Source organism: Halomonas sp. GD1P12 (assembly GCF_025725645.1).
Taxonomy (GTDB): Bacteria; Pseudomonadota; Gammaproteobacteria; order Pseudomonadales; family Halomonadaceae; genus Vreelandella.
The window spans coordinates 395,362-510,181 of sequence record NZ_CP107007.1; the positions used below are offsets into that span (position 1 = coordinate 395,362).

A 114,820-nucleotide genomic window follows, 5' to 3' on the forward strand; every position below is an offset into this window, starting at 1 on the left:
GATCGCCTCTAACGCCTCCTTGTGCTCGCCCTGACGGCCGGTATAGACGATCAGCGTCGGCTCGCTCTCGGCCAGCGCGTCGAGATCCGGCGTTTTCAAACCGCCGATATCGGTGTAGTCGCCCTCTTCCAGGCTCGACAGGTAGCCGGGCATGGTCTGCTTGGGATAGCCGACCACCTGATCGCTGGCGCCCAGCGCGATCAGCGTGTCCAAACTGCCCAGATCGAACAGCGCGAAGCGCTCCTCGGCGTGGGCGCCAGCGCTAACGGCGGCGGCCAGAAGCGAGGAAGTGGCGAGCGCTGATTTCATGGCGATTTTCTTCATGACATTCCCTTTTTTGAGAAGATGTTTTATATGAGATTTATTATCATATTAGCAATGGTTAGGCATTGTCACTTTTTTTCAGAACGGAGGCTTTTAAAACAAACGCTTTCAACACGTAAGCGTTCAATACAGAAGCTTTCGATACGAACGCTTTCAAAAGAGGTAGCCGTGATCGCCAGATAAATTGAAATGTTATATTATATTTATTTAAGGCCGTGCCCGCACTCCTTGCGGTCACAACCACAACCTGGCAGGGAGAACCCGGGTGGCATCCGTACTTTTCGAACATATCGAAGCGCTTCAAGGCGAGCGCGAGTGGGGCGATTTTCTGGACGCTGGCACTGGCATCAACTCGATCAACTGGGTGAGCGGGCTCGATACAGCGCGCTGGACAGCGGTGACCGGCGCCGGCGGCATGGCGCAAAGTGTCGAGCGTGCCGTACAAGGCAAAAAACGTGAGCAGGACCGGCTGGTGCTGGGCAACTGGCAGGATCCGCGTTTTCTCGCCGACGAGCGTTTCGACACCGTGTTGGCCGACTACCTGCTCGGCGCCATCGATGGCTTCGCCCCCTACTGGCAGGACGAGCTGTTTCCCCGGCTCTGCGCGCTGACGAAAAAGCGGCTATACCTGGTGGGTCTCGAGCCCTACGTGCCGTTCGATGCGACCACCGCGTCGGGCAAGCTGGTGGTGGAGATCGGTCGGCTGCGCGATGCCTGCCTACTGCTGGCCGGCGAGCGCACCTACCGCGAGTACCCGAGTGCCTGGGTCGAACGTCAGCTCGACCGCGCCGGTTTCGAGGTCGTCGAGACCAAACGCTTCCCGATCCGCTACGGCAAGAAGTTCGTCGAGGGCCAGATGAAGATGTGCCGCCAGCGCATGGCGACGATCGCCGACCGTTACCTGGCCCAGGCGATGCTCAAGCACGTCGAGGATCTGGAGCGCCGCGCGCTTTCGCACATCGACATCGACGGCGGGCTCAGTCACGGCGCGGACTACGTGATGGTGGCCGAGCCGAAAAAAAGCGCCCCGCAGGGCGCTTGAGGCGTTTTACGTTTAACCGGCGGCCTTGAAGGGGTTTCGCGGGTCGTCGTCCCAGGCCAGAAAGTCCTTGCCGGTTTCCTGAGGCACCATGGTGATGCAGTTCTCCACCGGGCAGGTGATCTGGCACAGGTTGCAGCCCACGCACTCTTCGTCGATCACTTCATAGCGGCGCGCGCCGCCGGGCTCGGAGAGCTTGGCGATCGACTGGTGCGAGGTGTCCTCGCAGGCGATATAGCAGCGCCCGCACTCGATGCAGAGATCCTGGTCGATGTGGGCGATGGTCTTGAAGTTGATGTCCAGGTGTTTCCAGTCGGTGGTTTGCGGGATCGCCTTGCGCGAGAACGCCTCGACCGACGCGTAGCCTTTCTCCGCCATCCAGCGCGATAGGCCATCCTTCATCTCCTCGACGATGCGAAAGCCGTTGAGCATCGCTGCGGTGCAGACCTGCACGCTGCCCGCCCCGAGCGCAATGAACTCCGCCGCATCCCGCCAGCTCGAGATACCGCCGATGCCGGAAATGGGCAGCGCAGGGGTTTCGACGTCGCGGGCGATCTCGGCCACCATGTTCATGGCGATGGGCTTGACCGCGCTGCCGCAGTAGCCGCCGTGGGTGCTCTGGTGGCCCACGGTGGGCTTGGCGACCATGTTGTCGAGATCGATGCTGGTGATCGAGTTGATGGTGTTGATCAGCGACACCGCATCCGCCCCGCCGCGCAGCGCCGCCCGGGCACCCACGCGGATATCGGTGATGTTGGGGGTGAGCTTTACGATCACCGGCTTCGAGTAGTACTTCTTGCACCAGGCGGTGACCTGCTCGATGAGATCCGGGTTCTGGCCTACCGCCGCGCCCATGCCGCGCTCTGGCATGCCGTGGGGGCAGCCCAGGTTCAGCTCGATGCCATCGGCGCCGGTGGCCTCGACCCTCGGCAGAATGTAGGCCCAGGACGCCTCGACGCAGGGCACCATGATCGAGACGATCAGCGCCCGGTCCGGCCACTCCTTTTTCACCTGGGTAATTTCGGCCAGGTTCACCTCCAGCGAACGGTCGGTGATCAGCTCGATATTGTTGAAACCGATCACCTCGCGGTTCTTGCCGTAGTGGGCGGAGTAGCGCGACGACACGTTCACCGCCGGCGGCTCTTCGCCAAGCGTCTTCCAGACCACGCCACCCCAGCCCGCTTCAAACGCGCGCACCACGTTGTAGGCCTTGTCGGTAGGCGGCGCCGAGGCGAGCCAGAAGGGGTTGGGGGCCTTGATGCCGGCAAAGTTGACCGAGAGATCGACACCGTTGACCACGGCGTCGCCGCGCCCTTTCTTGCCGGGAAAGGCGAGGGGAGTGAAAGCGTTGGTGTTCATGCGGCCTCCTGACGCGCGATCAGCGCCTGGTGAATGGCGTGGGCGGCGAGCTTGCCGTGCTGCACGGCCTGCACGGTCAGATCCTGCCCCGGTGCCACGCAGTCGCCGCCGGCGTAAACGCCGGCCACCGAGGTCTGAAAATGATCGTCGATGCGAATGCGCTCGCCGTCGCGGGCAAGCTCGGCGGCGGTGGCATCTTTAAGACTTTCGCTCGCAAAGCCTTGGCCGATCGCCTTGAAGATGGCGTCCGCCGGGATGTCGACGTGTTCGCCGGTCAGCGCCAGGCCGCGCTCCTCGGCGCGGGTTCTGGCAAAGCGCATGCCCGACACGCGGCCCTGCTCGTCGAGCAGCACCTGATCCGGCTGCGCCCAGGTGAGCATGCGCACGCCGTTGGCTTTGGCGATCTCCTGCTCGTGGTGAGTGGCGGACATCGCCTCCAGCCCGCGCCGGTAGACCAGCGTCACTTCAGACGCGCCCAAACGCGCCATTTGCGTGGCCATATCGATTGCCGTATTGCCGGCACCGATCACGATACAGCGCCGGGCCACGGGCAGTTGGCCCAGGTCGTTGGTCTGGCGCAGCAGCTTGATGTAGTCGACGGCGGCGAGTGATCCGGTGGCGTCTTCGTCACTCAGCATCAGCGCCCGGCTGGCGCCGAGGCCCAGGCCCAGAAACACGCTATCGAAACGCTCGCGCAGCTCGCCCAGCGTCACGTTTTCGCCCAGGCGCTGGCCGTACTCGATGTCGATGCCACCCACCTCGAGCAGAAACTCCACCTCGCGGCGGGCGAAGTCGTCGGTCATCTTGTAGCGGGCGATGCCGTACTCGTTGAGCCCGCCGGGTTTGGCCTCGGCCTCGAAAATCGTTACTCGATGGCCCAGAAGCGCGAGTCGATGGGCGCAGGAGAGCCCGGCGGGGCCGGCGCCCACCACCGCGATGTGACGGCCAGTGGCGGACGCACGCTTGAACGGGTGGCCGTCAAACTGCATGTGATCGGTGGCGTGGCGCTGCAACAGGCCGATGAGCACCGGCTGGCACTCGGCGTCGTGATTACGCACGCAGCTCTGCTCGCAGAGAATCTCGGTCGGGCACACCCGGGCGCAGCTGCCGCCCAGGATGTTGGCTTCCAGAATCGTCTGCGCCGCGCCGTTGACGTTGCCTTCATTGATCTGGCGAATGAAACTTGGCACGTCGATCTCCGACGGGCACGCCTCGACGCAGGGCGCATCGAAGCAGTAGAGGCAGCGCTGGCTCTCGATGATCGCCTGGCGCTGGGTGAGCGGTGGATGAAGGTCGCTGAAGTTGCCGGCAAGCGCCGGGCCGTCGTAGGTGCCGACCTCTTGTGCGCTCGGCAGGTAGTCGAGTGGATGGGTCACGGTCGTCTCTCCCGATACGTGGGTATCGATGGTTTTTATGTCGCTATTCTTTGTCGATGGTCGTTATATCGATGGGCGCTGCCTCAGCGGTTTACCGCTTTGGGGGCGTTGAGTTCGGCGCGCTTTTTGAGCTGCTCGAAGATGCCCGGATAGGCGGGGCGCTCGAGATAGCGTCCGGCGCCGCGCTCGGCGTGTAGCTCCTTGCCATCGCGCCAGACCCACTTGCCCTGGCTGACGGTATGGCGAGCAATGCCGCGCACCGTCTTGCCCTCGAAAATATTGAAGTCGACGTTCTGGTGGTGGGTTTTGGCGGAGATGGTGCGCGTGCCGTTGGGGTCCCACACCACGATATCGGCGTCGGCACCGACCTGAATCGCCCCCTTGCGCGGGTAGAGGTTGAAGATCTCGGCGGTGTTGGTAGAGGTCAGGGCGACGAACTGCTGCGTCGAGAGCTTGCCGGTGTTCACCCCTTCGTCCCACAGCACGGCCATGCGGTCCTCGACGCCGGCGGTGCCGTTGGGGATTTTGGTGAAGTCCTCACGGCCGGCGGCTTTTTGCTCCTCGCAGAAGCAGCAGTGATCGGTGGCGGTGGTTTGCAGGTTGCCCGACTGCAGGCCGTGCCAGAGCGCCTCCTGGTGGCCTTTCGGGCGAAAGGGCGGGCTCATCACGTGCGCCGCCGCCGTGGCCCAGTCCGGGTGCTGGTAGACGCTGTCGTCGAGCACCAGGTGCCCGGCGAGCGCCTCACCAAACACCGCGTGGCCCTGCTGGCGGGCGTAGGCGATCTCGTCCACCGCATCCTTGGTAGATACGTGCACGAGATACACCGGTGCGCCCAGGGTGCTGGCGATACGGATGGCCCGGCTGGCGGCTTCCCCTTCGACCTGAGGCGGGCGCGACAGCGGGTGAGCTTCCGGGCCGGTCATGCCCTGGGCGAGCAGCTTTTGCTGCATGTGGTAGACCAGCTCGCCGTTTTCGGCGTGGACGGTAGGCACCGCACCCAGCTCCAGGCAGCGCGAAAAGCTCTCCACGAGGATGTCATCGGTGGCCATGATCGCGCCCTTGTAGGCCATGAAGTGCTTGAAGCTGTTGACGCCGTGCTCATGGACCAGCGTGCCCATTTCTTCTTTCACGCTGTCGTCCCACCAGGTGATCGCCACGTGGAAGGCGAAGTCGGTGGCGGCTTTCTCGGCCCAGCCCTGCCAGGTCTCGAAAGCTTCCAGCAGCGACTGACCGGGGCTCGGGATGACGAAGTCGATGATCGTGGTGGTGCCCCCGGCCATCGCCGCGGCGGTGCCGGTGTAGAAGTCTTCGCTGGCCACCGCGCCCATGAAGGGCATCTGCATATGGGTGTGGGGGTCGATGCCGCCGGGCATGACGAGCTGGTCCGTGGCGTCGACGATCTCGCAGCCCTCGGGGGTGTCCAGGTTCATGCCGATGGCCTCGATCTTGCCATCGACGCAGAGTACGTCGGCGCGGTAGGTGTCGGCGTGGGTGACGACGGTGCCGCCCTTGATGAGTAGGCTCATGGGATCTCTCCTGCTGTACCAGTCGCTTGGTTATTCGCCGTCGGTCAGGCGGGTGTAGGTCTCGGGGCGGCGGTCGCGGAAGAACTGCCAGTTGTTGCGCGCCTCGCGCACCGCATCCAGATCGATTTCGTGCACCAGCAGCTCATCCTCGGTGGCGCTGGCCTGGGCTTCGATCTTGCCGCGCGGGTTGACGATGTAGCTCGAGCCGTAGAAGTCGCCGATGTTCCAGGGCGCCTCGGTGCCGACCCGGTTGATGGCGGCGATGAAGCAGCCGTTGGCGGCGGCGGAGGCGGGCTGCTCGAGCTCCCAAAGATATTGCGAGAGCCCGGCGACGGTGGCGGAGGGGTTGAAGATCACTTCGGCGCCATTGAGCGCCAGCGCCCGCCAGCCTTCGGGGAAGTGGCGGTCGTAGCAGATATAGACGCCGATCTTGCCGAAGGCGGTATCGAACACCGGCCAGTCGGACTTGCCTGGCTTGAAGAAGTACTTCTCCCAGAACCCGGCGACCTGGGGGATGTGGGTCTTGTGGTACTTGCCAAGAAAACTGCCATCGGCGTCGAACACCGCCGCGGTGTTGTAATAGACCCCGGTTTCGGTCTCTTCGTAGACGGGTACGATGATCACCATGCGATGCTTGGCGGCGAGCGTCTGCATCAGCTGGCAGGTCGGCCCTTCGGGTACCCGCTCGGCGGCGGCGTACCACTTCTCGTCCTGACTGGGGCAAAAATAGGGCTGGTTGAACACTTCCTGAAAGCAGAGCACCTGCACGCCCTGGCTCGCGGCCTGCTCGATCATCGGTAAGTGCGCTTCGTTCATGGCGTCACGAATCTGCGCGGGGTCCTGGTCGGTACTGGCCTTCAATCCCATCTGGATCAAGCCGATCTTCATCGTTTGCATCTCGAGGCCCTCTCTTTGCTTGCACACACCGTCGCCCGATTGGGCGCGATGACGGTTATCGCTATTGACGATCAAGGCGTGCTGCAAGATCCACTCGCCAGGCAGCGAGGGAGTTTTTTTGTAATGATTATAAAGCTGTCCATGTCGGCAGCTTTTTTGAGAGTAGTGCGAAACGCGGGCGCCTTTCAAGGTTTTTGTGGCGTACTTTAAAATAACTTTTAACGTTATGATTTTATTGTTTTTTAGTAACTTTTATTGGCCTTTTACGTGTTCATGAGTGCTTTGAAATTAAGATTTTTAAAAATATTTTTATTAAAAACAGTTATTTATAGATTTATTTGTTTTTCTGTTTTTATTCAAAGAGACTTTTTGGTGCGTTTTTGAGGCCAAGTGCGCTATTTTGGCAATGGCTTTTAAAAGCCGGTTTATTAATAACAAAAATTTCGAGACTGGTACGAGATTACATGTCGAAAAGGTCAGCTTTAATTCAATCGTTTATGCGCTTTAAGCCAAGTGTAGGCATGCTTATTGCTGGGGTTAGCGCTGACTCGATTTAAAGCCTGACGCAATAACGATAAACGACAGTGGCTCTGCTGAGGAGAACTCCATGACCGTTACAACATCTCGCATGGTAGACCGAGAGGGGTTGATAGAACTCGAGGTGAACGACGACGTTCGTCAAAGCCCCCGCTTCAACGAGGATATCGCGCCGACCAAAGCAAGCGAGCGCACCTGGAGCAAGTGGAACATCGCCGCGCTCTGGGTCGGCATGTCGATCTGCGTGCCCACCTACACCCTGGGCGGCGTGCTGACCGCCTACTTTGGGCTGAGCGTGGGCGAGGCGCTTTTCACCATTCTCATCGCCAACGTCATCCTGCTGCTGCCCCTGACGCTCAACGCTTTTCCCGGCACCAAGTTCGGCATTCCCTTTCCCATCGTATTGCGCTCCTGTTTCGGCATTCTGGGCTCGAACGTGCCTTGCCTGGTGCGCGCGCTGGTGGGCTGCGGCTGGTTCGGCATCCAGACCATGTTCGGGGGGCTGGCGATCCATCTGCTGCTGTCGGCGCTGTTTCCCGCCTGGGCGGCGCTGGGCGGCGTTGGTGAAGTGATCGGCTTTTTCGTCTTCGGCGCCATGAACCTCTACGTGGTGATTCGCGGCGCGGAGTCGATCAAGTGGATGGAAACGCTGGCTGCGCCGCTGCTATTGGCGGTGGGCGTGGGGCTGATGGTCTGGGCCTGGCCGCACATGTCGATGACCGAGCTACTCGCCCAGCCACCTTCACGCCCGGAAGGCGCGCCGGTCTACGGTTACTTCTTCGCTGGCCTGACCGCCATGGTGGGTTTCTGGGCGACGCTTTCGCTGAACATTCCCGATTTTAGCCGCTTCGCCAAAAGCCAGAAGGATCAGATCGTCGGCCAGATCATGGGGCTTCCGCTCACCATGTTCTTCTTCGCCTCGCTCGGCGTGGTGATGACGGCGGCCTCGGAAACCCTCGTCGGCCAGACCGTGGCGGATCCGGTGCGCCTGATCGGCTTCATCGATAGCCCGTTCTGGGTCATTCTGGCGATGCTTCTGATCATCGTGGCGACGATTTCCACCAACACCGCTTCGAACATCGTCTCGCCTACCAACGATTTCCAGAACATCGCCCCGAAACTGATCAATCAGACGCGCGGGGTGCTGATGACGGGGCTGGTCGGCGTGCTGCTGATGGGTTACGACCTGCTGCAAAAGGCGGGGGTGATCGCCCAGGGCGTCTCGCTCGAGCAGATGTACTCGAACTGGCTGCTGGGTTATTCGAGCCTTTTGGGGCCAATCGCCGGCATCATGGCGGTAGATTATTTTCTGATCAAGAAGCAGTCGCTGGACGTGCCGAGTCTTTACATGGATGGCCACGCCTATCCGGCGGTGAACGTCGCCGGCTTCATCGCCTTCGGGGTGCCCGTGGGGCTGACGCTGGTATCGCTTTTGACAGGGACGATGAACTGGTTCTACAACTACGGCTGGTTCACCGGCTCGATTCTTGGGGCGATCGTTTATTTTGTGGCAAGCACGCTCATGGGGCATGAAAAGGCCCACCAGAAGATAGCCGCAACGGACATGACGTGAGGGAAACGCTCGTGGCGGAGGAGGGTGGGAGTCGAACCCACCAGGGGCTGCATGGCAGCCCCTACTCGGAGTTGAAGTCCGGTCGTCCCACCGGGGAGCGAACCTCCTCCTGCGTTGCGTCTCGAAAAGCCTAACCGCTTTTAGTGCCACATGCCAGGCTGGCGCAGCTGACGGGCGTCGCGCACGCGGCGGGTGTAGCCCACCTGGTCGAAGAACTCGAGCTGGGCGATGGCGAGCTTGCGGCCCACTCCAGTCCGGTCGCGGTAGTCGGCGGCGCGAATCGCGCCGTGCTCGCAGGCCAGACGCTCGATGATCTCGGAGAGCTGCGCGAGCGTTTCCGGCGGGTAGAAGTGATCCTTGCGCAGCTGAAAAAGCCGCCCCAGCCGTGCGTTGGCGTGCAGTACCTCGCGCACCCGGGGCTCGTCGAGATGGTACGCCTGGGCCAGGTCGCGCACCCGCGGCGGATCGAACTGGTTTGCCAAAAGCGGCAGCAGCGTTTGCGACAGCGCCTGGTCGGCCTCATCCAGCGCCACCTGGTGATGGGGGCTTTTGATGAAGGGACCCTGGGCGTCGACGCTTTTCGAGGCGATGAGCCCCTCGAGCCAGCGGCGAAAGAGCGCGACGTTCCAGCCGGGGGCGACCCAGCGGCGCAGCCGGTCGCGCTCCATACCGACTTCCGAAGGCGACTCTGCGTGAAACGTCTCCAGCGCCTCGATCAGCGTGCGGGCCAGGGCCTCCAAATGAATCGGGTCGAAGGCACGCGATTCGCTGGCGGCGCGAAGTAGCGTCAGGCCCTGGGCCTTGGCCTGGGCGGCGAGGCGCTCGACGCCTCGGTTGAGCGTGCTCGACAGCTCATCGAGCGAGATACCGCCGGGCTGAGGCGCGGCCAGCGCCTTGAGCGTGGGCGCGAAGCCGTCTTCGCGCTCGGCGGCGCCGGCCGCAAGCGCGGCCTGCAGCGTCGTTAGATAAGCCAAACGCTCTGGTCGGCGGGCGCCGCGCCGCGGCGGCCAAGGGTCGAGCACGCGCCCGCCGCCCAGGGTTTCGTCGGCACTTTGCGAGCGGATCACGAAGCGGTCGCCGCAGCAAGCGTGCACGGGTTGGTCGAGCGTTAGCTGGGCCAGCGCCTGGCCGCCGGGGGCGAGCGTCGGCGCTTCAAGAAGCCCCAGCCGCCCGGTCAGGTGCGCCGCGCCCATGTGAATGTGCACCGGCGTCCAGTGCAGCGCGTCGCGCTCGAGCGTCGGCAACAGCTTGAGCATCACGTCGATGCGCTGGCTGCTGGCCGGGGGCTCCGGCGCATCGACCAGCCAGTCGCCGCGCTTGAGCGACTCGCGCTCGATGCCGGCCAGGTTCAGCGCGCAGCGATCGCCCCGATGGGCCGCCTCGGCTGGCTGGTTCTGCCGACGAAGCCCGCGCACGCGAACGCGAATTTCCCTGGGCAACAGCCAAAGCGAATCCCCTTGCTCGACGCGCCCGTCCACCACCGTGCCGGTGACCACGACCCCGGCGCCTTTCTTGCTGAACGCCCGGTCGATGGCATGGCGAAAGCGCCCCGGCGCCGGGCGGGTCTGCCACTCGCCGGCGCGCCGTTCGAGCCAGATCGAGAGCGCCTCGACCCCGGTGGCCTGGCGCGCGCAGACGCTAAACACCGGGGCACCCTCGCCAAGCGCCTCGGCCTCTCGTTGGCGCGCTAGAATCTGCTCGTCGCTTGCCAGGTCGGTCTTGGTCAGCACCACCGCGACGACGGGAATCGAGAGCAATGTAAGAATGGCCAGATGCTCGCGGGTTTGCGGCATCACGCCGTCGTCGCAGGCAATGATCAAAAGCGCACCGTCGACGCCGGCCACGCCCGAGAGCATGTTGTGAACGAAGCGCTCGTGGCCCGGCACGTCGATGAAACCGAGCTCGGCGCCGCTGGCGGTCGTGGGGTAAATGAAGCCGGGCTCGATGGTCAGTCCGCGGCTTTTCTCCTCCTTGAGGGTGTCGGCATCCACGCCGGTCAGGGCGTGGAGCAGCGTCGTCTTGCCATGATCCACATGGCCCGCGGTCGCCAGAATCATGTCGGCGCCTCGGCGGCGGCGAGCGCGGTGGTCAGCGACTCGGCCAGAAGCTGCTCATCGTCGACGGCCAGACAGCGCAGGTCGAGCCATAGCGCGCTCTCCTTGAGGCGCCCGATGATCGGGCGTGAAAGCTCGCGACAGGCACACTCGAGACGCTTGAGCGCCTGCTCGCGCGCCTCGCGCCGTGGAGCGCTGGATTCCAGCACCAGCGCCGTGCTCGGCAGCCGGTCCACCGGCAGCGAGCCGCTGCCGAGCTGGCTCATGCAGGGGGCCAGATGAGCGCGGTACCCGGCGGGATGCGTCGTGATGCCGGCCAGCACACGCTCGCCAGCGGCCTGGATGACGTCCGCCTCGCGGGTCAACAGGCGCAGGGTGGGAAGCGAGTGCGCCGGGTGGTCGTCGTCGCGGTAGTGTTTGAGCGTAGCTTCGAGCGCGGCGAGCACGAGTTTGTCCAGGCGCAGCGCGCGCTTGAGCGGGTGGCGCTTGATGCGCTCGATGAATTCGCGCTTGCCGGCGATGATGCCGGCCTGGGGGCCGCCGAGCAGCTTGTCGCCGCTGAAGGTCACCACGTCGGCGCCGGCGGCAATGGCATCAGAGGGCTGGGTTTCGTAGGGCAGCCCGAGGCGTGAAAGATCGGTGAGCGCGCCGCTGCCAAGATCCACCACCAGCGGGAGCCCCGCGGCGTGCGCGATCTCGGCCATGTCCGCTTCGTCCACCGCCCGGGTGAAGCCCTCGATGGCGTAGTTGGAGGTGTGCACCTTGATCAGAAGCCCGGTCTCTTCATTGATCGCCTCGCGGTAGTCCTTCGGGTGGGTGCGGTTGGTGGTGCCCACCTCGCGAAGCCGGCAGCCGGCGGCGGCCATGATGTCCGGCATGCGAAAGGCGCCGCCGATCTCGATCAGCTCGCCACGCGACACGATCGCCTCCCGACCGGCGCCGAGCGCCCCTAAGGTGAGCACCACGGCGGCGGCGTTGTTGTTGACCACCGTGGCGGCTTCCGCACCGGTCAGCTCACAGATCAAGGCTTCGATCAGGTCGTCGCGGTCACCGCGCCCGCCGGAGGCGATGTCGTACTCCAGCGCCACCGGGTAGCGGGCCACCTGGGCCATGGCATCGATGGCGGGCTCGGAGAGCAGCGCCCGGCCCAGGTTGGTATGAATCACGGTGCCCGTCAGGTTGAACACCGCCCGGGCATTGGGCGCGACGAAGCGCAGAAGATTTTCACTCACCTGACGTGCCAGCGCCGCCTCGTCGAGCCCCGGCGCCCTGGGCGACTGGCGAAGCGCAGTCAGCGTATCGCGGGCGACGCGGGTGCACAGGCGCTGGCCGTACTGCTCGGCAAGCGCTCGGAGCGTTGGGTGGTCGAGCAGTCGGTCGACCGAGGGCAGCGCGCGGCGCCAGTCCGGCGCCGTCAGGGAGGAGGCGATTGTCGAAGAGGCGGTGTCAGTCATGGGGCTTTCGTGTATCCGAGTCGAGCGGTGGCCGGGCGTCTCGCAATCGGATCAGCTCTGCGCATCGCCGAAGGCGAGCAGCGGATTGAACCCCGCGCGGGCGTAGCCCAGCTCTTCCAGCAGCACATCCAGGCCAAGCGTTGCGATATCGTCGGCGAACGGGTCGGTATCGGCTTCCCATTCGCGGTCCATTAACTTAACGCTTGCGCGGCAGGCGCCGCAACTCTCGGCGCGAAGGGGCAGCGCGCGTTTGCCGTCCGGGCCCTCTACGCCGATATAGTCGAGCTTTTCGGTATCGAAGCAGTGGCTACAGCGCGCCCGCTCGAGATACCACTGGGTCGCGCAGAGCCCGCACACCAGGTAGCGCACCCGCGAGCGGTGGCGGCCGAGCTGCACGGTGGAAGCGACCGGCGGCGACCCACAGCAGGGGCAGAGCCCCTGCGCGGCGCCCTTGGGGCGGCCGGGAAGGCGCTTGAGCGAGCGCGCCAGCCGCGTCCAGGTGACCTGCAGCGCCGCGCCCACCAGCGGTGCCAGCGCGCGCTGATCAAAGGCGATGCTCTTTTGTTCGACGATGGCACGGGCGATCTCCCTGCGCTCGCTGAGCTTGCCAGGCGTAGCCAAAAGTGCGCGCTGGGCGTCAAACGTCTCGCCTTCGTCGGCGAGGGTCTGGTCCAGCGCATCGAGCAGCATCGCTAGATCCGCCTGCCAGTCCAGCGTCTCGATCAGCGCCGTGGGCGCCAGCGGCGGAAATTCGTGGGCCAGCGCCATGTCCCAGCTCTGCGGGTCGAAGGCGTCGGCCTGGCGCTCCTTCAATACGCGGTGCTGGGCGCGGGCCAGGTGGTCGTTGAAGCCCAGAAACAAGCCCATCTCGTCAAGGCGCGTTTGCAGCTCGCGAAAGCGGGCCGCGCGCGTGGCGAACAGGCGCGATTCTGCCACCACCACCTGGGGCGGCTCGCCGTGGCGCGGGGGCTTTGGGTCGTGCAGCGTGTCGGATATGTCGCTCATGCGCGCTCCTGCGAAACGGGGCGCTTGAAGGCGCCCCGTGGTGTCGTATTGCGATCAGGCGACAGGGTCGTCACGCCTGGTCGGGGCGTCCGTACTCGGCCGCGACCGCTCGCGCTTGACGTGGTCATCGTACCAGAGGGGGTGATGATGTTTGGCCCAAGCGTGGGTTACGAAGCCGCGAATCATGGCGCCAAACGAGCCCTTGACCCAGATCGCCGCGTAGATGTGGATCACGATGGTGAGAATCGCGCCAAACGCGGCGAGCGCGTGTAGAAGGCTTGCGATGCGCACAATGGTGACCGGGAAGTAGCCGGCAAACCAGGGTCGCCACATCAATACGCCGGTGATCAAGAGCGTCGGCACGCAGAGCACCAAAAGCCAGAACACCAGCTTCTGGCCCGGGTTGTACTTGCCGATGGGCGCCACCTTCTCGTCGCGGTTGGCGAGGACGTCCTTGATCTGCTTCATCCAGCGCACGTCGTTTTTGATCGGCAGGTTGTTGCCCACGTGGCTGACCGCCATGAGCGCAAAGAGCAGAAAGAACGCCACGCCGATGAACGGGTGCAGAATGCGCGCCCACACCGGCCCGCCCAGCGTATGGGTGAGAAAGAAGAACGCCGGATGAAAAAAGGCCAGCCCCGAAAGCGCCAGCAGGATGAAACTCAGCGCCATCGTCCAATGGTTGACCCGGGTCGAGGCCGAATAGCGCAGCATCATGCGCTGGCCCAAGTGGTTTCGGTTTTGATCGTCGCGGCTCATGGTCACTTCTCCTGTCGGACGTCGCTCGGCTCGGCATCGGACGCTGCATGAGCGCGATCACGAAGGTAAGCGTCCTCGCCTTCCGGGCCGAACACCTCTTCGTCGAGCGGCTCGTCCTTCGGCCCCTTGGTGAGGTAGTGCATGAAACCGGCGAACGCCGTGATGCCGATGATCGCGCTCATGATCGGCTTGGCCGGGCCTTTCCAGGCGCTGACGAACGGCGAAATGGCGGGCTTGGCTGGCAGGCCGGCGTAGATCTCCGGGGTGTCGGCGTGGTGCAGCACGTACATCACGTGGGTGCCGCCGACGCCCGCCGGGTCGTAGATGCCCGCTTCACTAAAGCCACGCCCTTTCAGGTCGTCGACGCGCTGGGCGGCGCGGGTGAGCATGTCCGCTTTGGAGCCGAACTCGATACAGCCGGTCGGGCAGGTTTTCACGCAGGCGGGCTCGAGCCCCACCGAGACGCGATCCGAGCAGAGCGTGCACTTGTAGGACTTACTGTCGCGCTCGGAGATGCGCGGGATGTCGAAGGGGCAGCCGGTGACGCAGTAGCCGCAGCCGATGCACTTGTCCGAGTCGAAATCGACGATGCCGTTGGCGTACTGCACGATCGCCCCCGGCGCCGGGCAGGCGGTGAGACAGCCCGGGTCGGCGCAGTGCATGCAGCCATCCTTGCGAATCAGCCACTCGAGATCGCCGCTGGCGTTCTCATGCTCGGTGAAACGCATCACCGTCCAGGAGTTTTCGGTCAGATCCCCGGGGTTGTTGTAGGTGCCGCTATTGATGCCGACCTCGTCGCGAACGTCGTTCCACTCCATGCAGGCGACCTGACACGCCTTGCAGCCGATGCAGCGGCTGACATCGATCAGCTTGGCCACGGGCTCGACCTCGTGACGCCCCTGAGGGGGCGTCGTGGTCGTGGCGGAACGGCGCAGGATATTTTGCGTATTGCTCATGCCCTGCCTCCTGAAGTGTCTTTCTCGACGTTGACCAGAAAGGACTTGAATTCCGGCGTCTGGGTATTGGCATCGCCCACAAAAGGCGTGAGCGTATTGGCCAGAAAGCCCTTACGGGCAAGGCCCAAAAAGCCCCAATGAATCGGAATGCCCACCTGGTGCACGATACGGCCGCCGACGGTGATCGCCTTGATGCGCTTGGTGACCACCGCCACGGCGCGAATGTAGCCGCGCTTCGACGACACCCGTACCCAGTCGCCCTCCTTGATGCCCAGCTCGTTACCCAGTGCCTCGCCGATCTCGACGAACTGCTCGGGCTGCACGATGGCATTCAGGTGCACGTGCTTGGTCCAGTAGTGGAAGTGCTCGGTCAGCCGGTAGGTGGTGGCCGCATACGGGTACTCCTCCCAGGTACCCATCATTTCCAAGTCCTGGTCGAAGACCCGGGCCGCCGGGTTGTAGCGCACCTTGTCGTTGCGCGGGAAGAGCAGGTTGCCCTCCGGTACCGGGCTCTCCAGCGGCTCGTAATGGGTGGGGAAGGGGCCTTCCGCCATGCCCTGGCTTGCGAACAGCTTGCCCACGCCCTCCGGGTTCATGATGAAGGGCATCTGACCGCGGGTCGGCGCGGAGTCCACCGGGAAATCCGGAATGTCGGCACCGGTCCAGCGCCGGGTGACGTTATCCCACCAGACGAGCGCCTTGCGCTCCGACCAGGGCGTGCCGTCGAGTTTGGCCGAGGCGCGGTTGTAGAGAATCCGCCGGTTGGCCGGCCACGACCAGGCCCAGCCAAGCGTCTGACCAATGCCGTAGGGGTCGGCGTTGTCGCGGTTGGCCATCTGGTTGCCATCCTCGGTCCAGGCGCCGGCGAAGATCCAGCAGCCGCAGGCGGTCGAACCGTCGTCACGCAGCTCGCCAAAGCCCGCAAGCTGCTCGCCCATGCGCCGCACAAGCTGCCCATTGACGTACACATCGCTAATCGCGCGGCCGTTGTACTCCCGGGCAAGCTCTTCCGGGGCGGGCTTGTCGGGCTGTTTGTAGTGCCAGGCCATTCCCAGAATCGGGTCCGGGAAGGCGCCGCCGTCGCGCGCGTAGAGCGCACGCACGCGGGTGAAGAGCGCGCCCAGAATGTGGGTGTCGGCGCGCGCCTCGCCGGGGCCTGAAGCGGCGGGATAGTGCCACTGCAGCCAGCGGGCGCTGTTGACCGTGGAGCCTTCGTCCTCGGCGAACGACAGCGCCGGCAGGCGGAACACCTCGGTCTGGATTTCGCTTGGGTCGACGTCGTTGTACTCGCCGGCGTTGCGCCAGAACTCGGCGGTTTCGGTGTTGAGCGGGTCGATCGAGACCAGATACCTGAGTTTCGACAGCGAGCGCGACACCTTCGCCTTGTTGGGAATCGCCGCCAGCGGGTTGAACCCCTGGCAGAAGTAGCCGTAAATCTCGCCTTTCGACATCCGCTCGAAGGTGTCGAGAATGTCGTAGAGCGGCTTGTCGAGCTTGGGCAGCCAGTCGAACGCCCACTGAGTGTCCTCGCGGGCGTTATCGCCGTACCAGGCCTTCATCAGACTTATGAAAAACGCGTCGGCGTTTTGCCAGTACGACACCTGACCTGGCTGTAGCGGCGCCCGGCGCCGGGCCTCGAGGAAGGTGTCGACGTCCTGCTCGTCGTCCACCGGCGCCGAAATGTAGCCCGTTAGCTGGTTCGACAGAAGCCCGAGATCCGTCAGCCCCTGGATGTTGGAGTGGCCGCGCAGGGCGTTGACTCCGCCGCCGCGGATGCCGACGTTGCCCAGCAAAAGCTGAACCATACCGGCAGTGCGGATGATCTGTGACCCCAGCGAGTGCTGGGTCCAGCCGAGCGCGTACATTAGCGTGGTGGTGCGATCCGGCGTGGCCGTGCTTGCCAGCGTGTCCCAGACGCGCAGGATCTTCTCGACCGGCGTGCCGCAGATCGAGGAGACCATCTCCGGTGTATAGGCGTCGAAGTGCTCGCGCAAAAGCCGGTAGACGCAGCGCGGATGCTCGAGGGTGTCATCCCTGAGCGCGAAGCCGTCGGCACCGGTCTGATAGACCCAGTGCTCCTTGTCGTACGAACGCGTGTGTTCATCGTAGCTGTCGAACAGCCCGTCCTCGAAGCCGAAGCCATCGTCCACCAGCAGGGCCGCATCGGTGTAGTTGAGCACGTACTCGCGCTGGATCTGGTCGGTGTCGATCAGATAGCGAATCAAGCCCCCGAGAAAGGCAATGTCCGTGCCGGTGCGAATCGGCGCGTAGAAGTCCGCGACCGAGGCGGTACGCGTAAAGCGCGGATCCACCACCAAAAGCTGGGCGTTATTGTGCTCCTTCGCCTCGGTGACCCAGCGAAACCCGACCGGGTGCGCCTCGGCGGCGTTGCCCCCCATGACCAGAATGACGTCGGCATTGCGGATATCGACCCAGTGGTTCGTCATCGCACCGCGACCAAATGTTGGGGCAAGACCTGCCACCGTTGGTCCGTGTCAAACGCGCGCCTGGTTGTCGAAGGCCAGCATGCCGAGGCTGGTGATGAACTTGTGGGTCAGGTAGCCCGCTTCGTTGGAGGAGGCGGAGGCGGCCAGAAAACCGGTGGTCGTCCAGCGGTTGACCGTGCGGCCCTCGCTATCGGTTGCAACGAAGTTCTCGTCGCGATCCGCCTTCACGTGGCGGGCGATCCGGTCGATCGCCTCGTCCCAGGAGATGCGCTTCCACTCATCGGTGCCGGGCTCGCGCACCTCGGGAAACTCGAGGCGCGACGGGCTTTTGACGTAGTCCAGTAGGCCCGCGCCTTTCGGACAGAGTGCCCCGCGGCTAACCGGGTGATCCGGATCGCCTTCGATGTGGATGATCTGCTGGTGAGCATTTTTCGCCTCGTCACCGCGGCTATAGATCAGGACCCCGCAGCCTACCGAGCAGTAGGTGCAGATGTTGCGCGTCTCTTTGGTGTGGGTCAGCTTGAACGGGCGAATGGAGGCCGCCGCCGCTTCCGGCGCAAACCCCATCATCGCCATACTGGAAGTGGCGAGCCCCGCCGCCCCCAGTTTGAAGAACCCGCGTCGGGTTACTTGGATCGTCATGGTTCACCTCGGGCATCGATAGCACTCGACGGGAAGGCGCAAATTCGAGCCACGTTAAAGCCACGGCGTTGTCGCGCGTTTGTCTTTGTCGGGTGCCGGTACGGTCCTGGTACGATTTATTGGTTTGGGTATAAAACCAGACTAGCAGCTAATGCCGGCCAGTGGTCCAGGTGATCGTTCAACGCTTCATTAAAGCGGCTTCGGGCTTGCGGGCGCGTCAACGTCGCCCACGGCGCCGCTGACCAGTGCTAAAAACGCATCCACCACCCGGTTGGGGCGCCGGTCCCGGCGGGTAATGAGCACAAACGGAATGCGATAGCTTCTCCGCTCGGCGTGCAGCGCGCGCATCTTGCCTGACTCGACCCACTGCGCGGCGACGTGCTCGGGCAAAAAGCCCAGATAGCGCCCGGTCAGGATGAGAAACGCCGCCCCTTCACGGTCCGAGGCCGAGGCGCGAAGCGTCAGGGCGTCGTGGGCCTGGCGCGCCTTGAGCGGCAGCGGGTAGCGCGGCGCCACCGCCGGCGCTTGGGTGATCTGCGCCCAGGCGGGGGCAGGCGCATCGAAAAGCGGGTGGCCGGCACCGCAGTAAAGGTAGGAGGGCTCGTCGTAGAGCCAAAGCGTCTCGAGGCTGGCGGGCAGGTTGACGTTGGGTACCACGCCGACGTGAAGATGACCGTCCATGACCTGGCGAATTACCGCATCACTTGGGTCCATCTGGATATTGACGCTGATCTCGTGGCTTTTCGAGGCGAGCTCGCCAAGCGCATCGGTGACGTTCATGGCGGGCAGCGTCACCAGGTTGTCGGTGATGCCGATATTGAGCTCGCCCTTGAGCGTGCGATGAAGCGCGTTCACGCCGCTTTTGAAGGTTTCCAGCGCCGCCAATAGCGTAAGCCCGGCTTCATAAAGCTCCTTGCCCTCTTCGGTGAGGCTGAAGCCGCCGCGGCCGCGCTGACAAAGCGACAGGCCCACGCGCTTTTCCAGATCGCTCATGTGCTGGCTGATGGCCGAGCGGCTGATGCCGAGCGTGGTTTCCGCCGCGGTGAAGCCACCGCACTCGACCACGGTATTGAATACCCGGATCAAGCGGATTTCGTAGTCGCTCATCTGCCCAAGCGATACCATGAGGCTCTCCTGTTCCAGGAAACGATCTTTTTAGACAGATCGTTTACAATGGCGCCGGTGTTTAAGCAACCTATCGTATCGCTTTGGGTCAGGATCACACACCTTGAACGTCAACAACCTTTCGCCCGCACGTTCGGCTGCGGTCTGCTGATCTCATGAAGAAGGCATCCCCGTAATGTCTCACTCACCGGATAGCACCCCCTCGTCGATCCTCGAGCCTCCTGGCCCCGCCGCCACTGGGCGACGCGCCGTACTGTGCTACGTGCTGGCGCTGATCGTCACCATCGGTGTCTCCAGCGCGATGATGTACCAGCAGTACCGCCAGGAAATCAGCACCGCCGAACTGCGTATGGAGGCGCGCGCCAGCGTCGTCGCTCAGTGGACCAGTGGCATCATGGGCCAAAGCGAGCAGGCGCTTTTCAGCCTCTCGGAATTGATGTCGTTTTTCGAAAACGAGGGGGGGCGTAATCCCGAAGCGCTAGAGCAGGCGCTCGATCACCTGACCCGCTACGTCACCTCCGTCGACGAAATGGGCGTACTCGATGCAAGTGGCCGCGTCATTCTGGCTAGCGACGAGCGCTACGAAGGGGTCTCGTATCGCGATGCCGGGTTCTTCGAAGCGTTCAAGAGTAGCGATCTTGTGCACGATGCCACCACGCTTCAGCGTTCTCCGGAAAGTGGCGAGGTCTATCTTTATAGCGCTCGGCGCCGGGACGACGCCCAGGGCGAGTTTGCCGGTCTCGCTGTCTCGCGTATTCGTCCGCAGATCTTTGCCGATGCCCTCTCCCGGGTCGGCATCAGTGACGGCGAGAGCATTGCGCTGATCGACACCGACTATCAGCTCATCGCACGCCATGCGCAGCCACCGCTGCGTGTCTCGATCGGCCAGCGGTTGGAGCTTCCCGCCACGTGGACGCCGCTCGCCTCCAACGAGTACTCGCGTACCTTCGTGATGCGCTCGCCCATCGATCATCGCGAACGGCTGCTGCATATGGAGCGCGTCGGCGACTATCCCATCTACGCCGTCGTCGGTGTGGACCGCCAGCATCTTTTGAGCGAGTGGCGCGACCGCGTGGCGCTTTTGTGCCTCGTGATGATACTGATCGCGCTGCTGGGTGCCTGGGGGCTTCGCCACTATCTCAACCGGCTGGCGCTGGCGAGGCTTTTACAAACGCGCATCGAGGAGCGCGAGCTCGCCAGGGCACAGGCCCGCGAGCGCGACGTGCGCCTGGATGCACTGGTGAATTCGCTGCAGGATCTGATCTTCGTCTTCGATGAGCAGGGGCGTTTTAGCTACGTTCACGCGATCGACAGAACGCGGCTATTGCTCGAGCCTGAGCTCATCATCGGGCGCCACTTCACCGAGTTACTGCCAAAGGACCTGGCCGAGGCCTTTCAGAACGTTTTCGAACGCGTCAAGCGGCTGCGTCAGGTGGAGAACTACGAGTATCCACTGACCCTCGACGGCAAACTCAACCATTTTAACGCCACGGTCAGCCCGCTGACGGACGTGAGTGGCCAGTTTAGCGGCGTGCTGTCGGTGGTGCGCGACATCACCGAGGACAAAAAACTGCAGGCGGAACTCAGAATCGCCGCCGCCGCCTTTCAGACCCATCTGGGCATTCTGATCACCGATTGTAAGGGCTACATCCTCAAGACCAACGACACGTTCAGGCGCATCACCGGCTACAGCGAAGAGGAAATGGTCGGTAAAACGCCGCGGATGTTCAGCTCGGGTCAGCACGGTGCGGCGTTCTACCGCGAGCTTTGGCAGCGCGTGCATCAAAGCGGCAACTGGGAAGGCGAGATCTGGAACAAGCGTAAAAACGGCGAGCTCTTTCCGCAGTGGATCACCATCAGCGCCACCTACGACGACAGCGACACACTCAGCCACTACGTGGCGACCATCAGCGACATCAGCGAGCGCAAGGCCGCTGAGCAGGAGATTCACCAGCTTGCGTTCTACGACCCGCTGACCGGGCTTAGCAACCGGCGCCTGTTCATGGACCGGCTCGAAACCGCCCTGAAAGAGATCAACCGCCACCAGCGTTTTGGAGCGGTGATGCTGTTCGATATCGACAGCTTCAAGGAGATCAACGATACCCTGGGCTACCACGCGGGGGACCAGTTGTTGCGCGGCGTGTCGCGGCGCCTGTCGCGGATGCTGCGCGACACCGATACCCTGGCGCGGCTTGGCGGCGACGAGTTCGCGGTGCTGGTCGAGGGCGTGGACAGCAGCCTGGCGCAAACGCACCAGCTGGCCCGCGGCATCGCCAACAAGCTCATGGCCACGCTCAGTGAGCCCATTCGTATCAATGATAGCCTGATCACGGTGACCGCCAGCGTCGGGGCGACGATGATGTCGAACGACCAGCAGAACATGGACGACTACCTGCAGCAGGCGGATATGGCGCTCTCCCAGGCCAAGGCGAGCGGCCGTCAGGCGCTGCGCTTCTTCACTCCGGACATGCAGGCGGAGCTCTTGACCCGAGTGCGGCTCGAGGCCGACCTGCGCCAGGCGGTCATCTTCAAGCAGTGGCATCTTTTCTATCAGCCCCAGGTCGACGCCGATGGCACCCTGACCGGCGTCGAGGCGCTGCTGCGCTGGGATCACGCCGAGCGTGGCATCATCTCGCCGGGCGCGTTCATGCCGCTTTTGGAGTCCACCGGGCTGATCAATGAAGTCGGCGAGTGGATTCTGGAGCAGGCGTGCTGGCAGCTCATCGAGTGGGCGCGCGACCCGATTCTCGCGACGCTGACGCTGTCGATCAATCTGAGTCCGCTGCAGTTTCGCGAACCAGGCTTCGTTCGCCGAACCGAAAGCGTGTTCCAGCGCACCCAGGCGCCGCTTTCGCGCCTGAAGCTCGAGGTGACCGAGTCGCTGTTCGTCGAGGCGCCAGAGGACGTGCGCGATACCATGCTGCGGCTCAAGGCCCACGGCGTGCGCTTTTCGCTCGACGATTTCGGTACCGGCTACTCATCGCTTTCGTATCTGGCCCAATTGCCGCTGGACCAGCTCAAGATCGATCAGTCCTTCGTGCAGCAGGTGCCGGAAAGCTCGGCCAACGCGGCCATCGTAAGCACCACCATCGCCCTGGCATCGAGTCTGAGTCTGGACGTCATTGCCGAAGGGGTGGAAACCCAAGAGCAGTACCAGTGGCTATTGGCCAACGGCTGTTACGCGTTTCAGGGGTATCTGTTCGGCCGGCCCATGCCAGTCGCCGCGCTCGAGGCCATCGCGCTCAGTGCGAGAGAGCGGCCAGACGATCGAGAAGGGTCGGGTGATCCAGGGCCTGGTCGTCGGGAAGAATGACTTCCAGGCGCGAGTCCTGACGCCAGGCGCTCGCCTCGACGCTCAATACGCCCTCGGCGCGATTGAGCCGTTTCCAGCCGCCGTCGGTATGGAACACGCCCTTGGCCCGCGCTGCCTTGGGCAGCTCTGATAGCGTGTGGGCGAGCCGGTCGAGATCGAAGCGCTCATCCGGATGCCAGCGAAGCCCGCTGCTGGCGTAGCCTAGTGCCGAGGCGGTCTCGAGTCGCGGCGAGCCAGGCGCGGGCGAGCCAGGCGCGGGCGGGGCGCCGAAAAAATGGCCCGAAAGCGTTGGCGGGGCGACCAGTACCCGGTGGGCGTCGGGCATGACCACCGTTGATGAACCCGCCTGGCCGCCCTGGGTGAGAAGCGACAGCGGCAGCGCTCCGCCCGCGCTGTCGTGGACCCACTTGGGTGCGGGCCATAGCGCCTCGACGAAGGCCCGGCCGCGGGCGTTCTGGGCTTCAACGGCCTGGTCGGTCAGCGTGAGTACCACGGCGTCCGCCACGGCGAGCTGGTCGTTGAAGGTTTCGTGCTCGCGCACCCGGGGCTCATCGAGTCGGCGTGGGTCGAGGGTGGCGATGATGTCGCGCACCTCCAGCACGCCCTCAAAAGCTTCGCCGCGCAGCAGATCCAGCAGCCCCGCCGGATGGCCAAGGCCCGACGGTTCGATGATCACCCGATCGGGCCTGGAGCGGCGGATCAGCTCGACCAGCGCCGCTTGCAGCACGAACGCGAGCTGGCAGCACAGACACCCGCCGGGCAGGCCTTTGACCACCACGTCGTCGCGATGGTCGAACATCGTTTGGTCGATGCCGATCTGGCCGAACTCGTTGACCAGTACCGCCCATTTCTCTTCCACAGGCTTTTGCTCGATCAGGCTGTGGATAAGCGTGGTCTTGCCGCTGCCGAGAAAGCCGGTCACCACGTGGGTGGGAATGCGCGCCATCGTCACGGGTTAGCCGCCGGTCATGTTCATGAAGCGCACCACCTGCACATCGCCGTCGGTCGTGAAGTGGTGGCGCTCGGGCTTGAGCGGCAGCGCATGGATGATCGCACGCTTGAGCGCGTCCATGTCGCCGGGATGGCGGCGAAGCACCGCGCGCAGATCCACCGAGTGCTCGTTGCCCAGACACAGCAAGAGCCGCCCCTCGACGGTGACGCGCACCCGGTTGCAGCTGTCGCAGAAATTGTGGCTGTGCGGCGAGATGAAGCCGATGTGGCTGTCGCTGTCACTCATCTTGAAGTAGCGCGACGGGCCCGGCGTGGTCACCGTACTTGGCATCAGCGGGTAGCGCGCCTCGATCAGCGCCTTGACGTCGTCGCTTGAGTAGAAGGTTTCGGCGCGAGAGTGATCCGACACATCCCCCAGCGGCATCTCTTCGATGAAGCTGATATCGAGGCCTTCCCGGCGGGCGAAGTCGACCAAATCCAGCACCTCATCGTCGTTGCGCCCCTTGAGGATCACTGCGTTGAGCTTGATGCGCTCAAAGCCCACCTCTTTGGCGGCGCGAATGCCATCGATCACCTTGTCCAGATCACCGGTGCGGGTCAGCGCCTTGAAGCGCGCGGGGTCGAGCGAGTCGAGGCTTACGTTGAGCCGCTTGAGCCCGCCGTCGAAAAGTCGTTGGGCGTGCTTTCTGAGGCTTGCGCCGTTGGTGGTCATGGTGAAGTCACTGAGCCCGGGCAGGGCGCCGATCTCGTCGACCAGCTCGCCAATATTACCGCGCACCAGCGGCTCACCGCCGGTCAGGCGGATTTTCTCAACGCCGAGCTCGGTAAAGGCCCGCGCGACGGTGGCGATCTCTTCGAGGGTGAGCACCTGCGCACGCGGAAGAAAGGTCATCTCCTCGCTCATGCAGTACACGCAGCGAAAGTCGCAGCGATCAGTGACTGAGATCCGTACGTAGTTGACCCGGCGGCCAACGCTGTCAATCAGTTGCTCGGTCATGGCCATCTCTCGAACCGGTGGATGGGGACAGTGTAGTCGATTGGGGCGCGCGAAGCGGCTGGATCGCGACGACCTCGCCCGCCACGGCGACATCGCGCTCCTCACAAAGCTCGATCAGACAGTTGGCCGCCACCATCGAGGTTAACATACCCGAGCCCTGGGCCTTGAGCGCGCGTACACGTATCACGCCTTGTTCATCGCCCCGGTACACCCCGCGAAGCAGATCGAGCCGCCCCAGGCGCCCTTCAACCGGCGAGTCGAGTACCGCCGTCAGGCGCGCGGGCGCGGCAACGGGCTGGCCCTCCAGGCGCGCCAGTAGCGGCGCAACGAACTGATGAAATGTCACCATCGCTGCTACCGGGTTCCCGGGCAGCCCGACGAAGGGCGTTTGGCGCGCGCCGAGTGTGCCGCAGGCCAGCGGCTTGCCCGGTCGCAGCGCCACCCGCCAGAAGCCGAGCGTGCCCAGCCGCTCAAGCGCACTACGGGTGAAATCCTTCGTGCCCACCGAGACGCCGGCGCTGGTGAGCACCAGGTCGCTCTGCTCGGCGGCCCTGCCCAGCGCGGAGACGATCGCCTCCGGGTCGTCCGGCAGGATGCCAAGATCCAGCACGCGCGCACCGGCCTCTTGTAAAAGCCCCTTTAAGGCGAATCGGTTGGCGTCGAAAATACCCGCCGGTGGCAGCGTCTCGCCGGGCTCGGTGACCTCGTTGCCGGTGGAAAAGAGCGCCACCTTCGGGCGCTTGACGACGCGCACCGTGGCAAGCCCCAGCGAGGCGATCAGTCCAAGAGCGCCGGGGTCGAGACGCGTGAGCGCGGACAGCACTGGAGCACCCGCGGCCAACTCCTCACCGGCCCGGCGAACGTTCTGGCCTTTCACCACGCGCTCGGGGTCGTTGAGCATCACGGCGCCGTCGTGCTCATCGAGCTGCTCGCAGGCGATGACCGTGTCGGTGCCTGGCGGCAGCGGCGCGCCGGTGGTGATGCGCACGCACTCGCCTTCACCGAGCGCGCCGTCAAAGCGCTGACCGGCGAAGGCGCTGCCAGCCGGATGCCAGCGCGCGGGCAGCGCCTCGCGCCAGCCAAGCGCGATGCCATCCAGCGCCGCGTTGGTGTAGCGGGGCACGTCCATGGGCGCCGTGATCGACTCACTCAACAGGCGCCCGAGCGCCTGGTCGAGGCGAACCTCCTCGCTGCCTATCGGCCGGGGGACCAGCGCGAGCAGTGCCTGGCGCGCCTGGTCGACGCTCAGCGGCGCGCCACTTCGATCCGGCGTCATGGCCGCTCCCGGCGGGCGTCCGCGCGGCCAAGCTCCAAACGCTTGAGCGCCTCTTCGCTGTTGAGGTTGACGAACGCCTCCTTCACGTCAGAGAAATCCACCCGCCGCGCTTCAAAACGCTCGAACCAGCGGCCGAGCTTGCGCTCGCCGCTGGCCAGAAAGGCGCCGAGATCGTCGGCCAGCGCAGTGGCGATGAGCGCCACCGTCGGGTGGTCGCGCTCGCCGTCGAAGGCGATGGCCGCCTGGCCGCCGTCGAGCCCACCGACCAGGCGCTCGACCAGCGTCATGGGCAGAAGCGGCGTATCGCAGGGCACCACGATCAGCCACGGCGTTTTCGCCGCCAGCAGGCCGCTGTAGATGCCCATCAGCGGGCCGAAAAAGCCGGGCCTGGCATCCTCGATCACGCGCGGACCCAAAAGCGCATAGGCGTCCTGATTGCGGTTGGCGCTGACGAGGGTTTCGCTCACGCGCCCTTCCAGGCGCTTCAAGGCGTGGGCGAACAGCGGCAGGCCCTCGAAGGGCGCCAGGCCCTTGTCACGCCCGCCCATGCGGCGACCTTCGCCGCCGGCCAAAATCAGTCCGGTCAGTTGCTGTGGCGCGATCATGAAAGTGCCCTGCGCGTGATGAGTGAAGCCGTCGGCACGCCTGAAAGGCGCGGCTTTTAAAGGTAGACCGCGCCTGAGTCGCGACGTGCTCAGAGTGTGCCATATTCGCAGCGGCGAAAACGTTTTTAAAGCGACTCTTTTGCTATGCTGAGCACCATTCAACCGCGGAGAGCTTTCATGCACGCCTTCAACGATCTGGACCCGACGACCCAAACCGAACTCGAAGCCGCCGCCTTTCGTCGGCTGCTGAGCCATCTGGACGCCAACAAGGACGTTCAGAACATCGACCTGATGATTCTGGCGGATTTTTGCCGCAACTGTCTCTCGAAATGGCTGGTCAGCGCCGCCGAGGAGCGCGGCGAACGCCTCGACTACGAGGCCGCCCGCCAGCACGTTTACGGCATGCCCTACAGCGAGTGGAAAGAGCACCACCAGGCGAAGGCCACACCGGAGCAGCTCGCCGCGCTCGAGGCGCGCCAGGCGAACAAGAGCCACGAGGAGTAGCGCCTTGGAAACGCAAAACAGCCCTCAAGCGGCCAGGTCAGGGGACATGGAGGCCTTGAATATCGCCGTGCTCACCGTCTCCGACACCCGCACCGAGGAGAGCGACCGCTCTGGCGCGCTGTTAATCGAGCGGCTGGAAGGCGCTGGCCACCGGCTGGTGGAAAAGCGCATCGTGGCCGACGATATGTACCGTATTCGCGCGGTGGTGGCCGAATGGATCGCAAGCAGTGAGGTGCAGGTGGTGATCACCACCGGCGGCACCGGCTTTACCGGGCGCGACTCCACCCCGGAGGCGGTATCGGTACTGTTCGATAAAGCCATCGAAGGGTTCGGCGAGCGCTTTCGCCAGTTAAGCGGCGACGAGATCGGAAGCTCCACGATTCAGAGCCGCTGCCTGGGCGGGCTTGCCAACGCCACCGTGATCTTCTGCCTGCCGGGCTCTACCGGGGCGTGTCGCACCGGCTGGGACCGCCTGCTGGCCGAGCAGCTCGACAGCCGCCATAAGCCCTGCAACTTCGCCAACCTGGTGATTCCCGGGCGGGGGCAGCATGGCTGAGCTTGCCCCCATCGAGAAAGCGTTAGAGGCGCTTCTGGCCGACGTAAGCCCGCTGGACACTGAGGACGTAGCGCTCGATGACGCCGCCGAGCGCGTGCTGGCCGCCGCCGTCACCGCCGCGCTCGACGTGCCCGCCCGGGACAACAGCGCCATGGACGGCTACGCCCTGCGCGCCGCGGACGCCGGCGGCTGGCTGCCGGTCTCCCAGCGTATCGCCGCGGGCCACCCGGCCGCGCCGCTTGCGCCAGGCACCTGCGCGCGCATCTTCACCGGCGGCGAGCTGCCGGAGGGTGCCGACTGCGTGGTGATGCAGGAGGAGGTCGAGCTCGACGGCGAGCGGGCGAACATCCCCGCCGGTATCGCGGTGGGCAATAGCGTGCGCCGCCGCGCCCGGGATGTCGCCCGTGGGGATGTCCTGCTCGAAGCGGGCACGCGGCTAAACGCCGCCGCGCTTGGCCATCTGGCGGGGCAGGGCATCGCGCGGGTGAGCGTGCGTCGCCGTCCGCGGGTGGCGTTATTGTCCACCGGTGATGAGGTCATCGAGCCCGGCCAGCCGATCGCGCCCGGCCAGCTCTACAACAGCAACCGGCCGATGCTCAAGCGCCTTCTGGAGAGCTTCGGCGCCGAGGTCGTGCATACCGAAAGCGTGCCGGACAGCTTCGGCGAGACCTGCGCCTGCCTGACCCGGGCGGCTCAGGGCGCCGATGTGGTCATCACCACCGGCGGGGTGAGCGTCGGCGAGGAGGATCACGTCAAAAAAGCGTTGGAGGCGCTGGGCCAGCTGGATCTCTGGCGTTTGGCCATTCGCCCGGGCAAGCCGCTGGCGCTGGGGCGGCTGCCTCGCGGGGAGGGGGGCGCGGCGCGCTTTGTCGGCCTTCCCGGCAACCCGGTGTCGGGGTTTGTCGGCGCGTGGCTGTTTCTGCGCCCGCTGATGGGGGGGCTTCTGGGCTGCCCGGCGCTCGCCTCGATTCCACATCTTCCAGCGGTGGCGCGCTTTTCGACCACCACCGGCCCGCGCCAGCACTACATGCGCGTAAGGCTTTCGTTTACCCCCAGCGGCATCGAGGCGCACGCCTTCGAGGATCAGGATTCGTCGGTGCTCTCTTCCTGCGTGGCCGCCGACGCGCTCGCCGTCGTCGAGGCGCATCGGACGGTCACGCCCGGCGATTCGCTTACGTGTCTGTGGCTGGCGCCGTAGGGCCTGTGAGTCGCTCGGCGTCCAGTAGCCATAGCTCGGCACGTGCTCCTTGCATGGCCACGCCGCACAAGGGGGCCAATGCGCGTGCCTTGACGAGCGCAGGCAAGGGGTAAAGCGCCGAGGCGGGCCACTCGATGAGCTCGACGCTGCCCCCGACCCCGAGTTGCCACACGCCTTGTGCGTCGCTTAGCGTAAGCCAGCGATCCGGGGGAGCGTCGTTATCCGGTAGACCCAGTAGCGCTGCTGCCCGGATGACGCGTTCGACGTCGGCGTGCAGGGTGAGGCGGCGTACCTGGCTTGCCTCGAGCGCGTAGCGGTAGGGGCCTGTCGAGAAGGCGACGAGCGCGACCGTCGGCACGCGCTACCCCTGGCCTGCCTGAAAAGCGCTCAGCAGCGCCTGGGCATCGAGCAGGGCGATGGCTTCACGCTCGTCTCTATGGATCAACGCGCCAACGAAGGGTTTGAGCGCTTCAGGCAGCGTTTCAGGCGGGGGCTTGAGCGCGCTGATCACGACGTCGCAAACATCGTCCAGCTGCTCAATGCGCACCCCTGTGGTAATCGCATCGCCACGAACGAGCAGGATCATGCCATCGCTTCTGGACGCCTCAAGTCCCAGAAGGCGCTCGAGCGTAATAACGGACTCGATGGTGCCCCGCAGATGGATTACGCCCTCGATGGTATCGGGCAGCCCGGGTATGAAGTACACGCTTTGCTCGCCGCTCAGAATTTCGCTCACCACGCTTCCGGCCAAGGCAAAGCGCTGACCGGCCAGCCGAAAAAGCACCACTTGCTGAGTCGGCTCATCTACCTCAAGGCCTGAGCATCCGGCGCCCTGGCTTGAAAGCGCCTGCTCGAGATCCAGACGAGGATCATCATTGGTCGTCAAGGGCATCGGCCTCCGTGTTGATGACGAGCTGATTACGCCCTTGGCTCTTGGCGCGGTAAAGGGCCTGGTCGGCACTAACGCGCAGCGTCTCGGTGGAAGGGTGGCGGGGAAAATCGCTGATACCGGCGCTGAAGGTGCAGTTGAAGCGCGCGTCACCGGCGTGAAAATCGACCTGCTCAAAGTCTTGGCGTAGCCTCTCGATCAGCCGGGTGGCGATGTCCAGCGTCACGTTTTTCATCAGGATGACGAACTCTTCACCGCCGTAGCGGCCGATGATGTCCGAGGTGCGAAAGCGCGTTTTCAGCATGTGCGCCAGGGTGATGATGACCTGGTCGCCCGCCAGGTGGCCGTAGGTATCGTTGATGTCCTTGAAGTGGTCGATATCGAGCATGGCCATGGCATGGTGAGTGTCGTCCCGGTACGCCTGCACCAGCGTCCGGTTGATCAAATCGGTGGTGGTGCTGTGGTTATAAAGACCGGTCATGCTGTCCTGGGTCATCAGCGCGCGCAGGTGCCGCAAGCGCTCGGCGCGCAGCGTCACGGCGGCCACCAGATCATCGGGGATGACGGGCTTGGTGATGAAGCCTTCTACGCCGGCGTTCATGGCCGTCAACTGCTTCTGGCTGTCGGTCTCGCCAGAGAGGTATATGATCGGAAGCCCCACGTACTCCGGCTGCTGGCGTACGATGGTGGCCAGCTCCTCGCCGGAACAGACCGGCATGTACATGTCTACCAGCATCAAATCCGGGTTGAAGCGTTCCAGCGTAACGAATGCCTGGGCGGGGGAGTGAGCCTGCTGGGTGATCATGCCGGCACGCTCGAGCAAGGCGGCGTGATAGCCAGCCGCTTCCGGCTCGTCGTCCACTACCAGCACTCTGAGCGGTTCGTCGTCGGGTTCGGCGGTCAACTTGTCCAGCGCCAGCATTATCTCCAGTGGCTTCACCGGTTTGATGAAGTAGCCGCTGCAGCCGGCGCGCACCGCGCTGAGTCGTGAACCGAAATCGCCAGAGGAGGAGAGTACGATGGCCGGCAGCCGCTCGCCGGTCAGCTTGTTCAGGCTGGCCAGGGTTTCGGGACCAGCGGTCTTTCCCTGAGGGAACTGGACATCCATGATGATGGCGTCGGGCCGACGTGTCAGTACCGCGTTGAAGAAGGTCTGCGTGTCTTCGAAGTGGTACGCCTCGTGGCCGAAACAGCGTAAATGATGCAGCAGTTGGCTGACCTGCTCGGGCTCATCGTCGCAGAGATAGATCAGCCGCTGGCGATGATTGCCTGCGCGCAGGGCAGTTGCCGGGAGTTCCACCGTGGCGGATGAGCCGTGTGTGGTCGCCTGGTTTTTTTGCTTTAACAGATTTGCCTGTTCCTGACGGAGCTTGCCAAGCAGTGTATCCATCATCGGGGCGATATGCGCCTGCGCCGATGTCGAGGTGAGAAGCTTCTCGCCCTGTTCGGCTAACGCGGCGAGTCGCTCGAACCCCAGTGAACGCCCGGTGCCTTTCAGGCTATGGAAAAAACGATGTAGATCCGGTGCCAGCCGCGCCCGCGCCTCGCAGGAGGCTTGGCTTTGCTGCCACTGCTGGGTAACGGCCTGCAACCGTTCTGGGAGCTGCTCGACGAAGCGCAAGCGCAGCTCGTTGAGTTTGTCGTGCAGTGTCTGGGCGTGGGACGGCATCTCGATACCTGTATTCTCACTCAGGGGAGTGCGCACCAAGGGCGCTTTCGAGGGTTTGACACAGCGTCGAGGCCATATCCGCCTCCTTTTGCAGGCAGGCATAAATCCCCGGCGTCTCAAGGAGGTCGCTATCCGGACTATCACCGGTCAGCAGGATAAACGGCAGCGTCACATCCTGCTCCTTGAGCATCGAACAGAGGTCGGTGCCATTGATCAGCGGCATATGCATGTCGCTGACAATGGCCGCGATGTCCGAATGACGCTCGAGCTGGGTGATCGCTTCCATCGCGTTCAGCGCAAGCACTGGGGTGTAGTGTTGCGAGGCGAGGATGGCAGCGGTCATCTCGCCCGCTAGCTCATCGTCGTCAACGACTAGAATCCGCATGAGTTTCCTCTTTCTGGTCCTGGGGCGCTATCCCAGTAGGGCTTTGAGCGTATCCACGAGGTTGTTCTGGTCGAAGCTACCCTTCACGATATAGGCGTCGGCACCGGCGTCGATGCCTCGCTGGCGATCGCTCTCTTTCTCTCGCGAGGTGATGATGATGATCGGCACGTGCTGATAGCGCTCGTGTTCGCGCAGCCGAGCGGTGAGCGTAAAACCATCCATGATCGGCATTTCGACATCGGTCAGCACCGCGTCGAAGGAGTCGGCAAGCGCCTTGGTCAGGCCATCGCGACCGTTTTCGGCAAGCGATACCCGGTATCCCCAGGCCTCGAGCACATCTTTCTCGATTTCGCGTGTATTGAGCGAATCGTCCACGACCAGTATTCGATGCGCCCGGGCTTGCTTGAGTTCCAGTATCGAGGAGCGGCGGCCGCCTCGTTTAACCTGGGTTAATAATGCGGGAACGTGAAGCAGGCTTGCAAGGTCGTTGCGCCCGACGCTGACCATGCCGGCGACCAGCGGCAGATGGCGAAGATGGGGCGGTAAAGGCTTAATCACCATGTCACGCTCGTCAATCAACTCCTCGACGATTAGCGCAAGCTTCTGGCTGCCCTGATGAACGATCAGTAGCAACACCTGGGCATTTTCTGCCGGCGCTTCAAGGCCCAGCAGTGACGCGAGCGATACCACGGGAATGAATTCGTCGCGCAAAACCAGCGTGGGCTGGCCCGCCGTATCGATGAAGTCATAGGGCGTGACTTTCAAAAGCTCCTGAACATAGGGTGCTGTGAAGCCCAGCGTCTGTGAGCCCGCTCGAATCAGCAGCACCCGTAGCATGGCAAGCGACAGCGGCAGACGCAGCGCGAAGGTGGTGCCCTTACCCGGCTGGCTGTCGACCCGGATATCGCCGCTGAGCTCGTCCACCACGGTGCGCTTGACCACATCCATACCCACACCCCGGCCTGACATGTCGGTGATCAGTGGTTTGGTCGAGAATCCGGGCAGGAAAATCAGTTCGAGGGTTTCATGCTCGCTCAGCGTCGTGAGCTGCTCTTCATTGATCAACTGCCGGCCAAGCGCCTTCTGGCGAACGGCGTCGATATCGATACCCGCGCCGTCGTCGCTGAGTTCGATCACGACCCAGCCCCCGTCCTGCCACGCCTTGAGCGATACCCTGCCTTTCGCGGCCTTGCCGACCTGACGCCGCAGATCGGGCGTTTCCAGCCCGTGATCCAGGGCGTTTCTCAGCAGGTGAATCAACGGCTCGGACAGCCGGTCGATCATCTGTCGATCGAGCTCGATCTCACTTCCCTGCAACTCACAGGAAGCCTGCTTGTTCAGGGCATGAGCCAGATCTCTGGTCATCTGCGCGAGCGGGTCGAACACGACAGAAAGCGGCAGCATGCGCATCTGCAGTGCGCGGTCGTGAAGATCACTCATCAGTGCGTCCTGGGTGAGCACGCTATCCTTAAGATCGCGATGAAACGCGCGAAAGGTGCTCTGATACGTCGACGGCAACGCTTTGCCCAGCGCCTGGGCCCGATCCAGCAGGTCGTGCTGCTGATGATGACCCGAAAGCACCTCGCCCATCAGACGAATCAGATCATCGAGTCGCTCCAGCCGAACGCGAACGGTATCGCTGAGTTTGAGGCGTCGGGAAAGTGCTTCGTCGGTGGCCGCTTGAGCGACGTTCTTTTCAGCGGCAGAGGTTGGGCCAGGGACAGGCGCGGGTATCGGCGCCGGGTCTGATGCAGAAGCCGGCGCCGCGGTGGTGCCCTCCATGGCCTGGCAAAGCGCGGGGTCGGCGGTAGGCAGCGTGTCCGGCGCGTGGCCTTCGGCCAGGCGGTTGACTTGGGTGTCCAGTAGCTCCACGGCCTGGTTCAATAGTTCGAGCGTGTCCGGCGTTGGCTTGCGGGTACCGTCGCGCAGCGCGCTCAGAAGCTCTTCCGCGCTGTGCGCCAGCGACGTAATGGCGTCCAGGCGCAGCATCCGCGATGACCCCTTGAGCGTATGCATGGCGCGAAACAGGGCGTTGATCTCTTCGGCGTGACGTTCGCCACGGCCGAGGGCGTCGACCCCCTCTTTCAAGCGGGGCAGATGATCCTGCGCCTCCTCGACGAAGCGCGCGATGAAGCGGGAGAGATCAAAGGCCATCGTCGTCCTCCAGCCCAATGGCATGCGCTTCGAGATAGCGTTTGGCTAAAAAGAACGCGTCTCCGGGCGGGATCGGCGGTGCCATGACCTCAAGCCCGCCAGGCGATGTGGGGTTAGCGTCGAGCAAACGCAACGTGGCCTCATAGCCGCGACGCAGCGGGGCCGGCGAGCGTGGCAGCTCGCCCGTGCGAAACAGCTCCGCCTGATAGAAATGCGCGGGCCAGCATTCCGGCATCACGTAGATGGCGCGCTTGAAAAGCGTCTGAGCGTGGTCGGCATTTTTTTGCCAGCGGGCGATGAGCCCGGCCAGCACCAGCGCATCGACGCTCCAGGGCTGCTCTTTTAGCAGGGTCGCCACGCAAGCTTCGGCGTCATCGAATTGGTTATGATCCAGCCACTCGCGCGCAAGCTCGAGGCGTTGCTTGAAAGAGGCCGGCGGCGAGTGCGGTGGCTCCCCATTGGTCGCCTTCTCGATAGAGCGCCGTTGAAGCGGCTTCGGCGTTTGGGGCACCGGTCGAGAGTCCGGCGCGAGGCGAGCGTCGGCAACTGGCGAGACCGGGCCGGCGGCGGCGTTTGCGTGGCGAAAATGAAACACGCCCTGGTCCTGGGTCAGCTCGAGAATGCCCAGATCGTTGCCCAGGGTTTCCGTGACACCACAAAGCAGAACGCCGGTCGGCGCGAGGCGCTCGCTCAAGCGCTGTTGAATGACCCGGCGCTTTTCTTCATCGAAATAGATGGAAACGTTACGAAACAGGATGACATCGAAGGGCGCGTGTCGATCACTCTCAGGCGTGGGGGCCAGCACGTTGAGCGTTTGAAAGTGCACCCAGTCGCGAAGCGCGTCGTCGATCAGGTACTGGCGCCCGTAGGCCTTGAAGTAGCGCGCCTTCAGGTGAGGGGGGAGCGTGCGAAAGGCCATGCCGCTATAAAGCCCCCGCTGCGCTCTGGCCAGCATCTGTTGATCCACGTCGCCGCCGGTAAGGCTAAAAAGTGACGTCGCCCGCGGTCCAAAGCGCTCCATCAGCGCCATGGCCAGGCTGTAGGGTTCTTCCCCGGAGGAGCAGCCCGCACTTAAAAGACGCAGGGGAGCCGAGGTTTCGTTCAAACGCAGGGGAAGATAGTGGCTCACGAGCCAGTCGAGCGCCTCAACCTCCCGGTAAAAATAGGTTTCGTTGATCGTCAGTTGGCCGATGAAATCATCGAACAGGCGCTTGTCGTTTTCAAGCAAGCCGATCAGTGCCACGGTATCGGTTTTTCCGGTGCTGTTGATCAGCGCGTTGATCGCCTTTAACAGGCGCGGCTCGGCCAGCCCGTCCAGTTGAAGGCCGTAATGCTCGTATACCAGCTGTTTGAGGGGCATATACGTATTCATCAAGGCGATGATCTCGGCCAACGCGGGGTATGCAGGGTCTCGATCAAGTGCTCTGGCAACTGCTCGAGGGCGACCACTCGTTGAACACTCCCCGCGCGCACAGCTTCCTGGTTCATGCCGTAAATCACTGAGCTCGCCTCGTCCTGAGCGATCGTCATGCCACCGGCAAGGCGGATGGCGTTCATGCCCTGCACACCGTCACGCCCCATGCCGGTCAGAATGATACCCACGGCATCCGGGCCGTAAACCTCCGCCACGCTGCTCAGGAGGGTGTCGCAGCTGGGGTGATAAATCGACCCCGGCGGGCTCGGGAGAAGCTTGAACGTATGGTCCGCGGTAATCTCTAAATCGCTTTCCGAAGGTGACAGATAAATGCACCCGGGCTTCAAGTGATCCCCGTCACGGGCCACGTTGACCGGTAGCGTGCAGATAGTGGCCAACCACTGAGCCATACCTTCGATGAAACCGGGGCTGATATGCTGAGCGATGACGATCGGCGCAATGAAATCGGTCGGTAACCGGCTGAGCAGGCGCGCCAGTGCCTGAGGGCCGCCCGTCGAGCAGGCGATCGCCACGATGCGTTGGAATGCCCGCAGCGGCGCAGTTGTGTTGGGCAGAAGCGAGCATGGCGTCATGGCGCGCCGGCGCATGCGGGTGATGACGGCGACACCGGACAAGAGCCGGATACGCTCGACCAGCCGTTGGGCATCCTCGCCATCAAAGGCAGGCTTGCCGATCACTTCCAGCGCGCCCAACTCAAGTGCCTGGCAGGCGGCTTGTGCCTCGAAGCGTTCGCTGACCACCAGAATCGGTAGCGCCTTGGTGTGCATGATCTCCTTGATCGCCGCCAAACCATCCATGACCGGCATCGAGAGATCCATGGTCATGATGTGAGGTGCCAGCCGGCGGGCGAGCATGACCGCTTCCTGCCCATTGGAGCCCTCGCCCACGATCTCGATGTCGTTTTCGCGGGCAAGGATATGGCGCAACACGTCTCGCGCCACGGGGCTGTCGTCGACGATTACCACCCGGATTGCACTCATGGTTGGGTTCCTGGACGCGCTACGTGAGCTCCGTGGTGGACGAGTCGAGCCTGAACTCCTGCACGAGTTCGTTGAGCTCGGCGGACATGCGAATCATTTCCTGACTGATATCGGTGATATGGCGTACCGACTGGGCGTTGCGGGCGCTGGCCGTATCGATATCACGTAGCGCCGTCACGACCTGGCTGCTGGCGGTTTTTTGCTGTTGTGTCGAAAGCGATATCTGTTGAGCCGCATTGCTGGTCTGACTGGCGGCCTTGAGTACCGCATCAAGATCCTGTGCCGTGGTTTGACTGACGTCCACGCCCTGCTCAATCGACGCCGCGCCTTTTTCCGACGCTACGACCAAACGGCTGATGGCGTGCTGAATTTCCTCGGTATGGACTTCGATTTCCTGGGTGGAGTCGGTCACACTGTCGGCCAGTCGACGGATCTCGTTGGCCACTACCGAAAAGCGTCGCCCGGAGTCACCGGCGCTTGAGGCCTCGAGTGCGGCGTTGAAGGCGATCAGTTTGGTTTGCGCAGCCAATGTGTTGATGAGCTCCATCACCTTGCTGATCTGCTTTGATTTCGCGCCCAATGCGACGATTTCCGCCAGGCTCTGTTCGCTGTCACTACTAATCTCCTGCATTTTCGACTGCAGAAGCTCCATGGCCCTTGCGCCTTTACGGCTGCGCTCGAGGGTCTGGTTGGCGACATCCACCACCGACCCGGAATGATCGGCGATCTGCGTGGATGAGGTTGAAAGCTCCTCCATGGTGGAGGTGATTTCCGCCACCGACGAGGCCATTTGCTCGACCGCGGCGGCCATGGTCTGGTCGGCTTCGACGCCCATGTCACCGTGTTTTACGCCGGAAAGCCCGGCGGTCTGTGCTAACCGATCCGCGACGGAGTTGAGCGCCAGGGCATTGCTGGAAACGGCGGTCATGGCGCGGGCCAGGCGCTCCAGTAGTTCGTTGGTTTGATCGGCCAGGTCACCCAGTTCGGCGCGGTCGTCGGTTTCGACGCGGCGGGTAAGGTCAAGGCTTAGCGTGATCTCCTTGAGTTGACGCTGAAAGCGCGTCAAGGGGCGCAGTAGCCTTACGGTTAGCGGATAGAGCAATAAAAGCCCGATCAGCAAAATCAAAAGCCCCCAGCCGGTCGAGGCTAGAAAACGCAGTTGTGCGGCCTTGACGTATTCGTGCTTGTCCACCTCGATCATCAAATAGCGCCCAAGCTCCGGCACCCAGCGCGTGGCGGTGAGATAGGCAGTACCGTCGCGAAGGACCTCTTCGACCCTGGTGCCGCTACCTGGCGCAGTGGGCAGCGAAACGGTGGTGCTGGCGTCTGAGGTGCCCTCTGCACTATTGACGGTGATTTCGCCCGTGTCGTCCAGTAGCGCCGCGTGGCCCGTCTCGCCCAGCGTAAAGTCTTCGATCAGTCGGGCCATTTGATCGAGATTCAGCGCCGCCCCGGCAACGACCAGCGGGCGTCCGTTGGGCGCCAGCGCGTCACTGCGAAAATTGAGGAAGACGAAACTGTCGCCCGGGGTGAAGGTGTCGCTGTCCAGGTTGAGGTTGTAGGGCGCTTCGCTATCGGTGAACTCGTAATACCAGCGGTCGTCGCTGGCGGGGCCTTCGAGCGAGCGTTGCAGAAGCTCGCCATCACGGTACTGAAAGTAATAGGCGCCGACCGGTGACTGTACGGCAAAAAAGAGCAGATCCGCCTGAAGTTGATCGACCGTGCGTGACAGGTAGCCGGCAACCGCGTCCTGTTCGGTCGCCGGCAATCCATCGCGTACCCACTGCTCCAATACGTAGCTATCGGCCACACTCTCGGAAACCGCGAGAGAAGGGCTCAAGCGGAGCACCAAGCGTGTAGCCAGCGCCTCGACCTGTTGAGGTAACTCCTCGTCGATGAGCTGCTCGAAACGCGCCTGCGTCTGTGTACGAGCTTGCAAGTACAGCGCCAGAAGCAGTGTCAGCGTCATCACGGTGGCAAAGGAGAGAAACTGTCTCAAACTCAGGGGCAGGGATTTCCAGCGTGCCTTCATCCGGGCGGGGCTCCAAAAGGGTCGAGCGGCAAGCGATGACCAAAGAGGTGGTAATAAGTGATTAGTTCCATAGTACCGCTAAATGCATTGAGCGCTATAGCCACTGAGCGCGCTTTGAACGGCCAATTTTGTGAATTAATGTGAAACATCGAAAAAAGCGTAAGCTCATAACTCGATTCAATAGTTGTACAATGACGGCCTTCACTGGATGGGCAGGCTCAGGAGTCAGTTGGGCTTTTGAAGCAAAATATCGCTTATAAACAGTGTCAGAAAGGCTTTTTGCTGGCGTGGGTAGCGCATAATTATTTTGACAAAAGTGATACAATCGAATAATTTATGACGGTCAAAATGACATCTTTGCAGAGGAAGCAATCATGTTGTCACTCTCACACCGGACGACCCTGAGCGTTCTTCGCTCGGTTGCGGCCCAGCACCACAAGGCGAAGCATACGGACATGCTGCCCTGTGTCGGCACGCCGGAACGCGCCGGACTGGCTCACGCGATTGGCCACCTGCTCGGTACCCAAAAGCTGACGCTGGCGGACACCGCCATCACGCTTGACGAGTGGGCCGGTGCCATTGCCGAACACGCGGACATCGAGTATTTAAACCTGTTCGACACCACGCCTAACGCGTTTTGTAACCGCCTGCAGCGTTCGTATCGGCACGTCGGCGCGGCGCTGGCCCAGGAGGCCCAGTCGCTCAAAGCGTTTTTGGAGCTTTCCACCTCCAGCGAGCGCACGCTGATTAGCTGGCTCTCATTGCAGACCGTATCCGGCTTCATGCTCGGCGCGCTGCTACCCCAGGCGGGCGGCTGGCAAACGCGCTCACTTTTCGAAAGCGCTGGCGCGCTTTGGGAGCTCAATGCCGGTGACGTCGTGGCCACCGATAGCCAGCGCTGGTGCCAACTCGCCCAACGCCTGCCGTCACTGCCCGCTGGCATCACCGCGATCGCCACCTCACCGCTGGATGCCGCCACCTGGCAGGCATTAAAGGAGAAGGGCGTGGCGCATATCGTCGAGCTTTACAGCGAGCCTGCGCTGGGCGTGATCGCCGCACGGCGCTCTCAGGCAGAGGCATTCGAGCTTCTGTCGCACTGGCACCCGACCGAAAGCAACGACTATCTTCTGTGCCTGGCCAAAGGCAGCGTGGCGCGAGAAGTCAGGCTTGGACAACCCATCGCCTGGACCGGTGCTCGCAACTTCAAGCCGGTCGAGTCCGAACCGCTCACCCCTCAGGCGCTTCCCCTTTGGGCAAGCCGGTCGGCGAATCAAAGGTCGCTTCAGGATGCGACAGCCGCGTAAGCCGTTATTGTGGGAGTTAAATGATCGCGTGGGGCACGAAGCAGGACGAATCCTTGGTAATGCGCCCCACATCTTCGCGAATGCCCATGCCGCAGGCGCGATCACCGACTACCCAACTGCCCACCAGCGCATGATATTGGCCGAAACGCGGCATCGGGTGGTAGGCCTGGCGAATCCAGGGGCTATCCACGTAGGGCCCGGCCACGTCCTCGAACGCTCCATCGTTGGTTTTGAGCTGAACGTTACTTCCCTCGCGAGAGAAAAACGGCTTGCGCACCCAGCCAGGTGCTAGTGGCTTCTCGTCCGGTTTTTCGAAGTAGGCGGGCAGCAGGTTAGGGTGATCCGGATACTCTTCCCATAAAAGTGGCAGAATCCCCTTGTTGGAGAGCACCGCCTTCCAGGGCGGCTCGAACCAGTGGGTGGCAAGCTCGGGAATAATTCTGCCGAATTCCTCCTGGGCCAGCTCCTCCCAAGGGTAGAGCTTGAACAGTGCCTTGATCGGCGCGTTGTCCAGATCCACGAAGTAGTCGCAGCCGGGCTGAACGCCGATATCCTCGGTATGGATGAACGGCGCCTTGAGTCCGGCCTGTACGGCGATATCCTGCAGGTAGTGAACCGTAGCACGCTCCTCGACGTTATCCTTGATGCAGGAGAAGTGGAGCGTGTTATCACTCAAACGCTGGCCGATATGCGCCAGCGCCCCTAAAAGCTTCTCCTGAATCGAGTTGAACTGATCCGCGTGGCGCGGGATCAGCCCCTGCTCGATCGCCTGCTCGAGCCACACCCACTGAAAGATGCCCGCCTCATAGAGTGAGGTGGGTGTGTCGTAGTTGAGCTCCAGCAGTTTGGCCGGCCCATCGCCTGCGTAAGCGAAATCCATGCGTCCATAAAGATGGGGCTGGCCCGCGCGCCAGGAATCGAAAATGGCGTCCCACATGAATTCCGGAATGCTCAAACGCTGCATCAGGGCGTTGGAGTGACACACCTTGTCCACCAGCGCCATGCACATCTCGTGAAGCTCCTCGGTCGGGGCTTCGATGTCGCGCTCTACCTGTTCCAGGGTGAACTGGTAGTAAGCGCTCTCTTTCCAGTAGGGTTCGCCGTCGATGGTATGAAAATGAAACCCCAGCTCCTGGGCCAGGGTTTTCCACTGCGCGCGCTCCTTGATCTCGACTCTGAGCATGAAGGTCAGGAACCCCAGCCGCCGCGGGCGGAGGAGCGTGAGCCGAAGCCGCTGCGCTGGGTTGCCTGGCGGCTCTGCATCGCCGAGGTGCGCATGGTTTGTTGACGCTGGTTGACGCGCTGGCTGGCCTGGTTGGTGGCCGCGTTCCAGTTGCCCTGGTTTTGCCGGTTGCGGTAGACCGGCTCCTGATAAAGCCCCTGGCTGGTGGCGCCACGGCTGGTGCGCGACATCATGTTGCCCACCATGTAGCCCATCAGTGCCGGCATGAACCAGCCGCCGCCACCGCCGCCGGTCGCGGCCTGGGCCTGCTCCTCGGTCGGCGCCACGCAGGCGCCTTCGCCGTGTTCGGCTTCGCAGGCTTCGAGCGAGTCAAAGCGCGGCACTTCCTTGATCGAGGCTTCATAAGACTCCTCGCAGGCGCTTTGGGTATAGACGTTCGCCTCGACGCACTCCTCGACACTCTGATAGCTGCGCGGGCTGTCGAAGCGGACGTCGGTCACTTCCTCGGGCTGGCCGCAGCCGGTCAGCGTGAAGGCGCCGGCGCCCATCAGTGCCAAAGAGAGCCGCGCGCTGCGCTTGCGCGAGGGCAGATGATTGTCGTGCTGGTTCATGAAGGACTCCTTACCACGTCATCGAGGCGGCGTTGAGTAAACCGACCGCAATGCAGATACTGCCGACCAGAATCCCGTAGGCCATATGGCCTTCGTTAATATGGGTCGAAAGGCTTTCGCCCTGATTCTGAAGAACGACTTTCAAGCCGAAGAACGTCGCCAGCTGTACGCCGAAGGCGATCACCCCCCACAGCAAAAAGTCGATGAAGTTGATCGAGTTCGCCATGGCGCTATAAAGCGGCAGGGTAAAGCCGATGATCGAACCCGCGTAGGCGGTCGCGGCCGCGGCGTTGCCCTGGCGAATCAGCGCCCACTCCTTGTGCGGCGTGATGCGGCTGTAGCAGTACATGAACGCGCCCAAAAGAATCAGTGCGCCGATCAGATAGCCGAGAAAGTGGGGCAGGCCTTGCAGATAGTTCATGGTCGAGTCTTCCGTGTTGACGAATGAGGTCTGACAGCATAAGACGCCGAGGATCAAATAGCATCAATGTCGATCGAGGCGACGTCAACGCCCAGATTCTCCACCAGCATGAAGCCACCTTCGCCATCGTCCTCGGCGCTCAACAGCACGTACTCCATGCGCTCGGCACCTTTGATGGCGCGCTCGTACAGCATGGCGTGATGCACCACCTGCCGGGTCATGACGCTCTCCTGCGTCATGACCTGCTCCTCGAACTGCACCGGCGGCGACCACTCGCTTTCCGGTTCGCCCCACACCCGGTCGAAGACGCGCTCGCCTTCGTCGGCGGTCGAGGCCACGGTGAGGCGCTTGACGCCGAGCGTGCTCGTTTGTGCCTCGGCAGGGTTCAAGAGCGCGTCGAACTCATCGTTTGAGAGATGGCTCACCCGGTAGAAGTCGAACACCTTGTACTCGATGACCTGGCGGCCCTCGACGTTGGCCTGAAGCCAGGTATCGTTTTCCAGATAAAAGCGCACCAGGTGCGCGCCCTGGCCCAGCTCCACGTGGCCCACCGCGGCGATGTGATAGTCACGCTCGCTTTCCCACTGAAACAGCGTATCCGGGTAGGCGGCGAGCTCGCTGAGCTTTAGTCGCACGCGCCCATCCAGGCGCAGCCCGGCGAAGTCGCTCGACGACATGCCGATGGGAAGGCCAGCGGTGAAATCCGACGAGGCGTCCGGCGCATCAAAGCGCTCGCTTTGCCCGCCAAGCAGCGCTTTCAGGGTTTTCAGCATTCGGCTCTCCTGGGTAATCGGCCGGCGATCGGCGGCGACCTGCCGCCATCGCCCTGGGCGTTATGACTTGAAAAAGCTCACTCGGTGGGCGCCTTTTTGGCCCGGATGCGGGCCAATACGTCGTCCGCGCGGCGCTCGTTGGCACCGATGCCTGCCGCTTTCAGGCGGCTTTCGAGCTCGCTTCCGCTCTCTTCGGCGCTGAGCTGCTCGGCGGCCTTCATCTGCGCGCTGTCCAGCGCCTGGCGCTCGCGGATACGCTCGAGCGACTCCATCGCACTGCCCATGGCGCTGTTTTGCCCGGAGTGGCGAGCGGCCACGGCGGACTGGGCGCGCTGGGCGGACTCCGTTGCCTTGACCACGCTGACCTGCTGCTTGAGCTGGCGCAGCTGGTTTTCGGTGTTGCGAATGGTGTTGCGAAGGCTCTCGATGCTGGTATCGAACTCGCCCACGATCTGCTGCTCGGCCTCGAGCGCCTCGGTCAGGGCAACGATGCGCTCGGCAACCTCGACGGCGAGCTGCTCCTCGCCGCGATCCAGCGCCGCCTCGGCGCTGTGCTCGAGCTCATCGATCTTTTTCTCGAGGGTGATGGTCTTGTCGCTGTTGATCTGTCGCTGACCCATCAGGCGGGCAAGCTCGGTTTTCGACGCTTTCAGGTGCTGCTCGGCGTCGCGAATCTCCTGGTCGAGGATACGCAGTGCCTGGGAGTCGACGACGGCCTGGCCGGTTTCATTGGCCTTGCCGCGCAGCGCGGTCATGATCTTGTTGAGCATAAAAATTCCTCGGGATTAACGCGGCGAATGGGAAAAATCGGACTGAATGAGGCGCGCCACTTCCATCGCCGCGCTCGCCGTGGCGTGAAGCTCGGCGCAGATGGAGGCGAGTCGCGAATCGGCGAAAAGCTGGCCGTAAGCCACGTAGTAGTCGCGCCCGTCCAAAGTGACGATCCCAACGGAGGCCAGCGGCAGCATCACGCCCTGGCGCAAAAGCTCCTCGTTCAGCGCGGTCTGGTCTGCCACGCTATCGACCGGCGTGATGGTGGTCATCGCCACCCATTCGTCGTCGCTTTTGGACAGCGTGAGCGTCAGGTTGCCGTAGTCGTGCAGCGCAAAAATGAGGGTGTCGTTGTCCTCGTCGAGCTCCATATCGGCTCTGGGCCACTCGAGGGAGCCATCGTGGGCGGCGCTGGCCACGATGCGCTCGTGAAGTTCGGCCGCGGAGGCGGCGGGCGTGTCGGTAAGCGTCGTCAAAAGTGATACTCCCTGATAAAAGCGTCCATGAATAAAAGCGAAGATCGAAAGACAAGGATAGACCCTGACACTCCGATACGGCGCGGGACAAATGATTTAACCTGAAACGTGTCTTTCTAGGACCCGGCACGCCCGCGCGAGTTCTCGCATCCACCGCTTTCGAGGAACGTTCATGACTCATGATACAGCGCACGACAGTATTTGGCAGATGCCGCTCGATGACTTTCGCGACGCTCTGGCCCTAAAGCCCATGCCGGGCTGCGGTGCCGCGGCCGCCGTCAGCGCAAGCCTGGGCCTGGCGCTGATACTCAAGGGGCTACACCTTGGCCAGCAGCACGCGCAAAGCGATGACCGTCAGGCGTTGATCGACGAGGGAGAGGCGTTAAAACAGGCGCTGTCGCCGCTGGCCGACGAGGACGTGGCCGCGTTCGAGGCGATGATGGACGCGCTTAAGCGCCCCAAACGCTCCTTTGATGAGAAAGCCGCCCGGCGCGAGGCCATCCAGGCGGCGGCGAGCCGCGCCGTTCAGGTGCCGCTGGACACCGCCCGGCGCTGCCTGGAGGCGCTCACGCTTGGCCACCAGGCGCTTTCGCACATCGAGGCACAGTTTGAAAGCGATGCCACCGCCGGCGCCTATCTGCTTCACGCCGCGGTTCAAAGCGTGCTGCTCAACGTCGACGCCAACCTGGAGGCACTTGGCGACGAGCAGACCAAACAAAACGCACGCGCGGCACAGAACGAGATTCGTGAGCAATCCCGGGCGCTGATCCAGGGGTTCGAGGCGCCCGCATCATGACCGGTAGGTGGCCTCGAAGCGCTGGCGTAGCTGGTTTTTCTGCACCTTACCCATGGTGTTGCGCGGGAGCTCGTCGACGAAGAACACCCGCTTGGGCTGCTTGTATTTGGCCAGCCGCCCTTGAAGGTGCTCGAGAATCGTTTGCTCGCTGGCCTCGGCGCCGGGCTTGAGCACGACCACGGCGGTCACGCCCTCGCCGAAATCCGGGTGGGGCAGGCCGATCACGGCGGATTCGTCGACCGGGTCGAGCTCGTCGATCAGCTGCTCGACCTCCTTGGGGTAGACGTTGTAGCCGCCAGAGATCACCAGGTCCTTGTCGCGCCCGACGATATGCACGTAGCCCTGGGTATCGCGCAGGGCCAGGTCGCCGGTGATGAAAAAGCCGTCGTCCAGCAGCTCCTCGCGGGTCTTTTCCGGCATGCGCCAGTAGCCGATGAACACGTTGGGTCCGCGTACCTGGAGAATGCCGATATCGCCGTCCTCGACCTCCCGGCCGGTCTCGCGGTCGATGATACGAATCTCGACCCCGTCTAGCGGCATACCGACCGTGCCGGCGCGCCGCTCGCCCTCATAGGGGTTGGAGAGGTTCATGTTGGTTTCGGTCATGCCGTAGCGCTCGAGAATGGCCTGGCCGGTTTTCTCCTCGAAGGCTTGGTGGGTTTCCGCCGTGAGCGGCGCCGAGCCCGAAACGAACAGGCGCATGTTGGCCGTTGCCTTTGGCGTCAGGCGCGCATCCTGAACCAGCCGGGTGTAGAAAGTGGGAACGCCCATCATCACGCTGCCCCGCGGCAGCTCCTCGAAAATCACGTCGGCGTCGAATTTGGGCAGAAAGAGCATGCACGCGCCGGCCATCAGCACCACGTTGCAGGCGACGAACAGGCCGTGGGTATGAAAGATGGGCAGCGCATGGATGAGCCGGTCCTCGGCGCTGAAGTGCCACGCCCGGGCCAGCGTTTTGGCGTTGGAGGCCAGGTTTTGATGGGTCAGCATGGCGCCCTTGGAGCGCCCGGTGGTGCCAGAGGTATAGAGAATGGCGGCCAGATCCTGGGATGAGAGCTTGGCGATCTCCTCCTGCGGCGGCGCCTGCGCGGCTTTTTCCCACAGCGTGCCGTCGGCACTTTGCCCCAGCGTCTCCACCGCGGGGCAGCCGGTTTTCTCGGCGATCTCACGCGCCTCTACCAATGATGCCGGGGCACAGACGAAGAGCGCAGGCTCGGCGTCGCTCAGGAAATAGTCGATTTCATCGCCGGTGTAGCCGGTATTGAGCGGCAGGTAGACGCCGCCGATGCGCAGGCAGGCAAGATAGAGCAGAATCGCTTCCGGGCTTTTCTCGACCTGCACGGCCACGCGGTCGCCTTTCTTGACGCCCAGGGCGACGAGCGCACCGGCCAGGCGCGCGCTTTTATTATGGGCGTCACGGTAGGTGTAGCGCCGGCCTTCGCGGGTGGTGATGAAGTCGGCCGTCGCGCGCGCGTTCATCGTTGCGGCAAAGGTGTCGAACAGGTTGTGATTCATTTGGACGTCTCTCCCTTGGCCAGCGTTTTTCTCGCCCGACGGGCCAGGTCGCGGACCTCGCTTGTGCAGGCCACGGCCTTTTTAGAGGTGTAGTTTTCGTGATTGCGTTCGATGTCGTCCAGCACGTAGAGGTAGTTGACCATGAGCCCCGTCGCCTGCTGGACGCCCTTGGTCGAGGTGTCGCCCAACCAGTTGATGCGATGAAGCTCGGCGCCGTTGCCCAGGTGAAAGCGCGCCACCGGATTGAGCGGCAGCCCCCCTGGATGTTTGACATCGACCAGATAGTGGGCCGCCAGCGGCTTGATCACCTCTTTCAAGCGCTCCTCGCGCTCGCTGTCCGCCGGCCAGCCCGGGGTGTCGAGCGCCTTGAGCGCCGTCTGAACCTCTTCCGACCAGTGGGCGCTTTGGCGCTGTTCTGAAAGCCACTGGGCAAAGCCCGGCACCGGCGAAAGGGTGACGAAGTACTTGAGCTGGGGAAGTTCCTGTTTGAGCTCCTGCACGACCTGCTTGATCAGGAAATTGCCAAACGAGATGCCGCGCAGACCGGTCTGGCAGTTGCTGATGCCGAAAAAGGCCGCGGTATCGGCGTTATCCGGCTCCTTGAGGCCGCTCTCCTCGCCCTTGAGAATCGGCTGTATTCGGTTGGGCAGGCCCTTGTGCAGCGCCACCTCGACGAAGATCAGCGGCTCGTCGCCGATCGCCGGGTGAAAGAAGGCGAAGCAGCGACGGTCGCGCGCGTCCAGTCGCCGGCGCAGATCGTTCCAGTCCTGAATCTCGTGCACCGCTTCGTAGCGGATGATCTTTTCGAGAATCGAGGCTGGCGTGTTCCAGTCGATGCGCTTGAGCATCAAAAAACCGCGGTTGAACCAGGAGCCGAACAGGTGGGCGAAGTCTTCGTCGATAGGCGCAAGCGCTGGCTGCTCGCGCAAAAGCCCGAGCAGGTCCTCGCGCATCTTGACCAGGTCGAACGTGCCGTCGCTTGCCAGGTTCAAACGCCGGAAAAGCTCCTGACGCCGGGGCTCGCAGGCCTCGAACAGCGCCTGGAGCGTGAGGTTGTCCCGCGCTTTCGCGTACGCCGCGTAGGCGGTGTCGATCTGCGCCGGGTCGGCGGCGAAATCCGCTGCCAGACGCTCGAAGAAGGTGGTTTTCTCGCCGGGCGAGAGGCGCTGGTAGAGCGCCAGCGCTCTACTGGCCAGCGCAATACTCGACGCCTCGCCGTCGCTTGCCATCAAGGCGTTGCATGCCTTGATCAGCTGGTGATGATCCGGCGTCACCGCCTCCGGCTGCTTGCGCCGCAACAGCGCATCACGCTGGGTGATGTTGTTGAAAAGCTCCTGTAGAAACGTCATGTTCACGATGCGCCTCCTTTAGCCCATGATCAGGTTGGGCAGCCACAAAGCGATGCCGGGGAACAGGCACAAAAGCAGGATGCCCAGCACCATGCACAGCGCGTAGGGGAGGCTTCCCAGCAAAATGTCGCGCAGCGAAATATCTGGCGCGATGCCCTTGATGATGAACAGGTTGAGCCCCACCGGCGGGGTGATCAGGCCGATCTCCAGGTTGATGGTCAGGATGACCGCGAACCAGTAGGGGTCGAAGTCGGCGGCCAGTATGATCGGCAGCAGAATCGGCGCGGTCATGACGATGACCGCCACCGGCGGCAAAAAGAAGCCGGCGACCAGCAGGAACAGGTTGATGATGCCCATCAGCACCCAGCGGTTGACCTCCAGATTGGCGATCGCCTCGGCGACGGTCTGGGTGATGAACATCGACGAGAGCGCATAGGCGAACACCTCGGCGGTGGCGATCACCAGCATGATCATCACGCTTTCGCGCAGCGAGTCGCGCATGATCAGCTTGATCGGCCCCACCTGCCACATGCGGTAGATGATCACCGCCAAAGCGAGGCAGAGAAACGCGCCGACGCCGGCGGCCTCCGACGGCGTGGCCACACCGCCGTAGAGCGCGAATAGAATGCCCGCGACCACGGCGAGGAAGGGCAGCACCCGTACCAGCGCCTTCAGGTTGGCATCGACGTTCTCCTTGACCGTTTGGGTGAGCTTTTCCGCCGAGGCCGCCATGGGATTGTTATATCCACCGGCCATCTTGCAGGCGATCATGGTCCACACCATGAACAGCCCGGCCAGCATGAACCCGGGTACGACCCCGGCAATGAATAGCCGCCCGATCGAGGTCTCCGTCGAGATGCCGTAGATGATCATGGTGACCGAGGGCGGAATCAGAATGCCCAGCGTGCCGCCGGCGGCGATGCAGCCCGCGGCCACGCCATCGGGGTAGCCGCGCACGCGCATCTCTGGAATGCCCATCTTGCCGATCGCCGCACAGGTGGCCGGTGACGAGCCGGAAAGCGCGGCGAAGATCGAGCAGGCGCCGATGTTGGACACCGCGAGCCCGCCAGGCAGCCGGCCCATCCACAAATCCAGCGAGCGGTACAAGTCGCGCCCGGTTGGCGAGGAGGCCACCGCCGCGCCCATCAGAATGAACATCGGAATGGCGACGAAGCCGAACTCGGCGATACGGTCGAAAAAGGTTTCACCGAAGTAGGTAAGCTCCGAAGGCCCACGGTCGTAGAGCAGGGCGAGCAGCGACACGCCGCCGAGGGCAAATGCGATCGGCGTGCCGATCGCCATCAGCACAATCAAGCCTACCGCCACCACGATACCTAGCGTGATTGGATCCATGGTTAGCCCTCCCCGCGCAGAATGTCGGCCACGTACTGCAGCGACAAAAGCGTCGCGCCCAGCGCCATGGGCAGAAGCGCCGGCCAGAGCGGCGGGTTCCAGACCGAGCCGGTGGTCCAGCCACCGTGAAACGCCTCGATCACGTAGACCCAGGCGCCGTAGGCAAGCGCGACGCAAAAGCCCAGCCCGAAGAGCGCGGCGATCAGCTGCATCGCGCGCTTGACCACGCCCCCAAGGGCGTCGGGTAAAATGGTGATGGCGACGTGGCCCCCGGTCATCAGCACGTAGGGGCTTCCCAGCAGCATGGCGCCGGTCACGGAGAAGATGGTGAACTCGGTTTGCCAGCTGGTGCTCATGCCCAGCGCGTAGCGGATGAACACCATTTGGCAGATCGCCAGCACCCCGGCGATGAACAGCGCGCAGGCGAGATAAGCAAAAAAGCGCGAAAGTATATCCATGGAGCGGATATACCCGCCGATGACCCCGGCGCGCGCGGCGGGGCGTTGCGTCGTTGTAGTCGTCATAAAGGCCTCATCGAGCTAAGCGGGCGATACCCCTGGCCACTGCCTGCGTACTGACGCGCGAAGTGGCCAGGGGGGAGCGTGAGTAAGGGCTTACTCGACCGCTAATGCCGCATCGATGATGGCCTGCCCGTTGGGAACGCTTTCGGCGAAGTTCTTGTAGGAGGTCTCGCGGGCAATATCCAGCCAGGCGTTGTAATCCTCTTCGCTCATGCTGACCACCTCGACCCCGTTCTCCTCGTAGACATCGACCATCTGCTGGTCGATGGCCGCGGCCTCTTCGGCAAAGAACGCCTCGGCGGCTTCACCGGCCTCCATCAGCGCGGTCTGTTGCGCCTCATCAAGGCCCTGCCAGACCTGCTCGGAGATCAGAATGGGCTCGTACATGAACCACAGCGCAAAGTCGCCGGGCTGGGTCATGCAGTCGACCTGCTCGAAAAGCCGGTAGGAGATGAACGACATCGAGGAGGTGTTGGCAGCGTCGAGCACGCCGGTCTGCATGGCGGTATAGATCTCGGAGGAGGGCATCGAGGAGATCGAGGCGCCGGCGGCTTCGAGCATCTCTTCAAACGCCGGGCCCGCCGCGCGGATGTTCTGGCCTTCGATCGTGTCCGGCGAGGTAATACACTGCTGGCTCGAGGCGAAGCCGCCGGAAAGCCAGGCATCCGCCAGCACGCGGGCGCCGCCGTCGATGATGACCTCCTTGATCATCGCCATGTACTCGGAGTCGTTGAGGCGTTGGGCGTGCGCCTGGTTGCGCACCAGTCCCGGCATCAGCGTCGCCGAAAACTCCGGGTGGCGGCCGCTGGCGTAATCCAGCGGCAGGGACGTGATATCGAGGCGGCCGCGGGTAATGGCGCCCCACTGTTCGCGCGCCTTGAACAGCGACTGACCGGGATAGACTTCGATGGTCAGGCCTACATCGGCGGCGGCCACGTCGCGGGCCATCATCTGGACCATTTCATCGCGAATGTCGCCCTGGCCACCGGGAAACTGGTGCGAGGCGCGTAGAACGGTATCGGCAGAGGCGGCGGATGCGCAGAGCGCAAGGGCGGTCGCCATCGGGAGTACGATGGGTTTCATGGGGCATCTCCAACGTTTGTTTTTGTGTGTTTGGAAGCGCTTTTAATGTTCATCAGTGAGACTGATGTATATTTCAATAGCGTTTCAGTGTGCTAATGTCAAGAAGCATGCATAACAAAAATAAACGTCAAGCACGAGGAAAAGCCATGGTTTCCACCAAGCGCTCCAGCGCTCAGCGACTGCGCGACAGTCTCGAAGACGACATCATCAACGGCCGACGAAAACCCGGCGAGCGGCTCGACCCGGAAGAACTTGGCCGTGCGTTCAACGTATCGCGCACGCCGGTTCGCGAAGCGTTTCAGCACCTGGTGGCGAGCGGGCTGGTCACCGTGTCGCCCAAAAAGGGCACCTTCGTGGCAAGCGTGGGGCTTGACCGGCTCATCGAGATGTTCGAGGTCATGGCGGAACTCGAGGGCATGTGCGCTCGGCTGGCGGCGCGGCGCATCACCGAGACGGAGCTCGACGCCCTGCAAGTCGCCCATCGGCGCTGTGAGGCCGCGGCGCTGGCCGGCGACACCGACGAGTACTACTACGAAAACGAGCGCTTTCACGAGTGCATCTACGCCGCCAGCCATAATACCTTTCTGGCCCTCGAGGCGCGTCAGCTCAAGCAGCGGCTCAAGCCCTACCGGCGCCTGCAGCTGCAGGTCCGCCAGCGCATGCGTGGATCGCTAGCCGAGCATCAAACGATCGTCGATGCGATCACCCGGGGCGACGCCGCCCAGGCCGAGCAGGCGCTTTGCGAGCACGTGTTGATCCAGGGCGAGCGGTTCAGCGACTTCGCCGCCAGCGTTCATCGCCTTCAAGCCCAGGTAGGCTCGACTGGCTAGGGTAATGTCCCGATCGGTGGGATGATGGTCCTTGCCGACACGACGCCGGCGGCGGACACTGGGCCGACCCTCTCGATTCGGAGACGCCGCGTGACGCGCCCCATCGCCTTCATTGCCTACCCCGACTGCCAGATGCTCGATATCAGCGGACCCTGGCAGGTCTTTGCCACTGCCAACAAACTCAGCGGTGAAACGCGCTATCGCTTGAGCCTCGCGGCGAGCACGCCGGGCATGATCACCACCAACGGCGGCCTCGCGGTTCAGGCCGATTGCGCCGTCGGCGAGCTGTTACGTCAGCCGCTCGATACGCTGCTGGTCGCCGGCGGCAGCGGCGTGATGCAGGCGCGCTTTGATCCGGCCCTGACGGCGGCGCTTTGTAAGCTTTCGCCCAACGTGCGTCGGCTGGGATCGATCTGCAGCGGGGCGTTTCTGCTGGCCGAGGCGGGGCTTCTGGACGGCTGCCGCGTGACCACTCACTGGCGCCGGGCCGAGCAGCTGGCGCGCGAATATCCGCGCCTTGCCGTCGAGCCCGACGCGCTCTATCTCGAAAGCCGCGGGCGCTACACCAGCGCCGGCGTCACGGCGGGTATCGACCTGGCGCTTTCGCTGGTCGAGGCCGACCAGGGGGCCACGCTTGCCGGGCAGATCGCCCGGGAGCTGGTGATGTTCTTGCACCGGCCCGGCGGGCAGTCGCAGTTCAGCGAGATGCTGCAAGGTCAAGGCCGCGCCGGGCCACTCAAGCGGCTTTTGGATGTGCTTCACGCCGACCCCGGCGCCGCGCACAGCCTCGAGAGCATGGCGGCGGTCATGGCGGTCTCGCCGCGCCACCTCACCAGGCTGTTCAAGCGCCACCTGGCGCTCACCCCCGGCACCTACCTGACCCGGCTGCGCCTGGAGCAGGCGCGTGGAGCATTGCTCGATGCCCCGAACGTGTCGCTCGAGCGTCTGGCGGGGCGCTGGGGGCTGGGCGGCGCCGAGCAGCTTCGCCGGCTCTTTCAGCGCCACTACGGCGTTTCGCCGTCCGTTTACCGCCAGCGCTTTCACCACGGGTACCGCGAACCCCTTCAAGGAGAACCCCCATGCCGCTAACGGTCATCCTGCTATCGCTTTGCCAGGCGCTGCTGGTCAGCGGCAACATCCTCTTGATCGCGGTCTCGCCGCTGGTCGGCGCCGCGCTCGCCCCCAGTGCCTCACTTGCCACGATGCCGGTGGCGAGCCAGTGGCTGGGACTGATGTGCGCCACCGTGCCCGCCTCCCTGATCATGGGCAAGCTTGGGCGCAAGCGCGGCTTCGTGCTGGGTAATCTCGTCGGGCTTTTGGGCACCGGGGTGGCCATGGCGGCGCTGACGCTGGGCCGCTTCCCGCTTTTCCTGCTCGCGACCTTTTTGATCGGCGTGGGCATCGGCTTTGGCCAGCTCTACCGCTTTGCCGCACTGGAAGCCGCCGAGGCGCGCCACCGCGAGCGCGCCCTGGGGCTGGTCATGGGCGGGGGCTTGCTCGCCGCCTTCGCCGGCCCCTGGCTTGCCCGGTTCAGCCGCGAGCTCTCCGACATACCGTTTCTGGCAAGCTTTGCGGGGCTCGCCATGCTCTACGTGCTCGCGCTGGGTCTGCTGCTCGTCACCCGGCTCCCGCCGGCATTCAGTGAGGCGTCGACGGGCGAGCAGCGCCCGCTGGGCGAGATTCTACGCCAGCCCGCCTTCCTGGTGGCGGTCGTCTCGGCAATGGTCGGCTACGCGGTGATGAACCTGGCGATGACGGCCACGCCCTTGGCCATGAGTCACGTCGGCCACGGCTTCGATCACGTGGCCATGACCATTCAGTGGCACGTGGTGGCGATGTTCGCGCCGTCGTTTTTCACCGGGCCCTTGATCGCCCGGCTGGGCGCTCGCACGGTGATCGTCGTGGGCTGCCTGCTGCTGGCGGCGAGCACGCTGGCCGCTCAGTTGTCGCTCAGCGTTGCCGGCTTCAACGTGGCGCTGGTGCTGCTCGGCCTTGGCTGGAACTTTACGTTTCTGCCGGCCACCGGGCTCGTCGGCCAGGCCTGGCGCCCGGCGGAGAAAGCGCGGGTGCAGGCAGCCAACGAGTTTCTGGTGTTCGGCGCCGTGGCGGTGTCGGCGCTCGCGGCCGGGCCGCTGGTGAGCACGCTCGGCTGGGCGGCGCTCAACGCGTGGCTGCTGCCGGTGTCGCTGTTACCCATTGCCTTGCTGGCCTGGCAGCGCTACCGGTAGGATCGTGCTTTTGATAAAGAGCGAGTCTCCATGATAGCCAAACGAGAGCGCGGAAGAGTCGAGCGCGCGCTGGTCGATTCGCTCACTCGCGCCTGCGAGGAGGCCAAGTTCGAGCTCGACGGGTTCGTCTGGCTTACCCACGAGGTGGATTACGGCCACTTTCCAGCAAGCCTGCGCGTCATCTGGGTCTTCGATACCGACGCCCACTTGGCCCAGGCGCTGAAAGGGGAGGGTCAGCAGCGGCTGGAGGCGCTGACGACGGTGGCGCTCGAGGAGGCCGGCGTGGCTATCGAAACCCCTGCCCGGCACATCGAGGTTGATAGCGAACAGGCCTGCGCACGTACCCACGGCGGCGACTGGCGGCGCCGGTTGCGCGATAAAGGGGTCAAGCACTGATGGCTCAGAAGATCGAAAGTCCCTGTATCGGGGTTTGCCAGCTCAAGAGCGGGCTTTGCACCGGCTGCGGGCGCAACATGGACGAGATCAGCCGCTGGTCTTCCATGAAGCGTCCGGAAAAGATGTCAACGCTCAAGCGCGCCGAGCAGCGACGCAAGAAGCTCGCGCGCTGAACGCCTTCTGTCGGCCAGCTTCTGCGCCGGCTAATCCCTTTCCAGGCACCAGCCCTCGGTCAGCGACAACGCCACCGGCTGGCCGGGCGCCAGCGCGTGCGGGTGGTAGGCCATGAGCGCGGTGCCATCCAAAAGGCGCAGGTGCAGCTCGAAGCGCTCGCCGCGAAACGTCTGGTGCTCGACGCAGGCGATCAGATCCTGATCAATCGGGGCATCCGGCTTGATGCGAACGTGCTCCGGGCGCACCAGCACCGGCTGGGTGCGGGCTTGGGCAGGGGCGGCCAGGCCCTGCATCAGCGCGGCCTCTTCAAGGCGCTGGCCCGGGGCACCGGTGGCGATGTAAAGCTCGCTGCCCTGGCCGATGAAGCCCGCGACCCACTGGCTTCTGGGCTCGCGATAGAGCGTCTCGGGCGTGGCCCACTGAACGAGGCGGCCTTCGCGCATCACCGCGATGCGATCCGCCAGCGCCATCGCTTCGCTCTGGTCGTGGGTCACGTAGACCATGGTGGCCTGGGTGCGGCGGTGAAACGCGTGAAAGCTCTGCTCCATGGCGGCGCGCAGGTGACGGTCCAGGTTTGCCAGCGGCTCGTCGAGCAGCACTACCGCCGGGTCGGTGACAAGACATCGGGCAAGCGCGACGCGCTGGCGCTGGCCGCCGGAAAGTTGCTGGGGCGTGCGGCTGGCGTAGCCTTCGAGCTCTACCAGCGCCAGCGCTCGCTGGACGCGTTCGCGGTAGGCCTGGCCGCGCACCTTCTTGAGCTTGAGCGGGTAGCCGACGTTGTCCGCCACGCTCATGTGCGGCCATAGCGCGTAGGACTGAAACACCATCGCCATGTGGCGCTGCTCCGGCTCGACGTGGTGCGAAGCGCTTGCCAGCAGCGACTCATTCAGGCGGATCTCGCCGCGGGAGACCGGCTCGAAGCCCGCCAGCATGCGCAGCATCGTGGTCTTGCCGCAACCGCTGGGGCCAAGGAGCGCCACGAACTCACCGGGCTCCACGGTGAGCGACAGGTCGTCGACGGCGGCGTGCTCGCCAAAGAACTTGCTCACACCGTCGATACTCAGCGCTGCCATGGAACGACTCCCTTGGGTAGACGAGGCGCCAACAGGCTCAAGGCGAGCATCAGCACGGCGACCATCGCGACCACCAGTATCGATACCGCCGAGGCCAGCACGCTTTCGCCGCCTTCCTCCAGATTGAAAATCAGCACGCCCAGGGTTTCGTTGCCGGCGCTCCACAAAAGCGCCGACACCGTGAGCTCGTTCACCGCGAGCAAAAACACCAGAAGCCCGCCGGCGAACAGCGCCGGCGCCACCAGCGGCAGCACAATGGTGGCCATGCGCCGCCAGGGCCCGGCGCCGGCGAGTTGGGCGGCCTCCTCGAGCGACGGGTCGAGCTGGGCAAGACTCGCCGCCACCGGCTTCAAACACACCACTAAAAAGCGCGCCAGGTAGGCGATGAAGATCAGCGTCAGCGTGCCGTAAAGCGCCACGTCGATGAGCGGAAGCGGCCGCACGAACAGCAGAATGCAGGCGATGGCGAGCACCACCCCGGGCAGCGCGTAGGGCAGCTCCACCGCGCCGAGCGCCAAGCGCTGTAGCCTGGGCGACAGCCGGTAAAGGCGGTAGGCCAGCGGCAGGCTCGCAGCCATCAGCAAAAGCGCGGCGCCGCCGGCGAGCCACAGGCTATTGCTCACCGCACGCCAGGTCGCGCCCTGGCGGCTCAGCACCTCTTCAAACGCCGCGAGCGTGGCGGTAGTGGCGTTCAGCGGCACGCCCATGGCGGGCACCAGCGAGCTGATCATGAGCGCCAGCAGTGGGGCGATTAGAATCACCAGCAGCACGATGACCATCAGCGCCGTGATGGGCAGCTTGAAACGCCCCAGCGAAAAGTCGTGGGCGCGGCCGCTGTGGCCGGTCAGCCCAAAGCGGCTTTTGCCCATGAAATGCTGCTGAAGCGCCACGCCGAGAAGCGCAATCACGCCGATCAACAGCGACAGCGACGCCATTTCCGGCAGCACCCCGGTGCCGAAGCTCGCCATGCGCTGGTAGATCAGCGTCGGCAGCACGTAAACCCCGGCGGGGATGCCGAGCATGGCCGGAATGCCGAAATTACCCAGACTCGAGATGAACGCCATGGACGCCCCCGCCACCAGAGCGCCGCGTGTGACCGGCAGCACGATATGGCCCCATACCTGGGACTGGCGGGCGCCACTGATGCGCGCGGCTTCGATCAATTCCCGCGGCAGCGACAGAAGCGAGGTGCGCAGCGCCAGAAACACCAGCGGCGCTGCCTGAATGCCGAGCAGTAGCGCGATGCCTTCGGCGGAGTAGAGCGGCTGGGGGCTGCCGAGCGCCGGCGCTACCCCTAAGCTCTTCAGAAGGGGGCTCGCCGGGCCGAAAAGCTGCAGCCAGGCAAGGGCCGTCACCTGGGGCGGAATCATCATCGGCAGCATGAAGCAGAACACCAGCACCGCTTTTCCGCGAATGTCGGTCAGGGTGATGACGAAGGCAAAGAGGCTGCCAAGCACGAGCGCGATCAGCATCCCCAGCCCCGAGGTGTAGACGCTGTACCCGAGCGCCCGCCAAGTGGCGCCACTTTGTAGCACGCGCACAAGCGGTGCGTCGCTGCCGAGATTGAGATCTCCCAGCGCCTCGAATAGCAGCCGCGCGCTGGGGGCCAGGCTCAAGATGACGATGACGAGCGTCAGCGCCGTCAGAAGTCGCCGTTGCTGGCCGCCGGCACCGATCTCGAAGGCCACCATCAGCCGCCGAACAGCTCGCTAAAGCGCGCCTTCAGCGCCTCTTCCTGCTCGAGGGCCTGGGCGGTATCCACCGGCATCAGCTCGATGGTGTCCCGCGCCGGAAAGCCGTCCGGCGGGGCGGTGCCGTCGCGAGCGGGCAGGTAGCCCTGGCCGCTGACCAACTGTTGGCCTTCCTGAGAGAGCACGAAGTCGACGAACTGCTGGGCGGCGTCGACGTTATCGGCATCCGCCATGATCGCCACCGGCTCGGTCACTGCGCTTACGCCCTCGTCGGGAAACACGAACGCGACCGGCGAGCCCTTGGCCGCTTCGCGAATCGGCAGAAAGTCCACCACGATGCCGTAGGCCTTGGTGCCCGCCGCCACCGCGTTGAAGACGCCGCCGTTGCCGCTTTGCGCCTCGACGCGATTGTCGCGCAGCCCTTCATAGTAGGCGTCACCCAACTCCGGGTTGTCGGTGAGCGCTGCCATGTGAATCAGCGCCGCCCCCGAGTAGAGCGGGCTCGGCATGGCGACCAGACCCTCGTAGTCGGGGTCGAGCAGGTCCTGCCAGCTCGACGGCTGGTGGTCGGCGCCGGTGTTGTAGACGATGCCGGTGGTGATCAGCTTGGTGCCGTAGTAGTAGCCTTCCGGGTCGAAGAGGCTTGAATCGAACGCTTCGCGCTCCGGGCTCTGGTAGGGCTGAAGGTGGCCATCATTCTTGAGCGACTCCATGGTCATGCTGTCCGCAATCAGCAGCACGTCCGGGTTGCTCACGCCGGCGGCGAGCTCCGAGCGAAGCCGCGTCATCAAGCGCGTGGTGCCGTCGCGCACCCACTCCACCTCGATCTCCGGGTGCGCGGCCATGAAGGCATCGACGGTCTGCTGAGCGTCGCTTTGCGGCTGGCTGGTATAAAGCGTCAGGGTTTCGGCGGCGCTGATGGTAGAAAGCGTAAGGGTCGAAAGCGCAACGGCAAGGCAAAGCGGGCGTTTGAGCATGGGGACGTCTCCAGGAAGGTGAGCGCCCACTAGCCTACGAGCGATAGTTGACACTTCTGTGACAGCGCTGCCTGGATGGCAACCATTCACTGAAAAGCGCGCTAGACGCGATACTTGCGCAGCAGATCGAGCGGGATGTGGCAGTAGTCCTCAGGAAAAAGGGTCAAGCGGTCCTGATGTTCCGGATCGCTTTTGACGTAGTTGGAAAGCGGCGCCACCTCGACCGCGATCCTGTCGCTATCGTCACGCCCGCGAATATAGGCCCGGGCCGCCTCAAGATGCGCCGCTCGTCGGCTGTAGACCCCCGTGCGGTATTTTTCACCGACATCCTCCCCCTGGCGGTTCACGCTGTAGGGGTCGATGATTTCAAAGAAGTATCCCATCAGGGCCGCCACGCCCACCTCGCGCGTATCGAACTCGACGCGCACGCACTCCGCGTAGCCGTCGTAGTTCGATGACGTGGTCGAGGTGGTGCCGTTGGCCCGACCGGCTTCGGTACGCATGACCCCGGGGAGGTGGCGCATGAACTCCTGCACGCCCCATAGGCAGCCGCCGGCAAAAAAGATCTCGTGTATGGTCATTCGTTTTACTCTTTTTAAAAAAACGCCGGTACTTTCAATGCGATAAATAGGGGCGGCGTTGATGTGATCGGTCGCTTTTATAGGCGCTTTCAAGGCGCCTATCAAACGCACCAGCGTGTGCACACAAGGCGTCGGTCTCCTGATGAAAGTCGACAATCCTCTGGCGGTAAAGGATGATGTTTTCAAGCACCGTTTGACTGACAGCGCAGGCGATGCTGTTATTCTTGGGTTAGGTTTGCTTCGGCGTGCTCGGCGCCGGTTTCTTCATTCATGAAAGGACGCTCCCATGTCTCGCCCACCGCTACTGGCCCGTGCGGCCGTTCTGTTTGCGCTGGCCTCACCCTTGGCCGCCGCCGATACGCTGGTTTTCACCGCCATTCCCGACGAGGACGAGACGCGCCTGCAGCAGCGCTTTCAGTCGGTGGCAGACTACCTTTCTGACGAGCTCGATGTCGACGTGCGCTTCATTCCCGTGACCTCTTATGCCGCTTCGGTCACCGCGTTTCGCAACAATCAGGTACAGCTGGCCTGGTTCGGCGGCTTTACCGGCGTGCAGGCGCGCGAGCTGGTGCCCGGCTCCCAAGCGATCGCCCAGGGCGTCGAGGACCCGGAGTACAAGAGCTACTTCATCGCCAACGCATCCACCGGCATCGAGCCGGTCGAGTCCGATACCGCACCAAAAGCGCTCGAGGGGCTGACCTTCACCTTCGGCTCGCAAAGCTCGACGTCCGGGCGGCTGATGCCGGAGTACTTTCTGACTCGCGATCTGGGCGCCTCGCCGGGCGAGCTCTTTTCGCGCGTGGGCTACAGCGGCAACCACAGCCGCACGGTGTCGCTGGTGCAGTCCGGGGCGTATCAGGCGGGCGTTCTGAGCTATACCGCCTGGGAGAACGAGGTCGAGCAGGGCAACGTCGACCCGGAGCAGGTGCAGGTCGTTTGGGAATCACCGACCTATCCGGACTACCATTGGACCGTGCGCGGCGACGTCGACGAGCGCTTCGGCGAGGGGTTCACCGAGCGGTTGCAGCAGGCGCTTCTGGATATGGACGACCCGGAGCTTTTGGCGAGCTTCCCGCGCTCGGGCTTCATCCCCGCCTCGAACGAGGATTTCCAACCGATTCATGACGTGGCGGTCTCGCTGGACCTGCTGTAAGGGTGAGCGATTTCGTTTTACAAAACGCCGAGGCTTACTACGGCGCCACCCGAGTGCTCGAGCCGCTGTCGCTTACGATCGACAAGGGCGAGCACGTGGCGCTCATCGGCAAGAGCGGGGCGGGCAAGTCGACGCTGCTCTCCTTGATGTATGACCGCTGGCAGACACAGCCGGTGGCGCTGATGCCCCAGGCGCTGGGGCTCGTTGATACGCTGTCGGTGTTTCACAACGTCTACATGGGCAGGCTCGACCGCCACCGGTGGTGGCGCAACCTGGCGACCCTTGCCAAACCCTGGAAGCGCGACATCGACGAGATCGTCGCGCTGCTCGATGACGTTGGCATTGGCGAGAAGCGCTGGACGCCCTGCGGTGAGCTCTCCGGCGGCCAGCGCCAGCGCGTGGCGGCGGCTCGCGTGCTCTACCAGCAGGGCGAGTTGCTGTTGGCCGACGAGCCGGTCTCGGCGCTCGATGGCCCCCAGGCAAGTGCGATCATGGGCAAGCTGACCCAGGGCTATCCGCGCACGGTGCTGGCGATGCACGATCTGGAGCTGGCGCTTGCGTTCTGTACCCGAATCGTCGGGCTCAAGGAGGGGGCCATCGCGCTGAATGCGCCGAGCAAGACGCTCACCGCCGCCTCTCTTCAGGATCTCTACTGATGCCGCTCTCTGCCACGACCCGCGTCACGCTCGGGTTCGTTCTGCTGGCGCTGGTGTGCCTGGCGCTTGGCGATTTCGAGATCAGCGCCCACGCCCCCTGGCATTCGCTGGGCCAGCTTTTTTTAGGCTTGCTCCAGCCGGATTTTTCGAGCGTCGACTCGCTTGGCGGGGCGCTGTTGCGCACCGTGGCGTTTGCCTTCGTCGGCGTTGGGGTGGGCTCGCTTGCCGGGATGCTTCTGGCGCTTGTCTTCCACCGTTGGTGGGTGCGCACCTTCAGCGCCTTCATTCGCGCCATCCACGAACTCTTCTGGGCGCTAATCTTTCTTCAAAGCTTCGGCCTGCATCCGGTGACCGGGGTGCTGGCCATCGCCATTCCCTACGCGGGCATCTTCGCCAAGGTGTACGCGGAAATCCTCGATGAAACCGACCCGCTGCCCGGTGAGGCGCTGCCGCGAAGAGCCGACCGGGTCTCGACACTCGTCTACGCGCGTATCAGCCAGGCCTGGCCGCACCTGGTGAGCTACACGGCCTACCGTCTGGAGTGCGGGCTGCGCTCCAGTGCGGTGCTCGGTTTCGTCGGCATGCCGACCATTGGCTATCACCTGATGGCGGCGTTCGCCCAGGGCCACTACCCGACGGTGGGCGCGCTTTTGCTGATGTTTTACCTGTTGATCGGTACGCTCAGGTGGTGGGTGCGCCCGAAAATCCTGCCGCTTTATCTGCTCGTAGCGCCTTTCTTTCTGGGCACGGGGCTTCCCATCATGTGGTCGAACGTGACGCGGTTTTTCACCGAGGACATCGTGCCCGCGCCGCTCAGAAGAGGCGAGGGGCTCGAGGCACTGTGGGCGTGGTTGACCCGGCTGTTCGTCGACCAGGCGCTGCCGGGCATCTGGAATACGCTGCTGCTCACCCAGATCGCGCTGGTGGCGACCGGGGTGCTGGCGCTGCTGCTCTTTCCGCTGATTTCGCGCCACTTCATGGGCCGCTTCGGCGGCGTGGCGGGCCACGTGGGTCTGGTGGTGATGCGCTCGACGCCGGAGTACATGCTGGCGTTCATTTTGCTGCAGCTCTGGGGGCCGTCGATGCTGCCAGCGGTGGTGGCGCTGGCGCTGCACAACGGCGGCATCATCGCGCACCTTATCGGGCGGCGCAGCAACGAGGTGACGCTCAGACAGGACGCCCCAACGGGGGTGAACCGCTACGCGTACGAGATAGTGCCACGCCTTTACGGCCCCTTTCTGGCGCTTTTGTTCTACCGCTGGGAGATCATCATGCGCGAAACGGCGATTCTCGGCATCCTCGGCATCGCTACCCTCGGTTTTTACGTGGATAGCGCGATCCAGGAGATTCGCTTCGACCGCGCGATGGTGCTGATATTGATCACCGCGCTACTCAACATTGGCGTCGACGTGCTGGCAAGGCGCCTGCGCGGACATTTGCGCCTGCGTCACGGGGTCAATCGCCAGCAGTGTTAGGCGCTCTCTAACGAAGGCGACTCATGAGTCGATGAGCGGGTGCGCGCAGGCTCGGCTGCGCTAAAAACGTCGCGCCGCCAAAGCCTTGATCAGGCGTCCTGGTCGGTGTCCGGCAGCCGCTTGAAGTAGATGAAGCGGTGAAGCCGAATGAGCGGGCGAATCAAAAGCTGCACGCTGCCGATCAGAAACAGCCACACGCCGACGGTCTGAATGCTGCCCTCATAGAAAAAGCAGACGCTGCCAATCACGAACCAGATGCCGATCAGAATATCGTTAACGATGCTCAATACTTCGTAGCGCTGATGAACGACGAGTTCGCGCTGGCCAATGGTGAAAAGCCAGTCGCCGCTTTGGGAATGCTGTTGGCGCTGCATGAAAATCTCCTTGAATTAAAAACGAACGTTAAGGATAGAGCATGTGTCACATCGTGCTGGTACAGGTGCTGCGCGGCGTGTCATTGTTCAAAACGTGCCGTAAAATGTAAAAAAAGGTAAAGCGTTACGGGCATGGGAGAGCGTATGGATGACAGGGCGTTAGCGAAAGCCGTCGATGCTGAACTTTCGCAAAACGAGTTTCGTCTGAACTTCCCTTCCCCGCTTGAGGCGCAGTTCGAAGCCGATACCCAGAGTCGGCGGCGGCGCAGCATGTTGGTGTCGACGCTGATCGCGACCCCCATCTACTTTTTGTTTCTGGCCAACGACTACACGTTTCGCTCCGACATTTTCGATTTCATTTTGCTGGTGCGGGTGGGCGCCGTACTGCTGATCGGGATGCCCGCCTTTTGGCTGCTCTATCGAGGGGTAACACCATTTTGGCGCGAAACGCTCGTCGCTAATATCGTCGTGGGCGCCATGGTCGCCTCCTGTATCGTGCTGCGCGCCTCCCAGGCCCCCTTTTCCTACTACGACGTGTACTGCTTCGGCCTGATTCTGGTGGCCGGCAATACATTTTTTCCTCTGCGATTCACGTTTGCCTGCGTGACCACGGCGGTGTGTATCGCCGTCATGCTGGTCACCCTCGTCGGGTACGAGCCCATGCCGATAGAGGCCAAACGGTTGGCGTGTTTGGGAATCTTTTCCACGGCGCTTTTCACGCTGGTGACCTGCTATCGGCTGGAGCGCAACGAACGGCGCGCCTATTTACTGCTGCTGCGCGAAAGGATTCGCTCCGGCCACTACCGTCAGGATAACGAAAAACTCTCGAAGCTTTCGCTCACCGACCCCTTGACCAATATTGGCAATCGGCGCCAGTTCGAAGCCGCGCTTGAGGCCCGGTGGCAAGAGGCGCGCGTCTCCCAGGCGCCGCTGAGTCTCTTGATTATCGACGTGGATCACTTCAAGGCCTACAACGACCATTATGGCCACCCCGAAGGCGATGAGTGCCTGCGCCGGATCGCCGCCGCCTTGCAGGCCGAAAGCCGCGAGATCGACCAGGTCGCACGTATCGGCGGCGAAGAGTTTGCGCTGCTGCTGGCGAACACCTCCTCACACCAGGCGTATCAAACCGCCGAGCGTGTGCGTCGGCGTATCGAAGCGCTACATATCGCCAATCCCGGCGTCACTGAGTCAGCGATCGTGACGGTCAGCATCGGTGTGGCGGTCTCGAGCCAAAGTGAAGCCGCGGCGCCCAATGATCTGCTGGCGCGGGCCGACGTCGCGCTCTACCAGGCAAAGCTTGGCGGGCGCAACCGCACCTTCCTGGCTCAAGACGCCCCATGGCAGAAAAGCGCGAGCGGGGAGATGGATGCGCCTCGAGCGCCGCGTTCATCGAGTTGACTTTGCTATCGCGCCAGGCACAAATAGGCCGACTATTTTCGAAGGAGACGGTTGTGCAGGGCGATCAAAGCGGTAAATCCGACGGTTATGAAGCGCTCGATGTGGCGACGCTGGGCGCACGGCTGGGGGGCGTCGACGACGTTGCGCGACGTGTGGGCGGCGACCCCGCTCAGTGGGACGTGCGTGAGGTGGGCGACGGCAACTTGAACCTGGTGTTCATCGTCACCGGCGAGACGGGCAGCGTGGTGGTCAAGCAGGCGCTGCCCTATGTGCGCATGGTGGGCGAGAGCTGGCCGCTGCCGCTCTATCGGGCGCACTTCGAGTATTACGCCCTGGTACGCCAGGCCAAACGCGCCCCCGGCGTCGCCCCCGAGGTGTACCATTTCGACAAGGCCCAGGCGCTGATCGTGATGGAGTACCTGCAGCCGCACGTCATCCTGCGCCGCAAGCTGATCAAGGGCGAGCGGGTCGAGGGGCTGGGTAAGGTGCTGGGTGAGTTCTGCGCGCGTACCGCCTTTCGCGGCTCGGAGCTTTCGCTTTCGAGCCCGGAGAAGAAAGCCGACGTCGGGCTTTTTTCCGGCAACGTGGCGATTCCCGCCATTACCGAGTCGCTGGTGTTCACCGACCCCTATTTCGAGGCCGAGATGAACCACCACACCCCGGAGCTTGCCGAGGCCGTGGCCGCGCTTCGCACTAACGCCCTGCTCAAGGCGAAGGCCCAGCGGATGCTGTTGAAATTCACCGCCAACGCCGAAACCATGATTCACGGCGACCTGCATTCCGGCTCGATCATGGCGACCGAGTCGAGCGTGCGCGTGATCGACCCGGAGTTCTCCCAGTACGGGCCGATGGCCTTCGATCTCGGCATGGCGGTGGCGAACTTTCTGATGGCTTACTTCAGTCAGCCCGCCCACCGGGCGGCAGACGCGCTCGAGACGTATCAGGCGTGGATTCTCGAGGTGATCGGCGAGTGTTTGAACCGTTTCGACGACGAGTTTCGCCACCTCTGGCACACCGAGCGCAGCGGCATTCTTTACCCCCGCGCGCTGTTCGAGGACCAGAACCAGGAGAGCGAAACCGCCTGCGAAACGCTGCTGTTGGAGCTTCGCGACGACGCCTTGGCGTTTTGTGGCATCGAGATGCACCGCCGAGTGCTCTCGCTTGCCCACAACGCCGACTTCGAGGAGATCGGCGATACCGCGCTTCGCGCGACGCTTGAAACGCGCAATCTGAAAATGGGCGAGGAGCTGGTGATTAATCCCGGCGCCTACCGCAAGCCCCACGCGCTACTGGCGCTGGCTCGCGCTTACAATCGCTAAGAAAAGAACACTAATGACAACGCGGGCCATGGCCCGCGTTGTCGTTTCTGGCGGCCATGCGTGCTGGAGGCACGGCGGCGGCCGAGAGAGCGTTTTAAAGCTGGTCGAGACGATCGAAACGTCCGGCAATATCGCTGTCGGTCCAGTGCGGCACCCAGCCTTCGACGTTGTCGAAGAAACGCAGCGCCGTGAAGGAGGGTTCCGGGCCCATATCGAACCAGTGCGGGGTGTTGGCGGGTACGCTGATCAGGTCGCCCTGGGTGCAGAGCACCTGATATACCTTGTCGTCGAGGTGCAGGCAGAAAAGCCCTTGGCCCTTGACGAAAAAGCGCACTTCGTCCTCGTGATGGCGGTGCTCGTTGAGAAACTTCTGGCGCATGGCGTCCTTTTCCGGGTGCGTGGCCACCATATGGAGTACGTCCACCGTCTGGTAGCCGCCTTCGGCCTTCAGGCGTTCGATGTCCGCTTCGTACAGCGCCAGAATCTCTTCCTGGGTGGCGTCGTCGGCAATCTCGCCGGGCGTTTCCCAGCGCTCGAACAGCACGCCGACGCGGTTGAGTTCTGCCTTGATCTGCGCGCCGTCCTGAATATCCACCAGCGCGGCCTGCGGGTTCTGGTCGGCAAACACCTTGAGTTGTGACATGGGGCGCTCCTTTGAAGTGGGCGTTATGCGTTAGAGGGTGATGTCGTCGAAGCTTGCCACAACGCCGTGCTCGGTGCCCGCCTGCGTGCCTTCGCGCACCAGCTGCAGCGTTTTCATACCGGCACTTGCGGCGGCGTCGAGCTCTTCGACCACGTCCGATAGAAACAGGATCGACGCCGGGGCGAGAGCAAGCTCCTCCGCGATGCGCCGATAGGCATCCGCCTCGCGCTTGTGGCCGATATGGGTGTCGAAGTGGCCGTCGAACAGCGCCGTGAGATCACCGGCCTCACTGTGGCCGAAAAGGAGCTTTTGCGCCTGCACCGAACCGGAGGAGTAGACGTAGAGCGAAAGCCCTCGCTCTTTCCACTGGCGAAGACACGGCGCTACATCGTCATACAGATGGCCCTTGAAGGCGCCGCGCTGGTAGCCGTCCGCCCAGATCATGCCCTGCAGTGCCTTGAGCGAGGTGACCTTCTGGTCGCTTTCGATCCAGTAGAGCAGTGCCTCGATGACCTCGTCGAGGCTCGCCTCGGGCTTTGCAAGCTCGCGGCGCACGGCGTCGATCTGCTCGGCGACCTCGGGCTGGGCGCTGTGGGTCTGCACGTACTCGGGCAGCTGATCGTGGGCGTAGGGGAACAGCACGTCGTGGACGAAGCGGATGTCGGTGGTGGTGCCTTCGACGTCCATGATCACGGCGCGGATAGTGGAATCACTCATGAGTAGCGGCTCTCTTCCAGAACGCAGGCAAGCAGAAATTCGATCGCTTCCAAATGGCGCCGGCACTCGGCGATGGAGGCCCCAACGGCGTAGATGCCGTGGCCCTCGACCAGAAAGCCCCAGGGCATCGGCCAGCCGGCTTCTACATGGCGCGAAAGCTCGGCCATATCCTGAGAATTGGGAACGACCGGCAGCGTGATCGAGGCGTCGTGGGTCGTGTTGCCCAACAGCGCCTTCTGCATCTCGAAGCCTTCGAGCGCAATGCCTTGGGGGAAGCGGCGCGAGAGCACGGTGCTCGCCACGGTGTGAACGTGCAGCACGCAGCCGATCAATGAGTCGAGACGGTAGAGTGCGGCGTGCAGGTCGCTTTCGGCGCTCGGTTTGCCCGTGCCTTCGAGCACGCGGCCACCAGAATCGCACAAGAGCAGGTCATCTTCGCGCACGCGGGTCTTGTCGACGCCGGAGGCGGTGACGAGATAGCCATTATCCGAGCGAACGGAGAAATTGCCGCCGGTGGCCGGGGTCCAGCCATTGCCGGCGGCCCAGCTAATCGCCGCCAAGAGGTCGTCTTTTGAGGTCATGCGCGGTACCGGTCGCTATCCAAAGCGCTTCATTCTATATGATATGCTCCGCGCGTGATAAGTCGCCCCTCAGGAGTTGCCCATGCCCTTCGTTCAATCCCGCAGCCTGCGCGTCGATATCGAGGCCCTCGCGTATCTGGACCAGACGCGTCTGCCCCAGGTGGAGCAGTGGGAGGCCTGCAATACGCCAGAGGCCTGGCAGGCGGCGGTCAAGCGCCTGGCGATTCGCGGCGCGCCGCTGATCGGGCTGAGCGCGGCCTTCGTGCTGGCCCAGTACGCCGCACGAAACCCGCAGGGCAACTGGCAGGGCGTGAGCGATAATCTTCGCGCCACGCGTCCCACGGCGGTGAACCTGATGTACTGTCTGGACGCGATGGAGGCCTGCTTTGATCAAGGCGTCGAGGCGCTTTGGGCGCGCGCCACGGCGCTGTTCGAGGAGGACCGCGCGCTTTGCCAGGCGATGGCCGAGCGCGGCGCGGATCTTTTAAGGGACGGCGACCGAGTGCTGACCCACTGCAACACGGGGGCGCTGGCCACTGCCGGTGTGGGAACGGCCATCGGTGCGTTCTCCGTGGCCAATACCCGGGGCACCAAACTTCACGTCTACGTGAATGAGACCCGACCGCTTTTGCAGGGCGGGCGCCTGACCGCCTGGGAGATGGCGGATCTCGACATCGACTACCAGCTCATTTGCGACAGCATGGCAGCGAGCCTGATGGCGGCGGGCAAGGTCGACAAGATCATGGTCGGCGCCGATCGCATCTGTGCCAACGGCGACTTCGCCAACAAGGTGGGCACCTACATGCTCGCCGTGCTGGCGCACTACCACCAAGTGCCGTTCTACGTCGTCGCTCCCTACACCACGGTGGATACGGCCTGCGCCACCGGCGCCGAGATTCCCATCGAGCAGCGCGACGGCTCTGAAGTGCGCGGCGTGACCGGTGCCTTCGGCGAGGCGAGCTGGGCACCCAAGGATGCCCCGGTATGGAACCCGGCGTTCGACGTCACCCCGGCAACGCTTGTGACCGGCTGGGTGCTCGACACTGGTGTGTTTGATCAGGACGCCATCGCCCGCGGCGAGCACTGCCGCGAGCGCTAGCGTTGCCCTGGTCTTGGCCTTAGCCTGGCGCGTTCATCGCCGCACGCACGCAGGCCAGCACGTTGTAGTCGACCTGGCCGTCGAGCGCTTCGAAAACCGCTTTCATGCCGCCCCCCGCGTGCTGACGGATCGCGCTTTCGATGCGCTCGCGCTCGGCGGGCGCAAGCGTCATCACCTGATCGAGCATGAGCGCTCCGCCTTCAATCGCCTCCGCCAGGTGGCGGTAGATGGTATTGACGGTAAAGCCGCGACGGTTTGCGACGTCCTCGACCGGAAGACCCTGTTTCACCATGTCAGCGGACTGCCGAGCGCTATCACCGACGCTCACCGCCGGGGCGTCGCCCTTGTGCGCCCCGATCACGGCCAGAATTCCCTCGCCGTAATCCTCGAGCTTGCGCGCGCCGATGCCGGTGACGCCACCCAAGGCGTCCAGGTTTTCCGGGCGGCGCTCGACGAGCTCATTGAGCGTGGCGTCGTTGAAAATCACGTAGGCCGGCACGCCCTGCTCGTCGGCAAGCGCCTTGCGGTGGTGGCGCAGCGCCTCCCACAGCGGGCCGTGGCCCTGGGCGGGGGCGGCCCCTTTGCCGCGCCGTGTGGCTTTCGTTTTGACCGGCTTTCGAAGCGTCAGCGACTCCGCCCCGCGCAGCACCGGCTTGGCCTTGTTGGTCAGGTGGACGGCGCCGTGACCTTCGATATCCACGCTCAAATAGCCGCTGGCGATCAGCTGACGATAAAGCGCCTTCCACTCGTTGACGTTGAGCTCGGCTCCAATGCCGAAGGTGCTGACCCGGTCGTGGCCAAAGCGCGTGATCCGCTCGTTCGATTTACCCAGCAGCACGTCGACCAGATAGGTCACGCCAAAGCGCTGCTCGGTGCGAAAGACACACGACAGCGCCTTCTGCGCGGCCACGGTCGCATCCCAGGTGTCCGGCGGGGTCAGGCAGTTGTCGCAGTTGCCGCAGGGCGTTTCCAGATGATCGCCGAAGTAGTGCAGCAGCGCCTGGCGGCGGCAGCTGATGATCTCGCAAAGCCCCAGCATGGCATCGAGCTTCTGCTGCTCGATACGCTTTTGCTGGTCGCCGGCGCTCGAATCCTGCTGCATCTGACGCAGGGTGATCACGTCCTGCAGCCCGTAGGCCATCCAGGCGTCGGCAGCCAAACCGTCGCGCCCGGCGCGGCCGGTCTCCTGGTAGTAGGCCTCGATACTCTTGGGCAGGTTCAGGTGCGCCACAAAACGCACGTCCGGCTTGTCGATGCCCATGCCAAAGGCGATGGTCGCGACCACGATGACGCCGTCCTCGCGCAGAAAGCGGCTCTGGTTCTCCTGGCGCTGCTCCGGCGGAAGCCCCGCGTGGTAGGGAAGGGCGGTCAATCCCTGGCGTTCGAGCCAGGCCGCGGTGTCCTCGACCTTCTTGCGCGACAGGCAGTAGACGATACCCGCCTCGCCGTCGTGGTTCTCGCGAATGAAGTGCAAGAGCGCCTCGCGCGTGTTGCCCTGATTTTCGGCGATGTGATAGCGAATGTTGGGCCGGTCGAAACCGCTGTTGTAGAGCGCGGCGTTTTGAAGCTGCAGGTGCTCGATGATATCGCCGCGGGTGGGCACATCGGCGGTGGCGGTGAGCGCAATCCTGGGGACGCTTGGAAAGCGCTCGTGAAGCTGGGAGAGCTGGCGGTATTCCGGGCGAAAGTCGTGCCCCCATTGCGAGACGCAGTGGGCCTCGTCGATGGCGAAGAGCGCAATCGGTGTTTGGTCCAGTAGCGCCTGCATGCGCGGCGTGGCCAAGCGCTCCGGGGCGACGTAGAGAAGATCGAGGGAGCCTGCGCGAAGCTGATTTTCCACGGCCATCGCGTCCTGAAAATCGAGGCTCGAGTTCAGATAGGCGGCGCGCACACCGTTTTGCACGAGTGCAGCCACCTGGTCCTGCATCAGCGCGATCAGGGGCGAGACCACGATCGCCGTGCCCTCGCGCAGAAGCGCCGGAATCTGGTAGCAAAGCGACTTGCCGCCGCCGGTGGGCATCAAAACCAGCGCATCGCCGCCGTGAGTGACGTGTTCGATGATGGCCTGCTGCGGGCCGCGAAACTGATCGAAGCCGAAGACTTCCTGCAGCACTTTCAACGCCGCCGGGTGGGGTTCGCCGTGCATCCTCGCTCTCCTCGCTTGTTGACGCTTTTGAGGATTGTCGCACGAAAGCGGGGGCTACCGGATGCCCGCGCGTAGAAACGACTGCACGAACTGACGCTGAAAGAGCAAAAAAGCCACCAGAAGCGGGGCGATGCTCAAGAGCGTCGCCGCGCTGACCGTGGCCCAGTTGACGCCGGTTTCCGGCGCGGAAAAAACGCCCAGGCCCACGGTAAGTGGGCGGCTCTCGACGGAGTTGGTCACCACCAGCGGCCACAGGAAGTTGTTCCAGTGGTGGCTGATCGAGACCAGCGCGTAGGCCAGATACGTGGGCTTGGCCAGCGGCACGTAGACCTTCCACAGCACGCCAAGCCAGCTGCAGCCTTCAATACGCGCGGCGTCCTCGAGCTCTCGCGGGATGGTCTTGAAGGTCTGGCGCAGCAAGAAGATGCCGAAGGCGCTGGCCACGTAAGGCAGCCCCATGCCGGCGATGGTGTCGATCAAGCCAAGGCCGCTTGCGATACGGTAGTTCTCGACGATCAGCACTTCGGGAAACACGAACAGCTGGATCAGCACCAGCAGAAACAGCGCGTTCTTGCCGGGCACGGGAAAGCGCGCAAACGCAAACGCCGCCAGCGTACACACCACGAACTGCGCCGCCACCACGCCGGTGACCAGTAAAAAGGTGTTGAGGTAGTAGCGCGCGAACGGCGCTTGGGCCCAGGCGGTTTTGAAGTTCTCAAGGCTCAATGGCGCGAAGAGCTCGAAGCGCACCATGAACGCCGGCGGGTGAAACGCCGCCCACACCGCGTAGAGCAGCGGAAAGATCCAGACGATGGCCAGAAGCCAGGCGGCCACGGTCTCAAGCGAAAGCGTCAGCGCCAAGCGGCGGGGAGAGGCGGCGGCGAGCGTACTCATGGGCATGAAGTCGTCATTGATAGTGGGTCCGGCTGTCGAGAAGCGTGAACTTGAGCGTGGCCACCACCGCCAGCACCAGCAGAATCACCACCGTGATGGTGGCCGCCGTGGTGCGGTCGAAAAACGCGAAGGCGTTCTCGTACACGTAGTAGAGCAGCAGGTTGGTAGCGTTGTTCGGCCCGCCCTTGGTGAGAATGAACAGGTGATCGACCACGCGCACGGCGTTGATCAGCGCGTTGATCAAAACGAACAGGGTGGTCGGCATCAAAAGCGGAAAGGTCACCCGCCAGAAAAAGCGCGCGCGACTCGTGCCCTCGAGATCCGCCGCCTCCTTGAGTTCCGGCGCAATGCCCTGCAGGGCGGCCAGATAGAAGATCATGAAAAAGCCGGCTTCCTTCCACACCGACATCACGATGATCGAGTAAAGCGCCACGTCAGGGTCGCCCAGCCAGTTCACTCCGCCAAGTCCCAAGGCGCCGAGCAGCGTGTTGAATAGCCCGATCTGCGGGGCGTAGAAGAACATCCAGATATTGGCAGCGGCGATCATCGGCAGAATCGTCGGCGTAAAGTAGGCCATGCGTACCAGCCCGCGCCCAGGAAGTTTGCCGTTGACCAGCAGCGCCATGCAGAGCGCGAGCGCCATGGAGAGCGGAATGGTGCCCAGCGCGTAGAGCAGGTTGTTGCGCGCCACCTGCCAGAACTTGGGGTCCTCGAACAGAAACCGGTAGTTCTCGAGCCCGACGAATGCCGGCGGCGCGCCACGAAAGCCGGGCAGATAAAGGCTCTGAATCACCGTGGTGATCGTGGGCAGATAGGCGAAGAGACCCAGCAGCAGCGCGGCGGGCAGCAGCAGTAGCGCCCCATAGAGCTGGAGCTTGCGGTGGGCGGTCAGCGTCATGGTGAAGGCTCGCCGGTGAGTGAGCGCCGGGAAGGCCCGGCGCCTGAATAGGCTTAGCGGGCGTAGCGGCGCAGGATACGGTCGGCCTCGGCTTGCGCCTGGGTCAGTGCCGCTTCCGGCGTCATCTGGCCGGTGAGCGCGGCTTGCACGGCGTTATCCAGCGTGCGGCGAATGCGCCCGCCCTCATAGGTGGCAAGCTCAGCGGTGCCGAACTCGAGCTGGTCGCGGGCCACCGCCGCCGGCGGGAAGGCCTCGACGTAGTCGCGCAGCGCCTCGGTCTCATAGGCGGCGGGGCCCACGCCCATGTAGCCGGTTTCGATCGACCAGTCCGCGGCGCGCTCGGGAGCGGTCATCCAGCGGATGAAGGTCATCGCGGCGCGCTGCTCCTCCTCGCTGGTATCGGCAAAGATGTAGAAGTTGCCGCCCCCGGTGGGGCTACCGCGCTGCGTTTTGGCCGGTAGCATTGCTACACCAAAATCGAAGTCGGCGTCGCTCTTCACGGCACTCAGATTGCCGGTGGTGTGCCACATCATTGCCGTGGACTGCTCGAGGAAGTTCTGGCGAAGCGTCCCCCACTCGATGGTACCGCTGGGCATGACGCCATCTTCGGCAAGCGATACCCAGTACTCCAGCGCCTCGATGGCCGCCGGGTCGTCGAAATAGACTTCGGTGCCGGCCTCGTTCATCAGCCGGTGGCCGTTTTGATAGGCGAAGGCCTGAAACATCCAGTACGGGTAGCCGGTGGAGGGCACCATGACGCCCCACTGGTCACCGCTTGCTTCGCGCACGGTGGCGGCCATCTCGGCCATTTCATCCCAGTTTTGCGGCGGGGTGTCCGGGTCGAGCCCGGCCGCTTCAAAGGCGTCCTTGTTCCAGAACAGCACGATGGTCGAGCGCTGGAACGGGATGCCGTAGGTCTTGCCGTCGAGCTGGCCGTTTTCCATCAAACCGGGGTAAAAACCGTTCAGCCACGCGCGCTCTTCGTCGGTCTCGACCAGGTCGTCGAAGGCGACGATGGCGTTCTGCTCGATCAGCTCGAACAGGTCGATGGAGAACATCACCGAAAGCTCGGGCGTATCGCCGGCTTCGATGGCGGACATCGCGCGCACCCGGGTGTCGTCGTAGTTGCCGGCATAGATGGCCTCGACATCGATCTCCGGGTGTTCGTCCTCGAACTCCTCGACCAGCTCGTCGATCACGTCGGTCAAGGCGCCGCCCACCGACACCGGGTAGTACATCGTGAGATCGACCGCGGCGCTGGCCTGGGTGGCGCTCAAAAGGCCGGCGGCCAGCGCGGTGAGGGCAAAGGGAAGACGAGACGACATGATGAGCTCCTTCTGAATAGCGAGTGGATAACGAGTAGGTGGCGAATCAGTGCTGGAACGAGCCTACCGTCGGCGGGCGGGCAACGCTTCTTGGGGCGGCGGCGAAGGCGCGGGGCGCCAAATGCTCGTGTCGCAGACCGTCGGCGGCGAACAGATGCGCCTTTTCCGGCGCCCAGTAGAGGCGGCAGGCCGCCTCTTCGATAGCGGGGCGGCCCGCCACGCGTACGCGAAGAGAGTGGCTGCCCACGCTCACGTGAACGACGGTGTCGGCGCCCAGGTACTCTTCGCCCTCGATGCGTGCGGCAACGCCGGGCGCGTTTTCAGGGCGAAGCTCGATATCCTCGGGGCGAACGCCGAGCTGCCCGCCGGCGGCTTCCAGCGGCGCGACGGGGGTGGTGTCGCCGTCGATCACAGCACCGGCAACACCGGCGACCAAAGGCAGTAGATTCATGGCGGGGCTTCCTATGAAACTGGCGGCGAAGGCGCTCGCCGGCTGGTTGTAGAGCTCACTCGGGGTGGCGTCCTGAACGATGCGGCCGTGCTGCATCAAAATGACCCGGTCGCCCATGCTCATGGCTTCCACCTGATCGTGAGTGACGTAAATCACCGTCATATCGAGCCGGCGCTGCAGCGCCTTGATTTCGCGGCGCATCTCGGTGCGTAGGCGCGCATCCAGGTTCGAAAGCGGCTCGTCCATCAGACAAATCGGGTGCTCGGAAACGATGGCGCGGGCCAGCGCCACCCGCTGGCGCTGGCCGCCGGACAGGTTCGCCGGCTTGCGGTCGAGATAGGGTGTCAGGTCGACCAGCTCGGCCACGTGTGCAAGGCGCTTTTGGCGTTCGGCCCTGGGCACGCGGCGGCTCTTCAGGCCAAAGACGATGTTCTCGGCCACGCTCAGGTGGGGAAAGAGCGCGTAGGACTGAAATACCATCGAGAGACCGCGATCCCCGGGCGGGGCGCGCGTGACGTTGCGCTCGCCGATGTGAATTGCGCCGCTTGAGGCCTCTTCGAGCCCGGCGATCATGCGCAGCGTGGTCGATTTACCGCAGCCGGAGGGCCCCAGCAGAATGACGAACTGCCCCGGCGTCACCTCAAACGAGATGTCGTCGACAGCGGCGATGGCGCCCCACTGTTTGGAGACGCCCGCCAGTTGAATGCGCGATTGGCTCATGGCTTTCACCAAAGATGGACCGTGGCCAATCACTGTGGGTCAAGGACGTTGCCGTTGTGTGACGCTTGCGTGGCGAAAGTGTGTCAGCGAAGTTTAAGCCCGTGACGCTTGAGCTTTCGCACCACGCTTGATTGGCTGATTCCCAGGTGCTCGGCCAGCGCGTAGGTGCTGGCGTGCGTGCGACAGCCGCGCTCAAGAAGCTCGCGCTCCAGTCGCGCAAGGTAGGCGGGCAGGGATTCACCCTCGAGGGGAGGCGGCGTGCTCGGCGCCTTTGGCGTGTGGGGCGCAGCGGCAGGCGAAGAGGAGGGCTCAACGCCTTCGATGCGATCGAGCGCGCTCGAAAGCCAGGCGCGCTCCAGCCAATTCTCGAGCTCGCGCACGTTGCCGGGCCAGTCGCTGCCCATCAGCGTCGACCAGACGTGGTTGTCGAGAAACTTCTGCCGCCCGTAGTGGGCGTTGAGCCGCGCCAGACACGCCTCGGCAAGCCCCGGAATGTCCTCGCGGCGATCGCGAAGTGCCGGCAGCGTCACGGGAATCACGTTGAGGCGGTAGTAGAGATCCAGCCGGAAAAGGCCTTCCTGCACGCGCGCCGCCAGGTCCTGGTTGGTGGCGACCACCAGGCGGAAATCGACCCGGCGGGGGCGGGTGTCGCCCAGGCGCGTCATCTTGCCGTCCTGAATTACCTTCAAAAGCTTGGTCTGCATCAACAGCGGAAGCTCGCCGATCTCGTCGAGAAACAGCGTGCCGCCTTCGGCCTGCTCCAGAAGCCCCGCCTTGCCCTGGCGGGCGGCGCCGCTGAACGCGCCGGGCTGGTAGCCGAACATCTCGGACTCGAACAGGTTCTCCGGAATGGCGCCGCAGTTGACCTCGACGAAGGGGCCGGCCGCGCGCTCGCTCCAGCGGTGGAGCTGACGGGCAAACGCCGTTTTGCCCACGCCGGATTCCCCCAGCATCAGCACGCTGGCCCCGGAAGGCGCGACGCGCTTCAAAAGGCTTGCGACCTCGCGCATCGCGTGACTTCGCACCTGAAGCTCCTCCAAAGCGCTGTCGAGCGCCGGGTCGTCGGTCACACTCTGGCCGCGCTTGACGTGCTCGTTGAAGCGCTTTTGCAACAGCGCGTACTCGTCCTGCAAAAGCTGAAGGTCGGTCATGTCCCGCGAGCGGCTGACGATGCGCTCGAGCCTGCCGTTCACGAACACCGGGTGGGCCTCGGCGATCACCCGCCGCCCGGTGCCGGTGACCTGCATCAGCTGCGCCGGGCGGTGGGTGCGCATGACCTCCAGACTGATGGAGGGCCTGAGCACGCCGTCGCGCTCAAGCTCTCTGACGTTGCTGCCCAGTAGCGCCTCGCGCGAGAGCCCGTACACCGCCTCGACGCCGGGGCTGATGTCCAGTATTTGACCGTCACCACTCACGATGAAGAAGTGGTCGTTGGCGGTCTCCACGATGGTCTTGAGCACGCTGCGATCGATTTCGTCCACGCCGTTTTCCTCGAACCGATGGTGACTCGTCAATGCAAAAACGACTCGATGCTACGCGTTTTCGAGTCGTTTTTGCATCAACCAGGGCGGATAAAGACCGATTTTGGGGGCTCATCTCGCCTGGCACGCTAAATGCAGTATCTGTGTAAACCTTTCGATCGGGCTCAGTGTTCAGGACGCTGGACTCGAGAATCATTACAAGGAGAAGCGCCGTGAGTGATTTCAACCAGCCGCTGGGCGGCAACAGCGTACCGCGCTTTGGCGGACCGGCGACCATGATGCGCCTGCCTAGCCAAGAAAGTGCCGAAGGTCTCGACGTTGCCTTTATTGGTATCCCCATGGATATCGGCACCTCCAACCGACCCGGCACGCGGATGGGCCCGCGCCAGATTCGCGACGAGTCGCGCATGCTGCGCCCCTACAACATGGCCACTCGCGCCGCGCCTTTTGAGTCCCTGCAGGTGGCGGACATCGGCGACGTGCCGATCAACACCTTCCACCTGCCCAAGAGCGTGGACATCATCACCGCGTTCTTCGACGACGTGCTAAGCCACGACTGCGTGCCGTTGACGCTTGGTGGCGACCACACCATGACGCTGCCGATTCTGCGCGCCATGGCCAAAAAGCACGGCCCCGTGGGGCTGATTCATATCGATGCCCACGCCGACGTCAACGAGCACATGTTCGGCGAGGAGATTGCCCACGGCACCACCTTCCGCCGAGCCCAGGAAGAGGGGCTTTTGGCGAAAGAGAAGGTGGTGCAGATCGGCCTGCGCGGTACCGGCTACGCCGCCGAGGACTTCGACTGGTGCCGCGACCAGGGCTTTCGCGTGGTTCAGGCCGAGGCGTGCTGGTACCAGTCGCTGGCGCCCTTGATGGACGAGGTGCGCGCACAGATGGGCGACACACCGGTGTACATCAGCTTCGACATCGACGGCCTCGACCCGTCGGTGGCGCCGGGCACCGGCACCGTCGAGATGGGCGGGCTGACCTCCCATCAGGGCCTCGAGATCGTGCGCGGCGCGGCGGGGCTCAACATCGTCGGCGGTGATCTCGTCGAGGTTTCGCCGCCGTATGACACCAGCGGCAATACCGCGCTGATGGGCGCCACGCTTTTGTACGAGATGCTCTGCGTGCTGCCGGGCGTGAAGAAAGGAGAGTGATCGCGTTGGGCGCCGTTCGGGCGCCCGTCTGAAAGCGATACGGGTAATAAAAAGAACGATAAAAAAACGACAAAAAAGAAAGGTCGAACCTTTCCTGCGAACGCCGCCAGCCCACCTTCAATAATCATTTCCAACAGGTGAACATCATGTCCGACCCTCAAGCGATACACGATGAGCGCGCGCCCGACGAGGCCATCCCGCGCCGCCATCTGCTCAAGTTCCTGATTCCCTCGATCATCGGGGTGTTGCTGTTTCTGGTGCCGTTTCAAACCGGTGAGTCGGTCAACATCGGTATGGGGATGATGGCCGATGGCCTGCAGGCACTACTCGGCGGGGCGCTGCCGCTGATCGCCATGGTGGTGCTGTGCGTGTCGGTCATCGTTACACTCTACGTGAAGGCCGCGAAACCGGCCTGGGCCCAGGGCGGGCACTTCGGCGACATGTTTCAGGTCGGGGCGATCTGGGTGGCGCTGCGCGTGTTGGGCGCCATTTTCGTGGTGATGACCTATTTTCAAGTGGGCCCCGAATTCGTCACCGCCTCGTTTACCGGCGGGGTCATGCTCAACGACCTGGCGCCGGTGCTTTTGACGTTTTTCTTCTTCGCTGCGATTTTGCTGCCATTTCTGGTCGAGTTCGGCTTCATGGAGTTCATCGGTAGCCTGGTGCGCAAGCCGTTTCGCCTCATCTTCAATCTGCCGGGGCGCAGCGCCATCGATGCCACCGCCTCCTGGATGGGTTCGGGCACCGTGGGCGTGCTGATCACTTCCCAGCAATACGAGCAGGGCTTCTACAGCGGCCGCGAGGCCTCGGTGATCGCCACCAACTTCTCCGTGGCGTCCATTGCCTTCAGCCTGCTGGTGGTTAACTTCGTCGATTTGAACCACCTGTTCGTGCCGTTCTACTTCACCGTGGTGGTTTCCGGGCTGATTGCCGCGATCATCGTCTCGCGCATTCCGCCGCTGTCGCTGAAATCCGACGACTACCATGAGCCGGTCGGCTGTCAGATTCGCGAAGAGAACACCGGCCGCGCCGGGCTTTTCCGCTACAGTCTGCAGCAGGCCACGCGCCGCGCCGCAGGCGCGCCGGGACCCATGGCGCTTGCCAAACTGGCGCTGATCAACGTCATCGACATCTTCCTGACGCTTCTGCCGCTGGTGTTCGCGATCGGCACCGTCGCGCTGATTCTGGCCGAGTTCACGCCGCTCTTTACCTGGCTCTCCTACCCCATGGTGCCGGTGCTGGAGTGGCTGCGCATTCCTGAAGCTCAGGCCGCGGCACCGGCCACACTGGTGGGCTTTGCCGATATGTTTCTGCCGGCGGTGCTGGCCACCAATATCGACAGCGAGCTCACCCGCTTCGTGATCGCGTGTCTGTCGATGACGCAGCTGGTGTACATGTCCGAAATCGGCGCGCTGCTGCTGAAGTCGAAGATTCCCATCGCGCTTTGGGAGCTGGCAGCGGTCTTTCTGCTGCGCACCGCCATTACGCTGCCGATCATCGCCTTGATCGCGCATACCCTCGTCTTTTAAGGAGCTTCGATGAAAGAGCACGATACGATGACCTGCGCCGAGCTTCTGATTCGCCTTCTGCGCGACACCTACGGCGTCGACACCCTCTTCGGCATCCCCGGCGTGCACACGGTCGAGCTCTACCGCGGCCTCGAAGGCGGAGGCATCCGTCACGTCACGCCGCGCCACGAACAGGGCGCGGGCTTCATGGCCGACGGCTACGCCCGCGCCAGCGGCCAGCCCGGGGTGTGTTTGATCATCACCGGCCCCGGCATGACCAACATTGCCACCGCCATGGGCCAGGCGCTCGCGGATTCGATTCCGATGCTGGTGATCTCGAGCGTCAACCGCCGCGACACCCTGGGGCTCGGCCAGGGGCGGCTCCACGAGCTACAAAGCCAGCAGCAGGTGATCAGCGGTGTGGCGCGCTTCAGCCATACGCTGCTCGACGCCGATACGCTGCCCGAGGTCCTGGCTCGCGCCTTTACAGTGTTTAGAGGCGCACGCCCGGGCCCGGTGCATATCGAGATTCCCATCGATCTGTTCGACGCGCCGGTCACGCCGCCGCGCTCCTGGCAGGCACCGCGCCTTTACCGCGCGGCGCCGGACCCGGAAGGCCTGCGCGAAGCAGCAAGGCTTTTGGAGGCGGCGAAGCGCCCGCTGGTGCTCTTGGGCGGCGGCTGCGAGGATGCCTTCCAGGCCGCCCACGCGCTGGTCGAACGCCTCGACGCGCCGACGGTTACCACCATCAACGCCAAGGGGCTTTTGGGGCGCGACCATCCGCTGGATCTCGGCGCCAACGCAGCACTCCCCGCGGTGCGCCGGCTGGCCTCAAATGCCGATGTGATTCTCGCCGTGGGCACCGAGCTCGGTGAAACCGATTATGACGTGGTGTTCGACGACGGCTTTCTGCTGACCGGCACGCTGATTCGCGTGGATATCGACGCCGAGCAGCTGGCACGCAACCAGGCCACCACGCTTGGGCTGGTGGGGGATGCCGGACGCACGCTGGCGCTGCTGGCCGAGTATTTTCCCGAACCGCTGTCGCGGGGCGGTGCCGAGCGGGTCAGTCAGGCGCTGGCGGAACTCGATCTGGAAAATGATTCGGCGTTTTCCACCTTCGTATTGCTCTACGAGACGCTTGCCGAGCATCTGCCCGAGGCGATTCTGGTGGGCGACTCCACCGCGCCGGTCTACGCCGGCAATCATCTGGTCAGTCAGCCCCAGCCGCGGCGCTACTTCAACGCCTCGACGGGCTACGGGACGCTGGGCTACGGGTTGCCCGCCGCGCTTGGCGCCCAGCTCGCGCAGCCGCAGCTTCGCGTGGTGGCGCTAGTGGGCGATGGCGGGGTGATGTTTACGCTCTCGGAGATCGCCACCGCCGTCGAGGAGCAGCTTCCTGTCGTGATCCTGCTGTGGCACAACGCGGGGTACGAGGAGATCCGCCGCTATATGGACGATAACGGCGTGGCGCGCCTGGGCGTCGACCTCAAGGCGCCAGACTTTTTGATCCTCGCCGACGGCTTCGGCTGCCCGTCCGCCCATATCGAAAGCCCGTCCCAGTTGGCGGCGGCGCTTGCCGAGCGCGACGCCGCTCGTCCGCTTCTCATCGAAATCGACGCCGCCGTTTGGCAGCAAGGCGCTACCCGTTCGGAGACACCATGAAAATCCTCGATCAGCAGTTCATCAACAACCAGTGGGTGCTCTCTGAAGGCACGCGAAAGCTGGAGGTGGTTAATCCGTACCGCGAAGAAGTGATCGCACGCGTCACGGCGGGTGCCGCTCAGGATGTCGACGCTGCGGTGCAAGCAGCACGACAGGCTCAGCCCGCGTGGCAGGCGCTAGGCGGCGCGGTGCGTGCGGAGTATCTCGACGGCTTTGCAGGCGCCTTGACCGCCCGGCGCGAGGCGCTGATCGAGCTGAGTGCCACCAACAACGGCAAGCCGCTAATGGAAGCGGGCATCGACCTGGATGACGCGATTGCCTGCTATCGCTATTACGCCGGCCAGGCGCGGGCGCTGGACGCCCGCCAGGGCGAACGGGTCGAGGTCGAGATGGAGGGCGTCGAGGCGCGGGCCTACCTGGACCCCGCCGGCGTGGTTGCTCTAATCACGCCCTGGAATTTTCCGTTGGTCACCAGCGCCTGGAAGCTCGCCCCGGCCTTGGCTGCCGGTTGTACCGTGGTGCTGAAGCCTTCCGAAGTGGTGCCGCTGCCCGAGCAGGCGCTGGCGGAAATCGCACTGGACATCGGCCTGCCCGCGGGCGTGCTGAATCTCTTGAACGGCGATGGTGACGGCATTGGCGCGCCGCTGGCAAGTCATCCGGGCGTAGACAAAATCTCCTTCACCGGCAGCAACCGCGTGGGCGAGGCGGTGATGAAGGCCGCGAGCGCGCGCACTGCCGGGGTATCGCTGGAGCTTGGCGGCAAGTCGCCCATTCTGGTGATGGAGGACGCGGATCCTTCGCAGGCCGTCGACTGGGTCATGGCGGGCATCTACTTCAACGCCGGCCAGATCTGCTCGGCGACCTCGCGCCTTTTAGTGCACGAAGACGTGGCCGAGGCGCTTTTTGAGGCGCTTGCCACGCGAATGGACGCGCTCACTCTGGGCGACCCGCTTGACGAGGGCACTGACCTGGGCCCGCTCACCAGCGCCAGACAGCGGGACGCCGTCAACGGCTACCTGGATATCGCCGAACAGGAAGGGCTGACCGCGGTACGCGATCACACCCACTACACCTTGCCCGAGCAGGGCTACTTCGCCGCCCCGACGCTTTACCGCGACGTGCCGGTAGAAAGCCGCCTATGGCGCGAGGAGATCTTCGGCCCCGTGCTCTGCGCGCGCAGCGTCAGGGATGAGGCGGAGGCGGTCGCGCTCGCCAACGACAGCGACTTTGGCCTCGCCGCCACGGTGATCAGCGGCGACGTTGATCGCGCCAGGCGCATCGGCCAGCAACTCAAGGCTGGCAGCATCTGGTACAACACCGAGCAGCTGGTGCTACCGGAGACCGCCTGGGGTGGCTTCAAGCGAAGCGGCATCGGCCGCGAGCTTGGGCCCTGGGGGCTCAGTGCGTATCTGGAGGTGAAGCACGTGGTGGGGCCGGCCTAGCGCGCCGGCATTGGGTAGCGCCGGTCCCACTTGCCGGCCTTGACCACCTGCCCGGGCACGTCGTGACCGACGAGCTCGGGCAGCATGGCGGCCACTTCCAGCAGGGCGTCCAGATCCACACCGGTGTTCACGCCCATCGCCTCGAACATGTGCACCAGGTCCTCGGTACAGACGTTGCCCGTTGCGCCCGGCGCGAAGGGGCAGCCGCCAAGGCCCCCCAGGGCCGAGTCGAAGCGGGTGATGCCCGCCTGCCAGGCGGCCAGCGCGTTGGCCAAGCCCATGCCGCGGGTGTTATGCACGTGCAGGGTGAAAGCGGTGCCTGGCCAGCGGGCGATGACCGCTTCACAAAGCGCCTTCACTTGGGCGGGGTTGGCCATGCCGGTGGTGTCGCACAGCGTGACGCCCTGAATCCCGAGGGCGACCAATTGCTCGATGAGTTCCAGAACGCGCTTCTGGGGGACTTCGCCTTCGAACGGGCAGCCGAAGGTCGTCGATAGCGAGGCGTTGACGAACACGCTGTTTTCCCGCGCCACGTCCAGGATTTCGCCAAAGCGCTCGATCGACTGCTCGGGCGTCATGCGCAGGTTGGCCAGGCCGTGGCTGTCGCTTGCCGACATGACCAGGTTGAGTTCATCGACTTGGCAGGCCAGAGCGCGTTCAGCGCCCTTGAGGTTGGGCACCAGCACGGTAATCTCGACGCCGTCGCGGCGCTTGATGCCGTTGACGACTTCTGAGGCGTCCGCCAGGTTGGGGATCGCCTTGGGCGAGGTGAAGGAGGTGGCTTCGATACGCGCAAGGCCGGTTTGGGAGAGCGCGTTGATCCAGCGGATCTTGTCCGGCGTGGGCACGAAGCGCTTCTCGATCTGCAGGCCATCGCGGGGGCCGACTTCATTGATCTCGATGCGCTCGGGGCAGGGAGTTTGGGGGATCATGGTGCGCTCCTTAAATGATGCCGGCGCCGCGCAGCTTGGCGCGGGTGGCCTGGTCGATACCGAGTTCGTCGAGCACTTCCTCGGTGTGCTGGCCAAGTTTTGGGCCGCCGTTACCGAGCCGCCCGGGGGTGGCGCTGAGTTTGGGTAGCACGCCGGGCACCTTCAGCGGCTCGCCGCTTTCGCGGGTATAGGTCTGAATCATCTCGCGGGCGATGTAGTGTGGATCAAACGCGATGTCCTGGGCAGTGTAGGGGTAGCCGGCGGGCACGCGGGCATCGTCCAGCGCTTGGAGAATCGCATCGCGCGGGCGCTGCTCGGTCCAGGCCTCAATGGCGGCATCGATCATGGCGGCTTCCCGGCTGCGCCCGTCGTTATGGGCAAGCGCCGGGTCCTCGGCCAGATCAGGGCGGCCGATCACGCCCATCAGGCGTTTGAAGATGCTGTCGCCGTTGCCGGCAATCAGCACGTACTCGCCGCCTTCGCAGCGGTAGGCATTCGAGGGCGTGATGCCGGGCAGGGCGCTGCCGCTTGGCTCGCGGACCTGGCCACTGGCGTCGAATTCCGGCAGCAGGCTCTCCATCATCGCAAAGACCGACTCATAAAGCGCCACGTCGATCTCCTGGCCCAGGCCGCTCTTCTGGCGCTCCTGCAGCGCGAGCAGCGTGCCGATTACCGCATAAAGCGCCGAGAGCGAATCGCCGATGCTCACACCCACGCGCACCGATGGCTCACCAGGCTGGCCGGTCAGGTAGCGAAGCCCGCCCATCGCCTCGCCGATCACGCCGAAGCCCGGCTTGTCGCGGTAGGGGCCGGTCTGGCCGTAGCCGGAGATATGCACCATGATCAGGCCCGGGTTAAGCGTTGATAGCGTCTCCCAGCCCAGATTCCAGCCATCCAGCGTGCCCGGGCGGAAGTTCTCGACCACCACGTCCGCCTCCTGGGCGAGCTTTCGAACGAGTGCCTGCCCCTCTTCGCTTCTAAGGTCCAGCGCCACTGAGCGCTTGTTGCGCGTCTGTACGTGCCACCAGAGCGAGGTGCCTTCTTCCATCATTCGCCATTTGCGAAGCGGGTCGCCTGTCCCGGGCGGCTCGATCTTGATGATATCGGCGCCGAATTCGCCCAGTAACTTGGTGGCGAAAGGCCCCGCGATCAGCTGACCAAGTTCCAACACCTTGATGCCTTTTAGCGGTAGTTCACGAGTCGTTGTAGTCACCGACGGCCTCTCTCTATGACGGTTATAGGAGTATCCTTACCTTCAGCATGCTCAAGGGGTGCGCGTTCGACAATTAGGCAATCGATAAGCAGGACTTCGTGAACGACGAAAGGATGCGTTAGCATGAATATTCGTTTTCAGGAGACAGCCATGCGCCGGTTCGACTTCACGACATTGAAGCTTTTCATTTCCGTCGCGGATGAAGGCCGCCTGACCGCCGCGGCCGAACGCGAGCATCTGGCGCTGGCGGCGGTGAGCAAGCGCATGAGCGACCTGGAGGTGCTCGTGGGTACCACGCTTTTATATCGCAAGCCGCGCGGCGTGGAGCTAACGCCTGCCGGCCACGCTTTTTTGCATCACGCCCGCCAGATTCTGGATAACCTCGAGCGGCTGCAAGCGGAGCTGGACGAGTACAGCGAAGGCGTCAAGGGCCACGTACGTATCCACTCCAACACCTCCGCGATCATCGCATTTCTGCCACAGGATCTGAGTGCGTTTTGCACGCGCTATCCGGATATCAAGATCGACCTGCAGGAGCGGGTAAGCAGCGAAATCATCACGGCGGTACGCGATGGGCTCACCGATGTCGGCGTGTTCGCCGGCCACGTCGCCGCACCGGATCTCGAGTGCAAGCCTTATCGTCAGGATCGGCTCATGCTGGTCATGGCTGCCGACCATCCGCTGGCACAGCGTGAGCACATCACCTTTTTTGATGCGCTCGATTTCGATTTCATCGGCCTACAGCAGGATACCTCCCTTCACTCCCTTCTCCTCGAGCAGGCGCAGCGAACGGGCGGCGCGCTGCGCATGCGTATTCAGGTGCGAAGCTTCGATGCCATTTGCCGAATGATTCACCACGGCATGGGGATCGGTATTCTGCCCGAGCAGACGATCTATCGGGATTTGCGAGACCTTCGGCTGACAAGCATTCCATTGGCCGAGCCCTGGGCGCAGCGTGAGCTGGTGATCGGCATGCGCCGCTACGCAACGCTTTCGGCCACCGCCCGACATCTGGTCGATCATCTCACTCGAAAAGTGCCTGCTGACGCCGCAACGTGAGTCTCGCCGCATGCTTCTTTAGTCGTATAGCCTTTGAGGTACCCCTATCAATGACCCGTCCTGACAGCGTTTAAAGCCATCGTATTTGACGAAGGCTGCCTTCACGAACGTCGATTTGAGCCCTGACACCCCTTGTTTCAAGATCGAGCCAACACACAGGCTGCCCCAGGGTGTGCAGCGCCTAATAACGACAACCGTAGAGAGTCACGACAATGCGGAAATCACTACTGGCCACGCTGGCAGGTGTTGGCATGTTGACGGCGACGCCGTTCGTACTGGCCGACACGATCGAAATCCAGGTCAACAACACCATGAGCGAGGGCGGCTCGGAAAGCGCCGCCGTCGAACGCTTCGCTGAGTACCTGGAAGAGCAGGCACCCGGGCGTTTCGACGTTCGCCCTTTCCTGGCAGGCTCGCTTGGTGGCGAGGATTCGGTGCTGGAGCTTCTCAATCTGGGGCAGACCCAGATCTCGCTGACCGGTGGCAACTGGCGCCAGCAGTACGCGCCGGAATATGACGCTATCACCGTGCCGTTTCTGTTCACCACGTGGGATCAGGTCGACCGCTATCTCGACAGCCCCTCGGGTCAAACCATGGTGGAGCAGGCCGAACAGCGCGGCGGGCTCAAGTTCCTGGGGCTTCAGCACCGTGGTCCGCGCCACATGACGGCCAACAAGGAAATCCATACGCCCGAGGACCTGGAAGGCTTTCGTTTGCGTCTCCCGTCACTGCCGATCTGGCTGACGGTATGGGAGGAGATTGGTGCGCAGGTGGTGAACGTGCCCGCGCCGGAAATCTATCTGGCGATGCAGACCGGCCAGGTGGACGGACACGAAAACTCGCTCTCCTCACCCTATACCCGGCGCCTGTGGGAAGTGCAGGACTACCTCATCATGACCAGCCACGTGCAGTTCCCCTGGAGCTGGGTGGCGAGCGCGCGCTGGTGGGATGGTTTGAGCGAAGAGGATCAGGCGCTGATCAGCGAGGCCGTGGACGTGGCGCGCGAGTACGGTAACGAGCAAGAGCGCGAACTCGACGACTACTACCTCGACGCGCTTCAGGAAGAGGGCATGACGGTCATCGAGCCCGATGTCAAAGCATTCCGCGAAGCGGCCATGCCCGCCATCGACGAGGTGCTATCCGAGATGGCCGAAGGCGTTCGTGACGATGCCGTCAACGCCAGCGCCGTCCCGGCCGAATGATTGACCGGCGGCGCTCGCGCGAGCGCCGCCTCTTTTAGCCGCCCCTTGTTATAAGCGAAGGAGTGAATTCGTGGATGAAACATTGCCGCCTGCGGGCGGCGTTGATCGTTTTGCCTTTGGCGTATTACGCCTTGTCACCCGTGTGTGCGACGCCCTGGGGGTTGCCATCCTGGTGGGCATACTGGGGCTTGTCGTCACCGCGGTGCTGGCGCGGGACTTTCTGAACTGGGGAATGCCCTGGAGCGAGGAAGTCGTGTCGCTGATGGCCATTTACGCCGTTGGTTTAGGATCGATCTCGGCCTGGGTGCGAAGCGATCATCTGGTCGTCGATCTTTTCAGCCACCGCCTGAACGGGCTGGGCCGCCAGGTGCAGTACCGGTTCATCGCGCTGGTATCGCTTGGCTTTTTTGCCCTCGCGGGCTGGGGCGCCTGGGTCATGGCAAAGGCCAGTGCCTACAACAATACCGTCTCGCTCGGCATCAGCTTCACCTATCTCTATTACGCGCTGTTGCTGAGCTTTGCCTGTATGGCGCTGATCGCGCTTTGGCAGGTGCTTCGCGGTCCGGTTAGCTGGGGCGTCGAAACCGCTCATGAGGAGCACGCCCCATGACCGAATTGGCTATTTTCGTTGGCGGGCTGCTGGGGCTGATGATGATCGGCCTGCCCGTGGTGGTCGCCATTGGCGTGACCTCCTTTATCGCGCTGGCGGTGACCGGCGCGGGCGGCCTGCCGGTGGAGCTTCTGTCGCTTCGCATGGTGCAAACGCTCAACAACTTCACGCTACTGGCCATACCGCTGTTCATTCTGGCGGCCAACATCATGAACCTGGGCTCGACCACGACGCGAATTTTCGATTTCGCCACCGCGCTGGTGGGCTTCACTCGCGGCGGGCTTGGCCACGCCAACGTGGTGGCGAGCTCCATTTTCGCCACCATGTCCGGCACCGCCGTCGCCGATGCCGCGGGACTTGGCAGCATCGAAATCAAGGCGATGAAAGAGCGCGGCTACGCGCTCGATTACACCACCGGGATCACCGCGACCTCGAGCGTGGTGGGCCCTATTCTGCCGCCGAGTATCGCGCTGGTGGTGTACGGCTGGCTTGCCAACGTCAGCATCGGCGGGCTGTTCATGGCGGGGCTGCTGCCCGGTATTCTGATGGCCGCGCTGCTGATGGGCATGACCGTGTTTCTCGGCGCGACCGGGCGGGTCAAGATGCCCGAGCCGACCCCGTTCGACGGCGGCGAAGTGCTGCGCACCGGCCAGCGGGCGATGTTACCCCTGTTGATGCCGGCCATCATCGTCGGCGGTATCTGGGGCGGCTTCTTCACGCCTACCGAAGCCGGCGCCATCGCCTCGCTCTACGCCATCGTCCTCGGCGGCGTGATCTATCGCGACCTGACGCTGAAGAGTCTGTATGACGCCTTTCGCCGCACGCTGATGTTCAGCGCGGTGATTCTGCTGATCATTGCGGTGTCGAGCTTCTACGGCTGGATTCTGGTGCGCATGGGCATCCCCCAGGCGTTGGCGGGCCAGGTTGCGAGCCTCGACATGCCCACCTTCGCGCTGTTGATCTGCTTTGCGCTGTTCTTTCTGTTGATCGGCTGCTTCATGTCGGTGATCGAAAGCATTCTGATCTTTACCCCGATCGTAGTGCCCGCCGCGCTGACCGCCGGCCTCGACCCGATCCACTTCGGCATCGTCATGGTCATTACGCTCTCGATCGGCGTCATCACGCCACCTTTCGGCACGGTGCTGTTCATGATGGTCAGCATCACCAAACTGCGCTACGGCCAGGTGGTCAAGGCGGTCCTGCCGTTTCTGATTCCGGTGATACTTGCGATTTTGCTGTTGATCGCCATTCCGGGGCTCGCGACCTGGCTTCCGGAGGTGATGGGATATTAAAAGGCCTCACTCTCATTTTTGAATGAGGTAAGTAAAACGCCGGCTCCCAAGCCGGCGTTTTGCTAACCCCGGTTGACATGACCACCCCGGCCCATGTGCCAACCGTAAACAAAATAATTCTCATTATTCCTGGTTTGGAACAGGCTTTGGCCTACGGTTTTTGTTGCAAGATTATGACGTGAAAGGACTTTAAGATAAGTGGTGCCAACCTGGTACGCCCGCTGCAATGAGTGGGCCGAGAGCGCAACGTCAGGATGACGAGTCACTCTCGTGTCGACTCAGTAAACGTGTTAACTGGGCATTTCATCTTTCGCCCACGTTTTAAAGCAGCAAAGCGAAACCACCAGGAGGTACGATCATGAAGAAGGAATCTCTGAAAAAGCTGGGTATCCTCGGCGTCTCTTTCGGGCTGATGGCAAGCCCACTGGCCTTTGCCGGTATGGAAGAAGAGACCACCACGCCACAGGAGCCAACGCCGCACGAAGACTCGATGCAGGAGGGGCAGGGCACCTACCAGAGTGATGAAACGGATCAACAGCCGGGTGTGACGACCGAGTACGAAGAGGAAGAGCAGGAATTTACTTACGAGGAAGAAGAGGAGGAGCAGGAGGAGTGGGAAACCGATACGGATACCGGCACCGACATGGAGTCCGACAGCAACTGGTAACCCGTTCCTGATCAAGGAGACACTGCTTCTGGCTCACGGATGAGCCACGAAACGCCCCGCCGATTGCGGGGCGTTTTGCGTTTAAAGGGCCTCGCTACCCCTGATTTGAGCGTTGGGCTAAGGTTAACGTTCTCCACTACGGCTTGAGCGCTTTCAAGCCGCCGACAGGGATGTACGTTACGTGCCGAGTTTTAACGAAGTGCCGGTATTGCCTCGGATCGAGGGGCGGGTCGAGGCGATCGATCTGGCCCGCGGTATCGCGATTGGACTGATGATTTTGAGCCACACCGTCAGCGGGCTGGTGGGGATCCCCAACGTGCCCGAGTGGGGTATGGTGCCGGTGCATCTGCTCACCAAATTTTCCTCGTCGCTGTTCATTACGGTGTTCGGTATCGCGCTGGCAGTGGCGTTTCTGCCGCGCACACAAAACGAGGATTGGCCCCAGCGGCGGCTGAAGCTCTGGCTGCGTGGCCTCGAGGTGTGGTTTTGGTACAAGGCGCTGACCATCGTCGAAATGCTGCCCTTCTACGCCCCCGCCGACATCCTCACCACGCTTTTGTACGGCAACTTCGCCATCTGGGTGGAGATCCTCGGCTTCTACGCCATCGCACTCGTCTGGGTGCCGCTGATCCTGCCGCTATGGGCGAAGGCACCGCTGTGGTCGCGGCTAGCGGCGATTGTCGGGTTTACGGCGCTCTCTGCCTGGCTTCAGGGGTTCGATTTCGGCGGCCACGCCATTTTGAAGGCGCTGCTGGTCGATCATCCCGACTACTACGCCTGGGGGCAGCTAAGTCGCGCACCGCTCATTTTCATCGGGCTTTTGATCGGCGAGGCGGCGCTTCGCTGTCACGGCGAGCAGGGCGCGCAGCGCCGGCTGGTGCTAGCGTTGATCGCGCTCGGCGCGGTGATGGTCGGTGCTTTTTACGCGCTATCCGCAGCCCAGGGCGACGTGTACGCGGCCATGACGGCGGTGGCGAATAACGTCGGCAAGCATCCTCCAGGGCTTGCCTTCATGCTGTTCAGCGTCGGCGGGGCCTTCATCATTCTGGGCTTGGCATTGACCGGCGGGCGCGCCGCCGCCCGGGCACTTTTGCCGCTGACGCTGGTCGGAAGCGACGCGCTCAAGGCGTTCATTTTTCATATCGTGATGATCTTTCTGGTGCTGCGCTTTCTGCTGGGCTTGAACGACACCATCACGTACCCCCAAGCGCTGGGCGCCGGGGGGCTTTTGATTCTTGGCACGGCGCTCTGGATCTGGCTTACCCGCTGGATGGCCGCGCACCGCTAAACGCTGCGCGGTTCAGGTCGGCCTGAGCATGACGACACAGTAGTAACGACACAGAAGCAACAATACAGAGGAAACGCTTTGCGAGGGTTGATACGCACGCTCCAATACGGGCTTTTACTGGTGGCGCTTTCAATCGCGCTGCCGGCCCAGGCCGACTGGTATTTTGAAGTCGATAAACAAAGCGCTTGGCAGGGGAGTTTGAGCACGCGGCTGGCCACCGTCGAGGAGGCCTTTGGTGGAGCGCTGGGCGTCTACGTTCAGAATCTGAAAAGCGGCGAGGCGTTCTCCTGGCAGGCGGATACGCCGTGGTATCTGGCCTCATTGATCAAGGTGCCCGTGGCCGCCGAGGTGCTGGCCCGGCGCCAGGCAGGCGATCTGACGCTTGACCAGCGTCTGACGCTTGCCCAGAGCGATTTCGTCGACGGCGCGGGCCCGGTGATCTGGCACGACCCGGGCACGCCGATCTCGATCGAGTATCTGCTCGAACAGATGATCACCGTCAGCGACAACACCGCCACCGATATGCTGATCGACCGCGTCGGACTTCCCGCCGTCAACGCCCGGGCGGCGCAGATGGTCGCCGCCAGCGGCGGCGACCCAGGCGAGCTGGGCCCGATCACGACGCTCAAGGGGGTACGCCGGGGCGTGTACGGCGAGCTGCACCCCGAGGCGCGCTCGCTTGCCGGTACCGACTTCATCGAGCTTCGCAAACACCGCGTCAGCCAGCGCCCCGCGGCGCTGGCGCGGCGGCTGGGCGCTTCCTCCCAGACCCTTCGCCAGCCCGACTACGCCAGCGCCTTCGATGCCTACCAGCGCACTGGCGAAAACACCGCGACGCTGCGCGCCTACGGCGATCTGCTCGCCTCGCTCGAAAACGCTGGGCAGGGCGACCTGGACGCCACCCAGCGCCAAGCGCTGATCGAAGTGATGACGCGCACCCGCTCAGGCCAGGCGCGCTTGACGCGTGGCCTGGGGGAGAGCATTACCTTTGCCCACAAGACCGGTACTCAGCATCACCGAAGCTGCGACGCAGGGCTTGCGTACAGCGAGGCGGCTGCGCAAACCGCGGGCCCCTGGGTGATCGTTACCTGCACCCGCGGGGGGCAGCCGCGCGCCGCCCATGAGCAGGCGCTGGCTCGCGTGGGCGAAGCGCTCAGAATCACCGGCGCGGTAGGCGCACCCTGAGCCCCCAGGTGGGCGGCGTGCGTGTTAAACTGAGGCCTCTAACTCATGGCTCACTTAAACGAACCCAATGGAGGCTTATCATGGCCAGTGCCAGCGCCCGTCATATTCTGGTAGACAGCGAAGAGCAGTGTCTCGCGCTGAAGCAAGAGATCGAAAACGGCCGCGACTTCGCGGACGTGGCAAAAGAGCACTCGAACTGCCCGTCCGGTCGTCAGGGCGGCGAGCTCGGTACCTTCGGCCCCGGCCAGATGGTCCCCGAGTTCGACAAGGTGGTCTTTAACGGCGAGCTGAACCAGGTCCACGGCCCGGTCCAGACCCAGTTTGGCTACCACCTGCTCGAAGTCACCAGCCGCAGTTAATCGGCCTGTTGCCGGCCGGCCTCACCCGCCGGCCGCTTTGGGCCGCCAGGCACCGTGGCCCGTCGCGGTGTGAGGAGCACGCCTTGAACGACCCCATCATCTCGATCGAGGGCTTGAATAAAACCTACGAAGGTGGCTTTCAAGCGCTCAAGCACGTGGATTTGTCCATCCAGCGTGGCGAAATTTTTGCGCTGCTCGGCCCGAACGGCGCGGGCAAGACCACCCTGATCAGTCTGGTATGCGGGCTGGTCAACCCAAGCGCCGGGCGCGTGAGCGTCGACGGCTTCGACAACGTCAAGCAGTACCGCCAGGCGCGCGAGCGCATCGGCCTGGTGCCCCAGGAGCTGACCAACGAGGCGTTTGAAACGGTCTGGAACACGGTGAGCTTCAGCCGCGGGCTGTTTGGCAAAGCGCCAAACCCGGCCCACATCGAAAAGGTGCTCAAGTCGCTGGCGCTGTGGGACAAGCGCAATAACCGCCTGATCACGCTTTCCGGTGGCATGAAGCGCCGCGTATTGATCGCCAAGGCACTCTCCCACGAGCCGCGTATCCTGTTTCTCGACGAGCCCACCGCCGGCGTGGACGTGGCGCTACGCCGCGACATGTGGGAGGTGGTGCGCAAGCTTCGCGACGACGGCGTCACCATCATACTCACCACCCACTACATCGAAGAGGCCGAGGAGATGGCCGATCGCATCGGCGTGATCAACGGCGGTGAAGTGGTGTTGGTGGAAGAGAAAGCCGCGCTGATGAAAAAGCTCGGCAGCAAGCAGCTCACTCTTGAGCTACACACGCCGCTGCCGGCACTGCCGCCGCGCCTGCAGGTCGACACCCTGACGCTGAGTGGTGATGGCCGCTCGCTGGTGTATACCTACGATGGTCACCAGGAAGAGGAGGGCCGCGGCGTGTCAGCGCTTTTGAGCGTGCTCAACGAAGAGGAGATCCTGGTGAAGGATTTACATACCCGGCAGAGCTCGCTGGAGGATATTTTCGTCGATCTGGTCAAGGAGCGCTCATGAATCTCTACCCCGTCCGTTCGATCTACATGGCGGAAATGGCGCGCACCCGGCGCACGCTGTTGCAAAGCATCGTCTCGCCGGTGATCTCCACCTCGCTCTACTTCGTGGTATTTGGCGCGGCGATCGGCTCGCGCATTAGCGAGATCAACGGCGTGAGCTACGGCGCCTTTATCGTGCCCGGGTTGATCATGCTGATGCTTCTGACCCAGAGCGTGTCGAATGCCTCCTTCGGTATCTTCTTTCCCAAGTTTTCCGGCAGCATCTACGAAATTCTGTCGGCGCCCATTTCGTATCTGGAAGTGGTGGTGGGCTACGTGGGCGCGGCGGCGTCGAAGTCGATGCTGTTGGGGCTGATCATTCTCGGCACGTCGAGCTTTTTCGTGCCGCTGGAGATCGCTCATCCATTCTGGATGCTCGCCTTTCTGGTACTCACCGCCGTGACCTTCAGCCTGCTGGGTTTCATCATTGGTATCTGGGCGGATGGCTTCGACAAGCTGCAGATCGTGCCGCTTCTGATCATCACGCCGCTGACGTTTCTGGGCGGCAGCTTCTACTCCATCGATATGCTCCCGCCGTTTTGGCAGGCCGTGACGCTGGCCAACCCGGTGGTGTATCTGATCAGCGGCTTTCGCTGGAGCTTCTACGGCATCAGCGATGTCAGCCTCTGGGCGAGTGTCGGCATGGTCGCGCTCTTTCTCGCCGTGAGCCTGGCCATGGTGGGCTGGATTTTCCACACTGGCTACCGGCTCAAGCCTTGACCCCTTTCGATCGTTCAACCGCTTAAAAGGCTCGTTTCTCTATGCCGCTTTTGCAAAGCATCGTGCACCGTTTGGACCCTACACTTGACGGCGAACGCCTGACCGTCACCGCTGCCCCGGGGCCTGCCGACAGTAATGACGACACGATGGCCGCGTTGGTCAGCAAGCTCGCGGACACCTACAACACCAAGGCGAAGGGCTGGGGGCGGTTTGCCAGCGAAGGCGAGCAGGCCGGGCCGCTGGTGGCCTGGCTCGACGCGTATTCGAAAGGCGAGCTTGAGTTCGAAGCGCTGAGCACTCAGCTGACCGAGCGGCTGGCCCGCGAATTACAGGAAACGCTCTCGGTGGGCGGCTATCTGGTCATCGCCCATCAGCGCCAAGGCGATACCGAAACGTTTTTTTTCGCACTGTTACATCAGCGTGAAGGCATCGGCATCGGGGAGGCGCACCAGGCGGTGCCCGCCGCCCAGCTCAATACTCAGCAGCTCACCCTGGCCGCGCGGGTCAATCTGACCCAGTGGCAGCAGGGCGATGGTGCGGGCAGCCAGCAGTACGTTTCGTTTTTGAAAGACCGCGGCGCGAAGAAGCTGGCCGACGGTGTGGCGGCGGTGCTCGGCATGGAGGAGGGCATCGATGCCCCGGCGGAGACCCGCACGCTGCTCAAGGCGTTCAGCGACTACGTGGAAAGCGAAGACCTCGACGAGGAGGCCAGTCGCGAGAAGACCGAGTCGCTGGTGGACTACGCCCACGAGCAGATGCGCCGGGGCGAGCCGATGACGCTCGAGGAGCTTTCGGGACTGGTCGACGAGCAAGCACCCAGGGCGTTCTATGAGCACATTCGCAACGCCGACTACGGCCTTTCGCCGGAGATTCCGCCGGACAAGAAAACGCTGAGCCAGTTTCGTCGCTTTACCGGCCGCGCTGGTGGCGTCTCGATCAGCTTCGACTCGCACCTTTTGGGTTCGAGCATCGAGTACGACGAAGGCCAGGACCGGCTGATCATCAAGCAGGTGCCCAGGCAGCTCAAGGAGCAGCTCGCCAAGCGCAAGGAGTGACCTTTCTGCGCGGCGGCGAGTCAGTAGATAGACGTGTGAGGATGATCAAGGACGCGGCAAGCGTTTAAAAGGAGAGGGCCATGCTGGAGGCAATTCGAGACTTTTTTCACGACGCGCTGGCCGCACCGGAAGGGCGCGAGAACCATCACCTGACGCTGGAACTCGCCACGGCGGCGCTTCTGTGCGAAGTGATGCGCGCCGACTACGAGCAAACCCCGCAGGAGCAGGCGGCGCTCAAGCAGATGCTGATGACGCGCTATCGATTGGATGACGCGCGGGTAAGCGAGCTGATGGCGCTGGCCGAAGCGGAGGTCGATGAGGCGGTCGACCACTACCAGTTCGTCAGCCTCATCAAGGAGCACTACGACTACGCCCAGCGCTTCGAGCTGGTAGCGCTGATGTGGCAGCTGGCCTGGGCGGACGGCAGCGTCGACCCGCTCGAGGAGCACCGCATTCGCCGCCTGGCGGATCTTCTGCATGTCAGCCACCGCGATTTCATTCGCGCCAAGCTCGACGTCCAGGAGCAGCGCCCACCCCATGCGTGATGACAACGATGCGTCCAGCCTGACCGAGCTTTTGGATGCGCTGGATCAAATGGAAAACGAGAAGACTCGCGTCAGCGTCGAGGACATTGTCGACGCCGTGGGGCGGCGCTCTTTCGGGCCGATGCTGCTGGTGGCGGGGCTGATCGTGTTGGCACCGGTCGTCGGCGATATCCCCGGGGTGCCCACCCTGATGGCCGCACTGGTACTGCTGACCTCGAGCCAGCTGCTGTTCGGGCGCCGCTTTTTTTGGCTTCCGCGCTGGCTTTTGAACCGCTCGGTGTCGCGCAAGGGGTTCGACAAGGCGCTCAGATGGATGCGCAAGCCCGGGCGCTGGGTCGACGGGCTGATGGGCGTGCGTTTGGCGTGGATGAGCGGCTATCTGGGCATGCGCGCAACGGCGCTGGCCTGCGCGCTGATCGCGCTGGCCATGCCGCCCATGGAGTTTGTCCCCTTTTCCGCCAATGGCGCGGGCCTGGCGCTGACGCTTTATGGACTGGGGCTGGTCGCCAGGGACGGGCTGGTGCTGGCTCTGGGGTTTCTAATCACCGGCGCCACGTTTACCGCGATTCTCGTTTATTTTCTATAGCGTGACGTGATCCTGCACCGTGCAGGCGTTTGATCGATCACTCAAGGAGAATGCATGTCAGAGTCACAACCACCACCGCCTAAAACGCCAGACGAGCAGTCCAGCTGGGAGCGGCGTATCGAAACCGTGCTATGGCGATCACGCTTTCTGGTGTTACTGGCGGTCGTGCCGAGCCTGCTGGGATCCATTGCGTTGTTCGTTGTTGGCACGCTGGATATCGTCAGCGTTGTACTCGATGTGGTCCGCTACTATCTGCTGGATAGCAGCCAGAACATTCATGATACGCTGGTGCCTGACATCATCATTGCGGTGGACATCTACCTGATCGCCATCGTGCTGCTGATTTTTAGCCTGGGGATCTATCGACTTTTCGTGTCACGCATCGATCAGGCTGAAGCGCGCTATCCCCGTCACCCCTTCAACGTTGCCTCGCTCGATCAACTCAAGGACAAGATCACCCGGGTGGTGATCCTGGCCGTCATCATCGAGTTCTTTCGCGCCGTGGTGGATATTCGCTTCACGACGCCGCTCGAGGCCATTTATCTAGCGCTTTCAGTGCTGGCGCTGGCCGCTACGCTCTACCTGATGAGCCAGTCGCACAAAAGAGAGTGAATGAAAGAGCAACGCGCCGCGTGACCCAGCGAGCATTAGCGTGGCGCTTGTAACAAGCGGGCTACCAGCCGATTCAGCTGCTGCTGGAACTGCCCACCGGGGGAAGGCGGGTTGGGGTTGGAGGTGATCGCCACCGTCATCGCGCGCTCCGGGATCACGAACAGTGCCTGGCCGCCGTAGCCGCGCCCGTAGTAAACCGGCGTGTCGCCGAAAGTGGTCACGAACCAGCCAAGCCCATAGCCATCCCCCGCCCAGGGCGACCGGCCCCGCGGCGTCCAGGACGCCTCCACATAGCCTTCCGGTAATATACGCTCGCCATCGACTACGCCATCCAGCCGGTACAGCTCACCGATCTCGACCAGCGCGCGCGGTGAGAGCTGCATGTCGTTGCCGCCAAAAAAAACGCCTTGTGGGTCCTGCAGCCAGCGGGGGAGGGTGATGTGAAGAGGCTCAGCCAACAGGCGCTGGGCAAGCTGGTAGGTGGATTCACCGCTGCCGTAAGTAAGTGCGGCGGAGACCAGGTGGCTCGAGCCGGTGGAGTAGAGCATGCGCCCGCCGGGCTCGTCCACGAAGGGGCGAGAAAGGGCGTTTTCCACCCAGTTGGGGCTCGCGACCCAGCCGCTGTAGTTCTCGCCGGAGGTACGCTCGAGCCCCGCCTGCATGGAAAGCAGGTTCTCGAGGGTGATGTCACTGACGCGCGGGTCCAGCCCCGCCGGCACGCGCTCACCCAGTAGTTCGACCAACCGCTGGTCGAGGGAGTCGATTACGCCGGCTTCAATCGCCGCACCGGTAATGGCCGCCAGCACCGTCTTGGAGAGCGACTTCACGTTGACCGGCGTGCTCGTCCCCGGCCCACCCTGATGAAATTCATGTACCCGATGCCCGTCCACCGCCACCACGACCGTATGCAGCCGGTCGAGCGCACTGGCCTGCTCATCGAGCGCCTTGAAGGCCGCGTCGGAGGGCGTTTGGGCCAGCGCCCCTTCGCTCAAGAGCGCTAGCCCCAGCGCGAGCATTACCGCTTGAGAGAACATTCGCACGCGCATGGCTTTTCCTTTTGCAATGCCAACGAGGCTTTCAAAAAGCGTAGAGCGTGCGGCGGTTGCGCGCACGTAAATTACGCAAACCGCCCGAAAGCCTGCTAGGATGAGAATGTTGCCTCGATGGGTAAGCAACCCTTTGATTTTCCTAAAACGCAAAAAAGCAAGGAGCGCCGCAATGCGTAACATCATCTATATCGTGGGTCTGGTCGTCGTCGTGCTGTTCATTCTTTCGATGCTTGGCCTGCGCTAATCAAGGCGCCGTGCCAAACACAAACGCCCGCAAATGCGGGCGTTTTTACGTTCGAGCGGAGCCTTTTGCGCTAGGCGCAGTCCGCCGCGCCCTGACCGAACAGGTCGAACATGATGTCCCGGCCAAGGGCGGTCAGCACGAAACGCCCTTCCTGATTGGTCATTCCCGCCGCGTTTGATTCAAGCATTTCACGACACGCCGCCCAGCCCACGTTCTGCTCATCGAGCACTGCCGTGTCACGCCTGGCCAGCCCGCACTGAGGCAGCGTTACGGTTTCCAGCACATGGCCATTCACGTACAAAAGCTCTGCCAGCGTGAACAGGCACTGACGCAGCCGAGACGCGTCTACGGCGGCAGGGGCGGCGGGGGTGTCACCTTCGCAGGGCATTGAATGCTCCATCGATTAACGAACAACGTTTCCCTAGTGTAATGGAGCTGACCTATTTAGACCAAGGTCTAAGTTTTTGGCGTGTTCAACGCTTGGGTTCGGTACGTATTGCGCCCTGCGGTTATTTCCTCTTGGGTGGCTCTTTTAACCGAAAAAGTCGTAAAGATTACAGAAAATAACCGTTTACTAAGTTAAAAGTGGGATAAAGGCTAAAGACACTGCGCGATTTGCCGATAATCAATGCATTGACACAGGCAAATTTCAGCCCGCCTAAAGAGCAGGCGATCACATTTAAAGGGGCAGCAATCGATGGCTTCCATATCTTCACTGGGCATTGGCTCGGGGCTCGATTTAAACGGGCTATTGGATCAGCTTCAAACCGCCGAGCGCGCCAAACTGCAGCCCATTGCCGAGCAGGTTCAATCTGCCAACACGACCGTCTCTGCCTATGGAGCGCTCAAAAGCGCGGTTTCCACGTTCCAGGATGCCACCCAGGCGTTGAACGATACGTCGTCGTTTGAAAGCCTCACCACCAATGTCGAGGGCGACGGTGTTATCGCCATTGCGTCCAGCGAAGCACAGGCGGGCCGGTACGACGTAGAGGTCGATCAACTGGCAACTGCTGGTAGCCTCGTGACAGAGCGTTTGGATAGCGCTGACGAAAGTGTTGTCAGCGGTGAGCAGACGCTCAGCTTCGCACTGACTGAAGGCAGTATGCCCGAGATCACGATCGCCGATGGCAGTTCGCTTGAAGACATTCGAGACGCCATCAACGATCAAGGCGGCGGTCAGGTGACTGCCTCTATCATCAACGACGGGCAAGGGTATCGGCTCTCGGTCATGTCGAGCGAGACCGGCGCTGATGCCAGTATCGAAAGTACCAATTTCTCGACCATTCTATCCGGTGATGTCACCACCTCGGACACTCAGGTCGTGCAAAAGGGACAGAACGCGGCATTCAACGTCAACGGTATCGATATCGTCAGTGCCTCCAACCAGGTCGAGGGCGCCATTCAAGGAATGACCTTGACGCTCACGGAGGCTGGTACTTCGAGTACCATCAAGGTCGAGCAGGATAATGAAGCACTGCGTGAGAACGTGAATACCTTTGTGGAAAGCTTCAACACGCTCAAGAGCACCTTGAATACCTTGACCAACTTCGATGTGGAAACGGGCCAGTCGGGAGGCTTGAACGCTGACGCGACCACACGAGCCGTCGAGCGCGAGCTCCGTCAGGCTATTAGCGGTATGACCGGCGGTGACGGCTTCAACGTACTGTCCGACGTCGGCATTTCATTGCAAACCGACGGTACGCTAAAGGTCGATGACGAAAAGCTGGATAACGTCATTGCCACCCAGCCGGACAGGCTGGCCCAATTTTTCGCAGGGAGCAGCGAAGGAGGCGGCATGGCCGGACAAATCAATACGTCTCTTGAGCGCCTGGTAGGCGATGGCGGCCGCCTTGATACGGCCAAAGAAAATGCAGAAAGCCGCGTCGAGTCGCTACAGGAGCGCTATAGCCGAACCGAAGAGCGCATCGGGCAAACCGTCGAGCGTTATCGTGTTCAGTTTCAAGCAATGGATAGCATGGTGGCGCAAATGAATCAGACGGGTGCCTATCTCGAACAGCAGTTGGGAATGCTGGCCCAAACCAACCAGAGCTAGGCCCAGCTCTCACGGACAGGAAATGCCCAGCTACAACGCTGGGCTTTTTTTAGAGGTATCTTTTGAAGGTACCTAAAGTTCGTTATCACCCCGCCGATAAACAAGGTAATCAACCCATACTCTTTGCTACTTATTACTCGAGGATTTAACCCATGGCATCAATCTCCGCGCTTGGTGTAGGTTCCGGGTTGGACTTGAACGGTCTGGTGGATCAGCTCAAAGCCGCTGAGCGCCAGAAGCTTACCCCCGTTTTACAGCAGCAAAGTGCTCAAAAGACCAAAATTTCGGCCTATGGGCGTCTTGAGTCGGCGATGGACCGGGTCAATACCTCGGTCAAGGCGCTAAACGATGCCTCGACCTTCAAACAGCAAAAAAGCACGGTAACCGGCAGTGGCGTTCTGGCCACGGCGGGTGAGAAGGCCAACCCTGGGCGCTTTGAAATTAGCGTGTCTCAGCTGGCTCGTGCCGGCAGCGCGGCGTCCAATAGTGTGGCGCTGGATCAGGAGCTCACTGCTACTGATACGAAATTGAAGCTCAATTTCGGCGCGGGCACTACGCAGACGAGCCTTGACGTCGATATCAAGGCAGGCAGCACGCTAGCCCAGGTACGCGATCAGATCAATGCAAATAAGGAGTCGGGTGTTACCGCCTCGCTTGTCAACGATGGCACCGGATACCGTTTGGCGCTCAGCTCAAAGGAAACCGGCAAGGACGCCTCGCTCACAGGGTTTTCTGGTCTCGATGGGCTTGCCATGGATAGCACGACGGTGCGGTTAGGCCAGGACGCCGCACTCAACGTCAACGGCATCGCGATCACCAGTAAAACCAACCGCGTCGAAGGTGCGATCGAGGGGGTAACGCTCGATCTCACCGCCGTGTCGGAATCCCCCGCCACCCTGGTGATCGAGCGAGACAACGACTCCTTGAAAGAGGCGATCAATAACTTCGTCAGTAACTACAACGAAATGAAATCGACCGTAGAGCGCATGACCAAGTTCAACGGCGAAGGCGAGATCTCGGGCGAGCTGATAGGTGACCGTACCGTACGCACTATCGAAAACCGCTTGAGTCGTGACGTGAGCGACAGCTTGGCGGGCGGCGATATCACGCGGCTGTCTGAAATCGGAATCTCAATTGATGAGCGCGGGCGCTTGAAGGTCGACGAAGAAAAGCTCGATGCCGCTGTTGCCAACGACCCTGAAGGCCTATCTGCCTTCTTCGCTGGTGACAGCAAGGAAGCAGGCTTTGCAGGGCGCCTCAGCACAACATTGACGACCATTACCTCAGAAGATGGCCTCATTAAAAGCTCGGTCACCAGTGCAGAACAGCGAATCGAGAGTCTCGATAAGCGCAAGGAGCGCATGGAAGCCAGCATCGAGCGCAACGTGGAGCGCTATCGTAAGCAGTTTGCCCAGCTCGATGGCATGATTGCGCAGATGAACTCCATGAGCAGCTACCTGGGCCAGCAGTTCGATATGCTGAGCAATATGCAGAAGTAGTAAACCTTGCTATCAAACGAAACGGTGCTAATACGCTCTCGTTCGTAACGACAATTTATTTTATCAGCGGGGCCGTAAGGCCCCGTTATAGTTTCAAGGCCAAATTTTCATAAAAAAGTGGGTAAATGAGCTAAAGGATCGCCCCGCTTCGCCGTTAATTATAACAACGGCGATGCAAGCGCCGATTTATAGGCCTCTCTTGGGCCACTAAACACAGAGGATTACCCCATGTCCGTCATCAATACCAACATCACTTCCATGATCGGCCAGAACAACCTGAGCAAGTCCCAGGGCATGCTGGCTCAGGCGCAGGAGCGTCTTTCTTCCGGCCTGCGTATCAACAGCGCCTCCGACGACGCAGCAGGTCAGGCGATCGCCAACAAGATGACCGCCCAGATCAAGGGTATGGATCAGGCGAGCCGTAACGCCAGCGACGGTATCTCGCTCGTTCAAACCATGGAAGGCGGCCTGGACCAGATCAACGACAACCTGCAGCGTATTCGTGAACTGGCGGTACAGGGTGCTAACGACACTAACACCGCCGATGACCGCGCGGCGATCACCACCGAGATCAACGAGCGTATCGCTGAGATCGACCGCGTAGCGGGCAGCAACAACTTCAACGGCACTAACCTGTTGTCAAGCGGCGCGAGCACGGCGCTCAATATCCAGGTCGGTTCTAACACCAGCGGCAACGACACTATTACCGTCAATACTTTCGACGCAACTAGCAGTGCGCTGGGTGTTAGCGGGTCTGCGGCGGCTCTCTCCGGTGCCGGCGCGACTCACGACAACTTCCAGACGCTGATCGACAATGTCGATACCGCCGTCAAGTCGCTCGACACGCAGCGTGCGACTCTGGGTGCCACGCTGAACCGCTTCGACTCTGTGATCGATAACCTGGCGACCACGACTACTAACCTTTCCGAAGCGCGCTCACGCATCGAAGATGCCGACTACGCGAAAGAAGTGTCGAACATGACACGCGCCAACATCCTTCAGCAGGCGGGTACGTCCATGCTGGCCCAGGCTAACCAGACCCCGCAGTCTGTACTGTCTCTGCTGGGTTAATCGCTCAAGCAGTAGTACCACGAGCGAAGTGAACGACGGGGCCGCAAGGCCCCGTTTTTCGTTGGGCGCCTCGCGCATTTTTCTCATGTGAATCGCGCGAAAGGCCTAAAGAAGTGCCTCCAACAGCCGTTAATTATAATAACGGCGATGCAAGCGCCGATTTAAAGGCCTCTCCTGGGCCACTAAACACAGAGGATTACCCCATGTCCGTCATCAATACCAACATTACTTCCATGATTGGCCAGAACAACCTGAGCAAGTCCCAGGGCATGCTGGCTCAGGCGCAGGAGCGTCTTTCTTCCGGCCTGCGTATCAACAGCGCCTCCGACGACGCAGCAGGTCAGGCGATCGCCAACAAGATGACCGCCCAGATCAAGGGTATGGATCAGGCGAGCCGTAACGCCAGCGACGGTATCTCGCTCGTTCAAACCATGGAAGGCGGCCTGGACCAGATCAACGACAACCTGCAGCGTATTCGTGAGCTGGCGGTTCAGGGTGCCAACGACACCAACACCGACGATGATCGCGCCGCAATCGAAACCGAGATCAACGAGCGTTTGGCCGAGATCGACCGCGTAGCGGGCAGCAACAATTTCAACGGTACCAATCTTCTTAACGCCAGCGGCAGCCTGAGCATCCAGGTCGGTTCCAATACCGATGTTGAAGACGTCATCAATGTTAAGACTGTCGATGCTACCGTGTCGGGCCTGGAACTGACTAGCGCCTCGGGCGGAGTCGTTGCAGCGGCTTCCGGCGGCGCCGCTACCTTTACGGCGGCTAGCGGAGCTGGCGCCCACACCAGCTTCCAAAGCCTGATCGATGCCGTTGATACTGCTACTAAAACACTCGATACCAACCGCGCTACTTTGGGTGCTACGCTGAACCGCTTCGACTCTGTGATCGACAACTTGGCGACCACCTCGACCAACCTGTCCGAAGCACGCTCGCGAATCGAGGACGCCGACTACGCCAAGGAAGTGTCGAACATGACGCGCGCCAACATCCTTCAGCAGGCGGGTACGTCGATGCTGGCCCAGGCGAACCAGACGCCGCAGTCGGTATTGTCTCTGCTGGGCTAATAGTCGGGTAAGTGCTGCCATTGACAGCTAGAGTAACGGGGCCAATTGGCCCCGTTTTTCGTTCTTTCTGCAAGCAAAATTATTTTCACAAAACGGCTTTAAACCATTCAAGAATCCACGTTAACGGCCGTTAATTATAATAACGGCGATGCAGTCGCCGACCTGTAGGCCCTTCTCAGGCCATAAAATACCGAGGATCTCATCCATGTCCGTTATCAATACCAACATCACCTCCATGATCGGCCAGAATAACCTGCGCGCTTCGCAGAGCATGCTGGCTCAGGCACAAGAGCGTCTCTCTTCCGGTCTGCGCATCAACAGCGCATCCGACGATGCCGCCGGTCAGGCGATCGCAAACAAGATGACTGCTCAGATCAAGGGCATGGAGCAGGCCAGTCGTAACGCCAGCGACGGCATCTCGCTCGTTCAGACCATGGAAGGCGGTCTGGATCAAATCAACGACAACCTGCAGCGTATTCGTGAACTGGCGGTACAGGGTGCTAACGACACCAATACCGCCGACGATCGCGCGGCGATCACGACCGAGATCAACGAGCGTATCGCCGAGATCGACCGCGTAGCGGGCAGCAATAACTTCAACGGCACTAACCTGCTTAATGTTAGCGGTGGCGGTACTCTGAACATTCAGGTTGGCTCCAATACATCGACCAATGATGTTATTGAAGTGAGCACAATCGATGCGACTAGCGCTGCCTTGGGAGTGAGTGGCGCAGCTGCCGCGCTTTCCGGTGCAGGAGCATCGCACACGACTTTCCAGAGTTTGATCGACGCTGTCGATGGCGCAACGAAAACCCTGGATACCAACCGCGCGACTTTGGGCGCCACGTTGAACCGCTTTGATTCCGTGATCGATAACCTGGCGACCACCTCGACCAATCTGTCCGAAGCGCGCTCACGTATCGAGGATGCCGATTATGCCAAGGAGGTGTCCAACATGACCCGAGCGAACATTCTGCAGCAGGCGGGTACGTCCATGCTGGCTCAGGCCAATCAGACCCCGCAGTCTGTTCTATCTCTGCTTGGCTAATAACGCATTAATGAGTGTCGACGGGGCCGAAAGGCCCCATTTTCGTTATGAGTACGATAAAGATATGGGAAACTTTGTTACACGCTACAAGCCCCATATAGCCAGAAAATAATGCGAATCCTCTGCACCATTTGTTGTATGGCGTTACTTTTTGCTACACAAAAAAAGCCTTGTTTCTTCAAGTGTTGGATATAGCAGCCGTTACCCCTTGGTAGCGACGGCACAAGCGTCGCCAAGTTGGCCCGCTGGCCAGTTATACTTCAAGGAGCAATACTCATGTCTGTAATCAATACGAATATCACCTCCATGATTGGCCAGAATAATCTGAGCTCTTCACAAAGCATGCTGGCTCAGGCGCAGGAGCGTCTCTCTTCCGGACTGCGTATTAACAGCGCCTCCGACGATGCCGCAGGTCAAGCCATCGCCAACAAGATGACTGCCCAAATCAACGGTATGAGCCAAGCCAGCCGTAACGCCAGCGACGGCATTTCCTTGGTGCAAACCATGGAAGGTGGTCTCGATCAGATCAACGACAACCTGCAACGTATTCGTGAGCTGGCGGTGCAGGGCGCTAACGATACCAACACGGAAGAAGATCGCGCGGCGATTGCCACCGAGATCACTGAGCGTATTGAAGAAATTGATCGTGTTGCGGGTAGCAACAACTTCAACGGTACTAACTTGCTGGACGGCGTTAGTACTGACGACCTGGAAATTCAGATCGGCGCGAACACCACTGACGATGACACCATTTCAGTAAGCCGCTTTGACGCCACTAGCGACAACCTGGGCGCGGTGAGTGGTGGGGTTGCCAACCTGGAGGCAGCGGCCACCGCGGTATCAGGTGGTGGTGACCATAGTGATTTCCAATCTTTGATTAATTCAGTGGATAGCGCCGTAAAAGAATTGGACACTAATCGTGCGGAGCTGGGTGCCACGCTCAACCGTTTCGATTCGGTGATCGACAACCTGGCAACGACCGAAACCAACCTTTCCGAAGCTCGGTCGCGCATCGAAGATGCCGACTACGCGGATGAGGTCTCCAACATGACCCGCGCTAATATCCTCCAGCAGGCGGGCACCTCCATGCTGGCGCAGGCTAACCAGACGCCGCAGTCCGTACTGTCTCTGCTGGGTTAATTGCTCGAGCAGTAGCACAACGAGTGAAGTGAACGACGGGGCCGCAAGGCCCCGTTTTTCGTTGGGCGCCTCCCGCATTTTTTCTCATGTGAATCGCGCGAAAGGCCTAAAGAAGTACCTCCAACAGCCGTTAATTATAATAACGGCGATGCAAGCGCCGATTTAAAGGCCTCTTCTGGGCCACTAAACACAGAGGATTACCCCATGTCCGTCATCAATACCAACATTACTTCCATGATTGGCCAGAACAACCTGAGCAAGTCCCAGGGCATGCTGGCTCAGGCGCAGGAGCGTCTCTCTTCCGGCCTGCGTATCAACAGCGCTTCTGACGACGCAGCGGGCCAGGCCATCGCTAACAAGATGACCGCCCAGATCAAGGGTATGGATCAGGCGAGCCGTAACGCCAGCGACGGTATCTCGCTCGTTCAAACCATGGAAGGCGGTCTGGACCAGATCAACGACAACCTGCAGCGTATTCGCGAATTGGCGGTTCAGGGCGCCAACGATACCAACACCGCCGATGACCGTACTGCGATCACCACTGAGATCAACGAGCGTCTGGCCGAGATCGACCGCGTAGCAGGCAGCAACAACTTCAACGGCACTAGCTTGCTCAATGCCAGCGGCAGCCTGAGCATTCAGGTTGGCTCCAACACCGATTCCGAAGACGTGATTAGTGTCAAGACCGTCGATGCGACTGTGGCGGGTCTGGGCTTAGCAAGCGGCAGTGAAATCACCGGCACCACATTTGCCGTTAGTGGTGGCACCGCAGCCCACAGCAGCTTCCAGAATCTAATCGACTCCGTCGATGCCGCGACCAAGACTCTGGACACCAACCGCGCAACCTTGGGTGCCACGCTGAACCGTTTTGATTCGGTAATCGACAACCTGGCGACCACCTCGACCAACCTGTCCGAAGCGCGTTCACGCATCGAAGACGCCGATTACGCGAAAGAAGTGTCCAACATGACTCGCGCCAACATCCTGCAGCAGGCGGGTACCTCCATGCTGGCCCAGGCGAACCAGACGCCGCAGTCTGTACTGTCACTGCTGGGTTAATCCTTTCAGTAGTAAGACGCATGAAAGAACGGGGCCTTCAGGCCCCGTTTTCTTTTAGGCGGCTTGGTACCACCTCCTTTACACATTTTTCATCGGGTTGACCTTGAACGTGACGCCGGATATTCGGTAACGACAATTATCTCCTTCGCAATCCTGGTTCCTGAAGCAGTCCAGGGAATACCTGCTTAAAAACAGGTGCATTTACCTCTTTGGTACGCGTCGTCGCGAAGTAGACTAGGCAGACTGCCACTTTTTTGCGAGCTGCCTAATGGCCAAGACGACCCCCGCCACACCCAAGCGTAAACCCCGTTTGCTATGGGCCAACCCGTTCTGCCTGCTCGATACGTCCAGCGGTGCCAGCATGACCGTACGCCAAATGCTGTTGCAGTTAGTGGCCAATGGGTATGACGTCAAGGTGCTAGGGGCTACGGTGTTCGACAATCCCAAGGGAATGGCGCTTCTCAAGGAGCAGTTCGCTGATCTCGATTCCCATCTGCACCAGTTGATCGACGCGGAAGATGGTCCTCTGACTCATCAGATGCTCGTGAGCTACAGCTATAACCGAAATCATTTCACCACCCATGAAGAAGGGCTCTGGTATAGCCAGTATGTGTATCTGTTGGATTCTTTCAAGCCGGATGTGGTGTGGTTTTACGGCGGTCAGACTGTCGATATGTTGATTGCCGATGAAGCCCGGGATCGTGGTATACCGGTCGCTTTTTACCTGGCCAATGGCAACTACAAATCGCCGCGCTGGTGCCGGGATATCGATTTGATCGTGACCGACAGCCAAGCAACGGCGGACATGTATCGTAAGGAAGTAGGGTTTACCTCCACGCCGGTAGGCAAGTTTATTGCCTCGGACCGCTTCGTTGCCGATGAACACGAGCGCAGGCGGCTGCTTTTCGTAAATCCGAGCTGGCAGAAGGGCGCCAGCGTGTTCGTGCAACTAGCCGAAAAGCTCGAGCGAGAGCGCCCGGATATCGAACTTGAGGTTGTGGAGGCGCGCGCCGATTGGTCGGCCGTCCTGCGTGAGACGACTAGGCGGATGGGCCAACAGCGCAACAGTCTGAACAATGTAACCGTAACGGCCAATACTAATGACATGCGAGGGCCCTACAGCCGCGCACGCGTTTTGGCTGCGCCCAGCCTCTGGTGGGAGAGCTCCGGGCGGGTGCTCGCCGAGGCCATGCTCAATGGTATACCGGCGCTGATCTCCAACCGGGGTGGTATGCCCGAAATGGTGGACGAAGCTGGCATAGCGTTCGATTTCCCCGAACAGTGTTATGAAGAGCCCTACCAGCACCTGCTCAGCGAGCAAGAGTTACAGCCGCTATTCAATGCAGCGGTCGCTTTTTTCGATGACGAAGCGCTCTATCAAAAATACGTGGCACAGGCATTCAGCGTTGGCGAAGAGAAGCACCACATTGATCGTGCTACCGACAGACTGCTTAGTACCTTGGCTCCTCTGGTGCGAGAACGCGCTGGAAACAAGGAGTTTTCGGCCAGCCAGAAGAAGCGTCATCGCCAACGCCTTCCAGGCAGGGCCACCAAGCCAGAAATGAAAGTGGATCGCACTCTAGAGCAGCTGATCAGCGGTAAAACAAAAGACGTTTTGGGAAGCGATACCCAAACGACCAGGCTTCATCTCACTGAGGATTTTATTTGGCAGCTCAAAGGCAAGATCATCGTGTTGGATAATCGCGCCAGCCTGATTAAACGTGGCTTGGCAGATCCGATGGCGGCGACAGGCGCCTTCGGCATCGTGGCTTTTGACCCCGCCAGCGAAATCAAGGCGCCCAAGCAATACGAAGGCAGCGATACGATTCAGCTTTTCCAGCACGCTTTATTGGGTGATGGACAGCCGGCCACCCTGCATGCCTGCGTGGCCCCAGAAATGACCAGCACTCTGACACCGCTTCCGGCAGATAAATTAGCTGAACGCCACCATTTGGGGGGCCAAGAAATTGCGGACCTGCCGATCAATACGGTAGCGGTGGACAGTATTACGGGGCTGGAGAGCCTCGATTGGCTCATTCTGGACGAACTCAGCGATGCCATGGCCGTCCTGGAAAACGGCAAGCAATATCTGGAAAAGACGTTGTTGCTTCAGGCACGCGTGCCGTTTCAATTGACTCATGAGAAACAGCCTAGCCTTGCCGAGCTACAGCATTGGGCGAGCCGCAACGGATTCCGTTTCTACCGTTTTCACAATATCAGCCACTATAGCCATCTGCCGGAAAAACTGAATGAGCGTTCGCCCTGCGCCAGCGAGCAGGAGAGTGCGGACGTACTTTTTCTACCCAGCTACGAGCGTATGGCGAAGCTTGGCGATGAGCAGAAAAGAAAGCTCGCTTTCATCCTGAGTGCCTGTTTTGGCGCACATGATATGGCTTTCGAGTTGATGGCCGACATCAGTCACGACAAGGCGTTGGAATTTCTCGAAGCCTACAGGCTTTTGCCTTCTGTGAAACAAACTGACGGCAGTGATGAAAATCGCTCTTCGACGCGGATGGACGCGTCTCAAGCCGCCTTTCTGGGGCGCGATGACAACCTTTTAGCGTTAATTGATTGATATAGCAGAGGCGGCTTGAATGTTTGCTTACGAAAAATTCGATGTTTTTGACGAAATAGTCTCGAGCCTTCCGGCGGGTAGCGCGTTAACCTACTCTCCACTGCTCAGGGAGGGCTTTCAGTTCTGTTTGGACAAAGCAGATAAAATTGGCGATGTCGAGAATGCAAAAAGCCTGGGGCTGTCGGGCGTTGATCGTTCTCAATACCCGGCCAAACGCGAAATCAGAAAGATTGGTTACTTCCACGATCAGGATTTTTTGAGCAATATTTTGGCCGGTTTTGAGGCGCAAGATGTCACGGTCGAAAAGCTCGAACTTATTCCTGCGCGATTCAAGAAAGTGCTAAGTAACAAGCAGCGAGAGGAGATAGACTTTTTCGATCACCACCTGCGTACTTCGTTTGGCTGCGATATCCGCGAGAAACTCGAAGATCGTTTTTATCTCGTTAACTCAATGATTCCAAAGTACTACGACCTGCTCAAGCGGTCAGGAGTCGATGCTCTCCTTTTCAGGGTCTACTACGGACTTAACTACTTCCCCATTATCTTTGCCTGCAAGATGCTGGGGATTACCGTAATTGACGTTCAGCACGGTATTAATGGGCTTAAACACGTTTGCTATTCCAGATTCAAACACAGTGAAATTGACAGCCCATTTCTGCCAGATATCTTCTGGACATGGAGTGATATGGCAACACACATGTTGACCAAGGGAAGCGCCATTGAATCAGGCGCTACGGTGGTCGAGGGGGGCGGGCCTGTCTACCTTTCTCGCGATGCCAAGGAGGGAAATAAAATACTTTATACCCATCAGCCACAATCAAAGGGCATACCGGTGCCCTTGGAAGAGATCAAACGCGTTTATCAACTGAAAAAACGCGAGATCGTTGTCAGACCTCATCCACTGCATATTGGTGAAGCAAAAGAAGTGATGACTTTACTCCAAAAAGAGGGAGTCAAAGCGAAATTGGAGGATCCTAACAAGCTAGCGATCAATGATTCGTTAAAGCAGGCCGGTGTTCATATCACTTGGTCCTCCACCTGTGCACTAGATGCACTCAACTTTGGTGTGCCTTCTGTTCACTGCTCGGAGCTTATCGATGAGGTGGAGCGTGAGTTCGTAACTGGTCTTCTTTTTAGATGTTCCGAAGTCACTAAGGATAACCTCGTCAGAGATCTATCCAAGGCTAGCCCCTATAGTCTCGGTTCAAAAGAGCGTGTGACGCATGCGGTTTCGAAAGTATTGTCGCTTCCCGCTAGCGAAGGGAGCTCTTAATGAAAGCGAGTAGAGAGGTGCTGGTAACGGGAGCCGATGGATTTATCGGTTCTCATTTGGTCGAGCTTTTGGTCGAGGAGGGCTATCGCGTAAAGGCGCTTGCCCAATACAACTCCTTCAATAGCTGGGGGTGGCTTGAAGATATCGGCTGTTTGAACAGCGTAGAGGTCGTCAGTGGTGATGTCCGCGATCCCCACTTCTGTAAGTATATTACCCGGGAGGTTGACACGGTCTTTCACTTGGCAGCGCTCATTGCCATTCCTTACTCCTACATCGCGCCGGATAGCTACGTAGATACCAATGTCAAAGGTACGCTCAATATTTGCCAAGCAGCCCTTGATAATGGTGTAACTCGTTTAATTCATACCTCTACGAGTGAGGTATATGGCACTGCACAGTATGTCCCTATTGACGAGCATCATCCGTTGCAGCCGCAATCGCCTTACAGTGCGTCCAAGATAGCCGCTGATGCCATGGCAATGAGTTTCTATAATGCGTTCGATCTACCTGTTACGGTAGCTAGACCCTTCAACACCTATGGTCCCCGTCAGTCGGCTCGCGCCGTCATACCGACCATCATCAGCCAGATAGCATCCGGGATGAAGCAGATCAAGCTAGGCGATGTTTCGCCCACTCGTGACTTTAATTATGTGGAAGATACCTGTTGCGGTTTCCTGGCTTTGGCCAACAGCGATATTGCGATCGGCGAAACAGTAAACATCGCTTCTAACTACGAAATATCGGTCGGCGACACGCTCGGAATCATTCGTGAATTAATGGATCACGATGTCGAGTTCATTATTGACGAACAGAGGTTGCGTCCCGGTAAATCGGAAGTGTTCCGTCTTTGGGGAGATAACGCCCGCCTTCGCGAGATGACCGGTTTTTGCCCTCAGCACGACATTCGTGAAGGACTCAAGAAAACGATCGACTGGTTTTCTCAACCCAACCAGTTGGCAAAATACAAAGCCAATCTATATAACATTTGAGTTATACCATGCTGCCTAAGCTGATCGAATTCGTTCGTGGCTATTACCGTACGGAGGCGTTCAATCCCCTACCTGAACTTGTATCTCAAGGTGGTAGAAAAACCTATGTGGCTGAAACGATTGGATCTACTTTTGTTTCCAGCGTCAGGAACTATGTTGACAAGCTAGAGCATAGTATTGCCGTTTATAGGGGCATCCCCAACTCAATAGCGACAAACAAAGCGCCGTATCCTTATGAATATACGAACGATGAGCTGGGCTATAACTACGTCATGCTGACCCCAAACTCTGCGTGTGTGAATGGCCAGATCAAGCAAATCGAGACATTTGCTGGAGAGAAATGGCGCTTGGCAGCGGGCTTTGCTGATCACTTTGAGGCCGGTGATCCTCTCGTTATAACCGAGCAGGACGGGTGGCGTAGCAACTATTGGCTCAATGCGGTGATTCGTGGAGAGGTGGCGCAACGTGCGGAATGGCTCAAGCTGATCAAACACAAGATCATGGTGACATTGCTTATCGGGAAATTGAGGAGTTGGCTGCCCATGTATGCTCATTCGCCCGTCGGCGACATATCCCATTTAGAGTGTTTAGAGAAGCGAGTAGTTAATTTGGCTAGCAGCCTGATTCTGTTAGGCAGGAGGAGCGATGCGTAACGTCGCTGTTTTTACCGGAACTCGTGCCGAGTACGGTCTACTGTACTGGTTGATGAAAGAGATCGACGCTCATCCTCGACTATCGTTGCAGGTGATCGTGGCTGCCATGCACCTCTCTCCCGAATTCGGTAAAACATCTAACCTGATCGAATGTGATGGCTTTAGCATCGATGCTAAGGTCGAAATGCTGCTTTCTTCGAATACCGGCGTTGGTGTTGCGAAATCCATCGGTCTTGGCGTCATCAGTCTAGCCGATGCACTGGATCGCCTGAAACCTCATGTGATCGTGATTCTGGGCGATCGATTCGAAGCGTTAGCCGCAGCCCAAACGGCCCTGATGCTCAAGATTCCCATCTTGCATGTTCATGGCGGTGAGGTGACCGAAGGCGCCTACGATGATGCCATTCGCCACGCGATCACTAAAATGGCGATGATGCATGCTGTGGCAGCTGAGCCTTATCGGCAGCGAGTTATCCAGATGGGGGAGGATCCTCAACGTGTCGTGAATACCGGTGCGCTTGGCTTGGATCATGTCAAACGCTCACCTCGTTTGAGCCGAGAAGCGCTTGCTAAAACGCTTCACTTTTCACTTGAACGCCCTTTTTTTCTGGTGACCTATCATCCTGAAACTCTTGCAGACGTGCCGGCACTGGAGAGTCTTCAAACTGTTCTTACAGCACTTGATGAGTGGCCTGACTACCAAGTCATCCTGACCTATCCGAATGCCGATGAGGGTGGGCGGGAGATGATAGGTGCTATTGAGGCGTATAGCGCGCGCCAGCCCCATCGCGTTATGGCCGTTCCATCGCTGGGATCCCAGCGCTACCACTCCGCGCTGGCCGAGTGCGCTGTCGTTATAGGTAATTCATCAAGCGGTATCATCGAGGCACCGAGCTTTCTGGCGCCGACCGTTAATATTGGTCAGCGGCAAGCTGGTCGTCTAGCCGCTGCGTCCGTGATTAATTGCGATTCGACATCAGCTTCGATTCGAGGGGCTATTCAGCACGCGCTGAGCCCGGAGGTTCGCTCTGACACTCGACGTTTTCAAAACCCCTATGGGCAAGGTGATGCAGCCGGTCGCATTATGGACATGCTGTTATCCATGCCTTTGACCACGATCAAACGTTTCCATGACTATTTGGGGTAACCGTTTTGATATCCGATAAGGTATTCATCATTGCCGAAGCTGGCGTCAACCATAATGGCGACCGTCAGCGTGCTTTCGACCTCGTAGATGCCGCCGCCGCCTCTGGTGCCGACGCCGTAAAGTTTCAGACCTTTAACGCAAAGCGGCTGGCCGCTGGTTCGGCACCTAAAGCCGCTTACCAGCAGCAGACCACCGATGTCGGCGAGAGCCAGCTTGCCATGTTGCAGGCGTTGGAGCTGCCCTTTGAGTGGCACAAGCCGCTCCAACGCCATGCGCATCAGCGCGGAATCGAGTTTCTGTCGACCGCATTTGACCTGCAGAGCCTTGCGTTTCTGGAAACGCTGAAACTGCCTTTCTACAAGGTTCCCTCAGGGGAAATCACCAATGCGCCGCTGTTGTGGGCTTTTGCTAATACCGGAAAGCCACTTGTCGTTTCTACAGGTATGGCATCGCTGTCGGAGGTTGAGCAGGCGTTGGCGATCATCAGTCATGCCATCCGCATTGATCAGCCGCCACAAGACATGACGGAGGTCTGGCGAAACTGGAGTGAGCAAGTAGCACGCGAAGTGCTATCGGATAGGGTCAGCCTTCTGCACTGCACCTCGCAATATCCGACCCCCATGGCGGAAGTTAATTTAAGAGCTATGGATACTCTTTTCAGTGTTTTTGGCCTGCCGGTGGGTTACTCCGATCATACCCAAGATTTACTAATCCCGGTTGCCGCCACCGCTCGAGAAGCCACCATTATTGAAAAGCATTTTACTCTAGACCGCCAGTTACCGGGGCCGGATCATAAGGCGTCCTTGGAACCCAATGAACTCGCCCGTATGGTCGATGCCATTCGCCAGGTAAGTCTCGCGCTGGGCGATGGGTATAAGGCACCTCAGCCAAGCGAATGGCAAACGCGTGATGCCGCACGCCAGCAGTTAATAGCTCGGCGACCGATCAAACATGGGGAGACATTCACCCCGGACAACATGACCACTGCCAGAGCTGGCCGGGGCGAGCCTGCCTACCTCTACTGGGATTATCTGGGCAAACAAGCGATCCGCGATTATCGAGCGGGTGAAATGTTGTGAATGCTCCTCCTGTTATTCTTTTGGGAGCCGGTGGACACGCCAAGGTAGTCCTTGATCTTTTACGACTCACTGGGCGCACCGTTATCGGCGTATGCGACCCAATACTGGAGCACAAACCGGGTGGCCTATGGCGAGGAATTCCTGTACTGGGTGGTGATGACGACTTGTTAAGCCATGTAGCTGACACGGTAGAACTCGCCAACGGGGTTGGAAGTTTGCCCGGCCAGTCCACGCGCCACAAACTGCACGAGCGAATCATTGCTCTAGGTTACCGCTTCGCGACCCTGGTTCATCCCAGTGCCGTGCTTTCTGAAAGCGCAATTCTGGGCCGCGGCGCCCAAGTCATGGCCGGGTGTGTAGTCCAAGCCGACGTGCAAATTGGAGAGGGCACCCTGGTCAATACGGCTGCGCATATCGATCATGACTGCCAACTGGGTAGGCATGTACATATCGCCCCTGGCGCTGTGCTCTCGGGAGGTATCAGGATCGCGGATAACGTTCATGTAGGCCCTAATGTCACGATCATTCAGGGAGTCACTATCGGTACCGGCGCCATCATCGGCGCGGGGACAACGGTGCTGCACGACCTGCCCGAGTATCATCAACTCATCGGTCAGGCACCGCGTTCGCCAACCCCCTTATAACAAATAATGGATGGAGGCACAGTCGTTAATGAAAAAGTGGGAAAAAGCGTTAGTCAACAGTGGCACAAGCTTGAGCGACGCGATCAAGGTATTGGATAGCGCCGCCCTGCGCATTGTGCTGGTGGTCGATGAGCAGCGAAAGCTGCTGGGAACACTCACCGATGGCGATCTGCGCCGTGCCTTGATCAGCCATAGGCCGCTCGAGTCGGCGGTGGATGATGCCATGAATCCTCGCCCTAAAGTGGCAACGCTGAACTGGAGCCGTGAACGGCTCCTTCATGTAATGGAGCAGGGGCAACTTCTGCAGCTGCCGATTGTTGACGATCACCAGCGCCTCATTGGGCTGGAAAGTCTGCATGACTTATTAAACCCTTCAACTTATAGCAATCCTGTTTTTCTCATGGCGGGCGGATTTGGCACACGCTTGCGGCCCTTGACCAACGATTGTCCCAAACCGATGCTAAAGGTAGGAGATAAGCCTATTCTTCAAATAATTGTCGAAAGCTTTATCAAGGCTGGCTTTCACCGCTTTTATATTTCGACCCATTACATGCCCGAAATGATTCGCGCACATTTCGGCGATGGCCGTTCTTGGGGAGTAT

Annotated in this window: 105 protein-coding genes and 1 tRNA gene (2 of these 106 running past the window's edge); 52 read left to right on the plus strand and 54 right to left on the minus strand. The window is 61.9% G+C overall.

Translation table 11 applies throughout. From position 1 onward, the window contains the following. A protein-coding gene (locus OCT39_RS01915) for an ABC transporter substrate-binding protein (protein WP_263586021.1) crosses the window boundary here: on the minus strand, positions 1–324 show its 5' end (the start). Its footprint begins 558 nt before the window's first position; only the first 324 of its 882 coding nucleotides appear in the window; its start codon is at positions 322–324; its stop codon lies beyond the left edge, outside the window. 265 nt (positions 325–589) lie between these two features. Between OCT39_RS01915 and OCT39_RS01920 the strand changes: the two genes are divergently transcribed. After that, a complete protein-coding gene (locus OCT39_RS01920) occupies positions 590–1,366 on the plus strand; it encodes a class I SAM-dependent methyltransferase (RefSeq protein ID WP_263586022.1) in 777 nt (258 codons plus the stop codon). Between the two features lie 12 nt (positions 1,367–1,378). On the opposite strand, the gene preA is transcribed toward OCT39_RS01920, so the two are convergent. From preA to OCT39_RS01940, 4 genes are all read right to left on the minus strand, one after another. Further along, positions 1,379–2,722: an NAD-dependent dihydropyrimidine dehydrogenase subunit PreA gene (preA, locus tag OCT39_RS01925; RefSeq protein ID WP_263586023.1), complete on the minus strand. Its 1,344-nt coding sequence runs from the start codon at positions 2,720–2,722 to the stop codon at positions 1,379–1,381. Continuing rightward, a complete protein-coding gene (locus OCT39_RS01930) occupies positions 2,719–4,098 on the minus strand; it encodes an NAD(P)-dependent oxidoreductase (RefSeq protein ID WP_263586024.1) in 1,380 nt (459 codons plus the stop codon). Before OCT39_RS01930 ends, preA begins: the two co-directional genes overlap by 4 nt. An 83-nt stretch (positions 4,099–4,181) precedes the next feature. Then, the gene (gene hydA / locus OCT39_RS01935; protein ID WP_263586025.1) at positions 4,182–5,624 is read right to left on the minus strand and encodes a dihydropyrimidinase; all 1,443 of its coding nucleotides are present in this window, start codon (positions 5,622–5,624) and stop codon (positions 4,182–4,184) included. A 30-nt stretch (positions 5,625–5,654) separates the two neighbouring features. Then, positions 5,655–6,521, minus strand: a complete 867-nt coding sequence (locus OCT39_RS01940) for a nitrilase-related carbon-nitrogen hydrolase (protein ID WP_263587276.1) — start codon at positions 6,519–6,521, stop codon at positions 5,655–5,657. Between the two features lie 607 nt (positions 6,522–7,128). Between OCT39_RS01940 and OCT39_RS01945 the strand changes: the two genes are divergently transcribed. Next, complete coding sequence (locus tag OCT39_RS01945; RefSeq protein WP_263586026.1) at positions 7,129–8,631, plus strand: NCS1 family nucleobase:cation symporter-1; 1,503 nt, start codon at positions 7,129–7,131, stop codon at positions 8,629–8,631. 12 nt (positions 8,632–8,643) lie between these two features. Here OCT39_RS01945 and OCT39_RS01950 read toward each other — a convergent pair. From OCT39_RS01950 to OCT39_RS01985, 8 genes are all read right to left on the minus strand, one after another. Then, positions 8,644–8,741 (minus strand) — tRNA-Sec (locus tag OCT39_RS01950). A gap of 30 nt (positions 8,742–8,771) precedes the next feature. After that, positions 8,772–10,688, minus strand: a complete 1,917-nt coding sequence (gene selB / locus OCT39_RS01955) for a selenocysteine-specific translation elongation factor (protein ID WP_263586027.1) — start codon at positions 10,686–10,688, stop codon at positions 8,772–8,774. After that, positions 10,685–12,139, minus strand: coding sequence for an L-seryl-tRNA(Sec) selenium transferase (selA, locus tag OCT39_RS01960; protein ID WP_263586028.1), 1,455 nt, complete (start codon positions 12,137–12,139; stop codon positions 10,685–10,687). The genes selB and selA overlap by 4 nt, the downstream gene beginning before the upstream one ends. A gap of 51 nt (positions 12,140–12,190) precedes the next feature. Further along, entirely contained in the window at positions 12,191–13,144 is a 954-nt protein-coding gene (locus tag OCT39_RS01965) for a formate dehydrogenase accessory protein FdhE (protein WP_263586029.1), read from the minus strand. A gap of 54 nt (positions 13,145–13,198) precedes the next feature. After that, a complete protein-coding gene (locus tag OCT39_RS01970; protein WP_263586030.1) occupies positions 13,199–13,903 on the minus strand; it encodes a formate dehydrogenase subunit gamma in 705 nt (234 codons plus the stop codon). Positions 13,904–13,905: 2 nt separating this feature from the next. Next, entirely contained in the window at positions 13,906–14,859 is a 954-nt protein-coding gene (gene fdxH / locus OCT39_RS01975) for a formate dehydrogenase subunit beta (protein WP_263586031.1), read from the minus strand. Next, the gene (gene fdnG / locus OCT39_RS01980; protein WP_263587277.1) at positions 14,856–17,942 is read right to left on the minus strand and encodes a formate dehydrogenase-N subunit alpha; all 3,087 of its coding nucleotides are present in this window, start codon (positions 17,940–17,942) and stop codon (positions 14,856–14,858) included. Before fdnG ends, fdxH begins: the two co-directional genes overlap by 4 nt. Positions 17,943–18,137: 195 nt before the next feature. Further along, complete coding sequence (locus OCT39_RS01985) at positions 18,138–19,073, minus strand: LysR family transcriptional regulator (protein ID WP_263586032.1); 936 nt, start codon at positions 19,071–19,073, stop codon at positions 18,138–18,140. Positions 19,074–19,248: 175 nt separating this feature from the next. On the opposite strand from OCT39_RS01985, the gene OCT39_RS01990 reads away from it, so the two are divergent. Next, a complete protein-coding gene (locus tag OCT39_RS01990; protein WP_263586033.1) occupies positions 19,249–22,386 on the plus strand; it encodes an EAL domain-containing protein in 3,138 nt (1,045 codons plus the stop codon). Here OCT39_RS01990 and OCT39_RS01995 read toward each other — a convergent pair. From OCT39_RS01995 to mobA, 4 genes are read right to left on the minus strand one after another with little or no spacing between them, the layout of a single operon-like run. Beyond that, complete coding sequence (locus OCT39_RS01995; protein WP_263587278.1) at positions 22,316–23,332, minus strand: CobW family GTP-binding protein; 1,017 nt, start codon at positions 23,330–23,332, stop codon at positions 22,316–22,318. The two genes, OCT39_RS01990 and OCT39_RS01995, sit on opposite strands and share 71 nt — an antisense overlap. 9 nt (positions 23,333–23,341) lie before the next feature. Beyond that, positions 23,342–24,334 carry a GTP 3',8-cyclase MoaA gene (moaA, locus tag OCT39_RS02000; RefSeq protein ID WP_263586034.1) on the minus strand — a complete coding sequence of 331 codons (993 nt, stop codon included), beginning with the start codon at positions 24,332–24,334 and terminating at the stop codon, positions 23,342–23,344. Continuing rightward, a complete protein-coding gene (gene glp, locus OCT39_RS02005; RefSeq protein WP_263586035.1) occupies positions 24,315–25,610 on the minus strand; it encodes a gephyrin-like molybdotransferase Glp in 1,296 nt (431 codons plus the stop codon). Before glp (OCT39_RS02005) ends, moaA begins: the two co-directional genes overlap by 20 nt. Continuing rightward, positions 25,607–26,215: a molybdenum cofactor guanylyltransferase MobA gene (gene mobA / locus OCT39_RS02010; protein ID WP_263586036.1), complete on the minus strand. Its 609-nt coding sequence runs from the start codon at positions 26,213–26,215 to the stop codon at positions 25,607–25,609. The genes glp (OCT39_RS02005) and mobA overlap by 4 nt, the downstream gene beginning before the upstream one ends. 177 nt (positions 26,216–26,392) lie before the next feature. Between mobA and OCT39_RS02015 the strand changes: the two genes are divergently transcribed. The 3 genes from OCT39_RS02015 to glp (OCT39_RS02025) are packed head-to-tail and all read left to right on the plus strand — an operon-like array spanning position 26,393 to position 28,473. Continuing rightward, the gene (locus tag OCT39_RS02015) at positions 26,393–26,719 is read left to right on the plus strand and encodes a DUF1244 domain-containing protein (RefSeq protein WP_263586037.1); all 327 of its coding nucleotides are present in this window, start codon (positions 26,393–26,395) and stop codon (positions 26,717–26,719) included. Positions 26,720–26,765: 46 nt separating this feature from the next. Beyond that, positions 26,766–27,275, plus strand: coding sequence for a molybdenum cofactor biosynthesis protein B (gene moaB, locus OCT39_RS02020; RefSeq protein ID WP_263586038.1), 510 nt, complete (start codon positions 26,766–26,768; stop codon positions 27,273–27,275). Beyond that, complete coding sequence (gene glp, locus OCT39_RS02025; protein ID WP_263586039.1) at positions 27,268–28,473, plus strand: gephyrin-like molybdotransferase Glp; 1,206 nt, start codon at positions 27,268–27,270, stop codon at positions 28,471–28,473. Before moaB ends, glp (OCT39_RS02025) begins: the two co-directional genes overlap by 8 nt. On the opposite strand, the gene OCT39_RS02030 is transcribed toward glp (OCT39_RS02025), so the two are convergent. The 8 genes from OCT39_RS02030 to OCT39_RS02065 are packed head-to-tail and all read right to left on the minus strand — an operon-like array spanning position 28,448 to position 38,017. Next, a complete protein-coding gene (locus OCT39_RS02030) occupies positions 28,448–28,831 on the minus strand; it encodes a hypothetical protein (RefSeq protein WP_263586040.1) in 384 nt (127 codons plus the stop codon). The two genes, glp (OCT39_RS02025) and OCT39_RS02030, sit on opposite strands and share 26 nt — an antisense overlap. Positions 28,832–28,834: 3 nt before the next feature. Continuing rightward, positions 28,835–29,365 (minus strand): chemotaxis protein CheW, encoded by a 531-nt coding sequence (locus tag OCT39_RS02035; protein ID WP_412031132.1) that lies wholly within the window; start codon positions 29,363–29,365, stop codon positions 28,835–28,837. Next, entirely contained in the window at positions 29,346–31,031 is a 1,686-nt protein-coding gene (locus tag OCT39_RS02040; RefSeq protein WP_263586042.1) for a diguanylate cyclase, read from the minus strand. The genes OCT39_RS02035 and OCT39_RS02040 overlap by 20 nt, the downstream gene beginning before the upstream one ends. A 16-nt stretch (positions 31,032–31,047) precedes the next feature. Continuing rightward, positions 31,048–31,416 carry a response regulator gene (locus OCT39_RS02045; protein WP_263586043.1) on the minus strand — a complete coding sequence of 123 codons (369 nt, stop codon included), beginning with the start codon at positions 31,414–31,416 and terminating at the stop codon, positions 31,048–31,050. Between the two features lie 27 nt (positions 31,417–31,443). After that, positions 31,444–33,570: a hybrid sensor histidine kinase/response regulator gene (locus OCT39_RS02050; protein ID WP_263586044.1), complete on the minus strand. Its 2,127-nt coding sequence runs from the start codon at positions 33,568–33,570 to the stop codon at positions 31,444–31,446. After that, positions 33,560–34,930 (minus strand): CheR family methyltransferase, encoded by a 1,371-nt coding sequence (locus tag OCT39_RS02055; RefSeq protein WP_263586045.1) that lies wholly within the window; start codon positions 34,928–34,930, stop codon positions 33,560–33,562. The genes OCT39_RS02050 and OCT39_RS02055 overlap by 11 nt, the downstream gene beginning before the upstream one ends. Before the next feature lie 11 nt (positions 34,931–34,941). Next, positions 34,942–35,985, minus strand: a complete 1,044-nt coding sequence (cheB, locus tag OCT39_RS02060) for a chemotaxis-specific protein-glutamate methyltransferase CheB (protein ID WP_263586046.1) — start codon at positions 35,983–35,985, stop codon at positions 34,942–34,944. 19 nt (positions 35,986–36,004) lie between these two features. Then, entirely contained in the window at positions 36,005–38,017 is a 2,013-nt protein-coding gene (locus OCT39_RS02065) for a methyl-accepting chemotaxis protein (protein ID WP_263586047.1), read from the minus strand. A gap of 374 nt (positions 38,018–38,391) precedes the next feature. Here OCT39_RS02065 and OCT39_RS02070 point away from each other — a divergent pair, with 374 nt between their 5' ends. Further along, positions 38,392–39,321 (plus strand): hypothetical protein, encoded by a 930-nt coding sequence (locus OCT39_RS02070; RefSeq protein ID WP_263586048.1) that lies wholly within the window; start codon positions 38,392–38,394, stop codon positions 39,319–39,321. A gap of 16 nt (positions 39,322–39,337) precedes the next feature. Here the strand turns inward: OCT39_RS02070 and OCT39_RS02075 are convergent, their stop codons facing one another. The 6 genes from OCT39_RS02075 to OCT39_RS02100 form a co-directional block, all read right to left on the minus strand. Beyond that, complete coding sequence (locus OCT39_RS02075) at positions 39,338–40,504, minus strand: glutathionylspermidine synthase family protein (RefSeq protein ID WP_263586049.1); 1,167 nt, start codon at positions 40,502–40,504, stop codon at positions 39,338–39,340. A 5-nt stretch (positions 40,505–40,509) separates the two neighbouring features. Continuing rightward, positions 40,510–41,115, minus strand: coding sequence for a DUF1190 domain-containing protein (locus OCT39_RS02080; protein ID WP_263586050.1), 606 nt, complete (start codon positions 41,113–41,115; stop codon positions 40,510–40,512). Positions 41,116–41,125: 10 nt separating this feature from the next. Then, positions 41,126–41,536, minus strand: a complete 411-nt coding sequence (locus OCT39_RS02085) for a DUF350 domain-containing protein (RefSeq protein WP_252106107.1) — start codon at positions 41,534–41,536, stop codon at positions 41,126–41,128. 53 nt (positions 41,537–41,589) lie between these two features. Next, complete coding sequence (locus OCT39_RS02090) at positions 41,590–42,309, minus strand: YjfK family protein (RefSeq protein ID WP_263586051.1); 720 nt, start codon at positions 42,307–42,309, stop codon at positions 41,590–41,592. 77 nt (positions 42,310–42,386) lie between these two features. After that, complete coding sequence (locus OCT39_RS02095) at positions 42,387–43,079, minus strand: PspA/IM30 family protein (RefSeq protein ID WP_263586052.1); 693 nt, start codon at positions 43,077–43,079, stop codon at positions 42,387–42,389. A 15-nt stretch (positions 43,080–43,094) separates the two neighbouring features. Next, on the minus strand, positions 43,095–43,556 hold the full coding sequence (locus OCT39_RS02100; protein WP_263586053.1) for a DUF2170 family protein: 462 nt from the start codon (positions 43,554–43,556) through the stop codon (positions 43,095–43,097). Positions 43,557–43,728: 172 nt separating this feature from the next. Between OCT39_RS02100 and OCT39_RS02105 the strand changes: the two genes are divergently transcribed. Next, complete coding sequence (locus OCT39_RS02105; RefSeq protein ID WP_263586054.1) at positions 43,729–44,352, plus strand: cyclodeaminase/cyclohydrolase family protein; 624 nt, start codon at positions 43,729–43,731, stop codon at positions 44,350–44,352. Here OCT39_RS02105 and OCT39_RS02110 read toward each other — a convergent pair. The 5 genes from OCT39_RS02110 to dctP form a co-directional block, all read right to left on the minus strand. Then, on the minus strand, positions 44,347–45,867 hold the full coding sequence (locus tag OCT39_RS02110; RefSeq protein WP_263586055.1) for a malonate--CoA ligase: 1,521 nt from the start codon (positions 45,865–45,867) through the stop codon (positions 44,347–44,349). The genes OCT39_RS02105 and OCT39_RS02110 overlap by 6 nt on opposite strands. Beyond that, entirely contained in the window at positions 45,864–47,222 is a 1,359-nt protein-coding gene (locus OCT39_RS02115) for a malonyl-CoA decarboxylase (RefSeq protein ID WP_263586056.1), read from the minus strand. Before OCT39_RS02115 ends, OCT39_RS02110 begins: the two co-directional genes overlap by 4 nt. A 12-nt stretch (positions 47,223–47,234) precedes the next feature. Continuing rightward, positions 47,235–48,569 carry a TRAP transporter large permease gene (locus OCT39_RS02120; protein ID WP_263586057.1) on the minus strand — a complete coding sequence of 445 codons (1,335 nt, stop codon included), beginning with the start codon at positions 48,567–48,569 and terminating at the stop codon, positions 47,235–47,237. A gap of 2 nt (positions 48,570–48,571) precedes the next feature. After that, positions 48,572–49,093, minus strand: coding sequence for a TRAP transporter small permease subunit (locus OCT39_RS02125; RefSeq protein WP_263586058.1), 522 nt, complete (start codon positions 49,091–49,093; stop codon positions 48,572–48,574). A gap of 90 nt (positions 49,094–49,183) precedes the next feature. Beyond that, a complete protein-coding gene (gene dctP, locus OCT39_RS02130; RefSeq protein ID WP_263586059.1) occupies positions 49,184–50,173 on the minus strand; it encodes a TRAP transporter substrate-binding protein DctP in 990 nt (329 codons plus the stop codon). A 146-nt stretch (positions 50,174–50,319) separates the two neighbouring features. On the opposite strand from dctP, the gene OCT39_RS02135 reads away from it, so the two are divergent. The 5 genes from OCT39_RS02135 (at position 50,320) to OCT39_RS02155 (ending at position 53,800) form a co-directional block, all read left to right on the plus strand. Then, positions 50,320–51,003 carry a GntR family transcriptional regulator gene (locus OCT39_RS02135; RefSeq protein WP_263586060.1) on the plus strand — a complete coding sequence of 228 codons (684 nt, stop codon included), beginning with the start codon at positions 50,320–50,322 and terminating at the stop codon, positions 51,001–51,003. Positions 51,004–51,093: 90 nt separating this feature from the next. Then, positions 51,094–52,092 carry a GlxA family transcriptional regulator gene (locus OCT39_RS02140; RefSeq protein ID WP_263586061.1) on the plus strand — a complete coding sequence of 333 codons (999 nt, stop codon included), beginning with the start codon at positions 51,094–51,096 and terminating at the stop codon, positions 52,090–52,092. Continuing rightward, positions 52,083–53,231, plus strand: a complete 1,149-nt coding sequence (locus tag OCT39_RS02145) for an MFS transporter (RefSeq protein ID WP_263586062.1) — start codon at positions 52,083–52,085, stop codon at positions 53,229–53,231. Before OCT39_RS02140 ends, OCT39_RS02145 begins: the two co-directional genes overlap by 10 nt. A gap of 30 nt (positions 53,232–53,261) precedes the next feature. Then, entirely contained in the window at positions 53,262–53,627 is a 366-nt protein-coding gene (locus OCT39_RS02150; protein WP_263586063.1) for a hypothetical protein, read from the plus strand. Further along, on the plus strand, positions 53,627–53,800 hold the full coding sequence (locus tag OCT39_RS02155; RefSeq protein ID WP_263586064.1) for a DUF1289 domain-containing protein: 174 nt from the start codon (positions 53,627–53,629) through the stop codon (positions 53,798–53,800). The genes OCT39_RS02150 and OCT39_RS02155 overlap by 1 nt, the downstream gene beginning before the upstream one ends. Positions 53,801–53,830: 30 nt before the next feature. Here OCT39_RS02155 and OCT39_RS02160 read toward each other — a convergent pair whose 3' ends face one another. The 4 genes from OCT39_RS02160 to OCT39_RS02175 form a co-directional block, all read right to left on the minus strand. Continuing rightward, positions 53,831–54,874: an ABC transporter ATP-binding protein gene (locus OCT39_RS02160; protein WP_263586065.1), complete on the minus strand. Its 1,044-nt coding sequence runs from the start codon at positions 54,872–54,874 to the stop codon at positions 53,831–53,833. Continuing rightward, positions 54,862–56,565: an ABC transporter permease gene (locus OCT39_RS02165; protein ID WP_263586066.1), complete on the minus strand. Its 1,704-nt coding sequence runs from the start codon at positions 56,563–56,565 to the stop codon at positions 54,862–54,864. The genes OCT39_RS02160 and OCT39_RS02165 overlap by 13 nt, the downstream gene beginning before the upstream one ends. After that, entirely contained in the window at positions 56,565–57,542 is a 978-nt protein-coding gene (locus OCT39_RS02170; RefSeq protein ID WP_263586067.1) for an ABC transporter substrate-binding protein, read from the minus strand. Before OCT39_RS02170 ends, OCT39_RS02165 begins: the two co-directional genes overlap by 1 nt. Before the next feature lie 101 nt (positions 57,543–57,643). Then, positions 57,644–58,123 carry a peptide-methionine (S)-S-oxide reductase gene (locus tag OCT39_RS02175; RefSeq protein ID WP_263586068.1) on the minus strand — a complete coding sequence of 160 codons (480 nt, stop codon included), beginning with the start codon at positions 58,121–58,123 and terminating at the stop codon, positions 57,644–57,646. Positions 58,124–58,409: 286 nt separating this feature from the next. On the opposite strand from OCT39_RS02175, the gene OCT39_RS02180 reads away from it, so the two are divergent. From OCT39_RS02180 to OCT39_RS02190, 3 genes are read left to right on the plus strand one after another with little or no spacing between them, the layout of a single operon-like run. Then, the gene (locus OCT39_RS02180) at positions 58,410–59,276 is read left to right on the plus strand and encodes a putative selenate ABC transporter substrate-binding protein (protein WP_263586069.1); all 867 of its coding nucleotides are present in this window, start codon (positions 58,410–58,412) and stop codon (positions 59,274–59,276) included. A gap of 2 nt (positions 59,277–59,278) precedes the next feature. After that, positions 59,279–59,932, plus strand: coding sequence for a phosphonate ABC transporter ATP-binding protein (locus OCT39_RS02185; RefSeq protein ID WP_263586070.1), 654 nt, complete (start codon positions 59,279–59,281; stop codon positions 59,930–59,932). Next, the gene (locus OCT39_RS02190; RefSeq protein ID WP_263586071.1) at positions 59,932–61,407 is read left to right on the plus strand and encodes a PhnE/PtxC family ABC transporter permease; all 1,476 of its coding nucleotides are present in this window, start codon (positions 59,932–59,934) and stop codon (positions 61,405–61,407) included. The genes OCT39_RS02185 and OCT39_RS02190 overlap by 1 nt, the downstream gene beginning before the upstream one ends. Positions 61,408–61,496: 89 nt before the next feature. On the opposite strand, the gene OCT39_RS02195 is transcribed toward OCT39_RS02190, so the two are convergent. Continuing rightward, positions 61,497–61,781 carry a YrhK family protein gene (locus OCT39_RS02195; RefSeq protein WP_263586072.1) on the minus strand — a complete coding sequence of 95 codons (285 nt, stop codon included), beginning with the start codon at positions 61,779–61,781 and terminating at the stop codon, positions 61,497–61,499. 144 nt (positions 61,782–61,925) lie between these two features. Between OCT39_RS02195 and OCT39_RS02200 the strand changes: the two genes are divergently transcribed. Both OCT39_RS02200 and mtnK read left to right on the plus strand, forming a co-directional pair. Further along, complete coding sequence (locus OCT39_RS02200) at positions 61,926–63,182, plus strand: sensor domain-containing diguanylate cyclase (protein WP_263586073.1); 1,257 nt, start codon at positions 61,926–61,928, stop codon at positions 63,180–63,182. Positions 63,183–63,235: 53 nt separating this feature from the next. Beyond that, on the plus strand, positions 63,236–64,501 hold the full coding sequence (gene mtnK, locus OCT39_RS02205; protein WP_263586074.1) for an S-methyl-5-thioribose kinase: 1,266 nt from the start codon (positions 63,236–63,238) through the stop codon (positions 64,499–64,501). Between the two features lie 94 nt (positions 64,502–64,595). On the opposite strand, the gene OCT39_RS02210 is transcribed toward mtnK, so the two are convergent. From OCT39_RS02210 to mtnB, 3 genes are read right to left on the minus strand one after another with little or no spacing between them, the layout of a single operon-like run. Then, the gene (locus OCT39_RS02210; RefSeq protein ID WP_263586075.1) at positions 64,596–65,144 is read right to left on the minus strand and encodes a 1,2-dihydroxy-3-keto-5-methylthiopentene dioxygenase; all 549 of its coding nucleotides are present in this window, start codon (positions 65,142–65,144) and stop codon (positions 64,596–64,598) included. A 30-nt stretch (positions 65,145–65,174) separates the two neighbouring features. Continuing rightward, positions 65,175–65,861, minus strand: coding sequence for an acireductone synthase (mtnC, locus tag OCT39_RS02215; RefSeq protein ID WP_263586076.1), 687 nt, complete (start codon positions 65,859–65,861; stop codon positions 65,175–65,177). After that, positions 65,858–66,442 (minus strand): methylthioribulose 1-phosphate dehydratase, encoded by a 585-nt coding sequence (gene mtnB / locus OCT39_RS02220; RefSeq protein ID WP_263586077.1) that lies wholly within the window; start codon positions 66,440–66,442, stop codon positions 65,858–65,860. Before mtnB ends, mtnC begins: the two co-directional genes overlap by 4 nt. A gap of 82 nt (positions 66,443–66,524) precedes the next feature. On the opposite strand from mtnB, the gene mtnA reads away from it, so the two are divergent. Further along, positions 66,525–67,541, plus strand: a complete 1,017-nt coding sequence (mtnA, locus tag OCT39_RS02225; RefSeq protein ID WP_263586078.1) for an S-methyl-5-thioribose-1-phosphate isomerase — start codon at positions 66,525–66,527, stop codon at positions 67,539–67,541. A 19-nt stretch (positions 67,542–67,560) separates the two neighbouring features. On the opposite strand, the gene recQ is transcribed toward mtnA, so the two are convergent. The 6 genes from recQ to OCT39_RS02255 all read right to left on the minus strand — a co-directional run bounded on the left by recQ (position 67,561) and on the right by OCT39_RS02255 (position 75,456). Beyond that, the gene (gene recQ, locus OCT39_RS02230; RefSeq protein ID WP_263586079.1) at positions 67,561–69,687 is read right to left on the minus strand and encodes a DNA helicase RecQ; all 2,127 of its coding nucleotides are present in this window, start codon (positions 69,685–69,687) and stop codon (positions 67,561–67,563) included. Between the two features lie 54 nt (positions 69,688–69,741). Further along, positions 69,742–70,581 (minus strand): carbohydrate ABC transporter permease, encoded by an 840-nt coding sequence (locus tag OCT39_RS02235; RefSeq protein ID WP_263587279.1) that lies wholly within the window; start codon positions 70,579–70,581, stop codon positions 69,742–69,744. A 13-nt stretch (positions 70,582–70,594) separates the two neighbouring features. Continuing rightward, a complete protein-coding gene (locus OCT39_RS02240) occupies positions 70,595–71,479 on the minus strand; it encodes a carbohydrate ABC transporter permease (RefSeq protein WP_263586080.1) in 885 nt (294 codons plus the stop codon). Between the two features lie 53 nt (positions 71,480–71,532). Then, positions 71,533–72,804 (minus strand): ABC transporter substrate-binding protein, encoded by a 1,272-nt coding sequence (locus tag OCT39_RS02245; protein WP_263586081.1) that lies wholly within the window; start codon positions 72,802–72,804, stop codon positions 71,533–71,535. 46 nt (positions 72,805–72,850) lie between these two features. Then, the gene (locus OCT39_RS02250) at positions 72,851–73,975 is read right to left on the minus strand and encodes an ABC transporter ATP-binding protein (RefSeq protein WP_263586082.1); all 1,125 of its coding nucleotides are present in this window, start codon (positions 73,973–73,975) and stop codon (positions 72,851–72,853) included. 83 nt (positions 73,976–74,058) lie between these two features. Next, on the minus strand, positions 74,059–75,456 hold the full coding sequence (locus OCT39_RS02255; protein WP_263586083.1) for a sigma-54 interaction domain-containing protein: 1,398 nt from the start codon (positions 75,454–75,456) through the stop codon (positions 74,059–74,061). 212 nt (positions 75,457–75,668) lie between these two features. On the opposite strand from OCT39_RS02255, the gene speB reads away from it, so the two are divergent. From speB to OCT39_RS02275, 4 genes are all read left to right on the plus strand, one after another. Next, complete coding sequence (gene speB, locus OCT39_RS02260; protein WP_263586084.1) at positions 75,669–76,619, plus strand: agmatinase; 951 nt, start codon at positions 75,669–75,671, stop codon at positions 76,617–76,619. Positions 76,620–76,765: 146 nt separating this feature from the next. Next, the gene (locus OCT39_RS02265) at positions 76,766–78,148 is read left to right on the plus strand and encodes a YjiH family protein (RefSeq protein WP_263586085.1); all 1,383 of its coding nucleotides are present in this window, start codon (positions 76,766–76,768) and stop codon (positions 78,146–78,148) included. A 9-nt stretch (positions 78,149–78,157) separates the two neighbouring features. Beyond that, positions 78,158–79,792 carry a 5-guanidino-2-oxopentanoate decarboxylase gene (locus OCT39_RS02270; protein WP_263586086.1) on the plus strand — a complete coding sequence of 545 codons (1,635 nt, stop codon included), beginning with the start codon at positions 78,158–78,160 and terminating at the stop codon, positions 79,790–79,792. Next, positions 79,789–81,234 carry an aldehyde dehydrogenase family protein gene (locus tag OCT39_RS02275; protein WP_263586087.1) on the plus strand — a complete coding sequence of 482 codons (1,446 nt, stop codon included), beginning with the start codon at positions 79,789–79,791 and terminating at the stop codon, positions 81,232–81,234. The genes OCT39_RS02270 and OCT39_RS02275 overlap by 4 nt, the downstream gene beginning before the upstream one ends. Here the strand turns inward: OCT39_RS02275 and OCT39_RS02280 are convergent. Continuing rightward, positions 81,231–82,166, minus strand: coding sequence for a hydroxymethylglutaryl-CoA lyase (locus OCT39_RS02280; RefSeq protein WP_263586088.1), 936 nt, complete (start codon positions 82,164–82,166; stop codon positions 81,231–81,233). The genes OCT39_RS02275 and OCT39_RS02280 overlap by 4 nt on opposite strands. A gap of 10 nt (positions 82,167–82,176) precedes the next feature. Beyond that, positions 82,177–83,379, minus strand: coding sequence for a CaiB/BaiF CoA transferase family protein (locus tag OCT39_RS02285; protein ID WP_263586089.1), 1,203 nt, complete (start codon positions 83,377–83,379; stop codon positions 82,177–82,179). A 150-nt stretch (positions 83,380–83,529) separates the two neighbouring features. Between OCT39_RS02285 and OCT39_RS02290 the strand changes: the two genes are divergently transcribed. The 14 genes from OCT39_RS02290 (at position 83,530) to OCT39_RS02355 (ending at position 95,616) form a co-directional block, all read left to right on the plus strand. Further along, positions 83,530–84,438, plus strand: coding sequence for a LysR family transcriptional regulator (locus OCT39_RS02290; protein ID WP_263587280.1), 909 nt, complete (start codon positions 83,530–83,532; stop codon positions 84,436–84,438). Between the two features lie 212 nt (positions 84,439–84,650). Further along, on the plus strand, positions 84,651–85,640 hold the full coding sequence (locus OCT39_RS02295; RefSeq protein ID WP_263586090.1) for a TRAP transporter substrate-binding protein: 990 nt from the start codon (positions 84,651–84,653) through the stop codon (positions 85,638–85,640). Between the two features lie 70 nt (positions 85,641–85,710). Then, a complete protein-coding gene (locus tag OCT39_RS02300) occupies positions 85,711–86,250 on the plus strand; it encodes a TRAP transporter small permease (RefSeq protein ID WP_263586091.1) in 540 nt (179 codons plus the stop codon). Beyond that, entirely contained in the window at positions 86,247–87,542 is a 1,296-nt protein-coding gene (locus OCT39_RS02305; protein ID WP_263586092.1) for a TRAP transporter large permease, read from the plus strand. Before OCT39_RS02300 ends, OCT39_RS02305 begins: the two co-directional genes overlap by 4 nt. A gap of 358 nt (positions 87,543–87,900) precedes the next feature. Continuing rightward, positions 87,901–88,209: a hypothetical protein gene (locus tag OCT39_RS02310; protein WP_263586093.1), complete on the plus strand. Its 309-nt coding sequence runs from the start codon at positions 87,901–87,903 to the stop codon at positions 88,207–88,209. A gap of 181 nt (positions 88,210–88,390) precedes the next feature. Next, a complete protein-coding gene (locus OCT39_RS02315) occupies positions 88,391–89,497 on the plus strand; it encodes a DUF1624 domain-containing protein (RefSeq protein ID WP_263586094.1) in 1,107 nt (368 codons plus the stop codon). Between the two features lie 78 nt (positions 89,498–89,575). Beyond that, positions 89,576–90,682, plus strand: a complete 1,107-nt coding sequence (locus tag OCT39_RS02320) for a serine hydrolase (protein WP_318152973.1) — start codon at positions 89,576–89,578, stop codon at positions 90,680–90,682. A gap of 80 nt (positions 90,683–90,762) precedes the next feature. Beyond that, positions 90,763–91,041: a peptidylprolyl isomerase gene (locus tag OCT39_RS02325; protein WP_252106155.1), complete on the plus strand. Its 279-nt coding sequence runs from the start codon at positions 90,763–90,765 to the stop codon at positions 91,039–91,041. An 83-nt stretch (positions 91,042–91,124) separates the two neighbouring features. Next, complete coding sequence (locus OCT39_RS02330; RefSeq protein WP_263586095.1) at positions 91,125–92,060, plus strand: ABC transporter ATP-binding protein; 936 nt, start codon at positions 91,125–91,127, stop codon at positions 92,058–92,060. Further along, the gene (locus tag OCT39_RS02335; RefSeq protein WP_263586096.1) at positions 92,057–92,818 is read left to right on the plus strand and encodes an ABC transporter permease; all 762 of its coding nucleotides are present in this window, start codon (positions 92,057–92,059) and stop codon (positions 92,816–92,818) included. The genes OCT39_RS02330 and OCT39_RS02335 overlap by 4 nt, the downstream gene beginning before the upstream one ends. Before the next feature lie 41 nt (positions 92,819–92,859). Then, complete coding sequence (locus OCT39_RS02340) at positions 92,860–93,873, plus strand: nucleoid-associated protein (protein ID WP_263586097.1); 1,014 nt, start codon at positions 92,860–92,862, stop codon at positions 93,871–93,873. A gap of 80 nt (positions 93,874–93,953) precedes the next feature. Further along, positions 93,954–94,418 (plus strand): TerB family tellurite resistance protein, encoded by a 465-nt coding sequence (locus OCT39_RS02345; RefSeq protein ID WP_263586098.1) that lies wholly within the window; start codon positions 93,954–93,956, stop codon positions 94,416–94,418. Continuing rightward, positions 94,411–95,004, plus strand: coding sequence for an exopolysaccharide biosynthesis protein (locus OCT39_RS02350; RefSeq protein WP_263586099.1), 594 nt, complete (start codon positions 94,411–94,413; stop codon positions 95,002–95,004). Before OCT39_RS02345 ends, OCT39_RS02350 begins: the two co-directional genes overlap by 8 nt. A 54-nt stretch (positions 95,005–95,058) precedes the next feature. Beyond that, positions 95,059–95,616 carry a YqhA family protein gene (locus OCT39_RS02355; protein ID WP_263586100.1) on the plus strand — a complete coding sequence of 186 codons (558 nt, stop codon included), beginning with the start codon at positions 95,059–95,061 and terminating at the stop codon, positions 95,614–95,616. 35 nt (positions 95,617–95,651) lie between these two features. Here the strand turns inward: OCT39_RS02355 and OCT39_RS02360 are convergent, their stop codons facing one another. Together OCT39_RS02360 and OCT39_RS02365 are read right to left on the minus strand one after the other, a co-directional pair. Further along, on the minus strand, positions 95,652–96,662 hold the full coding sequence (locus OCT39_RS02360; protein ID WP_263586101.1) for a serine hydrolase domain-containing protein: 1,011 nt from the start codon (positions 96,660–96,662) through the stop codon (positions 95,652–95,654). 317 nt (positions 96,663–96,979) lie between these two features. Next, entirely contained in the window at positions 96,980–97,297 is a 318-nt protein-coding gene (locus OCT39_RS02365; RefSeq protein WP_263586102.1) for a hypothetical protein, read from the minus strand. A 309-nt stretch (positions 97,298–97,606) separates the two neighbouring features. Between OCT39_RS02365 and fliD (OCT39_RS02370) the strand changes: the two genes are divergently transcribed. The 15 genes from fliD (OCT39_RS02370) to OCT39_RS02440 form a co-directional block, all read left to right on the plus strand. Next, entirely contained in the window at positions 97,607–98,962 is a 1,356-nt protein-coding gene (fliD, locus tag OCT39_RS02370; RefSeq protein ID WP_263586103.1) for a flagellar filament capping protein FliD, read from the plus strand. A gap of 152 nt (positions 98,963–99,114) precedes the next feature. After that, positions 99,115–100,461, plus strand: a complete 1,347-nt coding sequence (gene fliD, locus OCT39_RS02375; protein WP_263586104.1) for a flagellar filament capping protein FliD — start codon at positions 99,115–99,117, stop codon at positions 100,459–100,461. Positions 100,462–100,689: 228 nt separating this feature from the next. Then, positions 100,690–101,532, plus strand: coding sequence for a flagellin (locus tag OCT39_RS02380; protein ID WP_263586105.1), 843 nt, complete (start codon positions 100,690–100,692; stop codon positions 101,530–101,532). Positions 101,533–101,735: 203 nt separating this feature from the next. Then, positions 101,736–102,611, plus strand: coding sequence for a flagellin (locus OCT39_RS02385; protein WP_263586106.1), 876 nt, complete (start codon positions 101,736–101,738; stop codon positions 102,609–102,611). A gap of 205 nt (positions 102,612–102,816) precedes the next feature. Then, positions 102,817–103,659, plus strand: coding sequence for a flagellin (locus tag OCT39_RS02390; protein ID WP_263586107.1), 843 nt, complete (start codon positions 102,817–102,819; stop codon positions 103,657–103,659). A 276-nt stretch (positions 103,660–103,935) separates the two neighbouring features. After that, positions 103,936–104,799: a flagellin gene (locus OCT39_RS02395; RefSeq protein WP_263586108.1), complete on the plus strand. Its 864-nt coding sequence runs from the start codon at positions 103,936–103,938 to the stop codon at positions 104,797–104,799. Between the two features lie 204 nt (positions 104,800–105,003). Then, positions 105,004–105,858, plus strand: coding sequence for a flagellin (locus OCT39_RS02400; RefSeq protein ID WP_263586109.1), 855 nt, complete (start codon positions 105,004–105,006; stop codon positions 105,856–105,858). 268 nt (positions 105,859–106,126) lie between these two features. Then, positions 106,127–108,433 (plus strand): glycosyltransferase, encoded by a 2,307-nt coding sequence (locus OCT39_RS02405; RefSeq protein ID WP_263586110.1) that lies wholly within the window; start codon positions 106,127–106,129, stop codon positions 108,431–108,433. Positions 108,434–108,452: 19 nt separating this feature from the next. Continuing rightward, positions 108,453–109,706, plus strand: coding sequence for a hypothetical protein (locus OCT39_RS02410; protein ID WP_263586111.1), 1,254 nt, complete (start codon positions 108,453–108,455; stop codon positions 109,704–109,706). Beyond that, positions 109,706–110,695: an NAD-dependent 4,6-dehydratase LegB gene (locus OCT39_RS02415; protein ID WP_263586112.1), complete on the plus strand. Its 990-nt coding sequence runs from the start codon at positions 109,706–109,708 to the stop codon at positions 110,693–110,695. Before OCT39_RS02410 ends, OCT39_RS02415 begins: the two co-directional genes overlap by 1 nt. Positions 110,696–110,703: 8 nt before the next feature. After that, positions 110,704–111,348: a hypothetical protein gene (locus OCT39_RS02420; RefSeq protein ID WP_263586113.1), complete on the plus strand. Its 645-nt coding sequence runs from the start codon at positions 110,704–110,706 to the stop codon at positions 111,346–111,348. Beyond that, complete coding sequence (neuC, locus tag OCT39_RS02425; protein ID WP_263586114.1) at positions 111,341–112,495, plus strand: UDP-N-acetylglucosamine 2-epimerase; 1,155 nt, start codon at positions 111,341–111,343, stop codon at positions 112,493–112,495. Before OCT39_RS02420 ends, neuC begins: the two co-directional genes overlap by 8 nt. Positions 112,496–112,500: 5 nt before the next feature. Beyond that, the gene (neuB, locus tag OCT39_RS02430) at positions 112,501–113,574 is read left to right on the plus strand and encodes an N-acetylneuraminate synthase (RefSeq protein WP_263586115.1); all 1,074 of its coding nucleotides are present in this window, start codon (positions 112,501–112,503) and stop codon (positions 113,572–113,574) included. Continuing rightward, on the plus strand, positions 113,571–114,218 hold the full coding sequence (locus OCT39_RS02435) for an acetyltransferase (RefSeq protein ID WP_263586116.1): 648 nt from the start codon (positions 113,571–113,573) through the stop codon (positions 114,216–114,218). Before neuB ends, OCT39_RS02435 begins: the two co-directional genes overlap by 4 nt. A gap of 28 nt (positions 114,219–114,246) precedes the next feature. Then, positions 114,247–114,820: the 5' portion of a nucleotidyltransferase family protein gene (locus OCT39_RS02440; protein WP_263586117.1), read on the plus strand. 479 nt of this gene lie beyond the right edge of the window; the window shows 574 of its 1,053 coding nt (coding positions 1–574); the start codon lies at positions 114,247–114,249; the stop codon falls past the right edge of the window.

Bases quoted from the DNA above. Each gene is read 5' to 3' on its own strand.
- preA (WP_263586023.1), bottom strand. From the start codon at position 2,722: ATGAACACCAACGCTTTCACTCCCCTCGCCTTTCCCGGCAAGAAAGGG.
- hydA (WP_263586025.1), bottom strand. From the start codon at position 5,624: ATGAGCCTACTCATCAAGGGCGGCACCGTCGTCACCCACGCCGACACC.
- OCT39_RS01940 (WP_263587276.1), bottom strand. From the start codon at position 6,521: ATGCAAACGATGAAGATCGGCTTGATCCAGATGGGATTGAAGGCCAGT.
- OCT39_RS01945 (WP_263586026.1), top strand. From the start codon at position 7,129: ATGACCGTTACAACATCTCGCATGGTAGACCGAGAGGGGTTGATAGAA.
- selB (WP_263586027.1), bottom strand. From the start codon at position 10,688: ATGATTCTGGCGACCGCGGGCCATGTGGATCATGGCAAGACGACGCTG.
- selA (WP_263586028.1), bottom strand. From the start codon at position 12,139: ATGACTGACACCGCCTCTTCGACAATCGCCTCCTCCCTGACGGCGCCG.
- OCT39_RS01965 (WP_263586029.1), bottom strand. From the start codon at position 13,144: ATGAGCGACATATCCGACACGCTGCACGACCCAAAGCCCCCGCGCCAC.
- OCT39_RS01970 (WP_263586030.1), bottom strand. From the start codon at position 13,903: ATGAGCCGCGACGATCAAAACCGAAACCACTTGGGCCAGCGCATGATG.
- fdxH (WP_263586031.1), bottom strand. From the start codon at position 14,859: ATGAGCAATACGCAAAATATCCTGCGCCGTTCCGCCACGACCACGACG.
- OCT39_RS01985 (WP_263586032.1), bottom strand. From the start codon at position 19,073: ATGGTATCGCTTGGGCAGATGAGCGACTACGAAATCCGCTTGATCCGG.
- OCT39_RS01990 (WP_263586033.1), top strand. From the start codon at position 19,249: ATGTCTCACTCACCGGATAGCACCCCCTCGTCGATCCTCGAGCCTCCT.
- OCT39_RS01995 (WP_263587278.1), bottom strand. From the start codon at position 23,332: ATGGCGCGCATTCCCACCCACGTGGTGACCGGCTTTCTCGGCAGCGGC.
- moaA (WP_263586034.1), bottom strand. From the start codon at position 24,334: ATGACCGAGCAACTGATTGACAGCGTTGGCCGCCGGGTCAACTACGTA.
- glp (WP_263586035.1), bottom strand. From the start codon at position 25,610: ATGACGCCGGATCGAAGTGGCGCGCCGCTGAGCGTCGACCAGGCGCGC.
- mobA (WP_263586036.1), bottom strand. From the start codon at position 26,215: ATGATCGCGCCACAGCAACTGACCGGACTGATTTTGGCCGGCGGCGAA.
- OCT39_RS02015 (WP_263586037.1), top strand. From the start codon at position 26,393: ATGCACGCCTTCAACGATCTGGACCCGACGACCCAAACCGAACTCGAA.
- moaB (WP_263586038.1), top strand. From the start codon at position 26,766: ATGGAGGCCTTGAATATCGCCGTGCTCACCGTCTCCGACACCCGCACC.
- glp (WP_263586039.1), top strand. From the start codon at position 27,268: ATGGCTGAGCTTGCCCCCATCGAGAAAGCGTTAGAGGCGCTTCTGGCC.
- OCT39_RS02035 (WP_412031132.1), bottom strand. From the start codon at position 29,365: ATGCCCTTGACGACCAATGATGATCCTCGTCTGGATCTCGAGCAGGCG.
- OCT39_RS02040 (WP_263586042.1), bottom strand. From the start codon at position 31,031: ATGCCGTCCCACGCCCAGACACTGCACGACAAACTCAACGAGCTGCGC.
- OCT39_RS02045 (WP_263586043.1), bottom strand. From the start codon at position 31,416: ATGCGGATTCTAGTCGTTGACGACGATGAGCTAGCGGGCGAGATGACC.
- OCT39_RS02050 (WP_263586044.1), bottom strand. From the start codon at position 33,570: ATGGCCTTTGATCTCTCCCGCTTCATCGCGCGCTTCGTCGAGGAGGCG.
- OCT39_RS02055 (WP_263586045.1), bottom strand. From the start codon at position 34,930: ATGCCCCTCAAACAGCTGGTATACGAGCATTACGGCCTTCAACTGGAC.
- cheB (WP_263586046.1), bottom strand. From the start codon at position 35,985: ATGAGTGCAATCCGGGTGGTAATCGTCGACGACAGCCCCGTGGCGCGA.
- OCT39_RS02065 (WP_263586047.1), bottom strand. From the start codon at position 38,017: ATGAAGGCACGCTGGAAATCCCTGCCCCTGAGTTTGAGACAGTTTCTC.
- OCT39_RS02070 (WP_263586048.1), top strand. From the start codon at position 38,392: ATGTTGTCACTCTCACACCGGACGACCCTGAGCGTTCTTCGCTCGGTT.
- OCT39_RS02075 (WP_263586049.1), bottom strand. From the start codon at position 40,504: ATGCTCAGAGTCGAGATCAAGGAGCGCGCGCAGTGGAAAACCCTGGCC.
- OCT39_RS02080 (WP_263586050.1), bottom strand. From the start codon at position 41,115: ATGAACCAGCACGACAATCATCTGCCCTCGCGCAAGCGCAGCGCGCGG.
- OCT39_RS02085 (WP_252106107.1), bottom strand. From the start codon at position 41,536: ATGAACTATCTGCAAGGCCTGCCCCACTTTCTCGGCTATCTGATCGGC.
- OCT39_RS02090 (WP_263586051.1), bottom strand. From the start codon at position 42,309: ATGCTGAAAACCCTGAAAGCGCTGCTTGGCGGGCAAAGCGAGCGCTTT.
- OCT39_RS02095 (WP_263586052.1), bottom strand. From the start codon at position 43,079: ATGCTCAACAAGATCATGACCGCGCTGCGCGGCAAGGCCAATGAAACC.
- OCT39_RS02105 (WP_263586054.1), top strand. From the start codon at position 43,729: ATGACTCATGATACAGCGCACGACAGTATTTGGCAGATGCCGCTCGAT.
- OCT39_RS02110 (WP_263586055.1), bottom strand. From the start codon at position 45,867: ATGAATCACAACCTGTTCGACACCTTTGCCGCAACGATGAACGCGCGC.
- OCT39_RS02120 (WP_263586057.1), bottom strand. From the start codon at position 48,569: ATGGATCCAATCACGCTAGGTATCGTGGTGGCGGTAGGCTTGATTGTG.
- OCT39_RS02125 (WP_263586058.1), bottom strand. From the start codon at position 49,093: ATGACGACTACAACGACGCAACGCCCCGCCGCGCGCGCCGGGGTCATC.
- dctP (WP_263586059.1), bottom strand. From the start codon at position 50,173: ATGAAACCCATCGTACTCCCGATGGCGACCGCCCTTGCGCTCTGCGCA.
- OCT39_RS02135 (WP_263586060.1), top strand. From the start codon at position 50,320: ATGGTTTCCACCAAGCGCTCCAGCGCTCAGCGACTGCGCGACAGTCTC.
- OCT39_RS02145 (WP_263586062.1), top strand. From the start codon at position 52,083: ATGCCGCTAACGGTCATCCTGCTATCGCTTTGCCAGGCGCTGCTGGTC.
- OCT39_RS02150 (WP_263586063.1), top strand. From the start codon at position 53,262: ATGATAGCCAAACGAGAGCGCGGAAGAGTCGAGCGCGCGCTGGTCGAT.
- OCT39_RS02155 (WP_263586064.1), top strand. From the start codon at position 53,627: ATGGCTCAGAAGATCGAAAGTCCCTGTATCGGGGTTTGCCAGCTCAAG.
- OCT39_RS02160 (WP_263586065.1), bottom strand. From the start codon at position 54,874: ATGGCAGCGCTGAGTATCGACGGTGTGAGCAAGTTCTTTGGCGAGCAC.
- OCT39_RS02165 (WP_263586066.1), bottom strand. From the start codon at position 56,565: ATGGTGGCCTTCGAGATCGGTGCCGGCGGCCAGCAACGGCGACTTCTG.
- OCT39_RS02170 (WP_263586067.1), bottom strand. From the start codon at position 57,542: ATGCTCAAACGCCCGCTTTGCCTTGCCGTTGCGCTTTCGACCCTTACG.
- OCT39_RS02175 (WP_263586068.1), bottom strand. From the start codon at position 58,123: ATGACCATACACGAGATCTTTTTTGCCGGCGGCTGCCTATGGGGCGTG.
- OCT39_RS02180 (WP_263586069.1), top strand. From the start codon at position 58,410: ATGTCTCGCCCACCGCTACTGGCCCGTGCGGCCGTTCTGTTTGCGCTG.
- OCT39_RS02190 (WP_263586071.1), top strand. From the start codon at position 59,932: ATGCCGCTCTCTGCCACGACCCGCGTCACGCTCGGGTTCGTTCTGCTG.
- OCT39_RS02195 (WP_263586072.1), bottom strand. From the start codon at position 61,781: ATGCAGCGCCAACAGCATTCCCAAAGCGGCGACTGGCTTTTCACCATT.
- OCT39_RS02200 (WP_263586073.1), top strand. From the start codon at position 61,926: ATGGATGACAGGGCGTTAGCGAAAGCCGTCGATGCTGAACTTTCGCAA.
- OCT39_RS02210 (WP_263586075.1), bottom strand. From the start codon at position 65,144: ATGTCACAACTCAAGGTGTTTGCCGACCAGAACCCGCAGGCCGCGCTG.
- mtnC (WP_263586076.1), bottom strand. From the start codon at position 65,861: ATGAGTGATTCCACTATCCGCGCCGTGATCATGGACGTCGAAGGCACC.
- mtnB (WP_263586077.1), bottom strand. From the start codon at position 66,442: ATGACCTCAAAAGACGACCTCTTGGCGGCGATTAGCTGGGCCGCCGGC.
- mtnA (WP_263586078.1), top strand. From the start codon at position 66,525: ATGCCCTTCGTTCAATCCCGCAGCCTGCGCGTCGATATCGAGGCCCTC.
- recQ (WP_263586079.1), bottom strand. From the start codon at position 69,687: ATGCACGGCGAACCCCACCCGGCGGCGTTGAAAGTGCTGCAGGAAGTC.
- OCT39_RS02235 (WP_263587279.1), bottom strand. From the start codon at position 70,581: ATGAGTACGCTCGCCGCCGCCTCTCCCCGCCGCTTGGCGCTGACGCTT.
- OCT39_RS02240 (WP_263586080.1), bottom strand. From the start codon at position 71,479: ATGACGCTGACCGCCCACCGCAAGCTCCAGCTCTATGGGGCGCTACTG.
- OCT39_RS02245 (WP_263586081.1), bottom strand. From the start codon at position 72,804: ATGTCGTCTCGTCTTCCCTTTGCCCTCACCGCGCTGGCCGCCGGCCTT.
- OCT39_RS02250 (WP_263586082.1), bottom strand. From the start codon at position 73,975: ATGAGCCAATCGCGCATTCAACTGGCGGGCGTCTCCAAACAGTGGGGC.
- OCT39_RS02265 (WP_263586085.1), top strand. From the start codon at position 76,766: ATGTCCGACCCTCAAGCGATACACGATGAGCGCGCGCCCGACGAGGCC.
- OCT39_RS02270 (WP_263586086.1), top strand. From the start codon at position 78,158: ATGAAAGAGCACGATACGATGACCTGCGCCGAGCTTCTGATTCGCCTT.
- OCT39_RS02275 (WP_263586087.1), top strand. From the start codon at position 79,789: ATGAAAATCCTCGATCAGCAGTTCATCAACAACCAGTGGGTGCTCTCT.
- OCT39_RS02280 (WP_263586088.1), bottom strand. From the start codon at position 82,166: ATGATCCCCCAAACTCCCTGCCCCGAGCGCATCGAGATCAATGAAGTC.
- OCT39_RS02290 (WP_263587280.1), top strand. From the start codon at position 83,530: ATGCGCCGGTTCGACTTCACGACATTGAAGCTTTTCATTTCCGTCGCG.
- OCT39_RS02295 (WP_263586090.1), top strand. From the start codon at position 84,651: ATGCGGAAATCACTACTGGCCACGCTGGCAGGTGTTGGCATGTTGACG.
- OCT39_RS02305 (WP_263586092.1), top strand. From the start codon at position 86,247: ATGACCGAATTGGCTATTTTCGTTGGCGGGCTGCTGGGGCTGATGATG.
- OCT39_RS02310 (WP_263586093.1), top strand. From the start codon at position 87,901: ATGAAGAAGGAATCTCTGAAAAAGCTGGGTATCCTCGGCGTCTCTTTC.
- OCT39_RS02325 (WP_252106155.1), top strand. From the start codon at position 90,763: ATGGCCAGTGCCAGCGCCCGTCATATTCTGGTAGACAGCGAAGAGCAG.
- OCT39_RS02335 (WP_263586096.1), top strand. From the start codon at position 92,057: ATGAATCTCTACCCCGTCCGTTCGATCTACATGGCGGAAATGGCGCGC.
- OCT39_RS02340 (WP_263586097.1), top strand. From the start codon at position 92,860: ATGCCGCTTTTGCAAAGCATCGTGCACCGTTTGGACCCTACACTTGAC.
- OCT39_RS02345 (WP_263586098.1), top strand. From the start codon at position 93,954: ATGCTGGAGGCAATTCGAGACTTTTTTCACGACGCGCTGGCCGCACCG.
- OCT39_RS02350 (WP_263586099.1), top strand. From the start codon at position 94,411: ATGCGTGATGACAACGATGCGTCCAGCCTGACCGAGCTTTTGGATGCG.
- OCT39_RS02355 (WP_263586100.1), top strand. From the start codon at position 95,059: ATGTCAGAGTCACAACCACCACCGCCTAAAACGCCAGACGAGCAGTCC.
- OCT39_RS02360 (WP_263586101.1), bottom strand. From the start codon at position 96,662: ATGCGCGTGCGAATGTTCTCTCAAGCGGTAATGCTCGCGCTGGGGCTA.
- OCT39_RS02365 (WP_263586102.1), bottom strand. From the start codon at position 97,297: ATGCCCTGCGAAGGTGACACCCCCGCCGCCCCTGCCGCCGTAGACGCG.
- fliD (WP_263586103.1), top strand. From the start codon at position 97,607: ATGGCTTCCATATCTTCACTGGGCATTGGCTCGGGGCTCGATTTAAAC.
- fliD (WP_263586104.1), top strand. From the start codon at position 99,115: ATGGCATCAATCTCCGCGCTTGGTGTAGGTTCCGGGTTGGACTTGAAC.
- OCT39_RS02380 (WP_263586105.1), top strand. From the start codon at position 100,690: ATGTCCGTCATCAATACCAACATCACTTCCATGATCGGCCAGAACAAC.
- OCT39_RS02385 (WP_263586106.1), top strand. From the start codon at position 101,736: ATGTCCGTCATCAATACCAACATTACTTCCATGATTGGCCAGAACAAC.
- OCT39_RS02390 (WP_263586107.1), top strand. From the start codon at position 102,817: ATGTCCGTTATCAATACCAACATCACCTCCATGATCGGCCAGAATAAC.
- OCT39_RS02395 (WP_263586108.1), top strand. From the start codon at position 103,936: ATGTCTGTAATCAATACGAATATCACCTCCATGATTGGCCAGAATAAT.
- OCT39_RS02400 (WP_263586109.1), top strand. From the start codon at position 105,004: ATGTCCGTCATCAATACCAACATTACTTCCATGATTGGCCAGAACAAC.
- OCT39_RS02405 (WP_263586110.1), top strand. From the start codon at position 106,127: ATGGCCAAGACGACCCCCGCCACACCCAAGCGTAAACCCCGTTTGCTA.
- OCT39_RS02410 (WP_263586111.1), top strand. From the start codon at position 108,453: ATGTTTGCTTACGAAAAATTCGATGTTTTTGACGAAATAGTCTCGAGC.
- OCT39_RS02415 (WP_263586112.1), top strand. From the start codon at position 109,706: ATGAAAGCGAGTAGAGAGGTGCTGGTAACGGGAGCCGATGGATTTATC.
- OCT39_RS02420 (WP_263586113.1), top strand. From the start codon at position 110,704: ATGCTGCCTAAGCTGATCGAATTCGTTCGTGGCTATTACCGTACGGAG.
- neuC (WP_263586114.1), top strand. From the start codon at position 111,341: ATGCGTAACGTCGCTGTTTTTACCGGAACTCGTGCCGAGTACGGTCTA.